76 protein-coding genes, 3 tRNA genes, 1 pseudogene and 1 other annotated feature (2 of these 81 cut by a window edge) are annotated in these 83,897 nt (G+C 37.3%); of the genes and pseudogenes, 66 read left to right on the top strand and 14 right to left on the bottom strand.

The genetic code is table 11. The annotated features are described in order from the left end of the window. A tRNA-Thr gene (locus IGL28_RS10560) sits at window positions 1-42 on the bottom strand (it extends 31 nt beyond the left edge of the window). A gap of 207 nt (window positions 43-249) precedes the next feature. Here IGL28_RS10560 and IGL28_RS10555 point away from each other — a divergent pair. From IGL28_RS10555 to IGL28_RS10540, 4 genes are all read left to right on the top strand, one after another. After that, a tRNA-Asn gene (locus IGL28_RS10555) sits at window positions 250-323 on the top strand. Between the two features lie 185 nt (window positions 324-508). Continuing rightward, window positions 509-1,837, top strand: coding sequence for an aminopeptidase C (locus IGL28_RS10550; RefSeq protein ID WP_010718740.1), 1,329 nt, complete (start codon window positions 509-511; stop codon window positions 1,835-1,837). Window positions 1,838-2,119: 282 nt separating this feature from the next. Continuing rightward, window positions 2,120-2,953: a fructosamine kinase family protein gene (locus IGL28_RS10545; RefSeq protein WP_010718739.1), complete on the top strand. Its 834-nt coding sequence runs from the start codon at window positions 2,120-2,122 to the stop codon at window positions 2,951-2,953. 15 nt (window positions 2,954-2,968) lie between these two features. After that, the gene (locus tag IGL28_RS10540; protein ID WP_128427371.1) at window positions 2,969-3,706 is read left to right on the top strand and encodes an acyl-ACP thioesterase domain-containing protein; all 738 of its coding nucleotides are present in this window, start codon (window positions 2,969-2,971) and stop codon (window positions 3,704-3,706) included. Window positions 3,707-4,371: 665 nt separating this feature from the next. Here IGL28_RS10540 and IGL28_RS10535 read toward each other — a convergent pair. Then, entirely contained in the window at window positions 4,372-5,340 is a 969-nt protein-coding gene (locus IGL28_RS10535) for an asparaginase (protein ID WP_010718737.1), read from the bottom strand. Window positions 5,341-5,495: 155 nt separating this feature from the next. Between IGL28_RS10535 and IGL28_RS10530 the strand changes: the two genes are divergently transcribed. The 14 genes from IGL28_RS10530 to IGL28_RS10465 all read left to right on the top strand — a co-directional run bounded on the left by IGL28_RS10530 (window position 5,496) and on the right by IGL28_RS10465 (window position 23,343). Continuing rightward, complete coding sequence (locus tag IGL28_RS10530; RefSeq protein WP_010718736.1) at window positions 5,496-6,329, top strand: DUF72 domain-containing protein; 834 nt, start codon at window positions 5,496-5,498, stop codon at window positions 6,327-6,329. 14 nt (window positions 6,330-6,343) lie between these two features. Further along, on the top strand, window positions 6,344-7,183 hold the full coding sequence (locus IGL28_RS10525) for a Cof-type HAD-IIB family hydrolase (RefSeq protein WP_034698936.1): 840 nt from the start codon (window positions 6,344-6,346) through the stop codon (window positions 7,181-7,183). A 64-nt stretch (window positions 7,184-7,247) separates the two neighbouring features. Further along, complete coding sequence (locus IGL28_RS10520; RefSeq protein WP_081128178.1) at window positions 7,248-7,778, top strand: HAD family hydrolase; 531 nt, start codon at window positions 7,248-7,250, stop codon at window positions 7,776-7,778. 222 nt (window positions 7,779-8,000) lie between these two features. Further along, complete coding sequence (locus IGL28_RS10515; protein WP_010718733.1) at window positions 8,001-9,722, top strand: septation ring formation regulator EzrA; 1,722 nt, start codon at window positions 8,001-8,003, stop codon at window positions 9,720-9,722. A 155-nt stretch (window positions 9,723-9,877) separates the two neighbouring features. Beyond that, window positions 9,878-11,020 (top strand): cysteine desulfurase family protein, encoded by a 1,143-nt coding sequence (locus IGL28_RS10510; RefSeq protein WP_010738070.1) that lies wholly within the window; start codon window positions 9,878-9,880, stop codon window positions 11,018-11,020. 18 nt (window positions 11,021-11,038) lie between these two features. Then, window positions 11,039-12,250: a tRNA uracil 4-sulfurtransferase ThiI gene (gene thiI / locus IGL28_RS10505; RefSeq protein WP_081128174.1), complete on the top strand. Its 1,212-nt coding sequence runs from the start codon at window positions 11,039-11,041 to the stop codon at window positions 12,248-12,250. A 225-nt stretch (window positions 12,251-12,475) separates the two neighbouring features. Further along, window positions 12,476-13,123 carry a redox-sensing transcriptional repressor Rex gene (locus IGL28_RS10500; protein WP_010718730.1) on the top strand — a complete coding sequence of 216 codons (648 nt, stop codon included), beginning with the start codon at window positions 12,476-12,478 and terminating at the stop codon, window positions 13,121-13,123. A 423-nt stretch (window positions 13,124-13,546) separates the two neighbouring features. After that, complete coding sequence (locus tag IGL28_RS10495) at window positions 13,547-14,299, top strand: hypothetical protein (RefSeq protein ID WP_128427373.1); 753 nt, start codon at window positions 13,547-13,549, stop codon at window positions 14,297-14,299. Between the two features lie 119 nt (window positions 14,300-14,418). After that, window positions 14,419-16,959, top strand: coding sequence for a hypothetical protein (locus IGL28_RS10490; RefSeq protein WP_128427374.1), 2,541 nt, complete (start codon window positions 14,419-14,421; stop codon window positions 16,957-16,959). A 161-nt stretch (window positions 16,960-17,120) separates the two neighbouring features. After that, window positions 17,121-17,361 (top strand) — a binding site (T-box leader). Between the two features lie 47 nt (window positions 17,362-17,408). Continuing rightward, complete coding sequence (locus IGL28_RS10485; RefSeq protein ID WP_010718728.1) at window positions 17,409-20,054, top strand: valine--tRNA ligase; 2,646 nt, start codon at window positions 17,409-17,411, stop codon at window positions 20,052-20,054. A 215-nt stretch (window positions 20,055-20,269) separates the two neighbouring features. Further along, on the top strand, window positions 20,270-21,583 hold the full coding sequence (locus IGL28_RS10480) for a bifunctional folylpolyglutamate synthase/dihydrofolate synthase (protein ID WP_081128170.1): 1,314 nt from the start codon (window positions 20,270-20,272) through the stop codon (window positions 21,581-21,583). Beyond that, complete coding sequence (locus tag IGL28_RS10475; RefSeq protein WP_081128168.1) at window positions 21,573-22,229, top strand: HAD family hydrolase; 657 nt, start codon at window positions 21,573-21,575, stop codon at window positions 22,227-22,229. Before IGL28_RS10480 ends, IGL28_RS10475 begins: the two co-directional genes overlap by 11 nt. Window positions 22,230-22,286: 57 nt before the next feature. After that, a complete protein-coding gene (gene radC / locus IGL28_RS10470) occupies window positions 22,287-22,979 on the top strand; it encodes a RadC family protein (RefSeq protein ID WP_081128166.1) in 693 nt (230 codons plus the stop codon). A gap of 163 nt (window positions 22,980-23,142) precedes the next feature. Then, window positions 23,143-23,343, top strand: coding sequence for a cold-shock protein (locus tag IGL28_RS10465; RefSeq protein ID WP_010718724.1), 201 nt, complete (start codon window positions 23,143-23,145; stop codon window positions 23,341-23,343). Between the two features lie 165 nt (window positions 23,344-23,508). On the opposite strand, the gene rnjA is transcribed toward IGL28_RS10465, so the two are convergent. Both rnjA and IGL28_RS10455 read right to left on the bottom strand, forming a co-directional pair. Beyond that, window positions 23,509-25,191 carry a ribonuclease J1 gene (gene rnjA / locus IGL28_RS10460; protein WP_010718723.1) on the bottom strand — a complete coding sequence of 561 codons (1,683 nt, stop codon included), beginning with the start codon at window positions 25,189-25,191 and terminating at the stop codon, window positions 23,509-23,511. A 1-nt stretch (window position 25,192) separates the two neighbouring features. Next, window positions 25,193-25,405: a DNA-directed RNA polymerase subunit epsilon gene (locus IGL28_RS10455; RefSeq protein ID WP_010718722.1), complete on the bottom strand. Its 213-nt coding sequence runs from the start codon at window positions 25,403-25,405 to the stop codon at window positions 25,193-25,195. Between the two features lie 389 nt (window positions 25,406-25,794). Between IGL28_RS10455 and efrA the strand changes: the two genes are divergently transcribed. From efrA to IGL28_RS10430, 5 genes are all read left to right on the top strand, one after another. Then, window positions 25,795-27,525, top strand: coding sequence for a multidrug efflux ABC transporter subunit EfrA (gene efrA, locus IGL28_RS10450; RefSeq protein ID WP_010738063.1), 1,731 nt, complete (start codon window positions 25,795-25,797; stop codon window positions 27,523-27,525). Then, a complete protein-coding gene (efrB, locus tag IGL28_RS10445; protein WP_010718720.1) occupies window positions 27,522-29,288 on the top strand; it encodes a multidrug efflux ABC transporter subunit EfrB in 1,767 nt (588 codons plus the stop codon). The genes efrA and efrB overlap by 4 nt, the downstream gene beginning before the upstream one ends. Before the next feature lie 512 nt (window positions 29,289-29,800). Continuing rightward, a complete protein-coding gene (locus IGL28_RS10440) occupies window positions 29,801-31,273 on the top strand; it encodes a lectin-like domain-containing protein (protein ID WP_034698948.1) in 1,473 nt (490 codons plus the stop codon). Between the two features lie 305 nt (window positions 31,274-31,578). Continuing rightward, complete coding sequence (locus tag IGL28_RS10435) at window positions 31,579-31,767, top strand: hypothetical protein (protein WP_081204136.1); 189 nt, start codon at window positions 31,579-31,581, stop codon at window positions 31,765-31,767. 174 nt (window positions 31,768-31,941) lie between these two features. Continuing rightward, the gene (locus IGL28_RS10430; protein WP_081128162.1) at window positions 31,942-32,430 is read left to right on the top strand and encodes a gamma carbonic anhydrase family protein; all 489 of its coding nucleotides are present in this window, start codon (window positions 31,942-31,944) and stop codon (window positions 32,428-32,430) included. An 86-nt stretch (window positions 32,431-32,516) separates the two neighbouring features. Here the strand turns inward: IGL28_RS10430 and clpP are convergent, their stop codons facing one another. Next, entirely contained in the window at window positions 32,517-33,110 is a 594-nt protein-coding gene (clpP, locus tag IGL28_RS10425; protein ID WP_010718717.1) for an ATP-dependent Clp endopeptidase proteolytic subunit ClpP, read from the bottom strand. A 178-nt stretch (window positions 33,111-33,288) separates the two neighbouring features. Here clpP and IGL28_RS10420 point away from each other — a divergent pair, with 178 nt between their 5' ends. The 18 genes from IGL28_RS10420 to IGL28_RS10335 all read left to right on the top strand — a co-directional run bounded on the left by IGL28_RS10420 (window position 33,289) and on the right by IGL28_RS10335 (window position 56,531). Further along, window positions 33,289-33,816 carry a hypothetical protein gene (locus tag IGL28_RS10420; protein ID WP_010718716.1) on the top strand — a complete coding sequence of 176 codons (528 nt, stop codon included), beginning with the start codon at window positions 33,289-33,291 and terminating at the stop codon, window positions 33,814-33,816. Window positions 33,817-34,285: 469 nt separating this feature from the next. Then, the gene (locus IGL28_RS10415; RefSeq protein WP_081128160.1) at window positions 34,286-35,020 is read left to right on the top strand and encodes a glycerophosphodiester phosphodiesterase; all 735 of its coding nucleotides are present in this window, start codon (window positions 34,286-34,288) and stop codon (window positions 35,018-35,020) included. 7 nt (window positions 35,021-35,027) lie between these two features. Next, complete coding sequence (gene miaA / locus IGL28_RS10410; RefSeq protein ID WP_081128158.1) at window positions 35,028-35,954, top strand: tRNA (adenosine(37)-N6)-dimethylallyltransferase MiaA; 927 nt, start codon at window positions 35,028-35,030, stop codon at window positions 35,952-35,954. After that, complete coding sequence (gene hflX / locus IGL28_RS10405; RefSeq protein WP_034698955.1) at window positions 35,944-37,176, top strand: GTPase HflX; 1,233 nt, start codon at window positions 35,944-35,946, stop codon at window positions 37,174-37,176. The genes miaA and hflX overlap by 11 nt, the downstream gene beginning before the upstream one ends. 204 nt (window positions 37,177-37,380) lie before the next feature. Beyond that, a complete protein-coding gene (locus IGL28_RS10400) occupies window positions 37,381-37,773 on the top strand; it encodes a MerR family transcriptional regulator (protein ID WP_010718712.1) in 393 nt (130 codons plus the stop codon). Window positions 37,774-37,803: 30 nt separating this feature from the next. Then, window positions 37,804-39,144, top strand: coding sequence for a type I glutamate--ammonia ligase (glnA, locus tag IGL28_RS10395; RefSeq protein WP_010718711.1), 1,341 nt, complete (start codon window positions 37,804-37,806; stop codon window positions 39,142-39,144). Window positions 39,145-39,954: 810 nt separating this feature from the next. After that, the gene (locus IGL28_RS10390; protein ID WP_232088598.1) at window positions 39,955-41,472 is read left to right on the top strand and encodes a hypothetical protein; all 1,518 of its coding nucleotides are present in this window, start codon (window positions 39,955-39,957) and stop codon (window positions 41,470-41,472) included. Between the two features lie 327 nt (window positions 41,473-41,799). Continuing rightward, window positions 41,800-43,410 (top strand): CTP synthase, encoded by a 1,611-nt coding sequence (locus IGL28_RS10385; RefSeq protein ID WP_010718709.1) that lies wholly within the window; start codon window positions 41,800-41,802, stop codon window positions 43,408-43,410. A gap of 269 nt (window positions 43,411-43,679) precedes the next feature. Beyond that, window positions 43,680-44,549: a class II fructose-bisphosphate aldolase gene (locus tag IGL28_RS10380; RefSeq protein ID WP_010718708.1), complete on the top strand. Its 870-nt coding sequence runs from the start codon at window positions 43,680-43,682 to the stop codon at window positions 44,547-44,549. A 223-nt stretch (window positions 44,550-44,772) separates the two neighbouring features. Continuing rightward, window positions 44,773-46,044, top strand: coding sequence for a UDP-N-acetylglucosamine 1-carboxyvinyltransferase (locus IGL28_RS10375; protein ID WP_053765738.1), 1,272 nt, complete (start codon window positions 44,773-44,775; stop codon window positions 46,042-46,044). Continuing rightward, window positions 46,041-47,336 carry a transcription termination factor Rho gene (rho, locus tag IGL28_RS10370; RefSeq protein WP_010718706.1) on the top strand — a complete coding sequence of 432 codons (1,296 nt, stop codon included), beginning with the start codon at window positions 46,041-46,043 and terminating at the stop codon, window positions 47,334-47,336. The genes IGL28_RS10375 and rho overlap by 4 nt, the downstream gene beginning before the upstream one ends. A 97-nt stretch (window positions 47,337-47,433) precedes the next feature. Then, window positions 47,434-47,697, top strand: coding sequence for a type B 50S ribosomal protein L31 (locus tag IGL28_RS10365; RefSeq protein ID WP_010718705.1), 264 nt, complete (start codon window positions 47,434-47,436; stop codon window positions 47,695-47,697). A 250-nt stretch (window positions 47,698-47,947) separates the two neighbouring features. Then, window positions 47,948-49,456, top strand: a complete 1,509-nt coding sequence (locus IGL28_RS10360) for a M60 family metallopeptidase (protein WP_241547363.1) — start codon at window positions 47,948-47,950, stop codon at window positions 49,454-49,456. Window positions 49,457-49,706: 250 nt separating this feature from the next. Next, window positions 49,707-50,171, top strand: coding sequence for a PTS sugar transporter subunit IIA (locus IGL28_RS10355; RefSeq protein ID WP_010718703.1), 465 nt, complete (start codon window positions 49,707-49,709; stop codon window positions 50,169-50,171). Between the two features lie 71 nt (window positions 50,172-50,242). Continuing rightward, a complete protein-coding gene (locus tag IGL28_RS10350; protein WP_081128156.1) occupies window positions 50,243-51,670 on the top strand; it encodes a PTS fructose transporter subunit IIC in 1,428 nt (475 codons plus the stop codon). Then, on the top strand, window positions 51,670-52,533 hold the full coding sequence (locus IGL28_RS10345; RefSeq protein ID WP_034698965.1) for a ketose-bisphosphate aldolase: 864 nt from the start codon (window positions 51,670-51,672) through the stop codon (window positions 52,531-52,533). The genes IGL28_RS10350 and IGL28_RS10345 overlap by 1 nt, the downstream gene beginning before the upstream one ends. Before the next feature lie 270 nt (window positions 52,534-52,803). After that, the gene (locus IGL28_RS10340; RefSeq protein ID WP_010718700.1) at window positions 52,804-53,574 is read left to right on the top strand and encodes a DeoR/GlpR family DNA-binding transcription regulator; all 771 of its coding nucleotides are present in this window, start codon (window positions 52,804-52,806) and stop codon (window positions 53,572-53,574) included. A gap of 206 nt (window positions 53,575-53,780) precedes the next feature. Then, entirely contained in the window at window positions 53,781-56,531 is a 2,751-nt protein-coding gene (locus IGL28_RS10335) for an endo-beta-N-acetylglucosaminidase (protein ID WP_081128154.1), read from the top strand. Between the two features lie 177 nt (window positions 56,532-56,708). Here the strand turns inward: IGL28_RS10335 and IGL28_RS10330 are convergent, their stop codons facing one another. Beyond that, a complete protein-coding gene (locus IGL28_RS10330; RefSeq protein WP_010738045.1) occupies window positions 56,709-57,896 on the bottom strand; it encodes an MFS transporter in 1,188 nt (395 codons plus the stop codon). Between the two features lie 18 nt (window positions 57,897-57,914). Continuing rightward, window positions 57,915-58,193, bottom strand: a complete 279-nt coding sequence (locus IGL28_RS10325; RefSeq protein WP_010718697.1) for a hypothetical protein — start codon at window positions 58,191-58,193, stop codon at window positions 57,915-57,917. 194 nt (window positions 58,194-58,387) lie between these two features. Here IGL28_RS10325 and IGL28_RS10320 point away from each other — a divergent pair, with 194 nt between their 5' ends. Then, window positions 58,388-59,044, top strand: coding sequence for a Crp/Fnr family transcriptional regulator (locus IGL28_RS10320; protein WP_010738044.1), 657 nt, complete (start codon window positions 58,388-58,390; stop codon window positions 59,042-59,044). 116 nt (window positions 59,045-59,160) lie between these two features. Here the strand turns inward: IGL28_RS10320 and IGL28_RS10315 are convergent, their stop codons facing one another. Genes IGL28_RS10315 through IGL28_RS10305 form a run of 3 tightly spaced genes read right to left on the bottom strand, consistent with a single transcriptional unit; the run spans window position 59,161 to window position 62,436 of the window. After that, window positions 59,161-59,958 (bottom strand): TPM domain-containing protein, encoded by a 798-nt coding sequence (locus IGL28_RS10315; protein WP_438843954.1) that lies wholly within the window; start codon window positions 59,956-59,958, stop codon window positions 59,161-59,163. Then, the gene (locus IGL28_RS10310; RefSeq protein WP_081128152.1) at window positions 59,955-61,166 is read right to left on the bottom strand and encodes an ATP-binding protein; all 1,212 of its coding nucleotides are present in this window, start codon (window positions 61,164-61,166) and stop codon (window positions 59,955-59,957) included. The genes IGL28_RS10315 and IGL28_RS10310 overlap by 4 nt, the downstream gene beginning before the upstream one ends. A 22-nt stretch (window positions 61,167-61,188) precedes the next feature. Beyond that, window positions 61,189-62,436, bottom strand: coding sequence for an SPFH domain-containing protein (locus IGL28_RS10305; RefSeq protein WP_081128150.1), 1,248 nt, complete (start codon window positions 62,434-62,436; stop codon window positions 61,189-61,191). Between the two features lie 297 nt (window positions 62,437-62,733). On the opposite strand from IGL28_RS10305, the gene dnaX reads away from it, so the two are divergent. From dnaX to IGL28_RS10255, 10 genes are all read left to right on the top strand, one after another. Beyond that, window positions 62,734-64,482, top strand: coding sequence for a DNA polymerase III subunit gamma/tau (gene dnaX, locus IGL28_RS10300; RefSeq protein WP_081128148.1), 1,749 nt, complete (start codon window positions 62,734-62,736; stop codon window positions 64,480-64,482). Window positions 64,483-64,506: 24 nt separating this feature from the next. Further along, entirely contained in the window at window positions 64,507-64,818 is a 312-nt protein-coding gene (locus tag IGL28_RS10295) for a YbaB/EbfC family nucleoid-associated protein (RefSeq protein ID WP_010718691.1), read from the top strand. A gap of 23 nt (window positions 64,819-64,841) precedes the next feature. Further along, window positions 64,842-65,438, top strand: a complete 597-nt coding sequence (gene recR / locus IGL28_RS10290) for a recombination mediator RecR (protein WP_010718690.1) — start codon at window positions 64,842-64,844, stop codon at window positions 65,436-65,438. A gap of 63 nt (window positions 65,439-65,501) precedes the next feature. Continuing rightward, on the top strand, window positions 65,502-66,146 hold the full coding sequence (gene tmk, locus IGL28_RS10285) for a dTMP kinase (RefSeq protein WP_010718689.1): 645 nt from the start codon (window positions 65,502-65,504) through the stop codon (window positions 66,144-66,146). A 14-nt stretch (window positions 66,147-66,160) separates the two neighbouring features. Continuing rightward, window positions 66,161-66,490 (top strand): cyclic-di-AMP receptor, encoded by a 330-nt coding sequence (locus IGL28_RS10280; RefSeq protein WP_010718688.1) that lies wholly within the window; start codon window positions 66,161-66,163, stop codon window positions 66,488-66,490. Window positions 66,491-66,498: 8 nt separating this feature from the next. After that, the gene (holB, locus tag IGL28_RS10275; RefSeq protein WP_010718687.1) at window positions 66,499-67,440 is read left to right on the top strand and encodes a DNA polymerase III subunit delta'; all 942 of its coding nucleotides are present in this window, start codon (window positions 66,499-66,501) and stop codon (window positions 67,438-67,440) included. A gap of 35 nt (window positions 67,441-67,475) precedes the next feature. Then, a complete protein-coding gene (locus IGL28_RS10270; protein ID WP_010738041.1) occupies window positions 67,476-68,300 on the top strand; it encodes a PSP1 domain-containing protein in 825 nt (274 codons plus the stop codon). Continuing rightward, window positions 68,293-68,637, top strand: coding sequence for a DNA replication initiation control protein YabA (locus IGL28_RS10265; protein WP_010718685.1), 345 nt, complete (start codon window positions 68,293-68,295; stop codon window positions 68,635-68,637). The genes IGL28_RS10270 and IGL28_RS10265 overlap by 8 nt, the downstream gene beginning before the upstream one ends. Before the next feature lie 422 nt (window positions 68,638-69,059). Beyond that, window positions 69,060-69,926: a 16S rRNA (cytidine(1402)-2'-O)-methyltransferase gene (gene rsmI / locus IGL28_RS10260; protein ID WP_010718684.1), complete on the top strand. Its 867-nt coding sequence runs from the start codon at window positions 69,060-69,062 to the stop codon at window positions 69,924-69,926. A 144-nt stretch (window positions 69,927-70,070) separates the two neighbouring features. After that, window positions 70,071-70,331, top strand: coding sequence for a hypothetical protein (locus tag IGL28_RS10255; RefSeq protein ID WP_002328071.1), 261 nt, complete (start codon window positions 70,071-70,073; stop codon window positions 70,329-70,331). 306 nt (window positions 70,332-70,637) lie between these two features. Here the strand turns inward: IGL28_RS10255 and IGL28_RS10250 are convergent, their stop codons facing one another. Then, the gene (locus IGL28_RS10250) at window positions 70,638-70,985 is read right to left on the bottom strand and encodes a thioredoxin family protein (RefSeq protein ID WP_002328072.1); all 348 of its coding nucleotides are present in this window, start codon (window positions 70,983-70,985) and stop codon (window positions 70,638-70,640) included. Between the two features lie 221 nt (window positions 70,986-71,206). On the opposite strand from IGL28_RS10250, the gene IGL28_RS10245 reads away from it, so the two are divergent. Both IGL28_RS10245 and IGL28_RS10240 read left to right on the top strand, forming a co-directional pair. After that, window positions 71,207-72,157, top strand: a complete 951-nt coding sequence (locus IGL28_RS10245) for a permease (protein ID WP_081128146.1) — start codon at window positions 71,207-71,209, stop codon at window positions 72,155-72,157. Window positions 72,158-72,167: 10 nt separating this feature from the next. Beyond that, window positions 72,168-73,031 (top strand): annotated as a pseudogene (locus IGL28_RS10240) (TIGR03943 family putative permease subunit). Between the two features lie 142 nt (window positions 73,032-73,173). Here the strand turns inward: IGL28_RS10240 and IGL28_RS10235 are convergent. Both IGL28_RS10235 and IGL28_RS10230 read right to left on the bottom strand, forming a co-directional pair. Continuing rightward, window positions 73,174-73,665: a threonine/serine exporter family protein gene (locus IGL28_RS10235; protein WP_010718681.1), complete on the bottom strand. Its 492-nt coding sequence runs from the start codon at window positions 73,663-73,665 to the stop codon at window positions 73,174-73,176. A 15-nt stretch (window positions 73,666-73,680) separates the two neighbouring features. Continuing rightward, window positions 73,681-74,433 (bottom strand): threonine/serine exporter family protein, encoded by a 753-nt coding sequence (locus tag IGL28_RS10230; RefSeq protein WP_010718680.1) that lies wholly within the window; start codon window positions 74,431-74,433, stop codon window positions 73,681-73,683. Window positions 74,434-74,552: 119 nt separating this feature from the next. Here IGL28_RS10230 and IGL28_RS10225 point away from each other — a divergent pair. From IGL28_RS10225 to IGL28_RS10190, 8 genes are all read left to right on the top strand, one after another. Further along, window positions 74,553-74,623 (top strand) — tRNA-Gly (locus IGL28_RS10225). Between the two features lie 285 nt (window positions 74,624-74,908). Further along, a complete protein-coding gene (locus IGL28_RS10220; RefSeq protein WP_375880484.1) occupies window positions 74,909-75,625 on the top strand; it encodes a DNA/RNA non-specific endonuclease in 717 nt (238 codons plus the stop codon). 268 nt (window positions 75,626-75,893) lie between these two features. Next, on the top strand, window positions 75,894-76,160 hold the full coding sequence (locus IGL28_RS10215; RefSeq protein ID WP_010718678.1) for an IreB family regulatory phosphoprotein: 267 nt from the start codon (window positions 75,894-75,896) through the stop codon (window positions 76,158-76,160). Next, complete coding sequence (ruvX, locus tag IGL28_RS10210; RefSeq protein ID WP_010718677.1) at window positions 76,157-76,588, top strand: Holliday junction resolvase RuvX; 432 nt, start codon at window positions 76,157-76,159, stop codon at window positions 76,586-76,588. Before IGL28_RS10215 ends, ruvX begins: the two co-directional genes overlap by 4 nt. A gap of 23 nt (window positions 76,589-76,611) precedes the next feature. Next, window positions 76,612-76,923, top strand: a complete 312-nt coding sequence (locus tag IGL28_RS10205; RefSeq protein WP_010718676.1) for a DUF1292 domain-containing protein — start codon at window positions 76,612-76,614, stop codon at window positions 76,921-76,923. 7 nt (window positions 76,924-76,930) lie between these two features. Further along, window positions 76,931-77,155, top strand: a complete 225-nt coding sequence (locus tag IGL28_RS10200) for a hypothetical protein (protein WP_081128140.1) — start codon at window positions 76,931-76,933, stop codon at window positions 77,153-77,155. 187 nt (window positions 77,156-77,342) lie between these two features. Then, the gene (locus IGL28_RS10195; protein WP_081128138.1) at window positions 77,343-77,903 is read left to right on the top strand and encodes a hypothetical protein; all 561 of its coding nucleotides are present in this window, start codon (window positions 77,343-77,345) and stop codon (window positions 77,901-77,903) included. Between the two features lie 157 nt (window positions 77,904-78,060). Beyond that, entirely contained in the window at window positions 78,061-78,237 is a 177-nt protein-coding gene (locus IGL28_RS10190; RefSeq protein ID WP_241546312.1) for an SEFIR domain-containing protein, read from the top strand. A 72-nt stretch (window positions 78,238-78,309) separates the two neighbouring features. Here IGL28_RS10190 and IGL28_RS10185 read toward each other — a convergent pair whose 3' ends face one another. Further along, complete coding sequence (locus IGL28_RS10185; protein ID WP_081128133.1) at window positions 78,310-79,143, bottom strand: GNAT family N-acetyltransferase; 834 nt, start codon at window positions 79,141-79,143, stop codon at window positions 78,310-78,312. 283 nt (window positions 79,144-79,426) lie between these two features. Between IGL28_RS10185 and IGL28_RS10180 the strand changes: the two genes are divergently transcribed. The 4 genes from IGL28_RS10180 to IGL28_RS10165 all read left to right on the top strand — a co-directional run. Continuing rightward, a complete protein-coding gene (locus tag IGL28_RS10180) occupies window positions 79,427-81,067 on the top strand; it encodes a malolactic enzyme (protein ID WP_081128131.1) in 1,641 nt (546 codons plus the stop codon). 218 nt (window positions 81,068-81,285) lie between these two features. Next, window positions 81,286-82,608: a 2-hydroxycarboxylate transporter family protein gene (locus IGL28_RS10175; protein ID WP_010718665.1), complete on the top strand. Its 1,323-nt coding sequence runs from the start codon at window positions 81,286-81,288 to the stop codon at window positions 82,606-82,608. A gap of 305 nt (window positions 82,609-82,913) precedes the next feature. Next, the gene (locus IGL28_RS10170) at window positions 82,914-83,309 is read left to right on the top strand and encodes a DUF1310 family protein (protein WP_010718664.1); all 396 of its coding nucleotides are present in this window, start codon (window positions 82,914-82,916) and stop codon (window positions 83,307-83,309) included. Window positions 83,310-83,335: 26 nt separating this feature from the next. After that, window positions 83,336-83,897, top strand: the 5' end (the start) of a protein-coding gene (locus IGL28_RS10165; RefSeq protein ID WP_241546311.1) for a hypothetical protein. Its footprint extends 629 nt past the window's final position; 562 of the gene's 1,191 nt are visible here — the first part of the coding sequence; its start codon is at window positions 83,336-83,338; the stop codon falls past the right edge of the window.

Genomic DNA, 83,897 nt, shown 5'->3' with positions numbered 1-83,897 from the left:
TTCCTTACCATGGAAGCGCTCTACCAACTGAGCTAAAGCGGCATGAATTCTTAATACAAGTAATAGAATAACGAAAATAATCAATTTTGTCAATATCTAAAACAAAAAAAATTTGGTTTCATAGGATGATCATTCTAAATTGTATAAATAACAAATTTTGTGCAGTGATTTTTGTGAAAAAACAAAAAAATATGTAAAAAAAGTATTGCGTTATTTAAGATAAATTGATATTATATACATGTACTTGATTCCGGCATAGCTCAGTTGGTAGTAGCGCATGACTGTTAATCATGATGTCGTAGGTTCGAGTCCTACTGCCGGAGTACTTCAATCACAGCTTAGAGGCTGTGGTTTTTTTGTTATTCTCAAAAACTTTTGAGAATAACAAAAAAGGGTTGTCGTGAGGGGGATTCAGCCGATTTGTTGTAACGATTAAAAGTGAGTCGTTGTATTTCAAACCACTTAAGGGTAGAATTAAAGATATATTTTTGATTGGAAGGATGATTGGATGAAAGCTATTACACCTGAAATGACGAAAAAATTTGCAAAAGGTTTTGAAGAAAACAACAAGCAACAAGCTCTACAAAGAGCGGTAGTAAAAAATGGGATCACCGCTTCTGCTGAAAATGTGGCTGCCCATGTGTCTAATACACCGGTTTTTTCAATTGATTTATCAACGGGAAAGGTTTCAAATCAGAAACAATCTGGTCGTTGCTGGATGTTTGCAGCATTAAATACTTTCCGACATAAATTGCTCAATCAATTCCATTTGAAAGAATTTGAATTATCACAAAACTATACGTTTTTCTGGGACAAATATGAAAAAGCTAATTATTTTTATGAAAATATTATCGCAACAGGGAATGATGCCTTAGATAGCCGAAAAGTAGCCTTTTTATTAACAACCCCACAACAAGATGGCGGACAATGGGATATGATCGTTTCCCTCTTCCAGAAATATGGTGTAGTTCCTAAATCTGTTATGCCAGAAAGTGCAAATAGTTCAAATTCACGAGATTTAAATAATTACTTGAATAAATTATTGCGTAAAGATGCGACGGTCTTACGTGAAATGATTGCCGGTGGTGAAACTGCTGAAGCGATTCAAGCAAAAAAAGAGGAAATGCTAGAAGGAATCTATCAATTTTTAGCCATCTCCTTAGGAACACCACCAAAAGAATTTGATTTTGAATACCGTGACGAAGAAAACAATTATCATATTGACCAACAGCTTACACCTCAACTCTTTTATGATAAATATATTGGTGTAAAACTAGATGATTACGTTAGCATCATCAATGCACCGACAAAAGACAAACCCTTTGATCGTTCTTACACTGTAGAAATGTTAGGGAATGTGGTTGGCGGGAAAGAAGTTCGTTATTTGAACGTAGATATGTCAACGTTTAAACAGTTGGCTATTGCCCAACTGGAACAAGGAGAGTCTGTTTGGTTTGGTTGTGATGTCGGACAATCTTCAACTAGAGATAGTGGGGTCATGGCACTGGATGTTTACGACATGGATGACTTATTCGATGTAGATTTTACGATGACTAAAGCACAACGTTTAGATTATGGTGAAAGCTTAATGACCCACGCAATGGTATTGACGGGAGTCGATCTTGTTGATGGGAAATCAACGAAATGGAAAGTCGAAAATAGCTGGGGAGAAAAAGTTGGCAATAAAGGATTTTTTGTAATGAGTGACGATTGGATGAACGAATACACGTATCAAATCGTTGTTCGCAAAGATTTGTTGTCGAAAGAGCAACTCCAAGCCTTCAATGAAGAACCAATCGTTTTAGCTCCTTGGGATCCAATGGGCGCATTGGCTTAAAAAACTGATTCTACTCAAAGTATGAAGAAAATAGACGAATTGGTGTCTCATATTACTGAAAAAGAAAGTAAATGAGGGATTGAAAGAAAGACGAGGTTAGTCTTCGAAATTAGTAGGGTTGCTAATTTTGAAAGAAGCCTCTCTTTTTTTGTCTATAAATATGAGCAATGGGCTTTTACTGTTGAACAAAGAGTTACTAGACTCATTTTCTTTGTTTTAGATTCTCTGTGATATAATGATAGCTAACAAATAGGTTGGAAAAGCATGTAAGGAGGAGTAGAGATGAATATTCAGTCGGTGTTAGCAGAAATCCAATTAGAAGGCAAAGTGATACCTATCACTGGTGGGGACGTTAATCAAACGTATCGAATTGAAGAGCAAAATAAATCATATTTCTTAAAGCTTCATCCTAATATTGGAAAGTCTTTTTTTGAAGCGGAAGTGGATGGGTTAAAAGAACTAGCTCCCTACGTTCGAGTACCTGAAACTTACATGCTGGGTGAACAAAAAGATGGTGCCTATCTTTTGATGGAATGGATCGAACCTGGCAAAGGAGATCAAAAAGATCTAGCCGTTTCTTTGGCGAAATTGCATAAGGTAACCGCTCCTCAATTTGGGTATCGAAAGGATAACTATTTAGGGACCGTTCCGCAATTCAATCACGTGGAAGAAGATTGGTGGCTTTTCTTCTTCAAAAATCGTCTAGAAAGTCAAATTGCTTTGGCACAAAAAAACAACCATTGGAATCAAAACCGCCAAGAAACATTTATTTCTTTTAAGCAATACGTGTTAGAAAACTTTAGTGATAAAAAGATTGTCCCTAGCCTCTTGCATGGCGACTTGTGGAGTGGTAATGTGTTCTTTGATCAGCAAGGAGAACCAGTCTTCGTTGATCCAGCCGTTTCTTACGGTGATCGTGAGCAGGACATAGCTATGAGCCAGCTATTTGGTGGGTTTCGTCCAGAGTTTTTACAAAGTTATCAAATGGTCTATCCTTTGGAAAAAAATTGGGAAAAACGATTGCCGATTTACCAGTTATATTATTTGTTAGCCCATCTAAATATGTTTGGGGAAAGTTATGGTTCACAAGTGGATCAATTATTAGCGAAAAGATAAGAGGAGGGTGTTTTTTTGGCAAAGAGATATACAAAAAAACATGAAGTTTCATATTATGAATGTGACATTAATCAGACCATGACATTTCCATCAATGTTAGGAATCGTGATCAAGACATCAGAAGATCAAAGTGATGCGCTTGATCGTGGCAGTAAATTTGTCAATAGTTTTGGACTGACTTGGGTCATTACCAATTATTCAATGACAATCACTCGTTTGCCAAAAGTAGGAGAGACGATTTCTATAACAACACAAGCCATGGAGTACAATAAATTCTTTTGTTATCGTAATTTTTGGATTCATGATGAAGAAGGCACAGAACTGGTGAAAATAGAATCAGTTTTTGTATTAATGGATTTTGTGAATCGGAAAATGAGTAGTGTCAATGAGGAAATTATTGCGCCGTTTGAAAGCGAAAAAATCAAAAAAATCAAACGGCAAGAAAAAATAGAAAAGATCGAATCGGGCATGATGTTACCTTATCGCGTGCGTTTCTATGATATCGATAGTAACCAACATGTGAACAATGCCATGTATTTCAACTGGATTATTGATGTCTTAGGCTATGATTTCTTGACGACACATGTACCAGAAAAAGTTTTGATCCGTTTTGACAAAGAAGTGGAATATGGAAATGAAATTGAAAGTCATTATGAACAAGTAGAGATGGAACATGGTGTGAAAACAAGACATGAAATCAGAATGCAAGAACAACTCTATTGTGAAGCAAATATCACTTGGAAAAATAAATAAACTGCTAATAGCAAACGATGTTCCAATCGGAAAGAGGTTGTCGCAGAAGTGTCTAGCTCTGGGAAATAAGCAGGAACAACAAGGGTAAAAAGGGACTGAGACAAAAGTTGTCTCAGTCTCTTCTAGTATCTCTAAAAACGGATAAACGGTGTTCAAAGAGCTGACCTTCGGCGATAAGTCAAAAAATCTCAAAACATGGGAAGCTGTTTCGAGATTTCCATCCTTAACGCTCAGGTCAAAACACTCTTTTCACGACCTCTTGTTCACGGTGAGACAAAAGTAGCATCTTCGGAAATAAGCCGAAATTTACCAAAAATTTGAGAAGCACCAAGTAGGTAACAATCAACATCAAAAACGAGTTTTTGTGTTTCTTGTCAATTTTCGGAAATTCCTTCTTATTTCTTGATGCTGAACACTTTTGTCTCAACCTCTTTTTTGATTGATTGCCGAAGTGCTGAATAATAAAGAATTCTATAGGTGTTCATACTTTTGGACATTCTAACATGGAAATAAGACTTTTGGATATCCAGTAATAGGTAAGGATCGATAACCTTCCATGATTGAAAAAAGAATGCGCAAAATTGGTTCAATTGCTAAACGAACTCTGGATTTTTTTAGAACGGAATTTTAATGTCAGAAATTTTCGTATGTGATTTAGCTATAACTTATTGAGTAATAAACGAAATCAATGATTGATCTTTTAACCCATGATTCAAGGCAATTAGTAGTTTGATGCGAGCTTTTTGGCTATTGATGCTATTACAAAAAATAATCCCCATGTTTGCTAATTCTTTTCCGCCACCCTCGTAGTCATAAACAGGTTCTGCTATCCCATTAAAACACCGGGAAACTAAGACCACTGGGATTTTTTGTACTAATAATTTTTTCAAAGCTGTTACAGCTTGTGGTGGTAAATTGCCAGCTCCTAAAGCTTCGATCACTAGGCCATCTACTTTGGTATGGGCGATAGCTTCTAATAGATCACCTTGCATCCCCGCATAAGCCTTAACGATTGGGATCGTACCATTGACTGAAGTGATATCTAAGCGTGTAGTTTCTAGTAATTCTTGCATAAATAAGATCCGATGTTTTGTTACTAGACCAATTGGACCTAATGTGGGTGTACGAAAAGTGGCAACATTTGTCGTGTGGGTTTTGGTCACGTAACGCGCGGAGTGGATCTCATCGTTCATTACGACCAATACACCTTTTCCATTTGCTTCCTTACAACTAGCGACTCGAATAGCACTCTCGAAATTGTACAGCCCATCGCTCCCTAATTCGTTGCTGGATCGCATAGCGCCAGTTAGTACGATCGGCAGTTTATCTCCAATCGTCGTGTCTAAGAAAAAGGCGGTTTCTTCTAACGTATCTGTTCCATGAGTGATTACAACACCGTCAAACCCCAAATGATAGGCTTCATTAATCCGATTTTTTAAAATTAACATATGTTTAGGCATGATATGAGGTGAAGGAAGATTAAAGATATCTTCTATTACTAAATCAACATCTTCTGGAATTTCAATTTCAGCATCTAGCAAAGGATTCACAACATCAGGACTCACTCCACCAGTTAAAAGATTTTCTCTCATGGCAATCGTTCCGCCAGTGTGTAAAATTAGAATTTTTTTCATTTTTTTTCGGACTTCCTTACATATAATTTTGCATAGGCTTTAACGCTTATTGTATACTATATGAAAGAGTTTTGCTATCCGTGGCATTGAGCAATGAGTAGTAAATCTCACTATACATAGTTGATTTTTGGATGGAAAAGCAAAGGTGGCTTGAAATGATACGAATCGGATTAACCTCATTTAAAGAACATGATAAATTGACTGGAAAAAAGAATAACACACTTTATGAGTATGCTAGATATTTACCATTAGTGGAGCTTGATACAGCTTACTATGGAATCCCAAGACGAACTTCAGTAGAAAAATGGGTGCAAGAGGTTCCAAATGATTTTCGTTTTGTTGTTAAGGCGTATCAAGGGATTAGTGGTCAAGGAGACTGGGAAAAATATTATCAAACAGAAGAAGAAATGATTGCTAAATTTCTGGAAGTAATGAAACCAATGAGTGATGCGAACAAGCTTTTTTGTTTTTTAGTCCAATTTCCAGCTTCCTTTAAATGCACCAAGGAAAGTGTACAATACCTACGTAAGCTTCGAAAATGGTTTGCTGGCTATCCGGTAGCAATCGAACTTCGGGACTTTTCGTGGTACAGTGAGGAATTCGTTGAGCGCACGAGAAGCTTCATGACTCGAGCAGAATTTTCTTTGGCAGTAATTGATGAACCACAGTTGTTAAATACAACAGTTCCTTTTGACCCATTCATCACGAATCCAGACTTTGCTCTTTTCAGGTTTCACGGAAGAAATGCTCAAGGTTGGCAGGCCAATGATAAAGATTGGCGTAAAAAAAGAACTCTTTATCGCTATTCTGAGCAGGAACTGAGAGAACTAGCAACTGCTATTGACTCTGTTAGCTCAAAAACGAAAGAAATCGGAATTATCTTTAACAACAATTCTGGTGGAGATGCTGCAGAAAATGCGTTAGCTTTACAAAAAATATTAAAAATAAAACCGGAAGGCTTAAACCCACAACAAATGGATTTATTTTAGAGAGGGAGCGTTGAATGATCAAAGCAATTTTTTTTGATATTGATGGCACATTAGTCAACGACCGTTCAAAAGCACTTGCTTCGACTAAACGTGCGATTAGCTATGCTAGAAAAAATGGGATATTGTGTGGTGTAGCAACTGGGCGGAGTCCAGTTAAAATCAAAGAAGTGATTGATGAATTGGAATTAGATATGTATGTTGTCTATAATGGACAATTGGTATTTACTGCCGAACGAACGATTGTAGATCAACCATTTGATCAAGTCGTTTTAAGTAAGATCGTGGAATATGCTGATAAGAACCATCGCCAGATCATTTTTGGTGGAAGAGATCAACTAGCTGGTTCGACCACGATGCTATTAGGACAGTCGATTTTAATCAAACGTTTAGTTAGTTTATTACCAAAAAAATTTCCCGTTCGATTGATGAAAAAAGGACTGCAAATTTTTAGCCCACATCGACAGAAAAAGCGATATGAGGCACTGGAGATTCTTGATGAGCCAATTTACCAATGTATTTTATTGAGTCAGGAATCAGAACAAGAAAAATTAGAAGAGCGGTTCCCAGAGTGCAGCTTTCAACGGTCCAATGCGTATACCGTTGATATCATTCCAAAAGGTGGCTCAAAGCTTTCAGGAATTGCAGCCTTTGCCAAAGACATGGGGATCGAAATGACCGAGATCATGGCATTTGGTGATCATTATAACGACATTGAGATGCTGGAAGGTGTCGGAATCGGGGTTGCTATGGGGAATGCTCAAAAAGAAGTTAAGCAAGCTGCTGATTATGTGACGGATACCAATGAAAAAGACGGAATTTATCAAGGACTGAAGCATTATGGTTTGATTTACTAAAACAGTTGATAGACTAGACTTCAGTTAAAATGTTAAGAGAAGTAAGAAAAGAAGGTAGAAAAAGATGTCTGAGAAAACACCCTTTCAACAAGTAGAAGAGTTTCATAAAATTTTTGATCCTCGTTCACCTGATGTACCGACTGCATTTTCGAAACAAGCAGCCGTTTATCGTGCAGAATTTAAAATCGAAGAATTAGTCGAATTGATTGCGGCCAATTGTCAGGGAGATCAGGAACAATTACACGAAGGAGTAACAGCTCTTCACGAAGCATTAGAGAAAGCAGAACAAAAAATGTTGACTAAAAAAGAATGGGGACAAGCACCTTTGATCGAGCAAGTCGATGCTTTAACCGATCTTTTATATTTTACTTATGGTTCTTTTTCATTATTGGGTGTTGATCCTACGAAGATATTTGAGATCGTTCACCAAGCAAACATGGGGAAATTATTCCCAGATGGTAAACCACATTATCATCCGGTCACGAATAAGGTATTAAAACCTGATAACTGGGAAGAGCAGTGTGCCCCTGAACCTAAGATCGCCAAAGAAATTCAACGGCAAATCGCCCAAGCAACTCGAAAGAAACAGTCTTGAATAGACGAAACAAACCAAAATAAACCGGCGTTTCATACTGGTTATGCTATTTTCTAGGTAGGAATAAAAGATTTTCGATGAAGTTAGTGAATGCTTAAAAATTGTGTGTTATAATTTACAATAGATGTCTTTTGCACGGAAGACGTATTTATTGTTTTATGCACACAAATTATTTAACTAAGCATAAAAAATAGATGCATATTGAAAACGGAGGTACCTTAAATGGGAAATAATGTTATCATCGGAATCGTCATAGCAATCATTATAGTCGCCCTAGTCGTCTTTTTGGTTAGTTACTATATGAAGAAAAAAAACCAAGATCGATTGGACGCCTTGGAAAAGCGCAAGGAAGAATTATTCGACTTGCCTGTGATTGAAGAAGTCGATGATGTTAAAAAAATGCATCTGGTGGGGCAAAGCCAAAATACCTTTCGTGAATGGAGTCAAAAATGGAATGACATATCCACTTCCTCGTTTGCTGAGTTAGAAAGTCAAATTTTTGAAGTAGAAAATCTGAATGAGAGTTTCCGATTTTTAAAAGGTAAAAAAGCTGTGATCGAAGCAGAAAAAACCATGGACCAAATGGAAAAGAAAGTTTCTGAGATTCGTGATGGACTAAAAGAGTTACGTGAAACAGAAGAACGTAATTCACTAGCGGTTCAGCAAGCTTTGGATGTCTATGAAGAATTGAAAGAAACAATCAGAGAAGATGAGCAAGAATACGGTCCTGCCTTTCCTGAATTACAAAAGCAAGTCAAGATGATCGAAAATGAATTCACGCAATTTGTTGCATTGAATACTTCAGGTGATCCTGTTGAAGCTCGAGAAGTTTTGGATAAAGCAGAAAAACATACGTATGAAGTTGAAGCTTTGATGAAAAAAGTTCCGCCGCTATTTGAAGATTTGAACACTACTTTCCCAGAACAACTGGAAGAAATCCAGCAAACTTATGAAAAATTGATGCAGGAACAATATGTTTTCCCAGAAGAAGATCTTGTTGGTGAGATTGAAAAAGTAAGCCATCGTATTGAAAGTTCATTAGCAAATCTTGAAAAAACAGAAGTTGAAACGGTTGAATTCGAGAATCGTGAAACTGCTAGTATGATTGATTCGCTCTACGACATTCTAGAGCGGGAAATGGAAGCCCAAAATTATGTAACAACCAATCAAGCAACCATTGAACAATACATCAAACATGCGACAAAAAACAATCGTCAATTATTGATTGAGTTAGATCATACTGCTCAAAGTTATGCGTTGAATCATAATGAAATTGGTCGAGTACGCGGATTCCAAACAGAAGTGGAAGAAATTGAACGTCAAAACGAACAGATGAAACCACAAATCCAGCAACACTTGCTACCATATTCTGAAGTACGGACTTTCTATAAAAAAGTATTCAAAGTTTTAGAAGATATCGAAAACCAACAAGTTGAAATCGATGACTCACTACACGAGTTAAGAAAAGGTGAAAAAGAAGCGCAAGAAAAAATCGATACTTTCGAATTTAAATTGCGTAATTTGAAACGTTTTGTGGAACAACAACGTTTGCCTGGTCTACCAAATGATTATTTAGAATTTTTCTTTGTGGCAACTGATCGGATTGAAGAGCTAAGTATCGTGCTAAATAAAATCAGAGTCAATATGGAAGAAGTCAATCGCTTAGTTACGTTATGTGAAGAAGATTTAGACTTACTTGATAAGAAAACGCATGATTTAGTGGATGCTGCAGCACTGACAGAACAAATGCTACAGTATGCAAATCGTTATCGCCACACACATGAAGAAATCAGAGAAGCAATTGATAAAAGTTATTACTTATTCAATAAGGAACATCATTATCAAGAAGCTCTGGATGAGATCGGTACAGCACTCGAACGTGTTGAACCTGGTGCTTTCAAGCGAATTGAAGATTTTTATTTTAAGAATCCTGATTTAGTTTAATAAGACTAACTAAAAAGGCAACACTGGTCAATCCACCAAGTGTTGTCTTTTTGCGTATTCAATTACACGAAACTTTCTGAAAAAACAACCTCCTCTTGAAAGCAATTGGGACAACCGTTATAATAGTAAAGAATTTCAAAAAAGAGGGGTTTCTTATGATATATTTTGATAATAGTGCGACAACCCCAATCTTTCCGCAAAGTTTAGATGCCTATATAAAGACAAGTCAGCGGATTATTGGGAATCCGTCAAGTTTGCATGATTTAGGCAATCAAGCAAACCGTTTGTTACAACAAGCTAGAAAACAAATTGCTGAGCTGATCACTGTTACTCCAGATGAAATTTATTTTACTTCTGGTGGGACAGAAGGCGATAATTGGGTACTTAAAGGGACGATGATTGAAAAACGTGAATATGGAAACCACATGATCATCTCTGGGATAGAACATCCTGCTGTAAGTGAAACAGCTGAACAACTTAAATCTCTAGGGGTAGAAGTTAGTATAGCGCCAGTAAATAATCAAGGATTTGTCATTGTTGATGAATTGAAGAAACTAATTCGTAAAGACACGGTATTGGTTTCAATCATGGCAGTCAATAACGAAATTGGATCAATCCAACCAATTTTAGAAATCAGTGAGTTGCTAAAAGAATACCCTAAAATCCATTTTCATGTGGATGCTGTGCAAGCAATCGGAAAAGTTTCTTTATCTGAATGGCTGACCGAAAGAGTTGATTTTGCGACGTTTTCAGCTCATAAATTTCATGGACCTCGGGGTATAGGTTTTATTTATTGGAAGAAGGGACGACGTTTAGCACCGCTTCTTAATGGTGGTGGCCAAGAAAAAAATCAACGAAGTGGAACAGAAAATGTTCCTGCAATTGTCGCAATGGCGAAAGCCTTACGAATTGCACTGGATCGAAAACTTCAAAAGCCAGATCACACCAAACATTTAAAAGAGGCATTGATCAACGCTTTGAAAGCCTATGAAAAAGTGACTATTTTTTCAGAGGGAGAAGATTATGCACCACATATCTTATGTTTTTCACTCAAAGGGATTCGAGGAGAAGTCCTTGTTCATGCGTTAGAAGAAAAACAAATATTTATTTCTACAACTAGTGCTTGTTCTTCTCGTAAACACCTTGCAAGTAGCACGTTGCATGCCATGCATGTGCCTGATGATTTAGCTACGTCAGCTGTTCGCATTAGTTTAGATGAAAGTAATTCTATGGCAGAAGTAGAACAATTTATGATTATTTTTAAACAATTATATAAGAAATTTTCAACCATCAATTAATCAATAAGGAGTGTTTTTGTGAAATATAGTGAAATCATGGTCCGCTATGGTGAACTGTCAACAAAAGGAAAAAACCGTAAAAGTTTTATTATGCAACTTGCTCAAAATGTTCGTCAAGCATTGAGTGATTTTCCCGAAATCAAGATCCATGCTGATCGTGACCGGATGCACCTACTGTTAAATGGTGCTGATAGTGCATTAGTTATACCTAAATTGGCTAAAATTTTCGGTATCCAAAATTTCTCACCAAGTATTCGAATCGAAAAAGATGTTCAAAAGTTAAAAGATGCAGTTCAAGCTATCATGAAAGAAGTCTATACAGGAAAAGAAACCTTTAAAATTATTGCGAAACGTAGTGACCACGACTTTGAATTAACAAGTAATGAATTAAATCAAACGTTAGGAAATGCGGTGGTAGATATCTTCCCTGATATAGAAGCACAAATGCGTAAACCAGATATTCCACTACGGGTAGAAATCCGTCGAGATGCTGCTTACCTATCCTATGAAACGATTAAAGGAGCAGGCGGATTGCCAGTGGGAACGAGTGGTAAAGGCATGTTGATGTTGTCTGGTGGAATCGATTCACCTGTGGCTGGTTATTTTGCCATGAAGCGTGGTGTCGAAATTGAAGCGGTCCACTTTGCTAGTCCACCTTACACGAGTGAGCAGGCATTACAAAAAGCAAAAGATTTAACAGCAAAATTGACTCCTTATGTCGGTAAAATCGAGTTTATCGAGGTACCGTTTACTGAGATCCAAGAAGAAATCAAGAAAAACATTCCGCAAGGGTACTGGATGACGATTACTCGACGGATGATGCTGCGATTAACGGATGAGATCCGCCGATTACGCCATGGGTTGATTATCCTTAATGGGGAGTCTTTAGGACAAGTAGCTTCGCAGACCTTACAAAGCATGGTTGCTATCAATGAAGTAACGAATACGCCTATCATTCGTCCAGTTGCTACGATGGATAAATTAGAAATCATTGAAGTAGCTGAACAAATCGATACCTTTGAGCTTTCAGTCCAACCATTTGAAGATTGCTGTACGATTTTTGCCCCACCTCAACCAAAGACCCGACCACGACTTGATAAAGTTCATCAATACGAAGAACGTTTACCAATCGAAGAAATGATCGAACGAGCTCTTGCTGGTTTAAAAATGGAAACGATCCATACAGCTACCGAAGCTGAACAAGTAGAAGAATTTGCTGATTTGTTATAAGAGTCTTGAAATTATCGTGAGCTTTGACAAGAATAAGAAAGTAGATTGAACCGTTTTTTTATGTTTAATAAAACAGACTTTAAAAACATTACTTTTTAGTTGTTCTTACACTTATTTAAGAGTCTGGAGTCAATCCCAGACTCTTTTTTATATTCCCTACTGTTGCTCTAAGAGAGGATAAATGATAAACTGACTATGTGAAGAAATTAACAAAGGAGTTTGAAGATGGGAGAAAAAATAGCGGTTTTACCAAAAGCAACAGCTAAAAGACTACCTTTATATTTACGTTATTTAAAAATGCTCAATGATTCAGGTGTGAAGCGGATTAAATCAAATGAATTTAGTCAAATCACCCAAGTACCTTCTGCGTCGATCCGTAGAGATTTTTCATATTTAGGTGAATTGGGGCGCAGTGGCTATGGTTATGAAGTGCCTTATCTGATCGAAGTCTTTGATCGAATCTTAAAGACGGAAGAGGAAAAACGAATTGCCTTAGTTGGGTATGGAAATCTAGGGAAAGCTTTAAAGCACAATAATTTTAGAAGAAATGAAAATTTGAATATCGTCTGTGTATTTGACAATGACCCTAAAATCGTCAATCAAGAAATCGATGGTCAATTCATTTATCCAATCGAACAGTTTGGCGAAATCGTCAAAAAAGAAAAAGTAACAGTTGCGATTTCAACGGTTCCAAGTAAACACTCCCAGTCAGCAATCGATGAAATTGTGAAAGGTGGCGTATCAGCGATCTTAAACTTTGCTCCTGACCGAGTGATCGTACCCAAACATGTGAATATTCAATACATTGATTTGACGACAGAATTGCAAACGCTTATATTTTTTAACGAAAAATATTCAGAAGTTTTTTTATGACAATCCATAGTTTTAGCGCTTAGAGCCAATGTTTCTAAGCGTTTTTTTATAACGCATGTTTATATCTATTTTTGTTTGTTTACAATCATAATACTGATATAATAGCTTTCAGTTCATTGTATCATCGTGTGCAGGGATTATAAAATAACTGGTTTTTTTGAAAGAAGAAACCTTTTTTTAGGAGTGAATGACAGTAATAAAGATGAATGCAATGGATAGAATCACTGTTGTAAGAAAAAAGTTAATCTGAAGGAGGCGGTTATGAAACAAGTTGGAGTAAAAAATACTAATGAAGTTTAAGATTTGATTGAATGTACATAAAAGGAACAATCCTTAATTCTTATGATTCAGGCTAGATATGAATGTCTAGCAAAACAGACAAGCCACGGATGCTATAACAAAAAAATGTAAAGGATGGTAAAAATGAATCAAGAGAAGGTAAAAAATACAATTCTTATGGAAATGGAACGGTTTTCGGACAAAACAAGTGAAGGATACCACCAAATGAAAGCAGTGCTGAATAAATTTCCTTACAAAATAACTGCAGATTATCAGCAATTACTGGATACATTAAGGGGGGGGACGGCAATTAACAGATTTAAAACTCTTGATGAGCTGATAATGATGCTGAAACAAGAGAGAGTAATAACGAGAGAGATCGTGGAATCTTGTCTCTATTTTCAACAAAATTCTGATAATGTAATAAATCAGATTCATCTTTTTGATCTTCTAATGGTTCCAACTATAAATCTGAACAAACAGCTAAATTTATTAAAAAATTTAACAATAGATAGAAGTAAAAATTGTTCTCGTAATTTTTTGGATGATCATGAAAAAATAGATTTATTGAATCGTGAAACAAATCAACAAATAAAATCGACATGTATAGAATTACAATATGGCATGAACTCAGCTAAAGTCAAAGAGGATATTTTAGCTCGTACATTTGAAATATTAAACGAGGGCAGTGTAAACTATCAACAATTAGTCAATATGGAGCCAGCTTACGAAGAAGGATGTAGAGAAATCGTAATTGATGGATTTTTTGGAATGATGCCTGACCCTGCTGATAAGTATAAATGGTTTTTTGATTTTTTGAGAGAAGATAAAATAATTTCTATGCTTCTTCAAAGAAAGGATTTATCAGAAGCTGAAAAAAAACATATATTTCTATAGCTACCAAGCATATTGATTCGCCACATATTGGTAAAAAAATATCGTATTTTGAAAGAACAAAGATAAAAGAAATTGACATAATTACAGAAAAAAGACTTCTTGAGCAAGAGCTCGTTTATTTGATTGCTAAAGAAGTAACCCCAGAGTTGGCGGTAAAGTATGATGAAATATTAAGAGGAAAAGAACAAGGAACTGTTGAGTTGATGACACAAATTCATGTTGAGGCTCAGTCCACATTAGTAAAAGAGTCTGTTAGGCAACATGTCAATACTTCCTTCAAAGAAACGGACCGTTTAGAATTTTATAAAAAAAGTATCATCGAAAAACTAAAAAAAGAAAATCGATCAGATTTAGGGGATCAATTAGAAAATTTATTGAATAGTGGGGCAAAAATAGACCGATTTGATAGATTCTATAGATTATTGAATTCCCCAGAGTCAAAAAAACAGTTATCTTATTTAGGGCGACTTGTTTTTGGTGAAAATCAATGGCACAAATTTGAAACAGTTCAGGCATTTAAAGAAGAATTAAAGGAGACAGAAGCAAAAAAAAATAGTTCCTTATCGGAAATGATGAAAAAAGATCTGAGTGAAATCGAAAATCAGCGACTCATGAATGGACTTCGATCAATCGATAATAAACTGGCGAACAATGACTATCTCAAGCAATTAAAACCCGAGCAGATCGCAACGATTATGCTTCAGTTAAAAGTTAATTACCCAAACTGGACGGAAAAAAACTTTGAACAAGTCAATAATCAATTAAGCACTTATTTAAATGAAGAGGATAAGATTCAAACAAACAAAATTTTGAATGAAAAAGAACTGATCCTAAAAATATCCGCAATAAGCATGGAAATGGGAGAAAAAGTACAAACTATAATACATCCTCCTACTGATAAAATAAAAGATCTTGATATAATGGGTGAAGTTAGAAAAGATTTAGAAAAACAAAAAGTAGATTACCTTTTTCCTAAAATACTGGAAACGATTAATCATACACTAAGTGAAGAAGGAATCGATTGTTCGAATCGTTCGGATAGAGAAAAAGCATTAAATCTATTACAATATTATCAGACAAAAAAAGAACTACTTCCAAAAATCGAAGAAGCACTCCAGCAAAAAAAGGTGGGAGAGACTATATCAACAGTCATTTATTCTGTAATGAGTAGAGAATGGGGAAATTCAAGTGATGTAACTGATTTTAAAAAAAGGTTTGGGGATGACGGAGAAGGATTATTAAAGGAAATCAAGGACTCCTCAAAAGCCGAGGGCTTTCTCCAACCAATAAAAAAAGAACTTTCCTCGAGTAATATCGATTTTACTGAATCGGATGTCATCAATTGGACGAAAAAATGTTTATCGATGGATGAAGAAAAGCGAAAAAGAAAAACGCAAGTTGTCATAAATAAGATTGAGAATATTTTATTGAAGGAAACAGATAAAGAAAAAGCCAGATCTAGCAGTGTGAATAAATGGTTTCTCATAGATTTAAATAATAAAAAAGAAGAAATAAAACAAGCAATGAAATATAGTGTGATTGAGGTGTGCAAATATAGAAATACTCAACTCAGTATAGAAGAACAATTTTCAAATATCCTTTATCAAGAAAAAGGCATACAACATTTTATACATACATATCCTAAATTAAAAAGTATCATTGACGAGTGTACCAAACAGATTTCCTTAGCTTCTGTTAACCTTAAAAAATTGGGTTGTAACGATGTTAAGAGAAACAATAATACAAGTTTTAATAACATTCATAAGTTAATGTTGCCATTCGACAAAGAGTGGTGGGCAAAGGAAGCGGATCAATTGAAACAGCTTATAACGACACAGGTAAGTAATAAAAATCCATTGGTGTCTGATGTGAATCAACAAGTTGTAGAATTATATGATGCAGATAACGATTGTTGTACACGGATTGTTTGGTCTTTTTTAGTAATTTCATCGGGAGAACAGAAAAAATCAAATTATAGAGCCATAGCAGAAAATCTTTATTACGAACCAGACCATTATCAAACTCGACAAAAGGTAAAATGTCTAATTGCTAGTTGCGAGAATTTATACTTACATATGCAAGAAACAGAGCAATCAAAAGAAATAAGCGTATTTGTTCAACCAACTCCAATGCCTCAGGGAACAAGTAATCAGTCTCTAATAAGTAATTCAGTAAAGGAACCAGAGAGAAAAAAGGAGCAACCTAAAGAAAAGTCTGAAGGTATTGAACCAACATTAACACCTCTCGGAATCAGTAATCACTCTCTAACAGATAAACAAACCAAAACACCCCTTGTAATAAAAAATCAAACATTCAAGGAGCAAATGAATCAGTCTACAAATGTGGCTGATAGTCTAAATCAAGAGAAGTCCGCTGGTATTCAACCAACACCAATTCCCAAGGAAATCAGGGATCTCTCTCTATCAAATAAATCACCTCAAACGACTTATAGTCTCTCTCTGACAAGTGAATCAACCCAAACGGCTAATAGTCTCTCTTTGACAAGTAATAAATCAACTCAAACGCTCAATAGTCACCCTGTAATAAAAATTCAAACACTAGAGGAGCGAATGAATCAGTCTACAAATAAGGCTAATAATCTAAATGAGATGAAGGAAGCAGGAAAAAATCAGTCTTCTGTAAGAGAGTTAAAAAATTAATTTGAACAGTCACGTTCTAAATAAGCAAACATTGTCACTACTGCTTATTGTTTAGTCAATTATTTATAATAGGCGAATCATAAGCCTGAAGAGGTACTATTTAGGGAAATACGATTCTTACCGTCTTTTATTGACTTTAAAATTGAACCATTGTAAAATGAGGCATAACGTTGATCAAGAGGAGTAACTAGTTACAGCCTTTTAGAGAGAGAACGAGATGGTGGGACGTTCTTAGGAGAGACTAGTGAAGGTAGCTTGGGAGTTTTTATCTTGAACCCTTTATCGTGTACAGCAAACCGATAAAACCTAGAGATAAACGAGTCGTGATCGTTAACTCACATGAGAGGTAGTAGGAAACTGCTACAAATTAGGTGGTACCGCGTAAATCAATACGTCCTAAAATACGAAAGTATTTTAGGACTTTTTTTATTTTTAAGGAGGACATCAGTATGACGGAAGAAAAAAATCTATCAACAAAATACAATCCGCAAGAAGTTGAAGCTGGCCGTTATGAAAAATGGTTGGAACAAGATTTGTTCAAACCAAGTGGCGATCAGAAAGCAAAACCCTATTCAATCGTAATCCCCCCACCAAATGTTACAGGAAAACTTCACTTAGGACATGCCTGGGATACGACTTTACAAGACATGCTGATTCGTCAAAAACGGATGCAAGGCTTTGATACCTTGTGGTTACCTGGAATGGACCATGCAGGGATCGCTACACAGGCAAAAGTAGAAGAAAAGCTTCGTCAACAAGGAATTTCGCGTTATGACTTAGGACGTGAAAAATTTGTGGATCAAGTATGGGAATGGAAAGAAGAGTATGCAAGCCATATCCGTGAACAATGGGCAAAAATGGGCTTATCTCTCGATTATAGTCGTGAACGTTTTACACTAGACGATGGCTTGTCAGAAGCTGTTCGTAAAGTATTCGTGACACTTTATGAAAAAGGCTTGATTTATCGTGGTGAATACATTATTAACTGGGACCCACAAGCACGCACTGCTTTATCGGATATCGAAGTGATCCACAAAGAGATTGAAGGTGCTTTCTACCACATGAGCTATGAACTGGCTGATGGTTCGGGTGTAGTGGAAATTGCAACGACTCGTCCAGAAACTATGCTAGGTGACACAGCGATTGCTGTACACCCAGAAGACGAGCGTTATCAAGCGTTGATCGGCAAAAAAGTAATTTTACCATTAGTAAATAAAGAAATTCCGATTATTGCAGATACGTATGTTGATATGGAATTTGGAACAGGCGTAGTGAAAATTACACCTGCGCATGATCCAAATGACTTTGAGGTAGGTAACCGTCATGATCTACCACGTGTAAATGTGATGAACGAAAATGGAACGATGAATGACTTAGCTGGAAAATATGCAGGCATGGATCGTTTCGAAGCACGTAAAGCGATTGTCTCTGATTTGAAGGAAATCGGACGATTGATCAAAATTGAAAAAATGATCCATAATGTTGGGCATTCAGAACGTACGGGAGTAGTCATTGAACCACGCTTGTCCACACAATGGTTTGTTAAAATGGCTCCATTAGCTGAGAAAGCAATGAAAAATCAAGAGACTGATGATGCAGTTGAATTTTTCCCACCACGTTTTAATCAAACATTTTTACGTTGGATGGAAAATGTTCACGATTGGGTTATCTCTCGTCAATTGTGGTGGGGACACCAAATCCCGGCTTGGTACCATAAAGAAACGGGTGAAATGTATGTAGGGATGGAAGCTCCAGAAAATAGTGAAGAGTGGGTACAAGATCCAGATGTATTAGATACTTGGTTTAGTTCAGCATTATGGCCTTTTTCAACGATGGGATGGCCAGATGAAAATAGTGCTGATTATCAACGCTATTTCCCAACAAGCACATTAGTAACTGGCTACGACATTATCTTCTTCTGGGTTAGTCGAATGATTTTCCAAAGCTTAGAATTTACGGATCGTCGTCCGTTTGAAAATGTTTTGATTCATGGGTTGATTCGGGACGAACAAGGACGTAAGATGAGTAAATCTCTTGGAAACGGCATTGATCCAATGGAAGTGATTGAAAAATATGGCGCTGATGCCTTACGTTGGTTCTTATCAAACGGTTCAGCACCTGGTCAAGATGTCCGTTTCAGCTATGAAAAAATGGATGCAGCTTGGAATTTCATTAATAAAATTTGGAATGCTTCACGTTTTGTTATTATGAACAGTGAAGGCATGACAGTTGAAGATATTACGCTAACTGGCGAGAAAACTGTGGCAGACCGCTGGATCTTGACACGTCTAAATGAAACGATCGCTAAGGTTACTGAACTCTTTGATCATTTTGAATTTGGGGAAGCTGGGCGTCAGTTGTATAACTTTATTTGGGATGATTTTTGTGACTGGTATATCGAGATGAGTAAAGAAGTCTTGTATGGTGATGATGCTGTCTCAAAACAAACAACACAAAGTATTTTGGTGCATACGTTAGATCAAATTTTGCGTCTATTGCATCCAATTATGCCATTTGTTACTGAAGAAATTTGGCAACACATCCCACATCAAGGTACTTCTTTAGTAGTTGCTGATTATCCGGTGGTTCATCCGGAATTTAATGATGAAACAGCTTCAAAAGGGATGGAAGTACTCAAAGAACTAATTCGTTCCGTACGTAACATTCGTTCTGAAGTGAATACACCATTATCAAAACCAATTACATTAATGATTAAGATCAATGATCCGAAAATCGGTCAATTCTTAACAGAAAATACCAGCTATATCGAGCGTTTCTGTAATCCAGAAGAGCTAACGATCTCAAGTGAAATCGTTGCGCCTGATCTAGCAATGTCAGCTGTATTGACAGGGGCAGAAATTTTCTTACCATTAGCAGGTTTGATCAATATCGAAGAAGAAATCAAACGGTTAGAAAAAGAACTAGCGAAATGGACAGATGAAGTGAAACGAGTACAAGGAAAATTAGGCAATGAACGCTTTGTTGCCAATGCGCCAGCAGAAGTGGTTGAAGCAGAGCGGGCAAAAGAAAAAGATTATTTGGACAAACAAGCAGCAGTTACAGAAAGAATCCGCAGCTTAAGAACAATCCAGTAATCTGACATTCGAACAATCGTACAAATGCAAAAGAGAGCGGAAAGTAGTTGAAAAACATTTCCGCTCTTTTTTTAAGTAAAAAGCAAGACGTCAGCACAAATAAGTAGAATCAGAATGGGCTATTCAGTATTTCTTCTTCTTTTACATACACTACGTTTTTTCCTGTGTTTCCGCTTGCTTTTTGCTATAATAAATATGGAATGGGGGAAACGTTGATGAAAATAGAAGAAGCAATCGCCTGGATCCATAGCCGCTTGCCATTTGGCTCTCGTCCGGGACTAGATCGAGTGGAGGCATTATTAGAGATAGTCGGGCATCCAGAAAAACAGGTGAAAACGATCCATATCGCAGGAACCAACGGAAAAGGTTCGACGGTTACGTATCTGAGATGTCTACTAGAAGAAGCAGGACTGACAGTGGGGACATTTACTTCGCCGTATATTGAATCTTTTAATGAACGAATCTCGATCAATGGACAAGAAATTCCAGATCAAGACTTAATCAAGCTTGTACAAAAATACCGACCACTTGTTGAACATTTGGATCGATTTGAAGCAGTTGCCGGAATAACTGAGTTTGAAACGCTGACAGCAATGGCATTTGATTATTTTTTGTGTCAAAAAGTCGACGTTGCTATTATTGAAGTTGGGTTAGGCGGTTTACTAGACTCAACGAATGTTGCCGTACCATTACTTACAGGAATCACCACGATTGGCTTGGATCATACGGATATTTTAGGAGAAACAATTGAAGAAATCGCTGCCCAAAAAGCAGGAATAATCAAGCAAGGGGTGCCTGTCGTTACGGGAAATATCGAAGAAAGAGCTTTAGAAGTAATCAAAAAACAGGCTAGACTAAGAAATGCCCCCCTTCATATTTTTGACGAAAACTATCAAGTTACTTATCAACATCCAGCTGAGCAATGGGGAGAAGTATTTTCATTTCATAATGAGCATGGAAAAATGACCTCGCTTACGATTGGCATGATTGGACAACATCAGACAGAAAATGCTGGTATGGCAATTGAACTATACCAAGTTTACTGCAAGATGACAGGTATACCATTTAGTGAAAAAGAAATTCGTAAAGGGCTGAAAAAAGCGCACTGGCCTGGACGAATGGAAAAATTAAGTGAAGAATCTTTTGTTATTTTAGATGGCGCTCATAATACACATGCAGTCAGCCGTTTGGTTCAAAATTTGAAGAAAGAGTTCAAAGATTATCGGATCAATATTTTATTTTCTGCACTAAGTACAAAAGATGTAGAAGCAATGCTAACCCAATTAAAAGCAGTTCCTAATGCGCATTTGTATTTAACGACGTTTGAACACCCGAAAGCATTGGATTTAAGCACCGTGACTGATCTTGTAGATGAAACAGTTTCAATTGTTTCATTATGGCAATTTGGTTTAGCTGAAATATTAGAAAAAATGACCAATGAAGATGTCTTAGTGGTTACAGGTTCTCTTTACTTTATTTCTGAAGTACGAACACTATTGTTACAGTTAGGAGGAAAAAATGAATTATAAAGCTGTCATTTTTGACATGGATGGGTTACTCTTTGACACAGAAATCGTCTACTATGAAGCCTCGCAAATGGTTGCTGATCAAATGGGCTTTCCTTACGACAAAGAATTGTATTTGAAATATCTAGGTGTATCAGATGAAGAGGTTTGGGCAAATTATCATCAGATCTTTGCAAGTTTTGGGGAAAATAATGTCCAAAAATTCATTAATGATGCTTATGAAGAAACGATCAGACGGTTTTCCTTAGGTGCAGTGCAATTAAAACCAGGAGTAATCGAATTACTGGACTTTTTAGAAGAACACCGAATACCTAAAGTTGTCGCTTCTAGTAACCAACGTCATATTATTGAGCTATTATTGGAAAAGAACCAACTGACAAACTATTTTGAAACGATTGTTTCAGCAGAAAATGTCAAACGTGCTAAACCTGATCCAGAAATCTTTTTGCTTGCCCATGAATATCTAGGAACGAAAAAACAAGAAACATTGGTTCTGGAAGATTCTAAAAACGGGATACTTGCAGCAGCAAGTGCGGAGATCCCAGTGATTATGATTCCAGATTTGTTGGCTCCTTCAGAAGACTTGCAACAAAAAACGTTAGCAGTTTTATCTTCTCTACACGAAGTACCAGGATATCTAAAAAAATAAAAATAGCTCCCCCCTTTTTTCGTATCTTATTAGTGAGAAGAAGAAAGGGGGGATTTTATGGAAAAAAATTTGCTGGATGCTGTGCCAGCAACCTCACTTCCAAGGGAGCGAATGTTGCTTTACGGAGAGAAAGCACTCTCTGATCAAGAATTACTTGCTATTTTATTACGCACGGGACAGCATCCCTATAATGTCTTGGAACTAGCAGGTAATTTGTTGAAAACATTTGGTGGACTTGCACTGTTAAGACAGGCAACGCTGTCTGAGCTGGAAAAAATACGAGGAATTGGTCAGGTTAAGGCTCTTGAAATCAAAGCACTGATCGATCTAGGAAAAAGAATCCAAACACAGCATGTAGCGGTACAACCCACGATCCATGCCAGCTATGAATTAGCGCATCAATTAATCATAGAATTAAAGGATCACAAACAAGAACATTTGATTTGTATTTATTTGGATACTAAGAATCAAGTATTGTTGAAAAAAACGCTATTTATTGGTTCCCTGGATCAAACGATCGCACATCCAAGAGAAGTGTTCCATTATGCTGTTCGATATTCTGCAGCGAGAATTATTTTAGTTCATAATCATCCCTCGGGGAATGTTCTTCCATCTAAACAAGACTTGCTTTTTACTAAAAGAGTTCAAAAATGTGGGGAGATGATGGGAATCGATGTCTTAGATCATTTGATCATTGGATGCAAACAGTATTTTAGTCTGAGAGAGGAGGGATTGATGGAAGAGGAATAAATTGAATAAGTGGAAGTAGCTTTCTTGCAAAAAAAAAGAACCAAGTGTACAATTATATTGTAATTTTGTTTGGGAATAGAAGTTGAAACATCTGTTGCACCTCTATCGTACGCGAGCAATGTTACAATCAATTAAGTGCTTAGGCACGAGGAGGGTATTATTAATGGAAAACGGAACAGTTAAATGGTTCAACGCTGAAAAAGGATTTGGTTTTATTTCACGTGAAGACGGAAGCGATGTTTTTGTTCACTTTTCAGCTATCCAAGGTGACGGATTCAAAACTTTAGAAGAAGGTCAAGCAGTGACTTTTGATGTTGAAGAATCAGATCGTGGCCCACAAGCTGCTAATGTTGAAAAAGCTTAAGTAGAGCGAGTAAACTAAATAAGTGTTGTTCACCTATTTAAACATGTTAAGAGCGTAAGTGATTACGCTCTTTTTTGTTACAAAAAAACTTATAATGGACAACTGCGCCGAACTTTACCCATCTATGTAGGTAGTCGGCGCATGCAGCCATTATAAGTTTTTCATTTATTTTTCTTCATCAGGTGTCATCACCATTGGAAGGATCATTGGATGTCTTTCTGTTCGTTCAAATAAGAAAGGTTGTAAAGCGCCTGTCATGGCTTCTTTCAGTTTATGTTCAGAGCAATCAGGAGCATTTAACACTTCACGCAATGCATGGAAAAGGATGCGTTGCGCCTCATTGATCATCTCACCTGATTCACGCATATAAACAAAGCCACGTGATAAAATATCAGGTCCCGCTAAAATTTCTTTCTTTTTGATGTCGACAGTAGCAACTGCCAGAACTAGTCCTTCTTCAGATAACAAATGACGGTCTCTCAAAACAACATTTCCAATGTCACCGATCCCGCTACCGTCGATATAGACGTCACCGGCAATAAAATGTCCGGCTGGACGAGCGGTTTCGCTAGTCAAAGCCAACACATCTCCATTTTCCATAATAAAGCAATTTTCAGCCGGTACACCAGTATCTTGAGCAAGGGAAGCATGGATCTTCAACATTCTGAATTCTCCGTGGACTGGAACAAAGTATTTAGGCTTCATCAAACGAAGCATCAGCTTTTGTTCTTCTTGACCACCGTGTCCAGAAGTATGGATATTGTTGATTTTCCCATGAATGACTTCTGCACCAGCTTCAGATAATAAATTGATCAAATGGTTGACGCTGGTAGTATTCCCAGGAATTGGTGAGCTTGAGAAAATGACGGTATCATCTGGTTGGATCTGGATTTGGCGATGGGTACCATTAGCAATACGACTTAAAGCAGCCATCGGTTCACCTTGAGAACCAGTACATAAGATCATCGTTTCATTCGCAGGTAATCGATTGATTTCATGTGCATCAACGAAGGTTCCTTCTGGGACTTTGATATAGCCTAAACGTTGGCCGTTAACGATCGCATTTTCCATACTGCGTCCAAAAACAGCAATTTTTCTGCCGGTAGCAACCGCTGCATCTGCTGCTTGTTGTAGACGGAAGATGTTTGAAGCGAAGCTGGCAAAAATGATCCGACCTTCGATTTTCTCAAAAATCTTTAGGATCGAAAGACCAATCGTTTTTTCTGATTTTGTAAATGTTGGGATCTCAGCATTTGTACTGTCTGATAGCAAGCAGAGTACGCCTTCTTCACCGATCCGTGCCATTTTGTGCAGGTTAGCAGGTTCACCGACTGGGGTGAAATCAAATTTAAAGTCACCTGTTGCAACGATATTACCAGAAGGTGTTTTTACAACGACACCCAACGCATCAGGGATACTATGGGTTGTTCTAAAAAAGCTGACCGATGTTTTTCTGAAACGAATCACGGTATCTTCATTGATTTCATGCAATTGTGCATCTCTAAGCAAGCCATGTTCATCCAACTTATTGGTAATCAGTGCAAGCGCTAATGGCCCAGCATAAATAGGGATATTCGCTTGTTTCAACAAATAAGGAATGCCACCGATATGGTCTTCGTGTCCATGCGTGATCACCAGTGCTTTCACTTTGTGTATATTTTGAACGATATAGTTGTAGTCAGGAATTACGTAGTCAATCCCAAGCAGATCATCTTCTGGAAACTTGATTCCAGCATCAATGATGATAATCTCATCTTGGAATTGTACCCCATACGTGTTTTTCCCGATTTCACCTAATCCACCAATAGCAAAGACGCCTGTCTCATTATTTTTGATGGAAAGTTTCATTTTAAAACTCCACTAATGTGAATTCAGCATTTTCTTTTTCGTATTCTAGATGACTGCCTTCTAGAAGTTGAACGAATTCAATGTTGTATGGGGTATTTTCTTCCACTTGTTGACGTGCGTCAACATCACTATTTGCTTCAATGTAAAGTGATTTTGTTTCTTCCCGTTTAGGATTACGGATTTTTGATTCTTGATAATATACTTTGTAAATCATGTTTATGTCTCCTTTATCTGCATGTCGCAGTAATTTAGCTAGTTGATTTTTTTTAGACAACACAAAACGAGGGGTCAAGCCACCTGTTTTTTGATATGCTTTGATTAAAATGAGCGATTCTAATCAAAGAGACAAGCCTCGTTTTGCTTCTCTGTTCGGAAATTTTTTCAACCGTACCTTCTGTATGAATTCATACAATAGTTAATTGCTATTTTAGCATAAAAAAGTGGATAAGTATAGAAATCAACAAGGTGGAAAGGAAAAATGTTTTTTATCATTTAAATGTAATAAAAAAAATTTTTGATGAGAGAGGTGTTCTATATACTGTAGGAGTGTGCTATTATTTTTATTAATAGCTAAATTTATTCTAATTAAAAGGAGATGAGAGTTTGAAGTTGATGTGGCACTATACCATGCGCTATAAGAAATATTTGTTATTAAATTTCATCTGCGTATTTGGTTTTATTTTAATTGAGTTAGGCTTACCAACGATTTTAGCTCGTATGATTGATGTCGGGATTCGTAACAACGATTTTGGTTATGTAAAACAACAAGGGATCTTGATGGTCGTGATTACTGTGGTTGGGATCATTATGAATATTCTATTAGGCTATTTTGGTTCACGGATCACGACGAACATCGTTGCGGATATTCGTGATGATCTATTCAAGAAAATCCAGAGTTATTCTCACCAAGAATATGAAACATTAGGGGTTGCTTCGTTGATCACGCGTACGACGAACGACGCTTATCAAATTATGCTGTTCTTACAAAATATCTTACGGATCGGATTTATGACACCGATGATGTTTGTTGTCAGTCTTTATATGGTTATGCGGACCAGTGTTTCATTGAGTTATTATGTGATCGGAGCGCTACCGTTTTTACTACTTTCAGTGGTTGCGATTGCGAAATTTTCTGAACCGTTATCAAAAAAACAACAGAAAAATTTGGATAAGATTAATAGTATTTTACGTGAAAATCTTTCAGGATTACGTGTTATCCGGGCATTCGTTAATGAAAAATTTGAAGAAAAACGATTTGCGAAAGTTAATGATAACTATACAAAAAGCTCGAAAAGCTTGTTTCGTTTAATGGCTGTTGCACAGCCTGGATTCTACTTCCTGTTTAACATTGTAATGGTCTTGATTATTTGGAGCGGAGCGGTTCAAATCGATGCTGGTTCACTTCAAGTGGGGGATCTGATTGCATTTATTGAATATATTTTCCATGCATTATTCTCCTTCATGCTGTTTGCAAGTGTCTTTATGATGTATCCACGGGCAGCTGTTTCAGCAGGGCGTATCCAAGAAGCATTAGATGCCTCACCGTCGATCAAAGAAGATCCAAATGGTGTATCTGAAACAAAAACCAAAGGATATATTGAGTTTAAGAATGTGACATTTGCTTACCCTGGACATTCACAAGAACCCGTGATCCGTAATGTGAGTTTTACTGCTTCGCCAGGAGAGACAGTTGCATTCATCGGTAGTACAGGTAGCGGGAAGTCAACGTTGATTCAATTGATTCCTCGATTTTACGATGTAAGTGATGGGGAAATCCTTATTGATGGCGTAGATGTCAGGGACTATCGCTTGAGTAAATTAAGAGATAAAATTGGCTTTATTCCTCAAAAAGCATTGTTATTTACTGGGACGATCGCAGATAATTTAAGATATGGAAAAGAAGATGCTACGCAAGAGGAGATGGAGCGAGCAGCTGAAATCGCACAAGCAACGGACTTCATTTCGAAGAAAACGGATGGGTATGATGAACTTCTTTCCGAAGGTGGAGCTAATTTCTCTGGAGGACAAAAGCAGCGTTTAGCGATTGCCAGAGCTATTATTCGACGTCCGGAAATCTATATTTTTGATGACAGCTTCTCGGCACTTGATTATCAAACGGATGCAAAACTTCGGGCTCGCTTGAAAAAAGAAACGACCGAATCAACGGTGTTAATCGTGGCGCAGCGAGTGGGTACGATCATGCATGCTGATAAAATCATCGTCTTGAATGAGGGAGAAGTCGTAGGTATCGGGACACACCGTGAATTATTAGAAAACTGTCCAATCTATTATGATATCGCAGCTTCGCAATTATCGAAGGAGGAATTAGCATGAAACAAACATTATCTTCCTTAAAACGATTAGCTCGATACATCAAACCTTATCAGTTAACATTTTTCTTTGTGCTGTTGTTTACTGTTTTGACGGTGATTTTCAACGTTGCTTTACCCTACGTTGTCGGATTGCCAACTACTGAGATCAGTCACAATATTGCAAACAACGAAGCGATTAATTTTTCTTATATTTTCAATTGTTTGATTTGGATCACGATCGTGGGCGTTGGTTATTGTGTTTCGCAATTACTTTCAGGTGTTTTGATGACGAATGTCGTGCAAAGTGCAATGCAAGATTTGCGAAGAGATATTGAAGAAAAAATCAATCGATTGCCTGTTTCTTATTTTGATAAAAATCAACAAGGAAATATCTTATCTCGGGTGACGAATGACGTAGACGCAGTCAGTGGAGCGTTACAGCAAGCGTTTATCGGTGTGGTGAATGCTATTTTAGGGATCACACTGGCAGCAGCGATGATGTTTTATATCCAGCCATTGATGGCGTTGATCTCGATGATCATGATTCCTGCATCTATCTGGATTTCAAAACGTGTGATCAATGCTTCGCAAAAATATTTCCAAGAAATGCAAAATTCGTTAGGGGATTTAAATGGTTATGTCCAAGAAAATATGACTGGTTTTAGTGTGTTAAAAGTTTATGGACGTGAGCAAAAAACGTTTGAAGGATTCAAACAAGTCAATCATCGATTGAAACATTATGGATTTAGAGCAGCCTTTATATCTGGATTGATGATGCCCTTAGTTCAGTTGACCGCATATGCTACTTATATCGGTATGGCTGTATTGGGAAGTTTTTACGTCATTACGGGTGTCATCGTTGTGGGGCAATTACAAGCATTTATCCAATATATTTGGCAAATCAGCCAGCCAATGGGGAATATCACACAGTTATCTTCTGTATTGCAAAGTGCATCTGCGGCTACCAGACGTGTCTTTGAGATTTTAGATGAACCAGAAGAAAAAGAAAATAAAGTGGATGTCACTTTACCAGAAACAGTAGCAGGAAATGTTTCATTTGAACATGTTGATTTTGCTTATGACCCTAAAAAACCGTTGATTCAAGATTTGAACTTTGAAGTAAAAGCTGGTCAAACAGTTGCGGTAGTAGGGCCAACCGGTGCAGGGAAAACCACTCTGATTAATTTATTGATGCGTTTTTATGATGTGAGTCATGGGGCAATAAAAATCGATGGTATTGATACTAAAACGATGAGTCGTAGTGATGTCCGCTCATTATTTGGTATGGTTCTTCAAGATGCTTGGCTCTATGAAGGGACAATCGCTGATAATATTCGTTTTGGTAAATTAGATGCGACGGATTATGAAGTCGTTGACGCAGCAAAAACAGCTAACGTTGATCATTTTATTCGGACAATGCCTGATGGGTACGAAATGGAAATCAACGCTGAAGGTGACAATGTTTCGTTAGGGCAAAAGCAATTATTGACTATTGCCAGAGCCGTGGTTTCTGATCCTAAAATCTTGATACTTGATGAAGCTACTAGTTCTGTCGATACTCGTTTAGAAGCATTGATCCAAAAAGCAATGGATCGTGTAATGGAAGGAAGAACAAGTTTTGTTATTGCTCATCGCCTTTCAACGATTCGTGATGCGGATTTGATCTTAGTGATGGATCAAGGACAAATTATCGAAAAAGGAACGCATGAAGGGCTGTTAGCTCAAGGCGGATTCTATGAAAAACTGTACAATAGCCAATTTGCTGAAGATGTTGCTGATGCTTGATACCGATTAAACCAAGAGGTTGTGAAAGAAGCGAACAGCTCCGATGACAATAAGAAAGAATTTTAGAATAGAGAGACTGAGGAAAAACTTTCCTTAGTCTCTTTTAGTATCTCTAAAAATCGAATAAACAGTGAGACAAAAGTAGCATCAGAAGCACCAAGTAGGTAACAATCAACAGCAAAAAACGAGTGTTTATGCTTCTTGTCAATTTTCGGAAATCCCTTCTTATTTCTTGATGCGAAACATTTTTGTCTCACCTCTTTTTTTATTTGTTGGACTACTATACAAAATAAAAATAATAGGATCTGAGCGTTACGATAATTTTGTAGTAGAAAAAAGATCAAGGGAGGCGAAATAGCATTCAAAAATGCTTCTACTACTGGATGCTTGCTAGTAAATGAATTTTACGCGTAATTGTTTACTAAAAGAATGAAAAGAGATGGTGAAATGCAGATAAAACGGAAAAGGATAGTGTATAAAAAATAACTATATGAATGGGAGTGTTATTTATTATGAACAAAAAGACCTTTTATAAAAAAGTATGTGCAGGAACTATTGGATTAATTGGGGTAAGTGTTGTTGGATTGTCAGTAAATGCAGAAACTAGTAATGTTTTAGTCAATAAAAATATTGCTATCTCCCAAAATGTGGATCAAAATAATTTTGATTTGAAAGACATCGTCGCATTTAATGGAAGTGCCGTCCAACTTGATTCCCATACAGCTCGTCTTACTCAATCGAAACAATTTCAAAAAGGAACAATATCTGGAATCGTCTCCCTTGATATGAACTATGATTTCTTGTTGGATATGGATGTCAATTTAGGTGATAATGTAAATGGTGCTGATGGGGTAGGTGTGGCTTTCCACCAAGGAGCAATTGGCGACATTGGAGCTAATGGTGGAGGTCTAGGTATCAGAGGCCTGAAAAAGGGAATTGGATTTGAATTGGATACCTATTCTAAAGCGCCAGATAGAGATGATGCGGATACTTCTTTCAACCATGCTCAAATGGTTGGTGCTCATGGAGGCTTTGTTTCAACAGATGCCAACAGTGGATTTTTAACCGCTTTAGCTCCTATGCAACAAATCAAATTCACGCCAAATACTTTTAAAAAATTAACGTTAAAATGGAATAGCAAGCAACAACTTATTACTGCAGATTATGATGGGCAACATTGGGAATTGAAAAATCCAAACATCGATAAATCAAAGAAATATACTTTTACGATTGGAGCTGCAACAGGAGAACACTTCAATACGCATACTGTCAGAATCAATCAATTTGCAGCTGTTTTTGAAAAACCAGAGTTACATGCAAATGATATTGAAATTTTGCACGATGAGTTATTTGATCCATATGACAAACGAATCAATCTAAGTGCTTATGATCGTGTTGACGGAGACATCACAGACAAAATCAAAGTGGTAGAAAACAACGTTGATTCCTCTATTCCTGGAAAATACCAAGTCACTTATGAAGTGAAAAATAGTGTAAATGAAGTGGCTAGAAAAACGATTAATGTAACGGTGAAAATCAATGATACTTGGCCTGACGGACAAACTGCTGGATGGAAAATGTTCTCAGGAGATGACATTGAACTAGTGAAAGACCCTGTGAATGCTTTAGTTGGTGACTATACTTTCTTTGCTGATCAGCATGCGAGTGTATATAAAATCTTTAACGGTAGTGAAGCTTTAGAAGAAAATGCTACTTATCGAGTAACTGTTTATGTGAAACCAGTGGTCGATATGTTGAGTGACCATTATGTAAAAGTGGCATTGAAGGAAGATACTTCGTCTAAAGATAGTCGTGAACTCCTTAACACCACATTGATGAGAGATGGGGTTTTAGAAGAAAAAGGATACTATCGACTTACAACTACTTTTAAAGTAAATAAAGGAGAAACAAGCCCACTAATCAATGTGGAAAACTATAAAGCTGGCTATATCGGCTCAATCAATATTTCTAAAGTAAATGGATAAAATTTAGCTACCAGTTTAGATAGCATATAGATAAAAGGAAAGAGCTTGGAACACGAAAGATTGTTCTGAGCTCTTTAGTTGTGTAAAAACGAGAGGTTGAGACAAAAGTGTTCAGCATCAAGAAATAAGAAGGAATTTCCGAAAATTGACAAGAAACACAAAAACTAGTTTTTGATGTTGATTGTTACCTACTTGGTGCTTCTCAAATTTTTGGTAAATTTCGGCAAATTTTCCGAAGATGCTACTTTTGTCTCACCGTGAACAAGAGGCTGTGAAAGAAGCGTTCAGCTCCGAGCGAATAAGCGATGATTTTTTTAAATAGCTCCTCATATTTTAGAAAATCATCGCTTATTGTTGAGGAGTTGCTTCTTGAACGCCGTGAATCAGAGGTCGTGAAAACATCGGGTAGCTCTGATGACAATAAGAAAGAATTTTTTGAAACAGCTTCTCATGTTTTGAAAAATTCAGGCTTATTTCAAGGAGCTGATGTTTGAACACCGTTTATTCGTTTTTAGAGATACTAGAAGAGACTGAGACAACTTTTGTCTCAGTCCCTAGAGAGTAGGCGTGCTTGAAGGGACTATGAAATAATAGCTACCAGTCTTTTTGAAGGAGAAATCCATCTTCTGCTATAATTGGAAATAAGCCAAAAAAGGAGATGTGTAAAAATGAGTCAAAAATTTATTGCACCGAATGCAACTGTTGTTGGCGATGTAGAGCTCGCAGAATCGGTCACAGTTTGGTATCAAGCGGTGATTCGTGGGGATAGCAATACGGTTAAAGTTGGAGCAAGAACGAATATTCAAGATGGTACTGTTATTCATGTGGACCATGATGCACCAGTTGAAATTGCTGAAAATGTAACGGTAGGACATCAATGTATGCTTCATGGTTGTACCATCGAAAAGGGCGCGTTGATTGGTATGGGATCAACTATTTTGAACCATGCAGTGATCGGTGAAAATAGTTTGATTGGTGCTGGTTCTTTAGTGACCGAAGGCAAGGTCATTCCGCCCAACGTATTAGCGTTTGGTCGGCCAGCTAAAGTCATTCGTCCTTTAACGGAAGAAGAGATTGAAAAGAATCGCCAAAATATTCAACATTACGTTGAACTTGGAAATCAATATAACGAAGGAAAGTTTAAAGAACAGCATTGAAAAACCGAGCTTTCGTTCCAACTGAAAAAAGGACGATGAGCCGCTCAATCGAGCAGTCCCATCGTCCTTTTAGTTTACAAATGATATTAGTTTAATCCAGCACTGTTTTCCATCACTTCATCAATCAAACCGTATGCTTTCGCTTGTTCAGCAGTCATGTAATTATCACGGTCGGTATCTTTTTCGATCACTTCAAGAGGTTGACCAGTACGTTCTGCTAAAATTTTGTTCAAGCGTTCTCGTGTTTGTAAAATGTGACGAGCTGCGATTTCGATTTCTGTCGCTTGACCTTGTGCGCCGCCAAGTGGTTGATGGATCATGATTTCAGCATTTGGTAAAGCAAAACGTTTGCCTTTTTTACCTGCTGTCAGTAAGAAACTACCCATAGAAGCAGCCATACCCATCACAATGGTTTGGACATCTGCTTTAACAAAATTCATCGTATCATAAATCGCCATTCCAGCAGTAACCGAACCGCCAGGAGAGTTGATATAAAGATAAATGTCTTTTTCAGAATCTTGTGCATCTAGGAAAAGCAATTGGGCAATGATCGAGTTTGCAAGATCATCAGTCACTTGACCACTTAACATGATAATGCGGTCTTTTAATAAGCGTGAATAAATATCATAAGCTCGTTCGCCACGAGAGGATTGCTCAATAACTGTAGGGATTAAATTCATAATTTGGTTCCTCCTTAAGTTCTTTACAAATAGTGTAACACAAATTCATTTCTTCTACCTAAAAAGTAGTATACATTCTTGGTCAATAAAGGTCAAATAAAAAAATTTTAGAAAATAGTCTGTGCTTGCACGTTTATGTTATGATGAAATAGAAGAATACAGCAAGGAGGAACACTAATTGGTAGTTGGCATCGTAGGCTTAATTGGCGTTTTATTAGGAGCTATTTTAGTATATATCGGGATGGTTGTTCAGATGCGCCATCTTGAAAACAAAGAGCAACGAAGACGGGAGTTAGAATTAAAAGTCAAAGAGATTGAGACTTTGAATCAACTAAATAAAAAAATCAATGAAATCTTGCAAAAAAGAGCAACACTGTTAGATGAATATGTCAGCTTTGATGCATTTGATGATTGTTATATCACTATTGATGATTTTGCTTATTTACAGTCATTTGCTGCACAAAATAATTTTTATCTTCCAAATTACATCTTAGAGGAGTTGTTTAAAAACATTGCGCACCGTAAAGTCGTTCTTTCTCCTGACGAAACGATGAAAATAGGCGGTTATGCTTATAAAGGTGGACGTGTGATCTTAGAAAACTTCACGGATAATCTGACGGAAATGATCAATGAAAAAAAAGCGCAATTAAAAAGTGTCACGCGACAACCTATTGGCTTTTTCTCAAATGATAATGTGTGGAGCTAATTGTTTTTTGAGTTGAGATCGAAGAGGATCAAAAAACTTTTATAATTTGTAAAGGCAAGGTTGTGACAGAATTGTCTAGCTTTTAGAAATAAGCCGAAGAATCCAAAAGTAGTTCCTTATATTTTTGGTTTTTTCGGCTTATTTTCGATAGAGGGAACACTATGAATGAGAGATTGCGAAAACAGCAGTTTGCCCTGAGTATGAAGAATGAAAATCTCGAAACAGCTCCCCATATTTTGAGATTTTTGACTGATCGTCGAAGAACAGCTTTAAGCGAATGAGAGAGGACTTTTATAGCTTTTCATATTTTAGAAAATCATCGCTTATTGCTGAGTAGTTCTTTATTGAATACCGTTTACTCATTTTTTAGAATGACAAGTCAACCTCATTCTTAACCATTTGAAGTATTACGACTTTTTCACAGCCTTTTTCCTATGGTACAATCAAAGAGACTGAAAGTGGTGATGAAATGGTTCAGATTTTTGCGCATCGTGGAAGTAGTGGTACCCATCCAGAGAATACATTGCCTGCGTTTGCCGAAGCGGTTCGAATAGGTGCAGATGGGATTGAACTAGATGTTCATTTGACGAAAGATGAGCAGATCGTGGTGATTCATGATGAGGAAGTGGATCGGACGACGGATGGCAAAGGATTGGTACGGGAAAAAACATTAGCAGAGATAAAAAAGTTGAATGCAGGAAAGTGGTTCAATACAGAGTTTCAGGCAACAAAAGTGCCAACTTTGAAAGAGGTCTTGCATCTTTTTTGGGAAATGAATTATCGTGGAACGGTAATGATCGAGATCAAAACAGATAAATATGAGTATGCTGGCATCGAAGAAAAAGTAGTTCAACAATTAAAAGCAGTGGAATGGCCTTTTCGACATGCGTACTGCAGTTTTAACTTTCATACATTGGAACGAGTAGTAAAAATTGATCCTCAAGCACAGCTGGATCTTCTTTTAAGTACGTCACAAAAGAAAGTACAGTTAGCTGAAGATACTCCTTGGATAGAAGGGATTCATCCTAGAGGTGACTGGTACTTGGAGCATTTGCCATCCATGGAGACATTCCCCAAAGCTATCAGATGCTGGACCATCAACGACGACCAGCAGATGACACGATGTTTCGATCAACAACTAGATGCAATAATCACAGACTTTCCCCAAAAAGCATTTTGGATAAAACAAACAATGAAAAAGTAGGATGATAATGGAAAAAGTATTAGTAATCGTTGGACCTACAGCGGTAGGGAAAACAGCGCTTAGCGTGGAATTGGCTAAAAAATTTCACGGTGAAATTATTAGTGGGGATTCACTGCAAGTGTACAAAAAATTAGATATCGGGACGGCTAAAATAAAAACGTCAGAAATGGAAGGTATCCCTCATCATTTGATTGATGTCATCGAACCGAATGAAACTTATTCCGTAGCAGATTTTCAAAAAGCTGGACGAAAATTGATCACAGAAATCACAGAACGTGGTCGTTTGCCGATGATCGTTGGCGGAACAGGGTTGTATATTCAATCTTTACTTTATGATTTTCAATTGGGTGCAAAAGAGGAAAGCGTCACAGCAGTACGAAAAAAATATGAAGAATTAGCTGAAACACTCAGTAAAAAAGAACTTTGGGAGTGTTTGAAAACAAAAGATCCGCTAGCAGCGGAAAAAATTCATTGGAATAACCAGCGAAAAGTGATTCGAGCTTTAGAAGTATTTGAAGTGACTGGCTACAGTATCACAACACCGCAAGAGGAACCCGCACGTCTTTATGATTATTGTATGATTGGTCTTAATACCGAGAGAGCCTTGTTATACCAGCGCATCAATCAACGTGTAGATAGTATGTTAGAGGAAGGTTTATTAGAAGAAGCACGTTTTGTGTATGAACTTGGTGAAGTCCAAGCGAGTCAAGGTATTGGATACAAAGAATTTTATCCGTATTTTAAGGGAGAAGAATCTTTAGAAAACGTTGTGGAGCAGTTGAAGATGAACTCGAGACGGTATGCAAAGCGACAATTAACATGGTTTCGTAATCGTCTTGATGCACATTGGTTTGACTTATTAGCAGAGTCCAGTAGTATGGAGCAAATTGATCAATTGATCAGAACGTGGTTGGAGGAAAAAGATGACAAATAAAAAAGAAAAAGTGATCATCGTAGGCGTTGAGACAGAACAGAATCAACGATACTTCACAGAGTCGATGGCAGAATTAAGCAAGCTGACCAATACAGCTTCTGGGGAAGTTGTATTTACATTGACGCAAAAACGACCGCAAGTCGATCGTCAAACCATTATCGGTAAAGGTAAATTACAAGAATTGATCCAACAAGCGGATGCTCATGAAGCGGATCTGATTATCTTTAACCATGAAATGACCCCTCGGCAGAGTCAGCTAGTCTCAGAAGCAGTAGGAATCCCTATCATTGACCGAGTCCAGTTGATTTTAGATATTTTTGCCATGAGAGCCCGTTCGAAAGAAGGAAAGCTGCAAGTAGAGCTAGCTCAATTAGAATACCTTTTACCACGCTTAGCTGGACAAGGAAAGTCATTGTCTCGATTAGGTGGTGGAATCGGAACGAGAGGACCTGGGGAAACCAAGTTGGAAACGGATCGACGTCATATCCGTAATAAAATATTAGGGGTAAAACGTGAGTTGAAGGCTGTAGAAGCGCATCGAGCGAGAAACCGCCAAAAAAGACAGTCTAGTGAAATCTTTCAAATTGGTTTGATTGGGTATACCAATGCGGGGAAGTCAACCATTCTTAATTTGCTTACGCAAGCGGATACGTATTCTAAAGATCAGTTATTTGCTACTTTGGATCCCTTAACAAAGAAATGGAGATTTGCAGAAGGATTTGAGATTACGGTTACTGATACGGTTGGATTTATTCAAGATCTTCCGACACAATTAATTGATGCGTTCCATTCAACATTGGAAGAAAGTCAATCAATGGATCTATTGTTACATGTAGTTGATGCAAGTTCGCCAGATCGTATTTTGCAGGAGCAGACTGTATTACAGTTGATGGCGGAACTAAAGATGGAAGAGATGCCTGTATTAACAGTCTATAACAAAGCGGATCAAATTGATCCAGCCTTATTTACTCCCTCACTCTTTCCAAATGTATTGATATCGGCGCAAAGTACCGATGGGAAAGAAAAGCTAGTACAAGCGATCAAACAACAGTTGTTGGAATTGATGGTGCCATACACGCTCTTTGTACCCAGTCAGGATGGGCAAACGTTAAGTGCTTTACGAAGACAAACCCTCGTTTTGAAAGAGCATTTTGTAGAAGAAAAAAATGGATATGAAGTAAAAGGATTTGCAAAGTCAACTTCTAAATGGCTGAATAGTTAAATGGTCGTTGTCTCTTTCTTATCAGAGTGACCTATGTATTTTCTCTTTTTTTAAAAGTTAGAAAACTTGAGCAATGAATCGTTGCTCAAGTTTTTTTGTAAAAAAAAACCAACCCTTATGTTAGAAAACCTGACATAAGCGGTTGACAGTAGTTTTTTTGATTGGTATACTTTACCCAACTTGTTAAACGAAAGGGGACGTCTGATGGGAGAAAAGGAATTGCGCCGTTCAATGTCTGTATTTCCAATTGGTACAGTAATGAAACTGACTGATTTATCCGCACGACAAATTCGTTATTATGAAGAACAAGATTTTGTTCATCCTGAAAGAAGCGAAGGAAATCGTCGAATGTATTCATTAAACGATATTGACTTGTTGTTAGAGATCAAAGATTATCTTTCTGATGGATTAAATATGGCTGGTATCAAACGAGTTTACGAAATGGCTCAAGCCAAAAAACAGGAAGAAAAGAGCAAAAAACCGCTAACTGATCATGACGTTCGACAAATTTTTCGTGATGAGATATTGGCGCAAGGTGGGCTAAGTAAAACTGGGCATTATCAGTCGCAAGGAATGCAACGACAATTCTTTGACTGAATAATATAAAGAAAAAGAAAGAGGGATACCATGGTAAAGAAACAAATAACTGGTGATGAAATTAAACGAATCATTGAAGAAGAGAACGTTCGATTTTTAAGATTAATGTTCACAGATATCTTAGGAACGATCAAAAATGTCGAAGTACCCGTTAGTCAAATCGATAAAGTACTTGAAAACAAAATGATGTTTGATGGTTCTTCGATCGAAGGTTTTGTTCGGATTGAAGAAAGCGATATGTATTTGTATCCTGATCTTTCAACATGGATGATCTTCCCTTGGGAAAGTGATCATGGCAAAGTAGCTCGTTTGATTTGTGATATCTATAACCCAGATGGCACACCTTTTGCAGGTGATCCACGCGGGAATTTGAAACGTGCATTAAAAGATATGCGCAACCTTGGATTTACCTCTTTCAACTTAGGTCCAGAACCAGAATTCTTCTTATTTAAGTTAGATGAAGATGGTGGAATCACGACCACGTTAAACGATAAAGGTGGATATTTTGATTTTGCACCAACAGATTTAGGTGAGAACTGTCGTCGTGATATTGTTTTAGAATTAGAAAGCCTTGGGTTTGAAGTAGAAGCTTCTCACCACGAAGTAGCTCCTGGGCAACATGAGATTGATTTTAAATATGCAGACGTTGTGGATGCTTGTGACAATATTCAAACATTCAAACTAGTCGTTAAAACAATTGCTCGTAAACATGGGTTACACGCAACGTTCATGCCTAAACCATTATTCGGGATCAATGGTTCGGGGATGCACTGTAATATGTCCTTGTTCAATGATGAAGGAAATGTCTTTTATGACAAAGATGGCGATTTAGAACTTAGCCAAACAGCGTATCATTTCCTAGGTGGGCTATTGAAACATGCTCGTGCCTATACAGCGGTTTGCAATCCGACCGTCAACTCATATAAACGTTTAGTTCCTGGCTATGAAGCACCAGTATATGTGGCATGGAGCGGTCGCAATCGTTCACCATTAGTCCGTGTTCCAGAATCACGTGGCTTATCCACACGTTTGGAATTGCGTTCAGTTGATCCATCTGCTAACCCATATTTAGCAATGGCTGTTTTATTACAAGCTGGATTAGATGGTGTCCGTAATGAAATCACACCACCAGCAGCGGTGGACCGAAATATTTATGTGATGAACGAAGAAGAACGAGAAGAAGCCCACATTCAAGATCTTCCTTCAACGATCCATAATGCAATCAAAGAATTAAGAAAAGACAAAGTGATGATCGATGCATTGGGACAACATATCTTTTCGAACTTTGTCGAAGCAAAACGCTTAGAATGGGCAGCCTTTAGACAAACTGTTTCAGAATGGGAAAGAGAACAATACTTGGAATTATATTGATTATCGCTTCCCCATTAGAATACGAATAATTGGAGTTGAAGATATCAATCTCACTTCACTTTAAAAACGAGTGAATGGTTTTTAAGCATTAGCTCCTTGAAGTAAGTCTGAATTTTTCAAAACATGAGAAGCTGTTTCGAGGTTTTCATCCTTAATACTCAGGGCAAACCGCTCTTTTCACAACCTTCTTATGCTTGATAAACAGGATAATAAGCCAAAATTTTACGAAAAATGAGTACGACTGAAAAGAAAGACAGTTTGCTTGAACTGATTTCTTAGTCGCTGAAGACTTATTTTAGGAAATTTTGGCTTATTTTGTTCGCGCATTGTTTGGTGAGTAACTTATGTGGTGAGACAACAAAAAACTCCTGAAGAATACACTTCAGGAGTACGAGAATGAGAAACGGATGATGTTAAGTTATTCTGAATCACAAATAACTGGTTGGATTGTGTAATGAAATCATTCTCTACGAGTAGTATACAGCTATTTCTGATTGAAATTTTTTTTAAAATTTTAATGGAAAGAAAATTATTTGCAAAATATGAATAACACACCTATTCTATAGTATAAAAAAATTTTTTTCATTTTTTTTGTGTAGAATTTTTCTAAGAATATTCTTGTTTTACAGTGATTATTGCACTCCTGGTTGATACGCACAAGTAAAAAATGAGTTCATTGAAGATTGTATATGATGATAAATAATTGAATTTTTTTAATTTGAGCATACCTATTTCTTCTGGGGGGAAAATTAGGTATGCTCAAATTAAAGTTATTGCCTTATTATTATATTATAAAGGAGGCATAAATTTATGAATAAAGTTGAATTAGATCAAATAATCAAAGATATGAATGAAGGATTAGAGGAAGATGAAGAAGAAATATTTTTATTAAACCTACGTACTTATTCTAAAGATGAAATCAATTACGTAGTAGATCGTCTTAATCTGGATGATCATACTCGTGAACAGGTTAGAACATCACAAATTAATTCAATGAAAAAACATCAAGTGCGAAAAAAAAATTTATTAAGAGACGAAAAACTTAGAGCTGTTCATAAAAATTTAAACAAACAAAGTGAGGAAGTCAATTCATTCTCTGATCGCTCAAAGAGGATAGATACAGTTGTTGCATCTATCAATCAATTGATTCATGATCCGGAAATTAATGTTATTCAACCAATAGACGATATTGATATAAGTGAGGCATTATACGTCTTCTTTGAAAAAACCTATTTTACACCAGATGAAATAAATTCTACTATTGATAAGCTAGAACTAGCAAATAAAGAAAATCTTCGTGAAACAATTAGAAAAAGGGAGATTGAAGAAGAACCTCGACGTAAAATCAAGTTTTTAAAAGAAGAACGAATACAAAAAATTAACGAAATGGTGCAACAGTCGATGACATCAAGGACGTTCACAGAGGTTGCAGAGAGTCTTAAAAAAATGTATTCAGAGTTACCTTACAAAGTTAATGAGGCTGATTTAAGTGAGGATATAGAATTTGTAATAGAAAATTTTAAGATGAAACCTAATGATATTGGTTCTTTCGTGGACTTGTTTGACCTCAGTCCTGATACTCGTAATAAAATTAAAGAATCACAAAAGAAAAGAATTGAGGAGATGAAGGCAATAAGGGATACTGAACTTTCAATAAAAATAGAAAGGTTGAGAATGCGCCGTCCTTTTACCCTGATACAGGATATCACTTCAGTACTTCGTGAGCAAATGAATGACCCAGTTATTCCACTTGCACAACACGAGGTTGTATCTATATTAGAAGAGAATTTAGATATACCACATAGTACAACAATAGAAGGTACTTCAAGACGTGTTTTGCCTCTTAGGCAGAATGAATATAGGGAAATTATACATAATCTTGGTTTGAGCGTGGAAAACGTAAATGAACGTTGGCAGTTTAACCGCCATGCTGTAGAACTACTGACTAACTATGCTGAATTCAATATGTTACAGTATCCACAAACAGATCTTGTGCATGGCAATCCACAGGAACTTTCAAACCTTGAATTATATAAAAGAGAATTTAGAGAGTTGGTTAATGAAAGTGTAGGCAAGGTGGGAACTAAAGCTGAAGATAAATTAGGTTTTCAAGCTGAATTTTCTAATTTGACCCCCGGACAACAGGAACAGGTAATGAAAAAAGTGGAGGATTTTAAGAAAAGAAGACAAGAAAACTGGAAACAATTAGATGTAGAAAAATTGTCACCGTTAAAAAATAGGACAGAAAAATTCAATGCTGCAAGAACGAGAAGTACAAACATATCTGAAAAAAAAGGACAAAAATCTTCTAGAGATCATCAAAGATAGTCTAGTGAATGAGTAAAGAAGTCGTATGGCTAATCGTTCTTACTAAAAGAATGAGTGTACTATTTTTCGTGCAGTTTTTTATTAGAGAGTGAACTACCTGTTTTCATTTATCAATGACGTTGGATTATTCTTATGACTAACGACATCTGCAACGTTAAATTAGAGGCTTGACTTTCTTCAAATTTGCTTGTAGTATACTCATTGGGCACCCTTTTAAAGGGTCAGAAGTTCACAGAAATTTTGCTCCCTATTCTAACTAGAATAGGGAGCTTTGTTCATTTTCTGGGACTTTTCCTGCAGATAAAAGAAGAAGGAGTTTTTGAACTTATGACAAAATACATTTTTGTAACGGGCGGCGTAGTTTCATCGATTGGTAAAGGAATCGTTGCAGCTTCTTTAGGTCGTTTGTTGAAAAATCGTGGCTTAAAAGTAACCATCCAAAAATTTGATCCCTACATCAACGTAGACCCGGGAACGATGAGTCCGTACCAACACGGAGAAGTTTTTGTAACAGACGACGGAGCAGAAACTGATTTGGATCTAGGCCATTATGAACGTTTTATCGATATCAATTTGAACAAATACTCCAATGTTACTACAGGGAAAATTTATTCAGAAGTACTTCGTAAAGAACGAAAAGGGGAATACTTAGGAGCAACTGTTCAAGTCATCCCTCATATCACAAATGAAATCAAAGAGAAAATCATGCGTGCAGCAAAAATGACTGATTCAGACGTGATCATCACTGAAGTTGGCGGAACAGTCGGCGATATCGAATCTTTACCATTTCTAGAAGCACTACGCCAAATGAAGGCGGATGTTGGTGCTGATAACGTGATGTATATCCACACAACATTGATTCCTTATCTAAAAGCTGCGGGAGAAATGAAAACTAAACCAACTCAACATAGTGTAAAAGAATTACGTGGTTTAGGCATCCAACCTAATATCTTGGTGGTTCGAACAGAGCAACCTGTTTCACAAAATGTGAAAAATAAATTAGCACAATTTTGTGACGTAGAACCCGAAGCGGTCATTGAATCACCAGATGTGGATACTCTTTACTCTATTCCGTTGCTTTTACAAAAACAAGGCATGGATCGCATCGTTTGTGAACATTTGAAACTAGAAACGCCAGAAGCTGATATGGAAGAATGGAAACAATTAGAAGAAAAAGTATTGAATCTGAAGAAAAAAGTCCGAATTGCTTTAGTAGGTAAATATGTAGAATTACCAGATGCTTATATCTCAGTTGTTGAAGCGTTGAAACATTCAGGCTTTGCTTTTGATGCGGATATCGAACTTGACTGGATCAAGGCTCAAGATTTAACTAAAGAAAATGTTGCAGAATATTTGAAAGATGCAGATGGCATCTTAGTACCTGGTGGTTTTGGCGATCGTGGGGTCGAAGGAAAAATCGAAGCCATCCGTTACGCTCGTGAAAATGATGTGCCTTTCTTAGGGATTTGTTTAGGCATGCAAATGGCGTGTGTGGAGTTTGCTCGTAATGTGGTTGGTTTGGAAGATGCTGCTTCAGCAGAAACTACACCAGAAACAACGAACAATATCATTGATTTGATGGCAGACCAAGAAAATATCGAGAATTTAGGTGGAACGTTACGTCTAGGTCTTTATCCATGTAAAATTAAAAAAGGAACGAAAACAGCGGAAGCTTATGACGGAGCCGATGTAGTACAAGAACGTCACCGTCATCGTTATGAATTCAACAATAAATACCGTCAATTATTTGAAGAAAAAGGATTAGTATTCTCAGGTGTTTCTCCTGATAATCGTTTAGTGGAAATCGTGGAATTAACAGAGAAAAAATTCTTTGTTGGTTGTCAATTCCATCCAGAATTGATCTCAAGACCAAATCGCCCACAAAAATTGATCAAAGGATTTGTCGGAGCTGCTTTGTCTGAACGTGAAGGAAAATAAGCGGGACAAATACGCTTTTAATGTTTCAGATGAATTTAGAGAAAACAGTTATAAATAAATTGTTATTGTTTGAACAATAAAAAACGATAAACTAGCCATTTTTGACTAAATCAGCCAACTGAAAACCTTATTTTTTGCAAAAAAGTTCTTGAAAATTTTCATTTTCATTGATTTTAGTAGAAAACTCTGAAAATGTTTGGTAAAATAGGTTCGTTGGTTAAGGATAGTCTTAACAAATTTAGTTTTACAAAACTTAGGAGGAATTTATTATGCCAGTAGTATCAGGAGCTGAATTTTTAAAAGCTGCTCGTAAAGGCGGTTACGCTGTCGGCGGATTCAATACAAATAACTTAGAATGGACTCAAGCAATCCTTGAAGCAGCTGAAGCAAAACAAGCACCAGTACTTATCCAAACTTCAATGGGTGCGGCTAAATACATGGGCGGCTACAAAGTTGCTAAAGATATTATTTGTGACTTAGTTGAATCAATGAACATCACTGTTCCTGTTGCCATCCACTTAGACCATGGTGACTATGATGCAGCTATGGAATGTATCGAAGTAGGCTATACTTCAGTTATGTTTGACGGTTCTCACTTACCATTTGAAGAAAACTTGAAATTAGCGAAAGAAGTTGTAGAAAAAGCTCACGCTAAAGGAATTTCTGTTGAATGTGAAGTTGGTTCAATCGGCGGAGAAGAAGATGGAATCATCGGTAACGGTGAATTAGCAGATATCGAAGAATGCAAACAAATGGTTGCTACAGGAATCGACTACCTAGCATGTGGTATCGGTAACATCCATGGTCAATATCCAGAAAACTGGAATGGTTTAGCATTTGATCATTTACAAGCAATCGCTGATGCTGTAGGTCCAGATATGCCTTTAGTATTACATGGTGGATCAGGTATTCCTCAAGAACAAATCCAAAAAGCAATTTCAATGGGTGTTTCTAAAGTAAACGTAAATACTGAATTCCAATTATCATTTGCTAAAGCTACTCGTGAATATATCGAAGCTGGTAAAGATAAAGAAGGAAAAGGTTTTGACCCTCGTAAATTGTTAGCACCAGGTAAAGCTGCAATCATTAAAGATGCAGAAGAACACATTGATTGGTTCGGTTCAGCTAACAAAGCTTAATTAATCGATTAAGAATGCCGTGAAACAGGTTCAACCTGTTTTGCGGTTTTTTTTTTTCGCAAATTGATAATCGTTCACTTTGATAAACATTCGTCCATCTTTTTTCAGAATAAACCTTTGATTTTTGAGGAAATAAAAAAGAATGGGAACTCGTTTCTTTATTTCATCTATGATAAAATACAAGCATGTGTAATAAAATTGAACAATAACAAGGTGGAAATCAATGAAAAAAATCATAATTGAAGGAAATCGTCCGTTAACTGGTGAAGTAACGATCAGTGGGGCTAAAAATAGTGCAGTGGCTTTGATTCCTGCAGCGATTTTAGCAGATTCTCCGGTTATTTTAGAAGGCGTACCTGATATTCAGGATGTTCATTCACTAATCGAAATTTTAGAAATCATGGGAGCAAAAATCCATTTTTCACAAAATATTTTAGAAATTGATCCCCGCGGTATCGTCTCTGTGCCCATGCCAAGTGGTAAGATCAATAGTCTACGGGCTTCCTATTATTTTATGGGGGCACTGCTTGGAAAATTTGGTGAGGCAGTGGTTGGTTTGCCAGGTGGTTGCTACTTAGGACCGCGACCAATTGATTTACATGTCAAGGGTTTCGAAGCATTAGGTGCTTCAGTCAATAATGAACATGGTGCGATGTATTTACGGACCGACCAAGAGGGATTACAGGGAAATCGGATTTTCATGGATGTCGTTTCAGTCGGTGCAACGATTAATGTGATGCTGGCGGCTATTAAAGCGAAAGGTCAGACAGTAATCGAAAATGCCGCTCGTGAACCAGAGATCATCGATGTTGCTACTTTGTTAAATAATATGGGTGCCAAAGTGCGAGGAGCAGGGACGGATGTGATCCGAATCGAAGGTGTAGACAAACTCCATGGTTGTCGCCATTTCATGATCCCTGATCGAATCGAAGCAGGAACTTATCTAGCGCTTGCTGCAGCAGCAGGAAATGGTGTTAAGATCAAAAATGTGATTTACGAACATTTAGAAAGTTTTATTGCTAAACTTCAAGAAATGGGCGTAAACATGACAATTAGAGAAGATGAGATTGAAGTGTTTCCGTCTAAAGAGTTAAAAGCGGTGAATGTGATGACTTATCCATATCCTGGGTTTGCAACAGACTTACAACAACCATTGACTCCCCTCTTATTAATGACCAAAGGAACAGCTGAAATCACAGATACGATCTATGCTAAACGTGTGAATCATGTGCCTGAATTAGCACGTATGGGTGCTGATATATCAGTGGAAGGGAATTTGATCATTACAAATGGACCAAATAAACTTCATGGAACAGAGGTAGTCGCTTCTGACCTTCGAGCAGGTGCTTGTTTAGTTATTGCAGGTCTCATGGCTGAAGGAACAACTACTATTTATAACGTAGAATATATTTTACGTGGTTATGATCATATTATTGAAAAATTGACGGCATTAGGTGCTGAAATCCAAATGGTGGAGGAAGTGGAAGCTGAATGAGTGATTATTTGACGATGGCGGAACTGGAAAATAAGACATTAAAAGAGGTCTACAGTTACGCAAAAGAATTTAAGATTCCTTATTATAGCAAAATGAATAAAAAAGAATTATCTTTAGCTGTGATTCGGGCGCAAGCAGAAAAACAAGGGTTTTATTATATGGAAGGAATCTTAGATATCGTTGGACAAGATGGGTATGGTTTTTTACGACCAATCAATTATGGGCCAAGTGTAGAAGATATCTATATCTCTGCTTCACAAATAAGACGGTTTAGTTTGCGAAATGGAGATAAAGTAGCAGGAAAAGCTCGCCCACCTAAAGAGTCAGAACGTTATTATGGGTTGATGCACGTGGAAAGTGTAAATGGAAAAGACCCAGAAGAAGCCAAAGAACGTCCGCATTTTCCAGCTTTGACACCTCTGTATCCTCAAGAACAGCTTAGGTTAGAAACAACCTCTCAAAGACTAGCAACAAGAATGATCGATATCTTCTCACCGGTAGGTTTTGGTCAACGTGGCTTGATCGTAGCACCTCCTAAAGCCGGAAAAACTTCTGTGTTAAAGGAAATCGCCAATGGAATCACTGAAAATCATCCAGAAGTAGAACTGATCGTTCTTCTGATCGATGAACGCCCAGAAGAAGTCACGGATTTGGAACGCAGTGTCAAAGGAGATGTCGTTTCATCTACTTTCGATTTACAACCACAAAATCATACAAGGGTATCTGAGTTGGTTCTGGAAAGAGCGATGCGTTTAGTCGAAGATAAACGAGATGTCGTGATCTTGATGGACAGTATTACCCGATTAGCTAGAGCTTACAATTTAGTCGTACCGCCAAGTGGTCGTACATTGAGCGGGGGAATCGATCCAGCCGCACTATATAAACCAAAAAAATTCTTCGGAGCAGCTAGAAATATCGAAGAAGGTGGAAGCTTGACGATCTTAGCAACTGCCTTAGTCGATACGGGTAGCCGAATGGATGATGTGATCTATGAAGAGTTTAAAGGAACAGGGAATTTAGAACTTCAACTGTCTCGTGAACTATCTGAGCGTCGTATCTTCCCTGCCATTGATATCAAGAAATCTGGTACGAGAAAAGAAGAGCTTCTAATGCCAGAAGATCAATTAGAAGAAATTTGGAAGTTACGAAAGAATATGGTCGGCGATTCATTGGAATACACCGAACAATTGATCCGTTTTTTAAGAAAAACCAAAAACAATCAACAATTTTTCAAAGAATTCCAAGATGTCTCGTTCGGTAAAAAAAATCAGACAAGAAATCTAAAAAGATAATTGCAACGTTGTTAGAAACATGTTAAGATGTTACTGTTGTATATCGACAAATCAACTCTGGTTCAGCAAATGGGTCAGGGCAAAGGAGCGAAAACGCATGAAAGAAAACATCCATCCAGATTACCATCCAGTAGTGTTCTTGGATTCAACAACTGGCTTTAAATTCTTGTCAGGTTCAACAAAAACTTCACAAGAAACAGTTGAATGGGAAGACGGTAATACATACCCAGTCATCCGTGTCGAAGTTACTTCTGACTCACATCCATTCTATACTGGACGTCAAAAATTCACACAAGCAGACGGACGTGTGGACCGTTTCAACAAAAAATACGGTCTCAAAGACGCAAACGCTGCAGAATAATCAAAACATTGTTCATACGATGTTTAGCAGACTATCTGATAAGGGTAGTCTGTTTTTTTTGTGTTTTCTGTTTCTGATAATCAAAAAATTGTCACTAAAAATTTATCATACCATATTATTTAAAAGTCTGATTTTCATTCTTTCCTTCTGTTGGAAAAAAACGACAACATTTATAAAATAATGCATGTTAATGTTATATTATAAAGAAAAAATAACATTAAGGGGTGCTAATACGAGTAAGAAGAAAGCAATGATCTTGGGGTCTTTACTGTTCAGTATGGTTATTTTATCAAATGACCTAAATGTTGAGGCAACAGTAAATGAACCGACTATTGGGACGGAAGTCGTTCTTTCAGAGCGAAGTAATGAAAACGTTTCAACGGTTTTGAATGCTTATCAAAGTGAGGATGTTGAGAGTTATCGGGAAGAAATCGGTAATTGGTTTGGTCCTAGTAGCAATCAATCTACAGGGATCTATAAACGTAAAAATGATACGATCGAAATTTATGTAGATGAAACGGCGCAACAACTACCAACGTATACGATTACCAGGGCTAGTCTGAAAGATTATCTCGAAGGGGCAACGAAAGGGAAACGACTAAATAGAGGAAGAAATGTCATTTCCGGTACCCAAGAAGGTGTGATCCATATCCAAAATGAATCCACTCGCATCACGCAACAAAAAACGAGAATTGAAATACGTGGTGGTATAACAATTCCACGTTTTATTCTAGGAAAAATGACCAATAAAGATTGGCAGAATGAAGTAAGAAATCATTCAAATGCACCTGCTTATGAATTGGTCAGTGATCGAGTTTTGGTTACAGGATCCGACAAAACAATTAATTATGTGAAGGACCCAACTAAAATTTTAACAACGAAAGAAAAAGTAATTGATCTTCACGATCAAACAGCCGGACTAGATAATAGCGCTACAATCCATCGTCAACCAACTGGCTTAGTTCAACATATGCGTGAAACGAGTGCCAGAGAAGATTATATGTACGCGTATGAACAACATACTGGTTTTAATTATGCAGATGGAATGAGAGTCTTGTTAGATCCAGACGGTTCCTCACAGTGGGGGATTTGGCATGAATTAGGTCATACCTATCAAATTGATGATATGGGTTGGGAGGATATGACCGAAGTGACCGTGAATATCTTTTCGATGCGGGTACAAAAAGCATTAGGGCAGCGTAGTCGTTTAGAAGAAGATCGCGTATATACGGATATTTTCAATTATTTGAATCGAAGTCAATCGAAAAATTTTGATAAACAAGATGAATTTGTTCGACTAGGAATGTTTTGGCAGTTGGAATTAGCATTTGGCAGCGACTTCTATCCTAAACTACATCAGTTATATCGTGAAGAAAGTCCACAGCTATGGACAGAACAAGACAAGCGACAACATTTTATCTTATCTGCTTCAAAGATCAGTAACAAAAATCTAACGCCATTTTTTGAAAAATGGGCTATCGAAGTTACTGCTGATACTAAAAAAGAATTAGCAAGACTACCAAAATTAACGAAGAAAATCTGGGAATATCGTGATGAAATGAAAGGTGATGTAGGAAATATTACCGATGATGATAATAACAATGGCAACACGGAAGATCCTTCAATTGAAACTTGGGATAAAGATAAAGTGTATGTTGCTGGGGATATTGTCATGTATAAAGGTGTAAAATATCGTGCAAAATGGTGGAATACCGATAAAGTTCCTGGAGAAACGATTGACTGGGAAAGAATTGATTGATCATCAATAAACACAACGTATTTTGATTGTAACGGTCAAAATACGTTGTGTTTTATTTATATAAGGAACGCCTGAAACACATGAACCTCTAATTTTGATGAACGCTATCGATCATTTTTTTGACTGATTTTTTAAAATTTTGATCCATTTTTCGTTATTCGTTCAAAGCGTTGAATGGCTTAATCAGGGATGCTATACTTGCCACAGTTATTAGAAAGCGTTAACAAATAGAGAAAGGAGGTTATGTGGAGTGGAGATTAGTCAACTGATTTCAGAAGATTTGATTCTTTTCGATGACTCAATTCGATCAAAAAAATCATTATTTGAATGTATCGGTACTACACTTGAAACCACACATAGAGTAAAAAGTGCAAAAAAAATAATCAAAGCATTATTCAAAAGAGAAGAGGAAGTGCCTACAGGAATCGAAGCTGGATTTGGTATCCCACATGCTAAAAGCAAGGCTGTCATTACACCAACCATTTGTTTTGTTCGTAGCAGCCAGATTACAGAATATCTTGGCTTAGATGGGGAGCCAATTGCATATACTTTTGCAATCGTGGTTCCTGCAAACGCTGCTGACAGTCATCTTGAGATTCTCAGTGCGTTGTCAAGGCGATTAATTGATCCAAACTTTAGAAAACAAATCAAAGAAGCAAATTCAGCCTCAGAAATTATGACCGTTTTAAAAAATGAAGAAAAAGCAATCCGTTAAATGAATCATCGAATAATGTCACACGCATCAACTGAGACCGTTATTGAATAAGCAGATAGGGGAGAATAACGATGAAAATAATTGGTGTAACCGCATGTCCTACGGGAATTGCGCATACGTATATGTCCGCTGAGAAATTAGAAGGGACTGCTAAAAAACTAGGCCATGATGCAAAGTTTGAAACGCAAGGAATCAAAACGGAAAATAGGTTAACTACAAAAGAGATTGCTGAAGCAGATGCGATTATTCTAGCAGTTGATAAAGAAATTGATATGCAACGTTTTACGGGTAAAAGAATCAAAAAAGTTTCAACGAGTCGAGCAATTAAAGAACCAGAATTGGTAATTGATGAAGCATTAAAAGGGATCAATACGTTAGAAATTGCCCAATCAGTTGAACAAACAAAAGCCACGAAACAAAAAGCCACACTTTATAACCATTTTATGAGTGGTGTGAACTATATGTTACCGTTTGTGATTGCGGGCGGAATTATTATCGCATTAAGTTTTGCTTTTGGAATCACTGCAGCGGATCCTGAATCAGCTGACTATAATGTCCTAGCTGCCGCATTTTCTAGAATTGGCGGAGACACCGCTTTTGCTATGATGGTGCCAGCTTTAGGGGCAGGGATTGCGACCTCTATTGCGGGGAAAGCTGGCTTTGCACCTGGGATCGTGGCAGGACTACTGGCATCTACTGGTGGTTCTGGATTTCTTGGAGGAATGATCGGGGGGCTGTTAGCAGGGTATGTGACAGATTTTCTGGCAAATAAAATTCCTGTAAAAAAAGGTATCTTAGCGATGTATCAATTGATCGTCGTTCCGTTAATATCTATCTTGATCATTGGTTTAGCAATGGTTTTTGTAATAGAACAACCCATTTCGTGGTTATTAGAAGTATTAACCAATTGGTTGAATAGTTTAGGTAATACTTCCGGATTAATGTTTGGCTTGATCATCGGCGTGATGATGGCAGCTGATATGGGAGGGCCGATCAATAAATCGATCTCAACTTTTTCCATTGGTTTGATGTCTGCCGGAGTCAATGCACCGATCGCAGCATGTATGGCAGCTGGAATGACCCCACCACTGGGGATCGCTTTAGCCACACTGTTGTTCAAGAAAAAATTTACGAAAGAAGAACGGACTTCTGGTCAATCCTGTTGGGTGCTTGGTGCTTCTTATATTACAGAAGGAGCGATTCCCTTCGCAGTTTCAGATCCGATTCGAGTCATTCCGAGCTTGATTCTTGGCTCTGCTACTGCAGCGGGTATCTCAATGGCTGCCGGTGTCACATCCATTGCTCCTCATGGTGGGATCTGGGTCATGCTGATACCTAACGTGATCAATCACCTACCCATGTATTTGCTAGCGATTGGTGCTGGGACAGTAGTTACGGCTCTTTCACTTGGATTATTAAAGAAATCAAGCGAAGAACAAGTCGGAAATGAAGAAAAAATAGTGAAGCAAGAAAAAATAATAAATGAGGTGGAAGTATAATGTTATATACAATGAAAGAGTTATTGAAAGTAGCTAAAGACAATCAATTTGCTGTTCCTGCTTTTAATATTTGTAGTTATGATATGTTAAAGGCAATCATGGAAGAAGTAGAACGGTTAAATGCACCAGTGATTTTAGAAATCCATCCCGATGAGATTGCTTACTTGAATGATGAATTTGTTGCTGCTGTTCGAGCTTATGCGCATAAAAGTAAAGTACCTGTAGTGATCCATCTTGACCATGGCGGTAAAGTAAGTGATGTGTTACGGGCTATCCGCAATGGCTATACCTCGGTCATGATTGATGCCTCCTTGCAATCCTTTGACGATAATATAAAGATAACTAAAGAAGTGGTGGCTCTAGCTCACGAGGTAGATGTGTCAGTCGAAGCAGAAATTGGTACGATTGGGAATAATGGGTCAGCAGAAGGTGGGGCAGCTAATATTATTTACACAGATCCTGAACAAGCAAAACAGTTTGTTGAAGAAACGAATATTGATACATTAGCTATCGCTATTGGAACAGCACATGGCTTATATCCTAAAGATAAAACACCAAAACTGAATATCGAGTTATTGAAAGAATTGAATGAGACCATCGATTTGCCGTTTGTTTTGCATGGTGGTTCAGGAAATCCGGATAAAGAAGTAAGCGAAGCAGTTAAATATGGTGTAGCTAAGGTCAACCTTAGTTCGGATCTAAAAAGTGTCTTTTTCGATGCTTTAAGAGAAATCTTAAATGAAAACCCGGAAATGTATGAACCGAATATGATCTACCCTTATGCGAATCAAAAAGTACAGGAAGTAGTGAAACATAAAATGACGATCTTAAACACGATCGATCAAGCCAAGTGTTATAAATAAGACGAATTTCTCACCGTTTATTCGTTTTAGAGATACTAAAAGAGACCGAGACAAGTTTTGACTCAGTCTCCAATGAAATCGAAATCGAGTGGTCATGAAAAAATGCTCAGTATTTCTAGGAATAAGCCAATGAATCGCTAATTTTAGTTATTTCGGCTGATGTCCTATAGCGAAGCATTTTCATTCTAACCGCTCGATTCTGTTTTTGGATGTAGGTGGAGGCATCTTTGTTTATGGTAAAATAAAGCGAAAGAGAAAGGAGTGGGGAAGATGTTAAGTGATGTAGAAGAGCGACAACAAACGATTGTCAATCATTTGAAAATCAACCAATTTGCCAGGATTACTGAATTGATCGATTTAGTAAATTACAGTGAAGCGACAGTGAAACGAGATCTTGTTGTCTTAGAACAAAGTGGTCTGATCCGAAGAGTCCGTGGTGGGGCTATGTTAGTAGATAATCAGAAAATCGATGTACCATATATGATGAAAATCACCCATTTAGAGGAAGAGAGTGAAAAACGTTATATTGCGGATATTGCAGCTAATTTGATCAAAGATGATATGGTTTTATTTTTAGACTCTAGTACAACTAGTTTGCATTTAGTTCGAAATTTAGGTCGATTTGAGGGGCTGCAAATCATTACGAATGGGGTCATTACTGCTGCGATGCTAAGTGAATTTACTTCAGCAAAAGTATCGATCGTCGGTGGTAAAATCGTTCAAAAACGAGCAACGATCAACGGAGCAAAAGCGTATAATGATATTTTGACTTATGCTGCTGACCTTGCAATCATCAGCTGTCGAGGATTTGATTTTAATCAAGGCGTGACGGAAACGCATGAAGGAGAAGCGTTAGTAAAAAGAGCGTTTCGTAAACAAGCCAATCATTTGATGGTGTTAGCTACACAGGATAAATTAGAACAACGCTTCATTCATCAAGCAATTGCTAGTCATGAAATCGATTATTTAGTGACCAGTCAGAAATTAACGAACGAACAATTGAAAAAAATCCATGAACACCACACAGAGTGTTTTTATTAATCAGAAAGACCAATAAAAGTGGATGTTCTCATAAAATTCATTCATTGATAACACCTATAATTTGTATCAAGAAAGCTATAGTTTGTTCATGTACACCCTTTTTGGTAAGCGCTATCATAAATTGTGGGAGATAATAATTGAGAAAGGAGTAACGAGTGAACAGTTGCAGCAAGCGATTAGATAAGATCAAATCATAGGAGGAAGTAATGAAGAAGTTAGAAGGTACTTTAGCTGGATTGTTGGTAACGGTGATGATGGGAATTGCTCTGAAAGAACCGGTCGTGTATGCACAAGTAGATGCCACAAATCCCGAGGTAAGGGTTTCGATGGATAATCAACCGGAGTCCTCTTACTGGTTCCCTGATGAATTGCTTAAATGGACGTTTGATCAGGATGCAGATGCGAAATACAATGTTAGTGTTGAGCCTTTAGCCACACGAGTGGAGAAATCGCACTTATTAAAATCGAATACTACCCAAAACGAAAAGATGAAGGTTGTCGCACTTTCGATCATGAATAATAGCACTAGTGGAAATGCACCAAGAGGGAGCAATCAGTTTGATGCAAATGTTTTTTCGAATTGGCAATATATTGATCAATTGGTTTATTGGGGAGGCTCAGCTGGCGAAGGTATCATTGTTCCGCCAAGCCCAGATGTTACCGATGCGGCGCACAAAAATGGTGTGCCTGTTTTAGGTACGATCTTTTTTCCGCAAGGGGCCCATGGCGGAAAAATCGAATGGTTGAATACCTTTTTAGAAAAAGATGCTCAAGGTCATTTTCCAATCGTGGACAAGATGATCGAAGTCGCACAAAGATATGGGTTTGATGGATGGTTCATCAATCAAGAGACAGAAACCAATCTAACGAAAAAACACGCTGATTTAATGAAAGAACTGATTGGGGAATTTAAACAAAAATCAGCTGGAGCGTTAGAGGTTATGTGGTACGATTCCATGACAAGTGATGGGAAAATGGATTGGCAGAATGCGTTGACTGATCAAAACCAAGATTATTTAGTGGATGCTGATTTGAATCCAGTAGCAGATAGCATGTTTTTGAATTTTTGGTGGAATACCTCTAGCTTAGCAGGCCAAGATCTATTGCGTAAATCAAAAGAAAAAGCAGAAAGTTTAGCCATTGATCCCTATGATTTATTTGCGGGAATCGATGTCCAAGAAAAAGGGTACGATACACCGGTCAGATGGGATTTGTTTACGGATAAGAAGGGAATACCCTATACTTCACTAGGGCTTTACGTCCCAAGTTGGACCTATTCTTCTTCCAATGATCCAATGGACTACCAACAAAAAGAAGAAAAATTCTGGATCAATGAACAAGGGGATCCTACTAAAAGTACACTACCAACCGGCACAAGTTGGCCTGGAATCTCTACTTTTTCGGTTGAACAAACCGCTATTACGCAATGGCCTTTTATCACCAATTTCAATGTCGGAAATGGTTACAGCTATTTTAGCAATGGGCAACAAGTTTCAACAAATGAATGGAATAATCGAAGTCTCCAAGATATCATGCCGACTTACCGCTATATTATCGAAGAAGGAGCTGGCAATAAATTAGCTGGTAGTGTGGACTATACTACTGCTTTTAATGGTGGGAGTTCTTTGGCTTTTAAAGGTAAGATGGCAGAAAAAGTAACAAGTAAGATCAAACTGTATCAAACAAAAGTCAAAGTCGAAAAAAACATGTCATTTACGACGACAGCCAAAGCATCTGATCGAACCACGTTGAAACTAGTATTAGGTTTTGCTGATGGTACATTTGAAACGTTTAATGGCAATAAAAAAATAGGGAATGACTGGACAACGGTTTCTTATCCTTTGAATAAAGCAACTGGAAAAGAAGTAACGTCGATTGCCTATGAGGTAACCTCAGCAAAAGCAAATGAGAATTATGAGTTATTCTTAGGTCAAATTTCTGCGACACCTAAAAAAGTGCTGAGTCCAACAGCGGTCAATGATGTTACGTTCGATGATTTGTCATTTGACGAAGAAGCAATGTTTGCCGGGATCAGATTATCTTGGACTAGTCCACAAGCAGATCGCATCAAACACTATGAAATTTACCGCGTTCTAGACGATGGAACACGTGTCTTTATCGGAGCCACACCTGCTGAGAATTATTTTATCAATGGCTTAGAACGTCAAAATGCAACAGCTACAGCTATCGAAGTTGTGCCAGTTGATATCTATGGCAACAAGGGTGAACCTTCCAGACCAAACAGTTTTGACTGGCCACCTGTTCAGTTACCGCGTGCTTCCTTTACTGTCTCAAAAACTTTGGTAGCGCCAGGAGAACCGATCACTTTCACGAACACCTCTTCACGAAATACCCAAAGTTTAAAGTGGACATTCAAAGGTGCTGATGTAGAGTCAAGTACGGAAGAACAGCCTCGTGTCACTTATTCAAAAGAAGGAAGCTACGATGTAGAATTGACAGCAATCAATGAAGCAGGAGAAACGACAACTGAAATGAAAGGGATCGTTACGGTTACCAAGAATGCCCAAGCTGGTCTGAGTTTATTATCTAAAGGTGCCAAAGCAGAAGCCTCTTCATATGTGAATGAATCAGAAGCACCAAAGTTTGCTGTCGATGGTGATCTTGGAACAAAATGGTGTGCTGTAGGGAGTGCGCCACATACCATCACGATTGACTTAGGAACAGCTAAATTGATCAGTGAAGTGCGCATGGCTCATGCTTCTGCAGGAGGAGAAAGTGTAGGCATGAATACCAAGGCTTATACTATAGAAGTGAGTGCAGACGGAGAAAATTTCCAAGAAGTTTCGCGAACAACTAATAATACGCAAGGTTCAACGCTAAATACCTTTGCAGCAACGACTGCCCGATTTGTAAGAGTCATCATCGATCAACCAACTCAAGGCGCAGATACAGCTGTCCGTCTTTATGAACTAGAAGTTTATGGGTTAGTAGAATAAAAGTTGAGTGATTGTTTCTGAACAAAAAGGAGTTTTGACAGAAGTATCTAATCATGAAAATAAGCCGAAGAATCCAAAAATAGTTTCTTCTATTTTTGGATTCTTCGGCCAATGTTTTGCTAGAGGTGAATACTTCAACACCTTTTATTCGTTTCTTGAATCAGTTTCAGATCATCACTAATTCCATTCAAGTTTTGCTGAGTGGCTCTTTTTTTTATTATAAACGATATAGAGAACTGTACAGATCAAAGGAATGATACCAGAAACAATGTATAATCCTCTAAATGACGTATAAGATTTCAATATTCCCATCAAGTAGGGACCAACACCTAGACCTAGATCTAATCCGATGAAGTAAGTTGAAAGAGCGATACTGATACGGTGTTCTTTGACGATTTTCAAACAAACTGCTTGTCCGTTTGACATGAAAGTCCCGTAACCTAAACCAACGAGTGCGCCTGAAATAAGTAAGGTGATGCTGTTCGTTGTCGCACTTAGTAGAAACAAGCCAGCAGTCAAGAACAAATAGCTAGGATACATGACATACTGTTCGCCTTTAGCATCAAAAATACGTCCCGTCAATGGGCGAGTGAAGGTGATAACTAACGCATAGACCACAAAGAAAAAGGAGCCTGCAGCGACTAAATGAATGACTTTCGTATAAGAAGACAAGAAGGACAAAACACTTGAATAAGAAAGACCCATTAAAAAGGCGATTCCTGTAATGAACAATGCTTTTTTCTCAATGAATCCATGGATACTCCAAGATTGTAGTGATTTTCTTTGAGTATCAGATAAATCAATGTTTTTGACTGGGAACATCAGACAGGCAATCGTTACAAGAAAAACTAAAACGATAGAAAACCAAATAATAAAATGAAAATCAGTCAGATTAAGCAAGATCATTCCTAAAAAGGGTCCGATAGCAGCAGCTAAACTAGTACTTAAACCATAATAATTGATCCCTTCTCCTTTTTTTGATTCAGGAATATAGGCAGTGACGATCGCATTGGTTGCTGTCGAAACGGTCCCGTAGCCAAACCCATTTAAAAAACGTACCAGATATAATACGCCGATCGTTGGGGTGAAAAGATAGGCTAAAGTAGAGAGTAAATAAAAAATCGCTCCACCACGCAAAGTAAACTTGCGCCCAAATAATTCAAGTTGTTTACCCATAAATAAACGAGCCAATAGTGTACCTATGATGTAGATACCAGAAGCAAAACCTGCTTGGCTCATACTAGCATGTAAATCATCTTGAGCAATAACGGCAATAATGACCATCAGTAAATAATAAATTAAATAGACAATGAAATTAATAAGAGTGATTCCGATAAAATGTTTATTGAATAATTTTTTTTCCATTTGCTTTGTGTTTACCCCTTAATCTGAATAAGCTTTTAATTTTTGGATTTGTACTTCAACATCGTGGTAATTTGATGGATAGCGATCGACCAATTGACGAATGAACAAGTCTCGAGTCGTCATAAATAATTCTAAAAATTCTTCTAATTCATTCGATGGTTTTTCATCGACTGCTTTGATCAATTCAATCGAATTTTGGTAAGCATCATTTAAGAAAACCAAAGAAGCTTTCATGTCAAATCTTGTTTGATAAGCTGTTTCAAGTCGATTAATAATTGTTTTCATCCAGTAGTTCATATTTTTTTCCTCAATTCTTTCATTTTTTTTTACATTCGCAGTATAACGAAACGAAAAGAAGAAAAAAATCACAGACATAATTTAAAATGGTACTTAACAAATGTTAATATCATTAGTAAAATACCTTTGGGCTTTAAAATACTTAGAAATCTTGTATTATTTTTTTAGATAAATGTTTGGATGGGGGAGCATGATTGGACAGCAGAGTGCTAAAGGAATATTTAGAGAAAAATCAATTTCCAATTGTACGAAAAAGATATCATAAGTATCTAACTTTTGAAGGAGTGGAGGATTGTTACACGTATATTTTAAAAGAAGGCACGGTCAAAGCAAGTGTCATCTCAAATGATGGTCGTGAGTTTAACTTGAGGTATATTAAAGATCTAGAGATTGTTTCACTTTTAAAAGATGAATATTCACAGTTTATTGATTCGCCGTACAATATTCGGATTGAATCTGAATATGCAGAATTTTATCGAATCAATCGAGTAAAATTTTGGGAACATATCAACGAAGATCCAAAGATGCAACATTATGTAAAAGAATATTATCGTTATCGTTTACTGTATTCCATGAAAAAAATGCAACAAATGCTTTTAAATGGGAAATTAGGTGCTGTATGTACGCAACTTTACGAGTTATATGATTTATTTGGGGTTCGGACAGAGGAAGGCATGATGATCGATTTTGTGATCACTAATGAAGAAATCGCCAAGTTTTGCGGAATCTCTACCGCTAGTAGTGTGAGTAGGATCTTAAAACAACTGAAAGAAAATGGGATAATCACCGTTAAAGATCATCGGATCATTATCACCAATATGGATTTATTAGAAGACAATATTATCTTTTAAACAGGATCAGTGGAAAACATAAGATGCTTCCTTCATGTAGTTGTATCAGCTTTAGCTGACGACAATGCATGAAGGAAGCATCTTAATTTATGGATGATTGTTCCTATTGTGGTGCTTTAAAAGCTTCGACCACCACCACCGAAAGTCCCGCCACCGCTGGAATGAGTCGTACTTCCGCCACCGCCGCTGCCAGGAGGTGGGCTTTTTGGAATCCTGCGTGTAGTGACAAAGGAGTTGGTTAAGCGATCTGTTTTATCCGTTAATTTTACGTTTGATTTTTCTCTAAATGGGTATTTATAAGTTCCTGATTTCAACTGATACCTCGAAACTGTTACAAAGTAGAATACGAGGCTCAATGCCAGGGCTAAGATGATAGAAATCACTATTTCAGTCGTCGTCAACATTTTATACCGCGTGATCTTACCAGTCTCTTCATCAATTTGATAATGTCCTCCAGGAACTCCAGCTTCTACATATTCTGAAGTTTTAGTCAAATAGGCTTGTGCTGCTGCAAAATAAGCCGAATTCGTCATTTGGTCGTAGACATCATCTAACGTGTCATTGATCCGAGCATCATCAAGATAATCGATCATATTACCAGAAGTTGAAATGTAAATCTCACGTTGCCCCATATCTAACAACAGAACAGCCCCATTTTGATCATTACCGATCGCATTTCTTAAGTAATCATCTGCAAACGTTCGAGGTTCTTCTGAGTTGGAAGTCGTCGTTACGATAAAGATTTGTCCTTTGATCTTCTCATTGATAGGCTGGATTTGTTGCTCTAAAGATTGGATCTGCTCTTGCGTAAACAAACCAGCTTCATCGTTCACTGCGGGTGTAGCAGCGTCAACGGAAGAACTCCAAAAGAAACCGAATAGGACTAGAAAGAAAAGTAAAATTCTTTTTTTCATATCAAGTATCCTCCAATCATAAAGAGGATCGCCAATACAGCAAAGATTCCAAAAGCCGTCAAGCCCAGTTTTTTATGACTGATGGGTAAAACACCGCTGACTTTACCTGTTTGACCATTCATGGCGTAATAATAGACTTTCTTATTGGCATCACTACTGCGATAAGTGACTAACCATACCGGTAAAAGAACATATTCATTATTCTCACTAGTGATATCTGTCGAAGTCCGAACATTGGTCAATGTGGTATAACCATTTGCGGTGTCACGTAACAATTTCTCGGAGTAATCTTGCAGTTCATCTTGCACTTGTGATTTGATTGCTTCATATTCGATATCTCGTTTTTCTGCTTGAAACCCTGCCAGATACTGACTTTTGAAGTCAATTGCCTTGTTCAAAGGAAACGGTTGGACTGCTTCCACCATTTTTTGTTGGGTATTCTTGGACAACGCATTTTTTACTAGTTCTTTAAAGGAAAGTGAGCCTTCTCGGTGAACAGCAAACTGTTTGGTTTCTGTATACTCGATGTCACCCACTCGCCAAATACGAATCACTGTTCCGGTCGCTTGCATAGAGCCGTCAACGGTTGCATCCGTTGTCCAATAAGGAAAATAAACGCCAGTTAGTTTGTCGATTTGGTCTTTGTTGAAAAATTCTTTGGGTACAAACCATTTTTTCTTTGTCCAAGCTAAGAATTTTTCGACCGCCTCTTCTTTTTCGACTGCAAATGGTAAGACTTTATTTGGCAGTAATTTTCCACTTAACCGCCCGGATAAAACAACTGGATTGTGACAATAGTAGCAGTAAGTAGCAGCCGTTGTTGCATCGGTCACGATCTCTGCCCCACAGCTTGGACAAAGAAATAGTTCCATCGTTGCTTCTGTTTCTTCTTCCGCTGATTCAGCTGGTGTTGCTTGATCGCTAGGATCAGAAAAACCACCAGCTTCTTCAAACGCTTTTCGTTCTGCTTCATCCATCTGCTCCAACTGTTCATCTGCAGTAAAAGTAAAATCTTTTTCAGAATCTTGTTGGGAGGGCGGTTGATCTTCTGAGTGAAACCCTCGGGCTGCTTTTTGTTCTTGTTCGTACTGACTGACTTCTTCCTCAGTGTAAACATTTAAACAATAGTCACAGTGGAATTTTTGATCTTTTGGATCAAACGTGAGAGGACCTCCACAGTTTGGGCATTTATGTGTAAGAACGTCCATTCTATCCACACCTTTCTAAAACTTAGTCGAGTGGGATTCCTTTGAATGGTTTTCCACAATTTGGACAAAACTTAGGGATACCATTTGAAAGATCGACCACTTCGTTACATTCACTACATTTCATTTGTAACTTTGGTTGGACATTTGCAACTGGCTTGGCTGCCCCACAGTTAGAACAGAATTTTCCCGTATTTTCAGTTCCGCAGACTGGACATGTCCAAGTATCATTGCTCCCTTGAGCAGTTTGTTGGTTTTGTTTTTCAGCTTGTTGTTTGATTTGTTCCTGGTTATTTTGTGCTGCTTGTGAAAGGTAAGAACCATTAGCATTCATTCCCATTCCCATGCCCATAAAGCCAGTCATCGCGCCGGCATCATTTTTACCAGCTGCTTCCATCCCACGAGCAATCGAACCTTGAACATAGCCTTCACGAACACTTGGATCTCCCAACATCGCACCTTCATTACGCATATTGATCAATTTCACTGAATCATCTGTGTAAGAAATACTTGCTACTGCGACAGAAACGATTTCCATACCACGTAATTCATTCCAAGATTCATCTAAAACATTGCCCATGTATTTACTTAATTCTAAGCTTTTTGATGGAACATAAGAAATGCGCTGACCATCAGCAGACATTTGGTTGATCGCAGCTTGAAGAGCTGTTAAAAATTCTGCCAGATACTGCTCATTAATATCTGAGATTTCTACTTGCGTTTTGTTTTTAGGAATAGCGTTGGTATAAAACAAAATTGGATCAGTAATATGGATCGAATAAGTACCATGTGCTCGTAAGAACAATTCAGCATTGTAAAAATTGTCAAAATAGTTCAGTGGCGCACTGGTACCAAACTTGATTCCTTTGATTTCTTGAAGATTGATATAAAAGACTTGTTGCTTTTGAGGTGTCACGCCACCGAATTTAAAACGTTCAAAAGTTTCTGCGATCGCACCTTTCAATGAACCATTGAACATGGAAGGAGCAGAGTCATTTTTGATCGTATAGTAGCCTTCTTCGGCAGTATAATCAATGATTTTACCACCATCTACAAGGAGCATCATCATATTCGGATAGACATGGACAACGGTTCCGTCAGTTAGAACATCCTCTGTTCCTTTACGATTGGAGCCACGTTTATCATCTTTACGTACTTTCACACCTTTTGTCATAACTGTTGTATCGCTCATATCCGCTGGTTCGATTACTTCGATCCATTGATCTGCTAATCCACCGCTGATCATGCTTGTTGCTGCTTTGATAAGACCCATAAAAAATTCCTCCCTTTATGAATGTTGATTGTTAAATGAATGACTCTATTATACCATAGGAGCAATGAAAAACTCTCAGACGGAAGATGGATATTAGCTGTTTAGCTGATTTTCTTTCAGTTGCAAAAAACAAGGAAGATCGAGAAAGCTGTTTGTGAGTATTTATTTGAAAGAATCGGGGAATACACAAGTAACTACAAACGACAAATCATGATTCTTCTCATAACTATAGTAGTTTTTTTTAGTAAAATCACGTATAATAAAAGATAGTGAATTTTTCAAAAAAGGGGGATCTTCATGGCATATCAAGCACTCTATCGTGTCTGGCGTTCACAGCGTTTCGAAGACATTGTCGGGCAAAAAGCGGTGACACAGACGTTGAAAAATGCTATCGTTTCCCATAAAACTTCTCATGCTTATCTATTTACAGGACCACGAGGAACTGGTAAAACGAGTGCAGCTAAAATTTTTGCAAAAGCTATCAACTGTCCGAATAGTCAAGATGGAGAACCTTGTAATCATTGTGAAATGTGTCAGTCGATTACAGCGGGAACACAAGAAGACGTGATTGAAATCGACGCAGCAAGTAATAACGGAGTCGAAGAAATACGTTTTATTCGAGATCGAGCGAACTACGCACCGACAAAAGCAACTTATAAAATCTATATCATAGATGAAGTGCATATGCTTTCTACCGGAGCGTTCAATGCATTGTTGAAAACTTTAGAAGAACCTAAAGAAAATGTTATTTTTATTTTAGCAACAACCGAGCCACATAAGATACCAGCAACGATCATTTCCAGAACACAACGCTTTGATTTCAAACGAATCAATGCAGCAGATATCGTTGAGCATTTGGCATACATTTTAAAGCAATCAGACGTACAATATGAAGAACCAGCACTAGGGGTTATTGCTCGAGCAGCAGAAGGCGGGATGCGTGATGCGCTAAGTATCATGGACCAAGCGATTTCTTTTAGTAATGGGATCGTAACTGTGGATGATGCGATGCAAGTTACCGGTAGTCTAACCAACGAGATGATGGATGAATTTTTAGGCGCTTGTGTGAATAATGAAGTGCCCAAAGCGTTAGAATCATTAACAGATATCTTAGCTGCTGGTAAGGAAGCACGGCGCTTTTTAGAAGATCTTTTACAGTATTGTCGTGACTTACTGATGTACCAACAAGCACCAAATCTCGTAGCAGAACGAACAACTTCACTTCGAGAACCATTTGTCGAACTAGCAAAAGAAGTACCTGCACCTCGACTTTTTCAGATGATCCATATTTTGAGTGAAACACAAAATGAGATTCGTTTTACTAATAGTGCTACGATCTATCTGGAAGTAGCAACCGTCAAGCTAGCTCAAGCTTCTGGTTCAGCTGCTCCTTCAAGTAGTAACCAAGCAAGTGAAGTAGACAGTCAGTTAATTAATCAGCTACAAGCAGAGATCAAAGAGCTGAAAAAAGCGATCAACGAGATCAAAACGAATGGGGGAAACCCTTCAACTACTGCCAAGCAAACACAAGCTCCTGTTCAAAAGAAACAAGCAAGTACGTATCGGATACCAACTGAACGAGTGTATCAGGTTCTAAGAGAAGCGACCAGAAAGCATTTGAATGAAGTCAAAGAAGTCTGGGACGATTTGTTGATGAGTTTGTCTGTGACACAACGAGCGATGCTTAAAGCAAGTGAACCAGTTGCGGCTAGTCCTACTGGGTTAGTCATTGCGTTTGATTACGAGATCGTTTGTCAACGAGCTGCTAACGACGAAGAATTACAGTTGGCGATCCATAATAATTTAAGTCGAATGATCAAAGACTATGCACCAGATTCAGTCTATATCACGAGAGAAAGCTGGCCAACGATCCGCAAAGACTATTTAGTCCAAGCAAAAGACGGGAGTAATGATGATTCTTTTGCTCCGGAAGATTCAGATGAAGAGATCGAACTGATCCCTCAACAAGCACCAAGTGAAGAAACGATCGTCACGAAAGCCGAAGAAATCTTTGGCACAGATGTTGTGACAATCATTGATGATTAAATAAAAAAAGGAGAATGATCAATTATGATGCGCGGAATGGGAAACATGCAAGGGATGATGAAACAAGTCCAAAAAATGCAAAAAGAGATGGTTCAAGCACAAGAACAATTGAACGAAACAGAATTTACTGGTGTAGCAACCAATGAGTTAGTGAAAGTTATTTTTACAGGTGATCGTCGGATGAAAGACATCCAAATCAGTGAAGGTGTCGTGGATCCTGAAGATACAGAAATGTTGCAAGACCTGTTGATGATGGCTGTCAATGATGCTTTGACAAAAATCGATGCAGAATCTGAAAAAACAATGGGAAAATACACTAAGGGGTTACCCTTCTAATTTTTCCTAAAGGGGTAATGAAAATGCAATATCCAGAACCAATTGCTAAATTGATCGATAGTTACATGAGACTGCCAGGGATCGGTCAGAAAACAGCCACAAGATTAGCTTTCTACACGATCGATATGAAAGATGAAATCGTGAATGAATTTGCTAAATCGTTGTTAAGTGTCAAGCGAGATCTTCATTTTTGTAGTGTTTGCGGCAACATCACAGAAGAAGACCCATGTGAGATTTGTAAAGATCCTTCAAGAGACCGGGGGGTTATCTTAGTTGTCGAAGAACCAAAAGACGTGATGGCGTTAGAAAAAATGCGGGAATATCGTGGGCTTTATCATGTTCTACATGGGGTTCTTTCTCCAATGGAAGGGACTGGACCTGAAGATATCAACATTTCTTCGTTACTTGAACGCCTACATGATGATCAAGTGAAAGAAGTGATCATTGCAACAAATGCAACCACTGAAGGAGAAGCTACTGCCATGTATCTTTCACGATTGATCAAACCGGCTGGTATCAAAGTCACTCGATTGGCCCACGGCTTATCCGTTGGTTCGGATATCGAATATGCTGATGAAGTGACCCTGTTAAAAGCGGTAGAAGGCAGACGCGAGTTATAAATTTTCTATAAAAAAGAATTTCGGCTACAATAAAGAAGTAACGCAAGAGATGGGGGCAAAAATGTGAACGGACTATTTATTACGATCGAGGGGCCAGATGGAGCTGGGAAAACCAGTATTCTAAATGAGTTATTCCCTCTTTTGAAAAAAGTAGCAAAAACAAAGATCATTCAAACAAGAGAACCAGGTGGGATCCCGATTGCCGAAGAGATTCGGGCAGTTATCCTTGATCCTAAAAATGATCGGATGGATGAACGGACAGAAGCTTTGCTATATGCTGCGGCTAGAAGACAGCATTTGGTCGAGAAAGTCCTACCTGCTTTATCAGAAGGAAGCATTGTTTTATGTGATCGATTTGTAGACAGCTCATTGGCTTATCAAGGGGCGGGACGTAGAATTGGTGTTTCTGAGATTGCCCGCTTGAATGAATTTGCTACAGAAGGTACGACACCTGACTTTACCCTTTATCTCGATATTGATTCAGATACTGGATTGCATCGCATTAAAGAGAACCGAAGAGGTCAAATCGATCGATTAGATTCAGAAGGATTGGAATTTCATCAACGAGTACGTCATGCGTATTTAAAAATAGCTGAAGAGAATCCTGAACGTATTTATAAAATTGATGCAAGAAAGAGCTTTGAAGAGGTACTTCAAACAAGTTACAGAGCCATTGTTGAACAATACCCACAATTTTTTGAAAACTAGGAAGGTGACTGTATATGAAAATTATTTTAGCAATTATTCAAGACAAAGACAGTAATCGTTTATCCAATGAATTGATTGATGCCAATATCCGTGCAACAAAATTATCTTCAACTGGTGGCTTTTTGAAAGCTGGCAACAGTACATTTATTGTTGGGATTGAAGACGAACGTGTAGAAGAAGCATTAGAAATCATCAAAAAAACTTGTGAATCAAGAAAACAATTTGTTTCAACACCTGTCACGTTGGATATCTCTATGGACGGTGGAGTTCCTTATCCAGTAGAAGTTGAAGTCGGTGGAGCAACCGTCTTTGTGTTACCAGTTGAAGGATTTCATCAATTTTAGGAGGCGCCATGGATCAAGAATTTACGCTGGATCAAATGCAACCTATCGTGTATCAACAGCTTCAACGAAGTTTTGAGCATGGGCGCCTCGCTCATGCTTATCTTTTTGAAGGCGAAAAAGGAACGGGAAAACACGAAATGGGGATTTGGTTAGCACAACACCTGTTTTGTACGAATCTGCAGGAACAACTTCCTTGTGGAGTATGCAATAATTGTCAACGAATCCAAAACCAAGAACATCCAGACGTTTTAACGATCGTACCAGAAGGGCAAACGATCAAAGTCGATCAAATTAGACGTTTGCAAACCGAATTTAGTCGTAGTGGTTATGAATCTCGGAAGAAAGTCTTCCTTATTCAAGAAGCAGAAAAGATGAATGCAAGTGCAGCAAATAGTTTGCTTAAGTTTTTAGAAGAACCACCAGGCGATTTTCTAGCGATCTTAGAAACAGATTCGATTGGGCGAATCCTACCAACGATTCAATCACGCTGCCAAATCTTGCATTTTCAGGAGCTGGCTAAAGATGCGTTGATTTATAAATTACAACAAGCACAGATTCCTTTAGAAAAAGCGAAACTTTTGACTTTCTTGACGAACAGTTTCACAAAAGCAGTTGAAATATCGCAAAATGAATGGTTTAATGATGCTAAGGATTCAATTCAACAGTGGTTTGTGTATTTGCAAAAAAATGATACACAAGCATTCATTTATGTTCAAAAAAAGTTAATAAAGACTTTTAAAGAAAAATCGCAACAATTTACTGGTTTATCGATCTTAATGTTTTATTATCAAGAAGCTTTACAACAAGCTTTAATAGCAGAAAATCTTAGAAAAGTAACACGTATTAATCAGACGATTGAGCGTATTTTATTAGCGGAACAGAAATTAAGAAGCAATGTCAGCTTCCAAGCAGTAGCGGAACAGTTTGTTTTACAAACAATTACTGGCTGAGACAGCAGGAAAAATGAGGGTCAAGGGGGATGGAAATGGTCGAAGTAGTAGGTGTCCGTTATAAAGAAGCAGGTCCTATCTATTATTTTAAACCTGGTCAATTAACGTATGAATACAACGAGAAAGTAATCGTTGAAACTCAAAAAAACTTACATATTGCAACTGTCGCCATTCCTAAAGCAGAACTTGATCCGGAAGAATTGCCTGAGCAAATCAGTTCAATTTTGCATAAAGCGACACAAGCAGAACTCGAAAAAGAACAAAAAAATAAAGAAGATGCAGAACAAGCCAGGCTGATTGCGAAAGAAAAAGTCAAAAAACATGGGTTAGAAATGAAGATCATTCATGTAGAATATACGTTAGATCGTAGTAAACTCATTTTTTCATTCACAGCAGATGGACGAATTGATTTTCGGGAATTAGTCAAAGACTTAGCTGCCGTGTTTCGCACTAGGATTGAACTTCAACAAATCGGGGTACGAGATGAAGCAAAATTGCTAGGTGGGATTGGTCCATGTGGACGGCCTTTATGCTGTGCTTCTTTTTTAGGAGATTTTGTCCCAGTTTCAATCAAAATGGCAAAAAATCAAAATTTGTCCTTAAACCCGACTAAGATATCTGGGTTGTGTGGACGTTTGATGTGTTGCTTGCAATATGAAAATGAAGAATATGAATTAGCAAAAAAAGCACTTCCAGATTTTGGAACAGTGGTTAACACTCCTGATGGTAAAGGGAAAGTTGTCGGCTTGAACTTACTTAATCGACTAGTAAATGTTCGATTAACAGGTCGGGAAAATCCAATCGAATATGAATGGGATGAATTGAAAAACTTCATCCAGGTAGGTGAGATAAATGGATAAGAGATCATTATATGATGGCTTGAACCAATTAGAATCAGAGCTAAGAAATACATTAACTGAATTGGTGGAAATGAAGCAAGCATTACATGAGATCGTTGAAAAAAATACAACGTTGGAAATGGAAAATCAACGTTTAAGAGAGCATTTACGGGAATTAAATCAAGTACAAACACCAGCAGATAATGTGAAACAAGAACTTTCAAAATCTCGTATGAACTTAGAAAAGATTTATGAAGAAGGCTTTCATGTTTGTTATGATCTCTATGGCTCAAGACGTGAGAATGACGAACCTTGTGCCTTTTGTTTAGAAGTCATCTATCGAGAAAGCGGACGGTAAACAAAGAGATTTGAAACAAGCCTGATATTGCTTATTTTTAGCGATCAATAAACGGCACTCACAGTATCACTTCTACGGAATTAAGTCCGAAAATAAAAAATAAGAAATGCTATTTTTCAATGTTTCGCCCTTAATTCTTAAAGGAGGCCGTGTTGTTCACGACCTCTTATATGGCGTTCAAAGCATTGCTTCTGCGGAATTAAGCTCAAAAAATTAAAAATATGAAAAGCTATTTTCAATTTTTCGTTCTTAATTCTTGAAGCAGCCCATGCTTTTCACGACCTTTACACGGCGTTCAAACATCAGCTCCTTGAAATAAGCCTGAATTTTTCAAAACATGAGAAGCTGTTTCAAAAAATTCTTTCTTATTGTCATCGGAGCTACCCGATGTTTTCACGACCTCTTACACAGGAGAATAAATCATGCTTAATCAAAAAAGTTTTAAAGGACATCATGAAACTGGCTCGCTTTATTTAGTACCGACTCCGATTGGCAATTTAGAAGATATGACTTATCGTAGTGTACGGATATTACAAGAAGTAGACTTGATTGCCAGTGAGGATACACGAAATACCCAAAAATTACTGAATCATTTTGAGATTCAGACACCGCAAAAAAGTTTACATGAACACAACTATAAGGAACGAATTCCGCAATTGATCGCTGAGTTGATGTCTGGTCGCTCGATTGCACAGGTAAGTGATGCTGGGATGCCTTCTATTAGCGATCCAGGACATGAGCTGGTACTTGCTTGCATCCAAGCGGGGATTCCAGTAGTCGCTATTCCAGGACCAACTGCTGGGATGACTGCGTTGATTGCTTCAGGCTTGTTACCTCAGCCATTTTTATTTTATGGTTTTTTAGGAAGAAAGAAAAAAGAACAACAAACAACGTTAGAAACATTGAAAGAATACACAGCTACATTGATTTTTTACGAATCTCCTTATCGGATCAGTGCAACTTTAACGAATATGTTGACTGTTTTTGGTAACCGTCAAGTTGTTTTGTGTCGAGAATTAACAAAAATCCATGAAGAATATTTACGTGGAAGTATTGAAGAGTTATTAGACTACATTGAAGAACACCCTGTAAAGGGAGAATGCTGTTTATTGGTTGAAGGAAATACTGGAAGTGAAGAGCCACAAACACAAATTGAAGGATCATTGAAAGAACAAGTCGAACAGTTGATTGCTCTTGGGGAAAAAACAAATGCAGCTATTAAAGCTGTTGCTGTAAAAAATGGACTCAAAAAGCAAGAAGTATATCGACAATTTCACGACTTGGACTAGTTGTATCGAAAAAGATATTTTTTGAAGGAAAGTTATGTCCGAATTGCATAGGAAAGAACGTTTCTTTCTTGGTAATGACCATTTGATTTCAATGAAAATTTAACTGATTTGAGACTTTTTCTAACGATTATCGAGGTGATCAATGTGAAAACATATGTAGGTTTACTTGATAAGATCAGAGTGATAAAGACGCAACCATTGCTTGTTCGGTTTACATTGGAAACCATTCATCAGCCACTTAATTGTATTGTTGCAAATGTCGAGATTGCGGATAAGTTGATGATGATGGAAGAAAGAAAATATAACATTGCTGTTACAGGACACTTGAATCGACGTAATCAGCTAGTTGTTGAGAGTTTGCAAGTGAGAAACCCAGATCAATATACACGAAATCTCAAAATCTAGAGCGAGTGCGAGAAGTACTATGAAATTAGTGTGGTGCAACGCTACTCGTAGATTTCAAATATTAAAACACCATAGAGATTGAATGAAGTTCAACCTCTATGGTGTTTTTACGTAATGTCAACTACATAGCTAAATAAACCATAGTGAAAAAAATACTAGAACGAATTTCTAAAATTTCGCCCATAGTAAGATGAAGGGAACTTAAGCAAACCTAAGTAAACCTAAGAAGTATTTTATCCTATCTAAAGGTTAGCGCGCATCGCACTAATTGTCTTCATATGGCTATAGTATAGGTTAAGACAACGATTACTGAAACAATTCTTCATAGCTGATCGTTTCATCAGAGTTATTTAACTGATCCAGTAGCGTTTCTAGTTTCGCAAAATTGATAAAGCGTGCTTGTCGTTCGACTTCTTTATTTTTATGGTAGATCAAAATAACAGGAGCAGTCAATATTTGAAAGGCGCTAGCTACTTCAGGTGTTTCCACAGCATCTAAATGAAAACTAGGAAAATCATACTGATCCAATAATTTCTTCAAACGAGGAAGAACAGCATGACATACGCTGCAATTTGGCATAGATAAGTAAAGAACTACCGTTTCATCTTGTGCTAATGACTGATGTACTTCTGATAGATTCGTGGTTTTTTTCATATAAAAAACGTCCTTCCTAATCAAAACAGCCTTTCACAATAAACGTTGTGAAAGATTTCGTGAACCAATTTAATCACAATAAGAAAAAAAGTCAATTAACTTGTCTTATTTTTATCAAATAAAAGATAAGAGTTAGGTAAGAAATAGAAGTAACCTTGTTTTTTTTTAGCGAAAAGCGTATATTATTCTGGCAAATGATGTTTATAGTAAGGAGCGAAAAAATGTTTTCTTTTATACCAAATTCGGTATTGCAGATGAGTACGATTTTTCTATCAATCGTTATTGAAGCTTTACCATTTGTTCTATTAGGCTGTCTCATCTCTGGGGCACTACAAGTCTTTTTAACACCTGAGCGAGTCAAACGCTGGTTACCAGATAATCGCTTTTTATCCATTTTGACTGGTTCTGTTTTAGGATTTTTCTTTCCATCCTGTGAATGTGGGATCGTACCGATCGTTCATCAGTTTGTCAAAAAAGGAGTTCCTGTGCATACCGCTTTTGCATTTATGTTAACAGCACCTATTATCAATCCAATCGTCATTTTTTCTACTTTTATTGCATTTGGGAACTCTTGGGAAATGGCCGGTTGGCGAATGGTTGGAAGCTTTGTGGTAGCGTTGATCATTGGTATCTGGCTCGCTTATTTTCAAAAAGAAAGTGTATTGAAAACGAAGATCCAACAAACAATCGATCATAACCATCATCACAACCATCATCATGACCACATCCATGGTACCAATAAACACGAGGAGGTCAAAATTGGGAGAATCAAGCAACTTAGTCAGCAAACAGGTCATGTCCTCACACATTCGATCGATGAATTTTTTGATACGGGTCGGTATCTGATTGTCGGTGGTCTGATTGCCGCTAGTATGCAAACTTACTTGCCAACTCGTGTCATGTTGACACTGGGCTCAACCAAACTACTAGCAATTATTATCATGCTTCTTCTAGCTTTTACGATGTCCCTATGCTCGGAAGCAGATGCGTTCATCGGGTCCTCCTTACTCAGCCTTTTTGGTACAGCTCCTGTGGTGGCATTCTTAGTATTTGGACCAATGGTGGATATCAAAAACCTTTTGATGATGAAACGCTATTTTAATGGTCGCTTTATTTTGATGCTCATTGGTTTGATAGCCGTTAGTGTGATTGGTTTTACATTATTTATCTAGGAGGAGCAGTATGATACGATTTTTGATATTATCTGGTTATTTTGAGCTAATGATGTATTTACAAGTATCTGGGAAATTAGATTAGTACATCAATGTTCATTATCGTTATTTGGCTATTTTATCGATGATTTTATCTGCTTTACTTGCATTGGTCCAATTGTATATTTGGGTCAAGAGTGATTCAGTAAAAGGGAAAAAACAGGGAGATGAAGAAGTACACCATCACCACGATCATGATCACGATCACGGGTTAACCAAACCCTCACAACGAGTGATCGCTTATGTTCTGTTGGCTTTACCTGTTATTGTCGGTACTTTATTTCCAACAGTCAGTTTAGATACGACGATTGTGGAAGCAAAAGGATTCAATTTTCCAATAAGTAAGGAGTCGGTTGGAGACCCTGAAATGCAGACACAATATTTAAAGCCTGATACGAGCATTTATTTTAACAAGTCTGACTATTTGGATCAGATGAAAAAATTAAAAGAAAAATATGATGACAAACAGCTTATTAAGATCACTGATGAGAATTACTTGGAAGTCATGGAATTGATTTATAATTACCCAAGTGAATTTATTGGGAAAAAAATCTCTTATGAAGGCTTTGTGTATAAAACGCCAGATGGGGAAAAAGAAGATAATTTCTTATTCCGTTTTGGAATCATCCATTGCGTTGCTGACTCAGGTGTATTCGGTCTATTGACACATATGCCGGAAGGAACGAATGTCAAAAACGATGAGTGGTATAAAGTCGAAGGCACCATCCAATCTGACTACTATGAACCCTTCAAACGGGACATTCCAGTTGTAGAGGTCAGTACTCTAACCAAAATCGAGGCGCCCAAAAATCAATATGTGTATCGGTCATTTTAAAGCAAAGACTAAAATTATTAGTGACAAAAATAACTGATGTGACAATAAAAAACCAAAGTACTTGAAAATAGCTTGTAGCTTGCCTATTTTGTAGATACTTTGGTTTTTTATTCATGGCACGATTATTTTCGCCGTTACTTTTTCATTTATGAACGTTTTTAGTTGTTCTTTTTTTTCGTTTCAAAAAAATGGCTTCTCGTTTTAATTTGAAGTTTCGGATATTGTGGTTGAAGACCTCTGATAAAACGAGTCCTAAAGCAATAGCACCAGCAATCATGATCGCTTGAACTGTATAACTTGCAGCTGCCTGATACGAGCCAGTTACTAGATTTCTCACTGCTTGATAAGCCAGACCTCCAGGAACTAGTGGTACCATGCCAGGGATATTAAAGATGGTTACAGGCATTTTTAATCGTTTAGAAAAAAGATCACTGATAAATGCAACACCTAAAGAACCCAGTAACGAACCAAAAGCCGGCGTACCACCTAAGTCCACACATACCCAATAGATCATCCAGCCAAAGGCACCAGAGAGCCCGCAACAAATCAAGGCACGTCTAGGAACGTTGGTGATGATCGCAAAAGCCGCTGTGGCTAAAAAGCTAAAAGAAAATTGAATAAATAGATTCCACATCATCATGTTCCTTTCTCAATAAAAAAGTTGGAAGATAAAGGCAATCGCAAATCCGATCATTGTGGCAGTCATCATGGCTTCTGTACCACGAGAAACTCCAGAAACATAGTGTCCAGCTAGTAAATCCCGAATAGCATTTGTAATCTGTACTCCAGGAACAAGGGGCATGACACAACCGATGATGATCAAATCCTGATTGGCACCTAATCCGACACGAACGCTGAGAATAGCTGTAAGACCAATTAACAAGGAAGATAAGAACTCTGACAAAAATTTGATCCGAAAAAATTTTAAACTATATAAGTAAATCGCATAGCCGATACCGCCGATCATCAAAGTGATTGGTAGATCACTCATTTCTCCACCAAATAATACCATGATCGTTCCGCTAATCACCGCAGCACTTAAAATTTGAAGCCATACTGGGAAAAATGACCGATCTTTTTCAATGGCTTGTAAGGCAATGTAGAGATCATTTAAAGTTAACTCACCAGCAACATATTTTCTAGAAAGATTATTGACATTGACAACTTTTTCCAGATTAATGGAGCGATTGGTGATTTGTTCCATTCTAATGGTTGACGTACGGTCAAGACCAATAAACAAACCCGTTTGAGTAACATAGCTGACCAGGCGATAATTGCCAGAAGCAAGAGCGATTCGGCTCATTGTGTCTTCTACTCGGTACATCTCAGCGTTGCTTTCCATCATGATTTTGCCAGCTAATAAACAAGTATCAAGTAATAAATCCAACTCTTTTTCTGTCATAATATTTTCTCCAATAGTTCATTTGTTGCTTTTATTTTACTACAAATGACTAAATAAAAGAGAAATAAATAAATACTTGAGTATGAAAAGAAAGAGGCGTATACTGATTTTTGTAAGATGCGGGTGTAGTTTAGTGGTAAAATCCCAGCTTCCCAAGCTGATGTCGCGGGTTCGATTCCCGTCACCCGCTTAAACGAACGATAGGAATGAAGAGAAACAGTATTGATCACATTTTGTTTGATCAATACTGTTTTTTGTTTTTGAGTCACAAGGCATTTTTTGCTTGATTAAGTGAAAACATACTGTTTTAAGATCAATGATTTTTTATGACGTATTCTTTTTAAGAAGAGATCCATTTTTACTTAGTATAGAGAATTAAAGGTAGAAATAAATGGAATAAAATAAGTTTAAATATTTTAAAAAAGGGGAACGTATGTTAAAGTTTAGAATAGTTGTTTAGAAAAGGAGTAAAGAAATGCAGAAAAAATCAACAAAAGCCATTATGGGTGTGGTTGTTGCTGTTTTAGCAGGGGCACTAGGACTATCAACACAAAAAAATTCAGATATTATCCAACAAATTACTGGGTTATTTGACTCAACCCCACAAGCGTCAAAAGTAGCAGACGTACCAGAATATGATGGGAAGCATCAAGAAATTGAGATCAATCAGAACCGCCCGGATTTCACTGAAGAAGATTTGAGCTTAGCTAAAGGAACATGGCAAAGCTATTCAAATATTGATCGATTGAACCGTGTAGGTGCGGCCAATGCGTTATTGGGAAAAGACCTTTTTCCCAAAGAAAAACGCGAGCCGTTGTATATTGATCCAACTGGTTGGAAACAAAAAAAATTAAGCGATGGCCAATGGCTTTATAATCGTAGCCATTTGATTGGTTATCAATTGACTGGACAAAACAACAACATCAAAAATTTGATGACAGGTACTCGTTCATTAAATGCGCCGTATATGCTAGTCCATGAAAATGATATTGCCGCTTATATCAAAGAAACCAATCATCACGTTCGTTATCGTGTCACTCCACATTTTAAGGGGAATGAATTAGTTGCCAGAGGAGTGCAATTAGAAGCAGAAAGTATTGAAGATAAAAAAATAAAATTTAATGTGTTTATTTATAACGTTCAAGAGGGTTATGAAATCAACTATGATACCGGACAGGCGAGAAAAAAATAGCTAATGACATTCGATAGTATACGAAAAAAGTATGAACTTTTTGAAGAATTATCGAAAAAGCTTATATTTATTTAAATATAGCGTATACTTTGGTTAAGATACGATCAAGTAACTGAACATTTGATCACAAATATGTTAAAGTAATGAGAAGTCTGTTTATTAATTTAACCGGAAGTTTTTTAAGATTTATTTGTAGTTTTAAGGTAATTCGAGTAAAATAAAAGTGTAGAAGGTAAATGAATACCTTGCGGGAAAGAGGTGTAGAATCATGGGTTTTACAGATGAAACCGTACGTTTTGGTTTTGACGATAGTCGTAAAAAAGAAGTAAGTGAGACATTAGCGATCGTTTATCGGGCTTTAGAAGAAAAAGGCTACAATCCAATTAATCAGATTGTTGGCTACTTGCTTTCTGGAGACCCGGCCTACATTCCTCGTTATCGTGATGCAAGAAACTTGATACGCCGTCACGAACGCGATGAAATCATGGAAGTAATTGTTAAAGATTATCTAACAAACCATGGGGTAAGTATATGAGAGTAATGGGCTTAGATGTGGGCTCAAAAACAGTTGGTATTGCTGTTAGCGATCCATTTGGTTGGACCGCTCAAGGAGTAGAGATCATTCGTATTGATGAAGAGGCGGAAGAGTTTGGCTTTGACCGTTTGAAAGAACTAGTCGATCAATACGAAGTAGACCGATTTGTCGTAGGCTTACCTAAAAATATGAATAATACAATTGGACCAAGAGCAGAAAGCTCAATGGCTTATGGAGAAAAAATTAAAGAATTATTCTCGTTACCAGTTGAATATCAAGATGAACGACTAACCACAGTTCAAGCTGAACGAATGTTAGTTGAGCAAGCCAATACATCAAGAGCTAAAAGAAAAAAAGTGATTGATAAATTAGCTGCTGTCATGATTTTACAAAATTATTTAGACGGTTCAGGAAAAAAATTATTTTAATTTCAATGAAAAGAGGGAGACTTATGACAGAACATAACCACACACATGACCACGATCACGAAGGGCACGAGCATATCACCTTAGTAGATGATCAAGGAAACGAAACGTTATATGAAATTTTATTAACAGTTGATGGACAAGAAGAATTTGGCCGTAACTACGTATTGCTTTATCCAGCTGGTGTACCAGAAGATGAAGATGTTGAGTTGCAAGCCTATGCTTATGTCGAAAATGAAGACGGCACAGAAGGCGAACTAGAACAAATTGAAACTGATGCAGAATGGGACATGATTGAAGAAGTATTCAACACGTTCATGGCTGAAGAAGAAGAATAGTCTTAAAATGACGGCTGAACCCTTGATGGATAAGGGTTCAGCTTTTTTGTGTTTTGTTTTGACCAAGATTGTTTTTGGAAAATTATGGGAATTTATTAAGGAAAATTATCTTGCTATGTTAGTAATAGGGGCGGTATTTGGTCTTGCTATATTATCAGGGGTCACTCTAGCTACAATAGTTAGTGTACTAGCTACAGCATTTGGGTACATCTTAGAAGTGATGAGTATTTAAGAAATAAGATGAAAATCTTTACAATAGTAACTTGATGTTATTACTGTAAAGATTTTCTTTAATAGCTGTAAAAGATGCCGTTATTAATTGGACTTAATAAACAAAAAAGAAAAAATTATTATAGATTAATGTTTACATAGTTAATATTTGTTATAATTTTTTTTTATAAGAATATTGAGGTGAACAAATGGCATTCATTAAATTAATTTTTTCTATTTTTTCTCTGGCTATGTTAATTACTATGATTGTTAGTTTTATTATGATAATGAAATTTACTATAGTACAGCATAGATTGAACTTTAGGAAAAAACAATATATAAAGAAGAGTTTTCCAAAACTCACAAAGAAAGATCTCAAATATCGTCAAATAAAAATATTTAACTACCAACAGCTATACCTTAATAGTGGTTTTAAACATAACCTTCAAATGACTGCTCTAATCGGTTCATTTATAGGAATGATAGCGATGTTTATAATTGCATTATTTACAAAAGATGTAAATCTATCGTTTGTGTTATTGTCTCTTACTTTCTGTTTGATTTCTATTTTTATATTGACACAACCTAGTTTGAAAGAACGAAATAGTTTTTGGAATGATTATTTAGAAAAACATCCAGATAATCCATTGAACGTTTGTTCATTCCCTTTAGACTTAGATGAAAAAGCGTATGAGAATGAAAGAAAATTAGGTCTTTATAGTCTTATTTTTGCTGTCTCTCTTTTTGTTGTTTCTTTTATAGGAAATTAGGAAGTACTTGTTTTTATAAAAGTTTAAAAGCTTCTGTTTTTTTATGAGGGCAGAAGTTTTTTATTTTTATCCTTTATAGATAATCTACATTAGGTATAGAAAGAGTAAGTTGTGCTACATATATAGTATTAATTACATATTCATAGGGAAAATACTATTGGAAAATATTAAAACAAAAAAGGTGTTTATTTCGTATAGTTGGTCAAATGAAGAACACAAGGAAATGGTAATACGATTAGCTGAAGAGTTAGTGAATCTTGGTTCCTTGTCAGATATTATTGAGGGAGAGCCTATAAAAAATGTTGGTGAACTTCACCAACATCAAAACGTATAAAGCCATTCTATATAGAGCATTTCTTAACTGAAAAACTGTTTTATTTCTAGTGATATTTTGGAGTGACAGCTTTCAATATTTAGTCAGTTGGCAAACATAGTAATCAAATGTACTTTTCTTTTCAAAGCCCATGTTTACATATAAATCATATGCAATTTGATTGGTTGCGTCGACTTCTAAATAAATTTCTTTTTCTTCTTTGATTAATAATTCTTGGATCAAACGGTTCAAGCAAAGTTTACCTAACCCTTGACCACGAAAAGCCGGTGCTACGACTAAGCCGTAGATACCATAGGAAGATAGATCCTCTTCGATTCGGGCACAAGCAATCAGTTGATTTTCTTTATGAAAAACAACTGTTTTCTCTAAATCTTCAGATGACAATGGAGGAACCGTTGCCCCAATTTCTCCTAATTGGAGTTGGGCGATTAGGGAAGATTCCTTTAGAGTAGCTTTTTGTGGTCGATAAGGAGAATCTAGCTGTTTAAATTTGTTTGGCTGAAGAATCAACCGATACTCAGTAAACTGTTTGTTCAATTCTTTTTTCGACTCAAAGTAATTTTTCAAAAAAAGGTCACGTGGATCAGTGATGTAAAGAATCGTTGTTCGACCGATGGTTTGAGCGAATCGCATTATTTCATCAAGTAGTTGTTGTAAACAAGCCAAATTTTCATGCACGATCATTGTCACTTCTAGTTCGCTCTCATCATAAAAACTTAAAAAAGCATAGGCAATAAGTGTCTCTTCTTTAAAACAAAGGACATGGCGGATCTGGTCGTTCGTTTGTTCAGCAAAATCAGGAGCTAGTTTAAACTGGCAGTGACGCTGCTGTTCGATCTGTTCTTTCAATTCACGGATCGTTTGCTTGGTATCAGGTTGTAGCTGTCTTGTGATAAATACTTTCATTTATTTTCCCCAATCAAAAGATTTTTCTCATCTTATCTTATTTTTTTAACCAACACAATAAGAAAGTGAATCGCGGTAGTTGGTCGTTCCTTCATTTGGTCATGGAGCCAGAAAGCGAGTCATTGTATTCAACGAGAGTGTCATACAAATGCAATGCTCATAAAAATATAGTTTATAAGGAAAAGTGACATATAAATAAAATTTATGGTAGGTATTAGTTTTGACTATATTCTTTTCTCACGCCTATACTTCCCTTGTTACTAAAACCTAGGAGGAATTAGCTATGTTGACAGGATTAAACTTATTAAATAATCCATTTTTAAATAAAGGAACAGCTTTTACGAAAGAAGAACGTGCGAAATATGGGATTACAGGTATGTTGCCAAGCACAGTCCAAACGTTAGAGGAACAATCGATTCAAGCATACGGACAATATTTGAGTAAACAAAGTGATCTTGAAAAACGAATCTTCTTAATGAATTTATTCAATACAAACCGGACACTTTTCTATAAATTAATGGGACAACATTTAGTTGAGTTTATGCCAGTTGTTTATGATCCAGTCGTTGCGGATTCAATCGAACAATACAATGAAATTTTCTTAAAACCGCAAGATGCTGCGTTTCTTTCAATTGATGAACCAGAAAATATCAAAGCAAGTTTACAAAATGCTGCGGACGGTCGAGACATTCGCTTGATCGTGGTGACTGATGCAGAAGGAATCTTAGGTATGGGTGACTGGGGAGTCAACGGTGTAGATATTGCGATCGGTAAATTGATGGTTTATACAGCAGCTGCTGGAATCAACCCTGCCCAAGTATTACCTGTATCGATTGATGCAGGAACAAATAATGAAGAATTACTAAATAATCCATTGTATTTAGGAAATCGCCATCGTCGTGTGACAGGACAAAAATATTATGAATTTATCGATCAATTCGTTGATGCAGCAACGGATCTTTTCCCAGAACTATTACTACATTGGGAAGATTTTGGACGAGGAAATGCTGCAACGATCTTAGAAAAATATGAAGATAAAATCACTACTTTCAATGATGATATCCAAGGAACAGGGATTGTTGTTCTTGCTGGTGTACTAGGTGGACTGAATATTTCTGGAGAATCATTGAAAGACCAAATTATTTTGACTTTTGGAGCCGGTACTGCGGGCGTAGGTATTGCCAATATTCTATTAGACGAAATGATTCGTCAAGGTGTATCAGAAGAAGAAGCTCGAAAACACTTTTATCAAGTAGACAAACAAGGGTTATTATTTGAAGATACAGAAGGTTTGACTCCAGGACAAATTCCTTTTGCTCGAAAACGATCTGAATTTACTAATTCTGCTGAATTAACAACTTTAGAAGCGGTCGTAAAAGAAATTCATCCAACAATCATGATTGGGACATCGACTCAACCAGGTGCGTTTACGGAAGAAATCGTTAAGGAAATGGCAAGCCATACACCACGTCCAATCATCATGCCATTGTCTAATCCAACGAAATTAGCGGAAGCGAAAGCCAAAGATTTAATTGAATGGACTGATGGGAAAGCATTAGTAGGAACTGGGATTCCGGCAGCAGACGTGGAATATCAAGGAGTAACTTATCAAATCGGACAAGCAAACAATGCGTTGATGTATCCAGGGTTAGGACTTGGTTTGATTGCTTCAACTGCTACACGTGTGAATGCTGAGATCATTTCTCAAGCAAGTCGTGCATTAGGTGGAATCGTTGATGTTACACAACCAGGCGCAGCAATTTTACCTCCAGTTGCGAAAATCACTGAATTTTCTCAAACAATTGCAGAAACAGTAGCGAAATCTGTTGTTTCTCAAAAATTGAATCGTGAAGAAATCACTGATACCAAAGCAGCAGTGGAATCTGCTAAATGGGTACCAGAATACCAAGAGTTAGACAAATAAGCTTGACCAAATTTCTAAAACAAAGTGAATGAAGGATTAGTTGAGCACAATCATACACAGAGTACGTTAATCGGTGAAAGGAAAGCAGCTGATTAGATGCAACGAGGTGAAAAATGGGAATCACCTGATGGAGAAGCTATAAAAATCAGATATTGAACTATTTTTCAACGTACCTCAGCCTTTCACCGTGCTTTTTTATTCAGAAAGGATCTGTATGAATGACACAAAGAGAAGAATCAACTACAAAAGTTGAAGAAAAAACAAAAGAAGGATTTTGGACAACTAAGATTACTGGAGTAAGTCTTCCTATCTATTTTGTTATGGTATTAGTCCTGATCGTTGCAATGGCACTTGGAAAATTACCAACGAATATGATTGGTCCGATCGCTGTTCTAGTGATATTCGGGAATTTATTTCATTTTATTGGTACAAAAATCCCAATCGTTAGAAGTTATCTAGGTGGAGGTTCCGTATTTGCGATCTTTGCCTCAGCTGCAATTGCGACTTTTGGTATATTACCAGAATACGTGGTGAAAGCTACTGAAAATTTTGTAAGTAACATGGGTTTCTTAGATTTTTATATCGCAGCTTTAATCACTGGGAGTATTTTAGGGATGAACCGTAATTTACTAATGAAAGCATCAGTACGTTTCATTCCAGTAGCACTTATTTCAATGATTGTCTCGTTTTTTGCTGTTGGTCTAGTTGGAATGTTAATTGGTAATGGGTTTGGACGTTCCGTACTGTATATCTCTTTACCAGCAATGGCTGGAGGAGTTGGAGCTGGCGCAGTTCCATTATCTACGATTTATGCGAACGTCTTAGGAACGAATGCTTCCTCTATTATTTCTCAATTACTCCCAGCTACAGCAATGACTAATGTCTTAGCCATCATTGGAGCAGCTTTGGTTGCTCGTGCAGGAAAATCAATGCCTAAATTGAATGGTGAAGGCAAACTTATGGCAAAAGGCGATCTTGGTGACGGTAAACCACGGAATGTGAAACCATCGATCCCTCAATTAGGTGTAGGTCTAATGGTGTCATTGACATTCTTTATTTTAGGACAAATCGGCAACTACTTTGTGCCAAAAATCCATGCGTATGCGTTCATGATTATCATTGTCGTGATTTGTAAAATTACAAATCTCTTACCTGATTATTATGAGGATGCAGCAATTATGTTCAATAATCTGATCGTTAAGAATTTAACAGCAGCTGTCCTTGCAGGAATAGGGATTGCGCTATTGAATCTAAATGTCTTAGCTTCAGCGTTAACTTGGCAATTCGTTGTTTTATGTTTGACAAGTGTTGTAGCAATCTCGCTCACTTCAGGATTCGTGGGCCGTTTATTCGGTTTGTACCCAGTTGAATCAACCATTACAGCTGGATTGTGTAACAACTCAATGGGTGGTACAGGGAACGTAGCAGTATTATCTGCGGCTAATCGAATGGAACTAATTGCTTTTGCGCAAATGGGAAATCGTTTAGGCGGTGCAATCGTCTTGATCATTTCAGGATTTTTGATGCAACTATTTTCTTAAGAAACGAAGACAATAATTTTTTTCCTACTTTAATCGATAAGAAAAACATAGATCTGGAACAACGTTTGTTCCAAATCTATGTTTTTTTGTTTACATTCTTCTAATTGAGCAGGAACTACCCATGATGAAAGTCATGAGTGTTCTTGGATAATCCATCAAACCAAAAGCATGAATCGTAAAAGAAACCAGATCAACAAAAAAATTGGGTTTATCTGACAAAAATCTTCAAGTACTTGCGTATCTCTATTATGAAAAGAGAATGACGAACGTGTTGGTCAAATAGATAGAAAACAGGAAGAGGATTTATGAAAAAACAAAAAATGTTGTATCGTTTAATGAAAATTTTAGGGATAGCAGTAATCATAATCGGAGGGATTGTGTACATGAAACAAAAGCAGCTTAATGAAGAAATGGTCAATATGATTAAGAGTGACCGAGTAGCGCAACTGATCGAATCTGAGTTAAAACGGTTAGATCCCAAAGCATTAGCAGCTGAAGGAATCGTCCATTCGTATGAAATTGATTACGAAAGTATTGAACCTAATCGTTTAGGAGGAATCAACGTTGAATTGATCATTAATCAAGATAAAGAGTTAACATTAGGATTGGTAGTCAATGAGCGCAGGAACCAATTAGTGAATGATGGATTAGTTCTCTCAGAAAAACTAGATAGGCTGATTGAGAGAGCGGATCAGTCATGAGGATGACTGATGAAGAGAGAATAAGAATGATAAGCCAAAGCTATATGAATCTCGAAGTGAACAAAAAAATTTCAGTGAATCGTCAAACATATGGTTATGTATCAAAGATAATAGATAACAAAAAAAGTGGAGAAAAAAGTTTTATCATTACCGACGGAAATCCAAAAGTGCAAAAGCCAAAAGAAGTGAAACAGATAACTATCCTTTATCAAGGCTCGATAGGGATCAATAAAATACTGGTAAATCCTGGAGATGTATGGCGAGATTGGGGAGTAAACAATCTTCCTACGGCTGTCCAAGTGATCAATGAAGGAGGAGCAACTGCGATGCCGCAATTAAAGTCTGCTGCGCATACATTACAAGAAACCATGCAAATGTATCCCAATGCCAAAGTTTCAGTATACGGCCATTCTTTAGGTTCAATGAATGGACAATATGCTATTTCAGATTTGCCGACTGCTTTTCATGATCGGCTAGAGGGAGTATATCTCTACCAAGGCCCCAACATTTACAGTATTTTAAATCCCAGACAACAAGCAGCGGCAGATAAATTAACGAATGAAGGAAAGATTTTCAATTTTATTGACA

This window comes from Enterococcus sp. AZ077 (assembly GCF_051714965.1).
In the GTDB taxonomy this organism is placed as follows: Bacteria; Bacillota; Bacilli; order Lactobacillales; family Enterococcaceae; genus Enterococcus_B; species Enterococcus_B hirae.
This window is presented reverse-complemented; position numbering and strand designations above follow the sequence as displayed.

What these genes read in the sequence shown, in the direction of transcription:
- IGL28_RS10550 (WP_010718740.1), top strand. Translation starts at nt 509, where the DNA reads ATGAAAGCTATTACACCTGAAATGACGAAAAAATTTGCAAAAGGTTTT.
- IGL28_RS10545 (WP_010718739.1), top strand. Translation starts at nt 2,120, where the DNA reads ATGAATATTCAGTCGGTGTTAGCAGAAATCCAATTAGAAGGCAAAGTG.
- IGL28_RS10535 (WP_010718737.1), bottom strand. Translation starts at nt 5,340, where the DNA reads ATGAAAAAAATTCTAATTTTACACACTGGCGGAACGATTGCCATGAGA.
- IGL28_RS10530 (WP_010718736.1), top strand. Translation starts at nt 5,496, where the DNA reads ATGATACGAATCGGATTAACCTCATTTAAAGAACATGATAAATTGACT.
- IGL28_RS10525 (WP_034698936.1), top strand. Translation starts at nt 6,344, where the DNA reads ATGATCAAAGCAATTTTTTTTGATATTGATGGCACATTAGTCAACGAC.
- IGL28_RS10520 (WP_081128178.1), top strand. Translation starts at nt 7,248, where the DNA reads ATGTCTGAGAAAACACCCTTTCAACAAGTAGAAGAGTTTCATAAAATT.
- IGL28_RS10515 (WP_010718733.1), top strand. Translation starts at nt 8,001, where the DNA reads ATGGGAAATAATGTTATCATCGGAATCGTCATAGCAATCATTATAGTC.
- IGL28_RS10510 (WP_010738070.1), top strand. Translation starts at nt 9,878, where the DNA reads ATGATATATTTTGATAATAGTGCGACAACCCCAATCTTTCCGCAAAGT.
- IGL28_RS10500 (WP_010718730.1), top strand. Translation starts at nt 12,476, where the DNA reads ATGGGAGAAAAAATAGCGGTTTTACCAAAAGCAACAGCTAAAAGACTA.
- IGL28_RS10495 (WP_128427373.1), top strand. Translation starts at nt 13,547, where the DNA reads ATGAATCAAGAGAAGGTAAAAAATACAATTCTTATGGAAATGGAACGG.
- IGL28_RS10485 (WP_010718728.1), top strand. Translation starts at nt 17,409, where the DNA reads ATGACGGAAGAAAAAAATCTATCAACAAAATACAATCCGCAAGAAGTT.
- IGL28_RS10480 (WP_081128170.1), top strand. Translation starts at nt 20,270, where the DNA reads ATGAAAATAGAAGAAGCAATCGCCTGGATCCATAGCCGCTTGCCATTT.
- IGL28_RS10475 (WP_081128168.1), top strand. Translation starts at nt 21,573, where the DNA reads ATGAATTATAAAGCTGTCATTTTTGACATGGATGGGTTACTCTTTGAC.
- radC (WP_081128166.1), top strand. Translation starts at nt 22,287, where the DNA reads ATGGAAAAAAATTTGCTGGATGCTGTGCCAGCAACCTCACTTCCAAGG.
- IGL28_RS10465 (WP_010718724.1), top strand. Translation starts at nt 23,143, where the DNA reads ATGGAAAACGGAACAGTTAAATGGTTCAACGCTGAAAAAGGATTTGGT.
- rnjA (WP_010718723.1), bottom strand. Translation starts at nt 25,191, where the DNA reads ATGAAACTTTCCATCAAAAATAATGAGACAGGCGTCTTTGCTATTGGT.
- IGL28_RS10455 (WP_010718722.1), bottom strand. Translation starts at nt 25,405, where the DNA reads ATGATTTACAAAGTATATTATCAAGAATCAAAAATCCGTAATCCTAAA.
- efrB (WP_010718720.1), top strand. Translation starts at nt 27,522, where the DNA reads ATGAAACAAACATTATCTTCCTTAAAACGATTAGCTCGATACATCAAA.
- IGL28_RS10440 (WP_034698948.1), top strand. Translation starts at nt 29,801, where the DNA reads ATGAACAAAAAGACCTTTTATAAAAAAGTATGTGCAGGAACTATTGGA.
- IGL28_RS10435 (WP_081204136.1), top strand. Translation starts at nt 31,579, where the DNA reads ATGATTTTTTTAAATAGCTCCTCATATTTTAGAAAATCATCGCTTATT.
- IGL28_RS10430 (WP_081128162.1), top strand. Translation starts at nt 31,942, where the DNA reads ATGAGTCAAAAATTTATTGCACCGAATGCAACTGTTGTTGGCGATGTA.
- clpP (WP_010718717.1), bottom strand. Translation starts at nt 33,110, where the DNA reads ATGAATTTAATCCCTACAGTTATTGAGCAATCCTCTCGTGGCGAACGA.
- IGL28_RS10415 (WP_081128160.1), top strand. Translation starts at nt 34,286, where the DNA reads ATGGTTCAGATTTTTGCGCATCGTGGAAGTAGTGGTACCCATCCAGAG.
- miaA (WP_081128158.1), top strand. Translation starts at nt 35,028, where the DNA reads ATGGAAAAAGTATTAGTAATCGTTGGACCTACAGCGGTAGGGAAAACA.
- hflX (WP_034698955.1), top strand. Translation starts at nt 35,944, where the DNA reads ATGACAAATAAAAAAGAAAAAGTGATCATCGTAGGCGTTGAGACAGAA.
- IGL28_RS10400 (WP_010718712.1), top strand. Translation starts at nt 37,381, where the DNA reads ATGGGAGAAAAGGAATTGCGCCGTTCAATGTCTGTATTTCCAATTGGT.
- glnA (WP_010718711.1), top strand. Translation starts at nt 37,804, where the DNA reads ATGGTAAAGAAACAAATAACTGGTGATGAAATTAAACGAATCATTGAA.
- IGL28_RS10390 (WP_232088598.1), top strand. Translation starts at nt 39,955, where the DNA reads ATGAATAAAGTTGAATTAGATCAAATAATCAAAGATATGAATGAAGGA.
- IGL28_RS10385 (WP_010718709.1), top strand. Translation starts at nt 41,800, where the DNA reads ATGACAAAATACATTTTTGTAACGGGCGGCGTAGTTTCATCGATTGGT.
- IGL28_RS10380 (WP_010718708.1), top strand. Translation starts at nt 43,680, where the DNA reads ATGCCAGTAGTATCAGGAGCTGAATTTTTAAAAGCTGCTCGTAAAGGC.
- IGL28_RS10375 (WP_053765738.1), top strand. Translation starts at nt 44,773, where the DNA reads ATGAAAAAAATCATAATTGAAGGAAATCGTCCGTTAACTGGTGAAGTA.
- rho (WP_010718706.1), top strand. Translation starts at nt 46,041, where the DNA reads ATGAGTGATTATTTGACGATGGCGGAACTGGAAAATAAGACATTAAAA.
- IGL28_RS10365 (WP_010718705.1), top strand. Translation starts at nt 47,434, where the DNA reads ATGAAAGAAAACATCCATCCAGATTACCATCCAGTAGTGTTCTTGGAT.
- IGL28_RS10360 (WP_241547363.1), top strand. Translation starts at nt 47,948, where the DNA reads ATGATCTTGGGGTCTTTACTGTTCAGTATGGTTATTTTATCAAATGAC.
- IGL28_RS10350 (WP_081128156.1), top strand. Translation starts at nt 50,243, where the DNA reads ATGAAAATAATTGGTGTAACCGCATGTCCTACGGGAATTGCGCATACG.
- IGL28_RS10345 (WP_034698965.1), top strand. Translation starts at nt 51,670, where the DNA reads ATGTTATATACAATGAAAGAGTTATTGAAAGTAGCTAAAGACAATCAA.
- IGL28_RS10340 (WP_010718700.1), top strand. Translation starts at nt 52,804, where the DNA reads ATGTTAAGTGATGTAGAAGAGCGACAACAAACGATTGTCAATCATTTG.
- IGL28_RS10335 (WP_081128154.1), top strand. Translation starts at nt 53,781, where the DNA reads ATGAAGAAGTTAGAAGGTACTTTAGCTGGATTGTTGGTAACGGTGATG.
- IGL28_RS10330 (WP_010738045.1), bottom strand. Translation starts at nt 57,896, where the DNA reads ATGGAAAAAAAATTATTCAATAAACATTTTATCGGAATCACTCTTATT.
- IGL28_RS10325 (WP_010718697.1), bottom strand. Translation starts at nt 58,193, where the DNA reads ATGAACTACTGGATGAAAACAATTATTAATCGACTTGAAACAGCTTAT.
- IGL28_RS10315 (WP_438843954.1), bottom strand. Translation starts at nt 59,958, where the DNA reads ATGAAAAAAAGAATTTTACTTTTCTTTCTAGTCCTATTCGGTTTCTTT.
- IGL28_RS10310 (WP_081128152.1), bottom strand. Translation starts at nt 61,166, where the DNA reads ATGGACGTTCTTACACATAAATGCCCAAACTGTGGAGGTCCTCTCACG.
- IGL28_RS10305 (WP_081128150.1), bottom strand. Translation starts at nt 62,436, where the DNA reads ATGGGTCTTATCAAAGCAGCAACAAGCATGATCAGCGGTGGATTAGCA.
- dnaX (WP_081128148.1), top strand. Translation starts at nt 62,734, where the DNA reads ATGGCATATCAAGCACTCTATCGTGTCTGGCGTTCACAGCGTTTCGAA.
- IGL28_RS10295 (WP_010718691.1), top strand. Translation starts at nt 64,507, where the DNA reads ATGATGCGCGGAATGGGAAACATGCAAGGGATGATGAAACAAGTCCAA.
- recR (WP_010718690.1), top strand. Translation starts at nt 64,842, where the DNA reads ATGCAATATCCAGAACCAATTGCTAAATTGATCGATAGTTACATGAGA.
- IGL28_RS10280 (WP_010718688.1), top strand. Translation starts at nt 66,161, where the DNA reads ATGAAAATTATTTTAGCAATTATTCAAGACAAAGACAGTAATCGTTTA.
- holB (WP_010718687.1), top strand. Translation starts at nt 66,499, where the DNA reads ATGGATCAAGAATTTACGCTGGATCAAATGCAACCTATCGTGTATCAA.
- IGL28_RS10270 (WP_010738041.1), top strand. Translation starts at nt 67,476, where the DNA reads ATGGTCGAAGTAGTAGGTGTCCGTTATAAAGAAGCAGGTCCTATCTAT.
- IGL28_RS10265 (WP_010718685.1), top strand. Translation starts at nt 68,293, where the DNA reads ATGGATAAGAGATCATTATATGATGGCTTGAACCAATTAGAATCAGAG.
- rsmI (WP_010718684.1), top strand. Translation starts at nt 69,060, where the DNA reads ATGCTTAATCAAAAAAGTTTTAAAGGACATCATGAAACTGGCTCGCTT.
- IGL28_RS10250 (WP_002328072.1), bottom strand. Translation starts at nt 70,985, where the DNA reads ATGAAAAAAACCACGAATCTATCAGAAGTACATCAGTCATTAGCACAA.
- IGL28_RS10245 (WP_081128146.1), top strand. Translation starts at nt 71,207, where the DNA reads ATGTTTTCTTTTATACCAAATTCGGTATTGCAGATGAGTACGATTTTT.
- IGL28_RS10235 (WP_010718681.1), bottom strand. Translation starts at nt 73,665, where the DNA reads ATGTGGAATCTATTTATTCAATTTTCTTTTAGCTTTTTAGCCACAGCG.
- IGL28_RS10230 (WP_010718680.1), bottom strand. Translation starts at nt 74,433, where the DNA reads ATGACAGAAAAAGAGTTGGATTTATTACTTGATACTTGTTTATTAGCT.
- IGL28_RS10220 (WP_375880484.1), top strand. Translation starts at nt 74,909, where the DNA reads ATGCAGAAAAAATCAACAAAAGCCATTATGGGTGTGGTTGTTGCTGTT.
- IGL28_RS10215 (WP_010718678.1), top strand. Translation starts at nt 75,894, where the DNA reads ATGGGTTTTACAGATGAAACCGTACGTTTTGGTTTTGACGATAGTCGT.
- ruvX (WP_010718677.1), top strand. Translation starts at nt 76,157, where the DNA reads ATGAGAGTAATGGGCTTAGATGTGGGCTCAAAAACAGTTGGTATTGCT.
- IGL28_RS10205 (WP_010718676.1), top strand. Translation starts at nt 76,612, where the DNA reads ATGACAGAACATAACCACACACATGACCACGATCACGAAGGGCACGAG.
- IGL28_RS10200 (WP_081128140.1), top strand. Translation starts at nt 76,931, where the DNA reads ATGACGGCTGAACCCTTGATGGATAAGGGTTCAGCTTTTTTGTGTTTT.
- IGL28_RS10195 (WP_081128138.1), top strand. Translation starts at nt 77,343, where the DNA reads ATGGCATTCATTAAATTAATTTTTTCTATTTTTTCTCTGGCTATGTTA.
- IGL28_RS10185 (WP_081128133.1), bottom strand. Translation starts at nt 79,143, where the DNA reads ATGAAAGTATTTATCACAAGACAGCTACAACCTGATACCAAGCAAACG.
- IGL28_RS10180 (WP_081128131.1), top strand. Translation starts at nt 79,427, where the DNA reads ATGTTGACAGGATTAAACTTATTAAATAATCCATTTTTAAATAAAGGA.
- IGL28_RS10175 (WP_010718665.1), top strand. Translation starts at nt 81,286, where the DNA reads ATGACACAAAGAGAAGAATCAACTACAAAAGTTGAAGAAAAAACAAAA.
- IGL28_RS10170 (WP_010718664.1), top strand. Translation starts at nt 82,914, where the DNA reads ATGAAAAAACAAAAAATGTTGTATCGTTTAATGAAAATTTTAGGGATA.